The organism is Streptomyces coelicoflavus, from assembly GCF_045041415.1.
In the GTDB taxonomy this organism is placed as follows: domain Bacteria; phylum Actinomycetota; class Actinomycetes; order Streptomycetales; family Streptomycetaceae; genus Streptomyces; species Streptomyces coelicoflavus.
This window is the reverse complement of record NZ_CP108219.1, coordinates 172,347-287,689: the sequence shown is the minus strand read 5'-3', so window position 1 is coordinate 287,689 and position 115,343 is coordinate 172,347. Positions and strand designations below refer to the sequence as shown.

General features: G+C 70.9%; 86 protein-coding genes and 1 pseudogene (2 of these 87 cut by a window edge). 54 read left to right on the top strand and 33 right to left on the bottom strand.

Going from position 1 to position 115,343, the window contains the following annotated elements:
• The 11 genes and pseudogenes from OHA99_RS37030 to OHA99_RS36980 form a co-directional block, all read left to right on the top strand.
• Positions 1 to 560: the end of a 4-hydroxyphenylacetate 3-hydroxylase N-terminal domain-containing protein gene (locus OHA99_RS37030; protein WP_405699175.1), read on the top strand. 991 nt of this gene lie to the left of the window's left edge; only the last 560 of its 1,551 coding nucleotides appear in the window; the start codon falls outside the window, past its left edge; its stop codon occupies positions 558 to 560.
• Positions 561 to 600: 40 nt separating this feature from the next.
• Positions 601 to 1,536, top strand: coding sequence for a VOC family protein (locus OHA99_RS37025; RefSeq protein ID WP_331728169.1), 936 nt, complete (start codon positions 601 to 603; stop codon positions 1,534 to 1,536).
• The gene (locus OHA99_RS37020) at positions 1,533 to 2,285 is read left to right on the top strand and encodes a dimethylmenaquinone methyltransferase (protein WP_331728166.1); all 753 of its coding nucleotides are present in this window, start codon (positions 1,533 to 1,535) and stop codon (positions 2,283 to 2,285) included. The genes OHA99_RS37025 and OHA99_RS37020 overlap by 4 nt, the downstream gene beginning before the upstream one ends.
• A gap of 4 nt (positions 2,286 to 2,289) precedes the next feature.
• Entirely contained in the window at positions 2,290 to 2,712 is a 423-nt protein-coding gene (locus OHA99_RS37015; protein ID WP_165687471.1) for a cupin domain-containing protein, read from the top strand.
• Positions 2,713 to 2,766: 54 nt separating this feature from the next.
• Positions 2,767 to 4,317, top strand: a complete 1,551-nt coding sequence (locus OHA99_RS37010; RefSeq protein WP_331728161.1) for an aldehyde dehydrogenase family protein — start codon at positions 2,767 to 2,769, stop codon at positions 4,315 to 4,317.
• A 38-nt stretch (positions 4,318 to 4,355) separates the two neighbouring features.
• Positions 4,356 to 4,757, top strand: a complete 402-nt coding sequence (locus OHA99_RS37005) for a RidA family protein (RefSeq protein ID WP_165687473.1) — start codon at positions 4,356 to 4,358, stop codon at positions 4,755 to 4,757.
• Positions 4,758 to 4,870: 113 nt separating this feature from the next.
• Positions 4,871 to 6,250: a purine-cytosine permease family protein gene (locus OHA99_RS37000; protein WP_405699174.1), complete on the top strand. Its 1,380-nt coding sequence runs from the start codon at positions 4,871 to 4,873 to the stop codon at positions 6,248 to 6,250.
• A gap of 106 nt (positions 6,251 to 6,356) precedes the next feature.
• Positions 6,357 to 6,932, top strand: coding sequence for a flavin reductase family protein (locus OHA99_RS36995; RefSeq protein ID WP_331728153.1), 576 nt, complete (start codon positions 6,357 to 6,359; stop codon positions 6,930 to 6,932).
• The gene (locus OHA99_RS36990) at positions 6,929 to 8,122 is read left to right on the top strand and encodes an acyl-CoA dehydrogenase family protein (protein WP_331728150.1); all 1,194 of its coding nucleotides are present in this window, start codon (positions 6,929 to 6,931) and stop codon (positions 8,120 to 8,122) included. Before OHA99_RS36995 ends, OHA99_RS36990 begins: the two co-directional genes overlap by 4 nt.
• A gap of 14 nt (positions 8,123 to 8,136) precedes the next feature.
• Positions 8,137 to 8,958: a fumarylacetoacetate hydrolase family protein gene (locus OHA99_RS36985; protein WP_331728147.1), complete on the top strand. Its 822-nt coding sequence runs from the start codon at positions 8,137 to 8,139 to the stop codon at positions 8,956 to 8,958.
• A 22-nt stretch (positions 8,959 to 8,980) separates the two neighbouring features.
• A pseudogene (locus tag OHA99_RS36980) lies at positions 8,981 to 9,079 on the top strand (IS630 family transposase); the annotation flags it as partial.
• A gap of 28 nt (positions 9,080 to 9,107) precedes the next feature.
• On the opposite strand, the gene OHA99_RS36975 reads toward OHA99_RS36980, so the two are convergent.
• Positions 9,108 to 9,542: a MarR family transcriptional regulator gene (locus tag OHA99_RS36975; RefSeq protein WP_319123517.1), complete on the bottom strand. Its 435-nt coding sequence runs from the start codon at positions 9,540 to 9,542 to the stop codon at positions 9,108 to 9,110.
• A gap of 105 nt (positions 9,543 to 9,647) precedes the next feature.
• On the opposite strand from OHA99_RS36975, the gene OHA99_RS36970 reads away from it, so the two are divergent.
• The gene (locus OHA99_RS36970; RefSeq protein ID WP_331728143.1) at positions 9,648 to 10,562 is read left to right on the top strand and encodes an alpha/beta hydrolase; all 915 of its coding nucleotides are present in this window, start codon (positions 9,648 to 9,650) and stop codon (positions 10,560 to 10,562) included.
• Positions 10,563 to 10,597: 35 nt separating this feature from the next.
• On the opposite strand, the gene tpg is transcribed toward OHA99_RS36970, so the two are convergent.
• The 3 genes from tpg to OHA99_RS36955 all read right to left on the bottom strand — a co-directional run bounded on the left by tpg (position 10,598) and on the right by OHA99_RS36955 (position 14,178).
• On the bottom strand, positions 10,598 to 11,155 hold the full coding sequence (tpg, locus tag OHA99_RS36965; RefSeq protein ID WP_164386940.1) for a telomere-protecting terminal protein Tpg: 558 nt from the start codon (positions 11,153 to 11,155) through the stop codon (positions 10,598 to 10,600).
• Between the two features lie 10 nt (positions 11,156 to 11,165).
• Complete coding sequence (tap, locus tag OHA99_RS36960) at positions 11,166 to 13,403, bottom strand: telomere-associated protein Tap (protein WP_331728139.1); 2,238 nt, start codon at positions 13,401 to 13,403, stop codon at positions 11,166 to 11,168.
• Positions 13,404 to 13,500: 97 nt separating this feature from the next.
• Positions 13,501 to 14,178 (bottom strand): TetR/AcrR family transcriptional regulator, encoded by a 678-nt coding sequence (locus OHA99_RS36955; RefSeq protein ID WP_405699171.1) that lies wholly within the window; start codon positions 14,176 to 14,178, stop codon positions 13,501 to 13,503.
• 147 nt (positions 14,179 to 14,325) lie between these two features.
• On the opposite strand from OHA99_RS36955, the gene OHA99_RS36950 reads away from it, so the two are divergent.
• The 4 genes from OHA99_RS36950 (at position 14,326) to OHA99_RS36935 (ending at position 17,465) form a co-directional block, all read left to right on the top strand.
• Positions 14,326 to 15,513 carry an NAD(P)/FAD-dependent oxidoreductase gene (locus tag OHA99_RS36950; RefSeq protein ID WP_331728133.1) on the top strand — a complete coding sequence of 396 codons (1,188 nt, stop codon included), beginning with the start codon at positions 14,326 to 14,328 and terminating at the stop codon, positions 15,511 to 15,513.
• Positions 15,510 to 16,271, top strand: a complete 762-nt coding sequence (locus tag OHA99_RS36945; protein WP_331728130.1) for an alpha/beta hydrolase — start codon at positions 15,510 to 15,512, stop codon at positions 16,269 to 16,271. The genes OHA99_RS36950 and OHA99_RS36945 overlap by 4 nt, the downstream gene beginning before the upstream one ends.
• Before the next feature lie 111 nt (positions 16,272 to 16,382).
• Positions 16,383 to 16,952, top strand: coding sequence for an NAD(P)H-dependent oxidoreductase (locus OHA99_RS36940; protein WP_331728127.1), 570 nt, complete (start codon positions 16,383 to 16,385; stop codon positions 16,950 to 16,952).
• Positions 16,953 to 17,183: 231 nt separating this feature from the next.
• Positions 17,184 to 17,465, top strand: coding sequence for a hypothetical protein (locus OHA99_RS36935; RefSeq protein ID WP_331728124.1), 282 nt, complete (start codon positions 17,184 to 17,186; stop codon positions 17,463 to 17,465).
• 791 nt (positions 17,466 to 18,256) lie between these two features.
• On the opposite strand, the gene OHA99_RS36930 is transcribed toward OHA99_RS36935, so the two are convergent.
• The 6 genes from OHA99_RS36930 to OHA99_RS36905 all read right to left on the bottom strand — a co-directional run bounded on the left by OHA99_RS36930 (position 18,257) and on the right by OHA99_RS36905 (position 23,989).
• Positions 18,257 to 19,702, bottom strand: a complete 1,446-nt coding sequence (locus OHA99_RS36930; protein WP_405699183.1) for a sensor histidine kinase — start codon at positions 19,700 to 19,702, stop codon at positions 18,257 to 18,259.
• Positions 19,703 to 19,839: 137 nt separating this feature from the next.
• Complete coding sequence (locus OHA99_RS36925) at positions 19,840 to 20,544, bottom strand: response regulator transcription factor (RefSeq protein WP_164139103.1); 705 nt, start codon at positions 20,542 to 20,544, stop codon at positions 19,840 to 19,842.
• A 79-nt stretch (positions 20,545 to 20,623) separates the two neighbouring features.
• Positions 20,624 to 21,508, bottom strand: a complete 885-nt coding sequence (locus tag OHA99_RS36920) for an ABC transporter permease (RefSeq protein ID WP_240469244.1) — start codon at positions 21,506 to 21,508, stop codon at positions 20,624 to 20,626.
• Positions 21,508 to 22,440, bottom strand: coding sequence for an ATP-binding cassette domain-containing protein (locus tag OHA99_RS36915; RefSeq protein ID WP_319710535.1), 933 nt, complete (start codon positions 22,438 to 22,440; stop codon positions 21,508 to 21,510). The genes OHA99_RS36920 and OHA99_RS36915 overlap by 1 nt, the downstream gene beginning before the upstream one ends.
• Positions 22,441 to 22,831: 391 nt before the next feature.
• The gene (locus OHA99_RS36910; RefSeq protein WP_319710538.1) at positions 22,832 to 23,278 is read right to left on the bottom strand and encodes an SRPBCC domain-containing protein; all 447 of its coding nucleotides are present in this window, start codon (positions 23,276 to 23,278) and stop codon (positions 22,832 to 22,834) included.
• Positions 23,279 to 23,365: 87 nt separating this feature from the next.
• Positions 23,366 to 23,989: a TetR/AcrR family transcriptional regulator C-terminal domain-containing protein gene (locus OHA99_RS36905; protein ID WP_331728108.1), complete on the bottom strand. Its 624-nt coding sequence runs from the start codon at positions 23,987 to 23,989 to the stop codon at positions 23,366 to 23,368.
• Between the two features lie 70 nt (positions 23,990 to 24,059).
• On the opposite strand from OHA99_RS36905, the gene OHA99_RS36900 reads away from it, so the two are divergent.
• Positions 24,060 to 25,307 carry an FAD-dependent monooxygenase gene (locus OHA99_RS36900; protein WP_331728239.1) on the top strand — a complete coding sequence of 416 codons (1,248 nt, stop codon included), beginning with the start codon at positions 24,060 to 24,062 and terminating at the stop codon, positions 25,305 to 25,307.
• 62 nt (positions 25,308 to 25,369) lie between these two features.
• Here OHA99_RS36900 and OHA99_RS36895 read toward each other — a convergent pair whose 3' ends face one another.
• Positions 25,370 to 26,035 carry a TetR/AcrR family transcriptional regulator gene (locus tag OHA99_RS36895; RefSeq protein ID WP_331728105.1) on the bottom strand — a complete coding sequence of 222 codons (666 nt, stop codon included), beginning with the start codon at positions 26,033 to 26,035 and terminating at the stop codon, positions 25,370 to 25,372.
• Positions 26,036 to 26,097: 62 nt separating this feature from the next.
• On the opposite strand from OHA99_RS36895, the gene OHA99_RS36890 reads away from it, so the two are divergent.
• From OHA99_RS36890 to OHA99_RS36880, 3 genes are all read left to right on the top strand, one after another.
• Positions 26,098 to 27,615: a monooxygenase gene (locus OHA99_RS36890; RefSeq protein ID WP_331728102.1), complete on the top strand. Its 1,518-nt coding sequence runs from the start codon at positions 26,098 to 26,100 to the stop codon at positions 27,613 to 27,615.
• 137 nt (positions 27,616 to 27,752) lie between these two features.
• The gene (locus OHA99_RS36885; protein ID WP_331728098.1) at positions 27,753 to 28,904 is read left to right on the top strand and encodes a glycosyltransferase family 2 protein; all 1,152 of its coding nucleotides are present in this window, start codon (positions 27,753 to 27,755) and stop codon (positions 28,902 to 28,904) included.
• Positions 28,905 to 28,914: 10 nt separating this feature from the next.
• Complete coding sequence (locus tag OHA99_RS36880; protein ID WP_331728095.1) at positions 28,915 to 29,418, top strand: hypothetical protein; 504 nt, start codon at positions 28,915 to 28,917, stop codon at positions 29,416 to 29,418.
• Between the two features lie 29 nt (positions 29,419 to 29,447).
• Here OHA99_RS36880 and OHA99_RS36875 read toward each other — a convergent pair whose 3' ends face one another.
• On the bottom strand, positions 29,448 to 30,185 hold the full coding sequence (locus OHA99_RS36875; protein ID WP_331728092.1) for an SDR family oxidoreductase: 738 nt from the start codon (positions 30,183 to 30,185) through the stop codon (positions 29,448 to 29,450).
• A gap of 221 nt (positions 30,186 to 30,406) precedes the next feature.
• On the opposite strand from OHA99_RS36875, the gene OHA99_RS36870 reads away from it, so the two are divergent.
• The 5 genes from OHA99_RS36870 to OHA99_RS36850 all read left to right on the top strand — a co-directional run bounded on the left by OHA99_RS36870 (position 30,407) and on the right by OHA99_RS36850 (position 35,008).
• Positions 30,407 to 31,219, top strand: coding sequence for a helix-turn-helix transcriptional regulator (locus OHA99_RS36870; RefSeq protein WP_331728090.1), 813 nt, complete (start codon positions 30,407 to 30,409; stop codon positions 31,217 to 31,219).
• Positions 31,220 to 31,517: 298 nt separating this feature from the next.
• Positions 31,518 to 32,147: a SigE family RNA polymerase sigma factor gene (locus OHA99_RS36865; RefSeq protein ID WP_331728087.1), complete on the top strand. Its 630-nt coding sequence runs from the start codon at positions 31,518 to 31,520 to the stop codon at positions 32,145 to 32,147.
• A complete protein-coding gene (locus OHA99_RS36860; RefSeq protein WP_331728084.1) occupies positions 32,144 to 32,491 on the top strand; it encodes a hypothetical protein in 348 nt (115 codons plus the stop codon). Before OHA99_RS36865 ends, OHA99_RS36860 begins: the two co-directional genes overlap by 4 nt.
• Before the next feature lie 172 nt (positions 32,492 to 32,663).
• The gene (locus tag OHA99_RS36855; RefSeq protein WP_331728081.1) at positions 32,664 to 34,061 is read left to right on the top strand and encodes an alpha/beta hydrolase; all 1,398 of its coding nucleotides are present in this window, start codon (positions 32,664 to 32,666) and stop codon (positions 34,059 to 34,061) included.
• Between the two features lie 47 nt (positions 34,062 to 34,108).
• Positions 34,109 to 35,008 carry an alpha/beta fold hydrolase gene (locus OHA99_RS36850; protein WP_331728078.1) on the top strand — a complete coding sequence of 300 codons (900 nt, stop codon included), beginning with the start codon at positions 34,109 to 34,111 and terminating at the stop codon, positions 35,006 to 35,008.
• Positions 35,009 to 35,081: 73 nt separating this feature from the next.
• Here OHA99_RS36850 and OHA99_RS36845 read toward each other — a convergent pair whose 3' ends face one another.
• Genes OHA99_RS36845 through OHA99_RS36830 form a run of 4 tightly spaced genes read right to left on the bottom strand, consistent with a single transcriptional unit; the run spans position 35,082 to position 38,566 of the window.
• Positions 35,082 to 35,828 (bottom strand): type 1 glutamine amidotransferase, encoded by a 747-nt coding sequence (locus OHA99_RS36845; protein WP_164386727.1) that lies wholly within the window; start codon positions 35,826 to 35,828, stop codon positions 35,082 to 35,084.
• Positions 35,825 to 36,568, bottom strand: coding sequence for an amino acid ABC transporter ATP-binding protein (locus tag OHA99_RS36840; RefSeq protein WP_153182255.1), 744 nt, complete (start codon positions 36,566 to 36,568; stop codon positions 35,825 to 35,827). Before OHA99_RS36840 ends, OHA99_RS36845 begins: the two co-directional genes overlap by 4 nt.
• Before the next feature lies 1 nt (position 36,569).
• The gene (locus OHA99_RS36835) at positions 36,570 to 37,667 is read right to left on the bottom strand and encodes an amino acid ABC transporter permease (RefSeq protein ID WP_207629611.1); all 1,098 of its coding nucleotides are present in this window, start codon (positions 37,665 to 37,667) and stop codon (positions 36,570 to 36,572) included.
• Positions 37,664 to 38,566, bottom strand: a complete 903-nt coding sequence (locus OHA99_RS36830) for an ABC transporter substrate-binding protein (protein ID WP_331728068.1) — start codon at positions 38,564 to 38,566, stop codon at positions 37,664 to 37,666. The genes OHA99_RS36835 and OHA99_RS36830 overlap by 4 nt, the downstream gene beginning before the upstream one ends.
• Before the next feature lie 194 nt (positions 38,567 to 38,760).
• Between OHA99_RS36830 and OHA99_RS36825 the strand changes: the two genes are divergently transcribed.
• The 6 genes from OHA99_RS36825 to OHA99_RS36800 all read left to right on the top strand — a co-directional run bounded on the left by OHA99_RS36825 (position 38,761) and on the right by OHA99_RS36800 (position 45,646).
• Positions 38,761 to 39,870, top strand: a complete 1,110-nt coding sequence (locus OHA99_RS36825; protein ID WP_331728065.1) for a LacI family DNA-binding transcriptional regulator — start codon at positions 38,761 to 38,763, stop codon at positions 39,868 to 39,870.
• Positions 39,871 to 40,050: 180 nt separating this feature from the next.
• The gene (locus OHA99_RS36820) at positions 40,051 to 41,667 is read left to right on the top strand and encodes a CdaR family transcriptional regulator (RefSeq protein ID WP_153182252.1); all 1,617 of its coding nucleotides are present in this window, start codon (positions 40,051 to 40,053) and stop codon (positions 41,665 to 41,667) included.
• Positions 41,668 to 41,968: 301 nt separating this feature from the next.
• Positions 41,969 to 42,820 (top strand): sugar ABC transporter substrate-binding protein, encoded by an 852-nt coding sequence (locus OHA99_RS36815; protein WP_165687512.1) that lies wholly within the window; start codon positions 41,969 to 41,971, stop codon positions 42,818 to 42,820.
• On the top strand, positions 42,820 to 43,599 hold the full coding sequence (locus OHA99_RS36810) for an ATP-binding cassette domain-containing protein (RefSeq protein WP_153182250.1): 780 nt from the start codon (positions 42,820 to 42,822) through the stop codon (positions 43,597 to 43,599). The genes OHA99_RS36815 and OHA99_RS36810 overlap by 1 nt, the downstream gene beginning before the upstream one ends.
• A gap of 5 nt (positions 43,600 to 43,604) precedes the next feature.
• A complete protein-coding gene (locus OHA99_RS36805; RefSeq protein ID WP_405699166.1) occupies positions 43,605 to 44,618 on the top strand; it encodes an ABC transporter permease in 1,014 nt (337 codons plus the stop codon).
• An 86-nt stretch (positions 44,619 to 44,704) separates the two neighbouring features.
• Positions 44,705 to 45,646, top strand: coding sequence for an alpha/beta hydrolase (locus OHA99_RS36800; protein ID WP_331728052.1), 942 nt, complete (start codon positions 44,705 to 44,707; stop codon positions 45,644 to 45,646).
• Positions 45,647 to 45,864: 218 nt separating this feature from the next.
• Here the strand turns inward: OHA99_RS36800 and OHA99_RS36795 are convergent, their stop codons facing one another.
• Positions 45,865 to 46,908 carry a transposase gene (locus OHA99_RS36795; RefSeq protein WP_331728049.1) on the bottom strand — a complete coding sequence of 348 codons (1,044 nt, stop codon included), beginning with the start codon at positions 46,906 to 46,908 and terminating at the stop codon, positions 45,865 to 45,867.
• 158 nt (positions 46,909 to 47,066) lie between these two features.
• Between OHA99_RS36795 and OHA99_RS36790 the strand changes: the two genes are divergently transcribed.
• The 3 genes from OHA99_RS36790 to OHA99_RS36780 are packed head-to-tail and all read left to right on the top strand — an operon-like array spanning position 47,067 to position 50,562.
• Positions 47,067 to 48,314 carry an FAD-binding oxidoreductase gene (locus OHA99_RS36790; RefSeq protein WP_210984638.1) on the top strand — a complete coding sequence of 416 codons (1,248 nt, stop codon included), beginning with the start codon at positions 47,067 to 47,069 and terminating at the stop codon, positions 48,312 to 48,314.
• Between the two features lie 37 nt (positions 48,315 to 48,351).
• Entirely contained in the window at positions 48,352 to 49,869 is a 1,518-nt protein-coding gene (locus OHA99_RS36785; protein WP_331728042.1) for an amidohydrolase family protein, read from the top strand.
• 45 nt (positions 49,870 to 49,914) lie between these two features.
• Entirely contained in the window at positions 49,915 to 50,562 is a 648-nt protein-coding gene (locus OHA99_RS36780) for a DJ-1/PfpI family protein (protein ID WP_331728039.1), read from the top strand.
• Positions 50,563 to 50,606: 44 nt separating this feature from the next.
• On the opposite strand, the gene OHA99_RS36775 is transcribed toward OHA99_RS36780, so the two are convergent.
• The 3 genes from OHA99_RS36775 to OHA99_RS36765 form a co-directional block, all read right to left on the bottom strand.
• Positions 50,607 to 51,128 (bottom strand): SigE family RNA polymerase sigma factor, encoded by a 522-nt coding sequence (locus tag OHA99_RS36775; RefSeq protein WP_165687605.1) that lies wholly within the window; start codon positions 51,126 to 51,128, stop codon positions 50,607 to 50,609.
• Positions 51,129 to 51,868: 740 nt separating this feature from the next.
• Positions 51,869 to 53,281, bottom strand: coding sequence for an aminotransferase class V-fold PLP-dependent enzyme (locus OHA99_RS36770; RefSeq protein WP_210984635.1), 1,413 nt, complete (start codon positions 53,279 to 53,281; stop codon positions 51,869 to 51,871).
• A gap of 69 nt (positions 53,282 to 53,350) precedes the next feature.
• Complete coding sequence (locus tag OHA99_RS36765) at positions 53,351 to 53,470, bottom strand: cytochrome P450 (protein WP_405699165.1); 120 nt, start codon at positions 53,468 to 53,470, stop codon at positions 53,351 to 53,353.
• 124 nt (positions 53,471 to 53,594) lie between these two features.
• On the opposite strand from OHA99_RS36765, the gene OHA99_RS36760 reads away from it, so the two are divergent.
• The 4 genes from OHA99_RS36760 (at position 53,595) to efeB (ending at position 57,299) form a co-directional block, all read left to right on the top strand.
• Positions 53,595 to 55,091: a phosphoesterase gene (locus tag OHA99_RS36760; protein ID WP_331728033.1), complete on the top strand. Its 1,497-nt coding sequence runs from the start codon at positions 53,595 to 53,597 to the stop codon at positions 55,089 to 55,091.
• 64 nt (positions 55,092 to 55,155) lie between these two features.
• Positions 55,156 to 55,449: a DUF1778 domain-containing protein gene (locus tag OHA99_RS36755; RefSeq protein WP_331728030.1), complete on the top strand. Its 294-nt coding sequence runs from the start codon at positions 55,156 to 55,158 to the stop codon at positions 55,447 to 55,449.
• Positions 55,446 to 55,832 (top strand): fic family toxin-antitoxin system, toxin component, encoded by a 387-nt coding sequence (locus OHA99_RS36750; RefSeq protein ID WP_164386756.1) that lies wholly within the window; start codon positions 55,446 to 55,448, stop codon positions 55,830 to 55,832. The genes OHA99_RS36755 and OHA99_RS36750 overlap by 4 nt, the downstream gene beginning before the upstream one ends.
• Positions 55,833 to 56,006: 174 nt before the next feature.
• The gene (efeB, locus tag OHA99_RS36745; protein ID WP_331728026.1) at positions 56,007 to 57,299 is read left to right on the top strand and encodes an iron uptake transporter deferrochelatase/peroxidase subunit; all 1,293 of its coding nucleotides are present in this window, start codon (positions 56,007 to 56,009) and stop codon (positions 57,297 to 57,299) included.
• Between the two features lie 19 nt (positions 57,300 to 57,318).
• On the opposite strand, the gene OHA99_RS36740 is transcribed toward efeB, so the two are convergent.
• From OHA99_RS36740 to OHA99_RS36725, 4 genes are all read right to left on the bottom strand, one after another.
• Positions 57,319 to 60,255, bottom strand: a complete 2,937-nt coding sequence (locus OHA99_RS36740; protein WP_405699162.1) for a SpoIIE family protein phosphatase — start codon at positions 60,253 to 60,255, stop codon at positions 57,319 to 57,321.
• A gap of 142 nt (positions 60,256 to 60,397) precedes the next feature.
• Positions 60,398 to 61,618, bottom strand: a complete 1,221-nt coding sequence (locus tag OHA99_RS36735) for an FAD-dependent monooxygenase (RefSeq protein ID WP_331728020.1) — start codon at positions 61,616 to 61,618, stop codon at positions 60,398 to 60,400.
• A 72-nt stretch (positions 61,619 to 61,690) separates the two neighbouring features.
• Positions 61,691 to 62,929, bottom strand: a complete 1,239-nt coding sequence (locus OHA99_RS36730) for a cytochrome P450 (protein WP_331728017.1) — start codon at positions 62,927 to 62,929, stop codon at positions 61,691 to 61,693.
• Between the two features lie 96 nt (positions 62,930 to 63,025).
• Positions 63,026 to 63,223 carry a ferredoxin gene (locus OHA99_RS36725; protein ID WP_153182235.1) on the bottom strand — a complete coding sequence of 66 codons (198 nt, stop codon included), beginning with the start codon at positions 63,221 to 63,223 and terminating at the stop codon, positions 63,026 to 63,028.
• A gap of 114 nt (positions 63,224 to 63,337) precedes the next feature.
• On the opposite strand from OHA99_RS36725, the gene OHA99_RS36720 reads away from it, so the two are divergent.
• Entirely contained in the window at positions 63,338 to 64,018 is a 681-nt protein-coding gene (locus OHA99_RS36720; RefSeq protein ID WP_331728013.1) for a TetR/AcrR family transcriptional regulator, read from the top strand.
• Between the two features lie 43 nt (positions 64,019 to 64,061).
• Here the strand turns inward: OHA99_RS36720 and OHA99_RS36715 are convergent, their stop codons facing one another.
• On the bottom strand, positions 64,062 to 64,706 hold the full coding sequence (locus OHA99_RS36715) for a hypothetical protein (protein ID WP_331728011.1): 645 nt from the start codon (positions 64,704 to 64,706) through the stop codon (positions 64,062 to 64,064).
• Between the two features lie 89 nt (positions 64,707 to 64,795).
• Entirely contained in the window at positions 64,796 to 66,199 is a 1,404-nt protein-coding gene (locus tag OHA99_RS36710; protein WP_331728008.1) for an MFS transporter, read from the bottom strand.
• A gap of 237 nt (positions 66,200 to 66,436) precedes the next feature.
• Here OHA99_RS36710 and OHA99_RS36705 point away from each other — a divergent pair, with 237 nt between their 5' ends.
• Positions 66,437 to 67,084 (top strand): TetR/AcrR family transcriptional regulator, encoded by a 648-nt coding sequence (locus OHA99_RS36705; RefSeq protein ID WP_164386765.1) that lies wholly within the window; start codon positions 66,437 to 66,439, stop codon positions 67,082 to 67,084.
• Between the two features lie 27 nt (positions 67,085 to 67,111).
• Here the strand turns inward: OHA99_RS36705 and OHA99_RS36700 are convergent, their stop codons facing one another.
• Entirely contained in the window at positions 67,112 to 67,504 is a 393-nt protein-coding gene (locus OHA99_RS36700; protein WP_331728004.1) for a VOC family protein, read from the bottom strand.
• 173 nt (positions 67,505 to 67,677) lie between these two features.
• Between OHA99_RS36700 and OHA99_RS36695 the strand changes: the two genes are divergently transcribed.
• Positions 67,678 to 69,903: an MMPL family transporter gene (locus OHA99_RS36695; RefSeq protein ID WP_331728001.1), complete on the top strand. Its 2,226-nt coding sequence runs from the start codon at positions 67,678 to 67,680 to the stop codon at positions 69,901 to 69,903.
• Between the two features lie 145 nt (positions 69,904 to 70,048).
• Positions 70,049 to 70,549, top strand: coding sequence for a DUF6924 domain-containing protein (locus tag OHA99_RS36690; protein WP_165687532.1), 501 nt, complete (start codon positions 70,049 to 70,051; stop codon positions 70,547 to 70,549).
• Positions 70,550 to 70,660: 111 nt separating this feature from the next.
• On the opposite strand, the gene OHA99_RS36685 is transcribed toward OHA99_RS36690, so the two are convergent.
• Positions 70,661 to 71,389: a DUF2306 domain-containing protein gene (locus tag OHA99_RS36685; protein WP_331727997.1), complete on the bottom strand. Its 729-nt coding sequence runs from the start codon at positions 71,387 to 71,389 to the stop codon at positions 70,661 to 70,663.
• A 178-nt stretch (positions 71,390 to 71,567) separates the two neighbouring features.
• Here OHA99_RS36685 and OHA99_RS36680 point away from each other — a divergent pair, with 178 nt between their 5' ends.
• Complete coding sequence (locus OHA99_RS36680) at positions 71,568 to 72,314, top strand: TetR/AcrR family transcriptional regulator (protein ID WP_331727995.1); 747 nt, start codon at positions 71,568 to 71,570, stop codon at positions 72,312 to 72,314.
• A gap of 23 nt (positions 72,315 to 72,337) precedes the next feature.
• Here the strand turns inward: OHA99_RS36680 and OHA99_RS36675 are convergent, their stop codons facing one another.
• Entirely contained in the window at positions 72,338 to 73,000 is a 663-nt protein-coding gene (locus OHA99_RS36675; RefSeq protein WP_331727992.1) for a LuxR C-terminal-related transcriptional regulator, read from the bottom strand.
• Positions 73,001 to 73,756: 756 nt separating this feature from the next.
• On the opposite strand from OHA99_RS36675, the gene OHA99_RS36670 reads away from it, so the two are divergent.
• The 4 genes from OHA99_RS36670 to eccCa all read left to right on the top strand — a co-directional run bounded on the left by OHA99_RS36670 (position 73,757) and on the right by eccCa (position 81,385).
• A complete protein-coding gene (locus OHA99_RS36670; protein ID WP_331727989.1) occupies positions 73,757 to 75,763 on the top strand; it encodes a BTAD domain-containing putative transcriptional regulator in 2,007 nt (668 codons plus the stop codon).
• A gap of 49 nt (positions 75,764 to 75,812) precedes the next feature.
• Positions 75,813 to 76,628 (top strand): SDR family NAD(P)-dependent oxidoreductase, encoded by an 816-nt coding sequence (locus tag OHA99_RS36665; RefSeq protein WP_331727986.1) that lies wholly within the window; start codon positions 75,813 to 75,815, stop codon positions 76,626 to 76,628.
• Positions 76,629 to 76,730: 102 nt separating this feature from the next.
• Positions 76,731 to 77,156 carry a YbaB/EbfC family nucleoid-associated protein gene (locus tag OHA99_RS36660; RefSeq protein ID WP_331727984.1) on the top strand — a complete coding sequence of 142 codons (426 nt, stop codon included), beginning with the start codon at positions 76,731 to 76,733 and terminating at the stop codon, positions 77,154 to 77,156.
• 275 nt (positions 77,157 to 77,431) lie between these two features.
• Positions 77,432 to 81,385 carry a type VII secretion protein EccCa gene (gene eccCa / locus OHA99_RS36655; protein WP_405699154.1) on the top strand — a complete coding sequence of 1,318 codons (3,954 nt, stop codon included), beginning with the start codon at positions 77,432 to 77,434 and terminating at the stop codon, positions 81,383 to 81,385.
• A gap of 91 nt (positions 81,386 to 81,476) precedes the next feature.
• On the opposite strand, the gene OHA99_RS36650 is transcribed toward eccCa, so the two are convergent.
• Complete coding sequence (locus tag OHA99_RS36650; protein ID WP_319123576.1) at positions 81,477 to 81,803, bottom strand: WXG100 family type VII secretion target; 327 nt, start codon at positions 81,801 to 81,803, stop codon at positions 81,477 to 81,479.
• 18 nt (positions 81,804 to 81,821) lie between these two features.
• Positions 81,822 to 82,235, bottom strand: coding sequence for a WXG100 family type VII secretion target (locus OHA99_RS36645; RefSeq protein ID WP_331727976.1), 414 nt, complete (start codon positions 82,233 to 82,235; stop codon positions 81,822 to 81,824).
• Positions 82,236 to 83,312: 1,077 nt separating this feature from the next.
• Between OHA99_RS36645 and OHA99_RS36640 the strand changes: the two genes are divergently transcribed.
• Both OHA99_RS36640 and OHA99_RS36635 read left to right on the top strand, forming a co-directional pair.
• A complete protein-coding gene (locus OHA99_RS36640; RefSeq protein ID WP_405699151.1) occupies positions 83,313 to 84,251 on the top strand; it encodes a LamG domain-containing protein in 939 nt (312 codons plus the stop codon).
• A 95-nt stretch (positions 84,252 to 84,346) separates the two neighbouring features.
• The gene (locus OHA99_RS36635; protein WP_331727970.1) at positions 84,347 to 85,756 is read left to right on the top strand and encodes an EsaB/YukD family protein; all 1,410 of its coding nucleotides are present in this window, start codon (positions 84,347 to 84,349) and stop codon (positions 85,754 to 85,756) included.
• A gap of 34 nt (positions 85,757 to 85,790) precedes the next feature.
• On the opposite strand, the gene OHA99_RS36630 is transcribed toward OHA99_RS36635, so the two are convergent.
• A complete protein-coding gene (locus OHA99_RS36630) occupies positions 85,791 to 86,480 on the bottom strand; it encodes a DNA-binding response regulator (protein ID WP_405699148.1) in 690 nt (229 codons plus the stop codon).
• 364 nt (positions 86,481 to 86,844) lie between these two features.
• On the opposite strand from OHA99_RS36630, the gene OHA99_RS36625 reads away from it, so the two are divergent.
• Entirely contained in the window at positions 86,845 to 87,636 is a 792-nt protein-coding gene (locus OHA99_RS36625; protein ID WP_319711493.1) for a hypothetical protein, read from the top strand.
• Between the two features lie 37 nt (positions 87,637 to 87,673).
• Positions 87,674 to 90,442: a right-handed parallel beta-helix repeat-containing protein gene (locus OHA99_RS36620; RefSeq protein WP_331727963.1), complete on the top strand. Its 2,769-nt coding sequence runs from the start codon at positions 87,674 to 87,676 to the stop codon at positions 90,440 to 90,442.
• A gap of 40 nt (positions 90,443 to 90,482) precedes the next feature.
• On the opposite strand, the gene OHA99_RS36615 is transcribed toward OHA99_RS36620, so the two are convergent.
• Positions 90,483 to 91,151 (bottom strand): hypothetical protein, encoded by a 669-nt coding sequence (locus OHA99_RS36615; RefSeq protein WP_331727960.1) that lies wholly within the window; start codon positions 91,149 to 91,151, stop codon positions 90,483 to 90,485.
• 242 nt (positions 91,152 to 91,393) lie between these two features.
• On the opposite strand from OHA99_RS36615, the gene OHA99_RS36610 reads away from it, so the two are divergent.
• The 3 genes in view from OHA99_RS36610 to OHA99_RS36600 are tightly spaced (at most 26 nt apart) and all read left to right on the top strand, a layout consistent with a single transcriptional unit that may run on beyond the window.
• Positions 91,394 to 93,727 (top strand): WXG100 family type VII secretion target, encoded by a 2,334-nt coding sequence (locus OHA99_RS36610; protein WP_331727957.1) that lies wholly within the window; start codon positions 91,394 to 91,396, stop codon positions 93,725 to 93,727.
• Positions 93,728 to 93,747: 20 nt separating this feature from the next.
• A complete protein-coding gene (locus OHA99_RS36605) occupies positions 93,748 to 94,275 on the top strand; it encodes a WXG100 family type VII secretion target (RefSeq protein ID WP_331727954.1) in 528 nt (175 codons plus the stop codon).
• Positions 94,276 to 94,301: 26 nt separating this feature from the next.
• On the top strand, positions 94,302 to 115,343 hold the 5' portion of the coding sequence (locus OHA99_RS36600; RefSeq protein WP_331727951.1) for a hypothetical protein. The gene runs 9,096 nt beyond the window's last position; 21,042 of the gene's 30,138 nt are visible here — the first part of the coding sequence; the start codon lies at positions 94,302 to 94,304; its stop codon lies off the right edge, out of view.

The window sequence follows — 115,343 nt, the reverse complement described above, 5'->3', positions numbered from 1 at the left end:
TCCACGGCGTCATGTCCCAGCTCGGCGAGGTCATCGCCTGGCGCAACACCTTCTGGGCGCTGTCCGACGCGATGGCGAAGAGCGCGGTGCCGTGGAAGGGCGGCATGATCCAGCCCGACCCGCAGTTCGCCGGCGCGTACCGCGTGATGAACCAGCTCGCCATGCCGAAGATCAAGAACATCATCGAGCAGGTCGTCGCCAGCGGGCTGATCTACCTCAACTCCCACGCCAAGGACTTCGCCACCCCCGAGATCCGCGGTTACCTCGACACCTACCTGCGCGGCACCGGCGGCATCGACGCCGAGGAACGCGTCAAGGTCATGAAGATGCTCTGGGACTCCATCGGCACGGAGTTCGGCGCGCGCCACGAGCTGTACGAGATCAACTACATCGGCAGCAACGACGTGACGCGCCAGACCAACCTGTTCGGCGCGCGCGGCAGCGGCCTCCTCGACCGCCTCAAGGACTTCGCGCAGAGCGCCATGGACGAGTACGACCTCGACGGCTGGACCGTGCCCGACCTCGTCGGCCCCGACGACGTCAGCATCCTCAAGCGCTGACCCCGCGCCGCTCCCGCTCCCACCCACCACAGGAGGCACCGTGGCCACGGCAATCGACGCTGCCCAAGTCACCTACGAGGCACCCGACCTCGCCCTGATGGAGAAGTTCCTGACCGCCTTCGGCATGACCAGGGTCGAGGGCAGCGACGACCGGACCCTGTACATGCGGGGCACCGGCACCCAGCACCACATCCATGTCACCCGCAAGGCCCCGAAGCAGCGTTTCGTCGGCGCCTCCATCGAGGTCGCCGACCACGACGACCTGGCCGAACTCTCCGCCCTGCCCGGGTCCTCCCCGGTCCGCGCGTCCACCGAGCCCGGCGGCGGTCACGAAGTCGTGATGACCATGCCCGACGGCATCGAGATCCGCGCGGTCTGCGGCCGGGCGAAGGCGGAACCCCTCCCCGAGCGCGCTCCGTTCGCCATGAACAACATCCGCGACAAGAACCGCCTGCACACCTCCGTCCGGCAGTCCGTCGCCCCCTGCACCGTCGCGCGCCTGGGCCACTTCGTGCTGCACGTCAAGGACCACGACGCGTCCATGGCCTGGCTGGACGAACGGTTCAACTTCCTGCCCTCCGACCACTTCGTGCCGCCCGGCGAGGACGGGCCGATCGTCGGCACGTTCGTCCGGCTGGACCTCGGCGAGCAGCTCGTCGACCACCACTTCATGCTGCTGCTGGAGTCGGACTGGGTGGGCGTCCACCACAGTGCCTTCGAGGTGACCGACATGGACGCGGTGATGTCGTCGCACGACTACCTCGTGCAGGAGGGATTCAGCCTCGACGTCGGGGTCGGCCGCCACCTCCTCGGCAGCCAGATCTTCGACTACTGGAAGGACCCCTTCGGCTTCCGCATCGAGCACTACACCGACGGCGACGTCGTGGACGCGAGCCACCGCCCGACCCGGTTCAACGGCACCGCCTCCGAGACCACCCAGTGGGGCAACCGCCCGCCCCTGGAGTTCTTCCGGTGACCGGCACCGCGCACACGGACCCGGCCGAAGCGCTGACCGGGACGGTACGGGACCGACTGGCGCGCGCCGGCTCGGCCACGGTCGCCAACATGCTGCTCCGGCGCGGCCTGCGCAACGTCCTCATGGCCGGCGTACGGCCCCTCACCGCGGGGCAGCGGCCACTGGTCGGCCCGGCCTACACCCTGCGCTTCATCCCGGCCCGGGAGGACCTCGACACCCTCGCCGGCTACGCGAGCAGCGACCACCTGCACCGGCGGGCGATCGAGGAGTGCCCGCCCGGCGCGGTGCTGGTGATCGACGCCCTCGGCTCCACGGCCGGCGCCTCCATGGGCGACATGATGGCGGCGCGCCTCAAGCGCCGCGGCGTGTCGGGCGCGGTGACCGACGGCGGCTACCGGGACTCCGCCGCCGTCGCCCGGACCGGCCTGCCCTGCTTCCACCGGGGCAACGCCCCGAGGGCCACCCCCGTCGCCCTGCACCCGGTCGCCCTGGACGAGCCCGTCGGCTGCGGCGGCGTCGCCGTCTACCCGGGCGACGTCCTGCTGGGCGACGCCGACGGCGTCGTGGTCGTCCCCCGCCACCTGGTGGCGGAGGTGGCCGCCGAGGGCGCCGACGCCGCCGCCTACGAGGAGTTCGCCGCCCTGCAGATCGAACGGGGACGGTCCCTCTTCGGGCTCTTCCCCGGCACGTCCGAGAGCCGTCAGGAATACGACACGTGGGTGGCAGCGGGCCGCCCCGGTTTGGAGTGAAGAAGTGGACATCAACGCCGAGACCATGAAGTCTCTGGAGGTCCTGATCCACGCGGCGGACCTCGACGAGGACAACTGGATCGACTACCCCGACTACGGCTTCCGCCAGTACTTCCTGTTCAAGAACGCCGAGACCGGCGCCAGCATCGCCCTCCTCGACTACGACCAGGGTGGCACCATCCCCACCAGGCACACGCACGCCTCGAACCAGTTCATGTACTGCCTCGAAGGCGACTACGAGTACACCGACTCGGGCCTCAGGCTGCGCCCCGGCTCCTTCTACATGAACCCCAAGGACCACCCGCACGGCCCGACCCTGGCGCACGAGCGCAGCCGGCTGATCGAGATCTACGACGGCCCGCACTACTACGAGAAGCCCGAGTACCACACCGACGAGACGATCGGCGACTTCCTTGCCAGGGACTGAACCGCCGGCCCGTACCCGACTCCCCTTCGAATCCGCGACGTTGATGAGGCGATGATGAGCGAGACGAACAGCACCGTGTTCGACACCGGGAAGGTGCTGGCCGAGTTCGGCCTGGACCATGTGCACTCCGGGACCTACGCCGACTCGCTCGGCTGGGGGCCGGTCGAGGACCGGCCGGTCATCGAGGCGCAGTGCCCGGCCGACGGCGAGACCGTCGGCCGGATCGCGGCCTCGGACGCGCGGGACTACGAGGCCCTGGTGAGTGCCGCGGTCGAGACCCAGAAGAAGTGGCGCATGGTGCCGCCGCCCCGGCGCGGTGAATTCGTGCGCCGCATCGGGCAGTTGATCGAGCAGCACCTCGACAGCCTCGCCGCGATCGTGTCGCTCGACACCGGCAAGTCGACGATGGAGGCCAAGGGCGAACTGCGCGAGGCCGTCGACATGTCCACCCTGGCGGCCGGCCAGGCACGGATGCTGTACGGCTTCACCCAGCAGTCCCAGCGTGCCGAGCACCGCATGTACGACCAGTGGCTGCCGCTGGGAGTCGTCGGCCTGATCAGCGCGTACAACTTCCCGGCCGCCGTCTGGGCGCAGAACGGCTTCCTGTCCGCCATCGCCGGCAACACCGTGATCTGGAAGCCGAGTCCGAAGGTGCCGCTGACCGCGATCGCCGTGCAGAAGCTGGTCAACCGGGCGGCGGCGGAGCTGGGCTGCGAGGGTGTCTTCTCGCTCTTCCTCCCCGAGGACGACGCCGTCGCCGAGCGGCTCGTCGCGGACACCCGTGTCGCGATGATCTCGTTCACCGGCTCCACCGGTGTGGGCCGCAAGGTCGCCGACACGGTCGGATCGACCCTCGGCCGCAGGTACCAGCTGGAGTGCTCGGGCAACAACGGCTGCATCGTCGACGAGAGTGCCGACCTGGAACTCGCCGCCAAGGCCCTCACGTTCGGCGTGGTCGGCACGACCGGGCAGCGCTGCACCAGCACCCGCCGCGTGATCGCCCACGAGAGCATCGCCGGCGAGCTGGTCGAGCTGATGAAGAAGGCCTTCGACCAGATCACCATCGGCGACCCGCGCGAACGGGACACCGTCGTCGGCCCCCTGATCGACCGGCGCGCGGTGCGGGACTACCAGGACGTCCTCGCCGGCGCCGAGCGCGAGGGCGCCACGGTGGCGTACGGCGGCAAGGTGATCGACCGCCCCGGCCTGTACGTCGAGCCGGCCATCGTCACCGGGGTGCGTCCGCACTTCGCCATCGCCCGGTCGGAGACCTTCGCGCCGATCGTCTCGGTCCTCACCTACCGGGACCTCGACGAGGCCATCGAGATCCACAACGGCGTGGCCCAGGGCCTGGCCTCGGGCATGCACAGCACCAACCTCACCCACATCGAGACGTTCCTGTCCGCCCGGGGCAGCGACTGCGGGATCGTCCGCATCAACATGGGCACCACCGGCGCCGACGTCGGTTCGGCCTTCGGCGGCGAGAAGGAGACCGGCGGCGGCCGGACGGCCGGCTCGGACGCCTGGAAGGGCTTCATGCGGCGCCAGAGCGTCTGCGTGAACTGGGGCGGCACCTCCGCCTGGGACCACCGGATCGACCTCTGAGAACCACCACCACCGCGAGAACCCTGAGGACCACCACCATGAAGAAGGAACGTTTCTGCTCCGACGCGGTGCGCGAGCCCGCGGACGGCATGTGGTCGAACTGCCTGCGGGTGGACGACCTGATCATGATCTCCGGCATGACGGCACGCGGCCGCGACGGGGAGACCCTCGTGGGCGACACCGCCTACACCCAGGCCAGGACCGTCTTCCAGAAGATCAAGGACCTGGTCGAGGCGGCCGGAGCGGCCATGGACGACATCGTCAAGATGACGATCTTCGTCACCGACATGAAGGACAACGCCGACGTCTGGAAGGCCCGCCGGGAGTTCTTCACCGGCGACTTCCCGGCCTGCTCCCTGGTCCAGGTCGCGGCACTCGCCAAGCCCGGGATCCTCCTGGAGATCGAAGCCGTCGCCGTCGCGGGCTGCAGCGCGGACTGACCGCGCGTGGTCACTTTCTTGGAGGGGTAGGAACTGTGTCCTCACACACCGGAATTCCCAGATCCACCGAGTCGGCCCTGGCGGCAGCGGCGGAGGATCACGCTCTGGTCAGCGTGCCCGCGGCGGACCGGAAGAGCGGCTACCAACTCGCCCTCAGCCCGGTCAGCGTCGCGACCGCGCTCGTCGTGTTCGCCATCGCCGGCTTCACCGTCGTCCTGGCCGGCTTCGCCGTCGGCCTCACCGTCGGCGTGCTCGTCGCCGCCTTCGCGGTCCTCCTCGGCAGGTCCCTCGGCCGGATGGCGTTCGAGACCGGCATGTCCTCCACCCTCACCTCCCGGTTCTTCGGGTTCGGCTTCGTGGGGTCGGCGCTCGGTTCGATCGTCTTCGCGTTCATGATCCTCGGCTTCCTCGCCGTGGAGGCCGCCCTGCTCTACCAGGGCACCCTGCTCATGTTCGACCTGCCCGACTCGTGGCCGAACCGCATCCTCATCTACGGCCTGATGACGCTGGCGTGGATCACGCTCGCCGTCTTCGGCCTGAAGTTCGCCCTGCGCGCGTCCGGTGTGCTGACGGCCGTCACCCTGCTCGTCACGGTCTACATGATCGTGCATATCTACGTCATCCAGGGCGCCGACCCGACGGAGGTGTTCCGCTACGGCGGCGTGGTCCCCGGCGGTGTGTGGCCGCGCTTCGAGGCCGCCGTGGGGGTCATGGGCGCGACCGCCGGCACGATCGCACTGGTCACGACGGACTTCGCCCGCTACTGCCGCACGCGCCGCGACGTCACGATCCTCGCCGCGGCCGGCCCCCTCACGCAGAACGTCCTGATGACCGTCCTCGGGTCGCTCGTCGTGATCGGCGGCATGCCCGAGGTCGTCGACCACCTCATGGCCCACAACACCGACCTGGGACCCGAGGCCGCCGCCGCGGCGGGCAGCACCTACGTCATGCAGAACACGGGCGCCTTCTTCGTCGTCTTCGCGGGCTGGGCGGGGTTCATCACCATCTACGCCGCCCAGGCCAAGGCGCAGGCCATCAACGCCTACTCCGGCTCGCTCTCCCTGGTGAACCTCGTCGACTCGCTCACCGGCCGCAAACCCGGCCGCGCGGTCATGGTGGTGGCCGGCAACATCGTCGCCCTGGTGATGATCGCCGCCGGAATCCTGGAGAAGTTCACCGACTACCTGGCCTACCTCGGTTCCATGACACTCGGCATCTGCGGCGTGATGATCGCCGACTACTACCTCGTACGACGCGCCCGTTACGACCGGAGCACCCACCGGGTGGAGCGGTGGAACTGGGCCGGGGTGATCACCCTGGTGCTGTCCGCCGCCGTCGGCATCGTCCTGATGGCCACCGACGTGTTCTCCCTCGGGTTCCTGGTCTCCTTCGCGCTGACCCTCGTCGTCTACCCGGTGCTGCGGCGCGTGCTGCCCGAGGGCACCGGCACCTCCTTCGTCTCCGACCAGGAGGCCGCGGAGGAAGCCGTCTGAAGCCGGCCGGCGGGTGCGAGGGGACGCCCGCACCCGCCGGTCCACCCGAGCCCGTCCCTTCCGCCGGCCCCGCACCGGGCCGGACCCACGAGTCAAGGAGGTCGAGATGACCGACATCATGTGGGACTCCGAGATCTACGAGAAGGCGGCCGACGCCGGCACCCCGGGGTCGGGCCCCGCGGCCCCGTCGCTCGCCGATCCCCGTCAACTGCGCAACGCCCTCGGCAACTTCGCCACCGGCGTCGTCGTCCTCACCTACGAGTCCGGCGGCGAGTTCTACGGCATCACCGTGAACTCCTTCACCTCCGTCTCGCTCGACCCGCCGCTGGTGCTGGTCTCCATGCAGCGGACCTCGCGGTCGCTCACGTACCTGCTGGAACGCCCCTTCGCGGTCAACGTCCTGGGGGACGACCAGCTCGACACCGCCCTGCACTTCGCGGGCAAGCCGCAGTCGCGGCCCGTCGCATGGGTCGAGGACGGGGCCGCACCGAGGATCGGCGGCTCACCGGCGTACTTCCAGTGCACGCCGTGGGCCGGGTACGACGGCGGGGACCACGTCCTGGTCCTGGGCCGGGTCGTGTCCCACGGCCAGCGGGACGACACCAGCCCGCTCCTCTTCTACCGGGGCCAGTGGAGTGCGCTGGCCCAGGAATCCGACGACCCCGAGGGGAGGCGGCCGTGACGGTCCGCGCGGAACAGGACGGTGCCGTCGGCGAGTTGCTGACGGTCCTCGACGACATCTACCCGCTGCTCCAGCGCGAGGCCGCGGACAGCGAGCGCCTGCGGCGTCCGACACCGGCCGTCCAGGAGGCGCTGCGCGCGAGCGGCGTCTTCGGTCTGATGGCGCCGGCCGCACTCGGCGGCATGGAGGCGACCCCGCTCCAGATCATGCGGGTCATGGAGAAGCTGTCCCACGCCGACGCCTCGCTCGGCTGGCTCGTGCGCGCCGTGGCGAGCGAGACGGCGACCGCCGCCACCTTCCTGGGTGACGAGGCCGTGGCCGCCCTCTTCGCCGAGGGCACCTTCCCCCTGGTGGCGGGCCAGTCCACCGCTTTCACCGGCCGTGCGGTGCGCGTCGGGAGCGGATACCGGGTGAACGGTACCTGGCAGTTCGCCCCCGGGGTGTCCATGGCCACCCACCTCAACCTCGCGGTGACGGTCGAGGGGACGGGAGAACGGCTGGTCTGCCTGGTGCCCCGGCCGGCCCTGCGCATCAGCGACAACTGGGACATGCTCGGCCTGCGCGCGACCTCCAGCCTCGACTACCGGGCCGAGGAGCTGCTGGTCGACGACGCGTACGTGTTCGCCGTGGGCCCGCGTTCGCCGCGCGGCCGCGCCGCGAACGGGCCGAGCCCCGCCCTGATGGCCGGTCTGCACCAGGCGGCCTGGTCCCAGGGCGTCGGCCGGCGCATGCTCGACGAGCTGCGCGAGCTGACCCGCCGCAAGGACCCCGCCGAGGGGTCCCCGGTCACCAGCGACGAGTTCTTCGCCGAGTTCGCCCGCCACTACTCGCACGTGCGGGGCACCCAGGCCCTGCTGCGGGACACCTGGCGCGACAACGAGGCCGCCCTCGCGGCCGGCGCGCAGCTGAACGACGAGCAGGAGACCATGTCGCGCCTCGCGTGCAGCCTGGCCACCCGGACCGCACTGGAGATCAGCCAGCTCGTGCACCGCTTCGCGGGCGCGCAGGTCATGCGGGACGGCGTCCTTCAGCGCTTCTTCCGCGACAGCCACGCCGGAAGCCAGCACCGGGGCTCCTCGCACATCGTGACGCAGAAGTGCGGCCGCATGCTGTCGGGCACCCTGCCCGCCGGTTCGCACTGGGGATTCTTCGACCTCGTCGTCCCCGGGACCACCGCCGCCGGCGCCTGAGGAAGGGAACACGGATGAGACTGGCTACGATCCGCACGCGTACGGGGACGAGCGCCGCCCGACTCGACGGTGAGGTGTTCACGGAGATACCCGGCCACGCCGACGTCGGCGCCCTGCTGGCCGACGAGGACTGGCGGGAGGTCGCCCGGGCGGCCACCGGAGGCCAACGGCACGGCCGGGACGAGGCCGAGCTGCACACCCTGGTTCCGCATCCCTCGCACGTGGTGTGCGCGGGGCTCAACTACAAGGCGCACATCAAGGAGATGGGCCGCGAGCTGCCGGCCCACCCCACGCTCTTCGCGAAGTTCGCCGACACCCTGACCGGCCCCGCCGATCCGGTGGCGACCGTGCCGGAGGACCCGGAGATGGACTGGGAGGGAGAGCTGGCCGTCGTCGTGGGGCGCACCGCCTACCGGGTGCGGGAGGAGGAGGCGGGCCGGTACATCGCCGGGTTCACGGTGGCCAACGACATCTCGATGCGCGGATGGCAGAACCGCACCACCGAGTGGCTCCAGGGCAAGATCTGGGCCCGTACCACCCCCGTGGGACCCGTCCTGGTCACCTCCGACGCGTTCGACCCGGCTGGGGCGACACTGCGCACCACCGTCAACGGCGTCCCGGTCCAGGAACACCCGGTCGCGGACCTGCTGTTCAGCCCGGAGTACCTGGTCGCGTACGTGTCGACCATGATCCCGCTCCGCCCCGGCGACCTGATCCTCACCGGCACCCCCGGTGGAGTGGGCCGGGCCCGGACCCCGAGCTGGTATCTGAGGGCGGGAGACCGGGTCGAGGTGAGCGTCGACGGCATCGGCACCGTCTCCACACCGATCACCTGACCGGCGCGGGCGACCGTGGCCCGCGTTACGGTGCCTGCTCGCCCGCCGCAGCGTCACTTTCCAGCACACCAAGACCTGGAAGGAGTCGCCCGACCCCGAGCGTGACGCGGTCGTGGCCCGAACGTGCGGCAGAGCAACGGACGGACGAATCACTCGCGCATACGGTCTGACGCGGGCGAGGCGAGCATCGCTTTGAGGATGCGTTGCAGCTCGACGCGGTCCTGGGGGGTGACCCTCGCCAACCTGCGGTCGTACTCCGCCGCGAGAGCTGCAAGTGCTCGGTCGCGTGCTTGCGTGCCCTCAGCGGTCAGTTCGAGCCGATGACGCCGCAAGTCCGCCTCGTCGATCTCGCGGCGGACAAAGCCCTTGGCGACGAGGTTGCGAACGTAGACCGTCACGCTCGCCTTGGGCAGCAGCAGCGCAGTCGCGATCTCAGCCGGGTACGGCGATGCCTCCACCTCGGCCAGGACGAAAAACTCCTTCGTCTCCAACCCGAGCTCGGCCAGCTCGCCCGTGCAGGCATCCATCACAACACCCAGCAGCCGCTGGTTCAGCGTCCACAGCTGCGCCCCGTCGACCGACATCGACCCTCCATCCAGGTGATACAGTTTCGTATTAGTTTCAGATCGTACAAGAAATTTTTTGTACTGGACTTCTATGGAACAACCATCTCACGAAGGAAGCCGGGCATGCTTCAGCACCTCACGATCCCGCGCGGTCCCATCAACCTCGCCGCGGAGCTCCACCTGCCCGACAACGCCGACAGCAGCACACCGGTGCGCGCCGTGGTGCTCTCCACCCCAGGCAGCAGCGTCAAGGAGCAGATCGGCGCCAACTACGCCTCCCGTCTCGCCGCCCGCGGCATCGCGGCGCTTGTCTTCGACCCCGCTCATCAGGGCCAGAGCGAGGGCGAGCCCCGCGACCTCGAAGACCCCTACCGCCGAGGCGAGGACATCTCCTACGCGCTCGACGTGCTCACCACGACCCCCGGCGTCGACCCGCGGCGCATCGGCGTCCTCGGTATCTGCGCCGGTGGCGGCTACGCCGTACACACCGCCCGCACGGACCATCGCATCAAAGCGGTCGGCACGGTCGTCCCCGTCAACATCGGCGCCTCATTCCGCAGCTTCCAGCCCGACGGTCCGGCCGCAGCACTCGACGCCCTCGCGGACGCACGCACCGAAGAGACCCGTTCCGGCGAGACGACCCGCGTGAACTGGCTGCCCGACACCCTTGAAGACGCCACGGCAGCGGGCCTGACCGACACCGACACCACTCAGGCCGTCACCTACTACCGCACCGAGCGCGGCGGTAACGAACACTCCACGAACCGGCGCCTCCTGCGCAGCGACTCCCTCCTGCTGGGCTACGACGCGTTCCACCTGGCCGATCGGCTCATGACCCAGCCCCTCCAGGTCATCCTCGCCGGACGCATCGGCCACACCGGCTCCTACGACACCGGCATGCAGCTGTGGAAGCTGGCCCCCAACCCCGTCGACCTCATGGTGATCGACGGCGCCGGCCACTACGAGATGTACGACGAACCTGAATACGTCGACGCTGCCGTCGAACGACTCGTCAGCTTCTACGCGAACAACCTGTAAGGCATACGAACCGGCGAACCTATGCGGTCACAGCGCTAGAGGCCGAACTCGAGGTGCTCGATGTCCGTGAACCGGACCTCCTCCAGGCTTCCGGCGCGGCGGCCGCTGTCCTGGAAGTACACCTCCTTGAGCGCTTCGGCGGCGATCTGCTGGAGCTGCTGGTCGCCGGCGCCCTGCTCCCGGGCGTCGAAGAGACGGGCGGCGTACGGGGGTGGCAGGGCGACGGTCAGGTGCCGGAGGCGGCCCTCGTCCGTCGTGCCGACCGGCGCGGTGTAGCCGATCCTGGCGCGGGTGTCGATGACGATGCCGCCGGTAGTCGCCGCCGTCCGCCGCGCCCTGGCACGGATCTGCGGCTGCCACCGCTTCTTCACCTCGCCCTCCAGGCGGGCGGCGAGGTCCGGACGGGGCTTCTTGATCTGGTCCTTCACATACCGTTCGACGGTGCGCTGGGAGACGCGCAGCAGCTGGGCGACCGCGCGGGTGCCCTTCAACTGCCGGACCAGGTAGCGCATCTGCGCGGGCGCGCCCTTGGGCGCCGGGCGGGTGAACGCCTTGTGCACCGCGGCGTCCAGGCTGTCCCCGAACATGCTCATCGCGCTCTACCTACTCCCCGGTGTCCTGGTCGGTGACCGTGCCGTCCTTGATGTACCGGGCGAGGTTGAGGTCCGGGGCGTCGAACTGCTCACGCACGCCCTCGCCCCACAGCACGCTCTGGGTGCCCTCGTGCTTGACCAGGCCCGGGTTGACGCCGAGTCTGAAGCCGCCCGGCAGCGGTTTGCCGTCGCGGTAGGGGAGGAAGTCCAGCGGCGACGGCCCGTCGGAGGCGTAGACGGCGCAGTCGGAGAGGACCGCCACCGGATACTGCCCGGTGAAGGCGGCATGCTTGACGATCTTGCGGTGCATGTTGATCCGGGTCCGGGAGATGACGGCGGCGCGGATGTCCGGACGCCAGGTCGGCCGGGCGAGGGCCCGCCACGGCTGACCCGGCCGCCAGCCCTCGCCCCGGGGGCGCTCACGCAGCTTGCCGATGCCGCCCTTCACGGTCGCCTTGACCGCGGACACCACGATCGCCAGCTCCGGGTCACGCCGCCGGTAACCGTCCATCGCCCTCAGGAACTCCTCCGGCGACAGCTCCGCGCCCACGCCGAGATCGGCCATCGTCGCGAGGTAGGCGTCGCGCAGCCGGTTGTACCAGCCGTCCAGGTATCGCCCGTTGTCGTGGCGCACCCATGCCTCGACCGGGCGCACGTCGTAGCCGAGTTCCACCGCGTACGCCACGGTCGGCGTGGCGTACCAGGCCGGGCCCGTGGGGCGCTCGCCCTTCGGTGTGAACGGGCTGGGCAGCAGCTCCCCGTCCAGGTCCACCCAGGTGTCCTTGCCGGCCTTCACCCGGGACAGGTCGACGTGGGACAGGTCGACCAGCCACGAGCCGGGCAGCTTCGGGTCGAACACCGGCTTCCTGACGTGCGTGGGGGCACCGAGACCGACGGCCAGGCCGTTGGCGCCGGCGGCGAAGGCCATGTTCACGTCGATGCCCACCAGGTGGCGGCGCAGGCATTCGGCGTCGGTGAGCGGGCGCGCCCAGTCGTACGCCTCCTCCACCAGGACCTCGGCCGGGGTGCGCTGGTGGAAGCGCGGCAGATCGGCGAGGAGCGGGTGCCCGTCGGGGGCCTCGCAGGGCGCGCAGTCCACCGGATCCCTGCCCAGCGAGCCGGGGTTGTGCTCGGAGTGCCGCTTCCCCGTCGCGTCCGGTTCGGAGGCGCGGGTCGGCGGGTGCAGCGCGGTCATCAGCTCCAGCCCCGTGACGGCGGTGGAGCCGCGCGGTGTCATCACCCGGGCCGCATACGTGCCCAGCAGCCGGGCCAGATCCGCCGGCGGCAGTTGCCCCGCATGCGCCCAGTGCCGGGTGTCCAGCGCGTCCCACGACGGGATGCACACCTGCACGCAGGCCCGCTCCGAACCCTGCGCGGGGCGGTAGATCCTCGCCCAGGGCCCGAACCCGCGCTTGGTCAGCTGCCAGTCGGCACGCGACAGCTGCTTGACGACCTTGTGGCCCTGCGGGATCCGCCCGGCCAGCCGCTCCTCCCTGGAGAGCGAGACGGGCAGGCCGTAGTGCTCGCAGGCGGCCTCGCTCAGCACGATCAGCGGGTCGGCGTCCTTGCCCGGCCCGGACAACCTCGGCTGACCGAGCCGCCCTTCACGCAGCGTCCACTCCACCAGCGCGGGCAGCGACTTCGCCGGCACGTCCAGGACCAGCCCACCGACGCAGTACGCCGACACCCGGCCGTCCGCGTCGACGTCGACGACCGCCAACGGCCCGTTCTCGAACCGCGCGTCGGCGCCGCCCTGCGATGCGCCCGCGGAGACGGCTTTCTTCGTGGCCGGATGCCGCGACGCCGGCCGGGGCGTGGCCGCCGGGCGCGGGGCGGGGGCGGCGCGGCGCGTGTTCGCGGGCTCCGCGGCCGAGCGTGGGGGTGCGGGTGCGGTGCGGGCTTGGGCCGGTTCGACTGCGGGTGGCGCGAGGGTGGCCGGTATGGCAGGCGTCTCGGGGCCGGCCGGTACGGCAGGGGCCGCGGCGGGCTCGGGGGGCTCCTGAGCGGTGGCGGGGTAGAGCTGGGCGAGGTGCTTGAGCATGCGGGCGTACGCGTCGCGCTCCGGCGGCCGCGGCTCGGTCTTGCCGGCCTCCCAGCCGCTGACCGTCGCGCGCCGCACCTGAAGCGCGGCGGCCACCTCGTCCAGCGTCAGGCCGTGCGCCTGGCGCAGTCGCCTGCGTTCCGTCGGGGGCGGCAACGGGGAGCGGGACGCGACGAGCGCGTCGATCCGGTCGAACAGCTCGGACATGCGGCACCTCCTGTCCCGACCCTAGCGTGAAGCGCGCATCTCGCGCCCACTTCGCGTACGAAACGCGTACGGATCGCGTAAAAGGGGCGGGCAGGTCTCACTGCACGGGAGGTTCGGTGGCGAGGATGCCGCTGAGGAGGGTGTCGACACTCCAGCGGCGACGCTCGGCGGGGGCGCCGGCGACGAGGTTGTCGGCCTGGGCCCGGACGTGGGGCAGGGTCTCGGGTGAGGCGTTGACCAGCGCGTGGCGCAGCTGGATCCAGTCGCGTTCGGCGTTGGAGTCCTCCCGCTGGGCCGAGTGTTCGGCGGCGGAGGCGGTGGAGAGCTGGAGCATGAGGTCGACGCCCCAGGCGGCCTGGCGGTCGGGGACGCCGCCCTCCGCGAGCAGGGAAAGCAGGGCTTCCAGCAGGGCGAGGTAGTTCTCGCCCGCGGCCCTGGCGGTCAGGGCCGCACGGGCGAGCGCCGGATGGGCGAAGAGGACCTGCTCGTAGCTGGCCAGCACGGTGTCCAGGCGCTCACGCCAGTCGCCGCCGGAGTCGGGGTTCAGGTCGACGCGGCCCAGCAGGCGGTCCAGGATCGCGGCGTGCAGTTCGGCGGTGTTGGCGACGTACACGTACAGCGAGGCCGGGCCCGTGTCGAGGGCCTGGGCGAGGCGGCGCATGGTGACGCGCTGCAGACCGTCCTGCTCCATGAGCAGGACGGCGGCGTCAATGATGCCCTCACGGGTCAGGGCAGGTTTGGCGGGCCGCTCGCGGCGGCTCTGCGGAGTCGGCATGCCAGGAATCCTACGTCGAAACAGGTTCGCGCCGAACATGTTCGCAGGCCGCACTGCGCTACGAACTTGTTCGTAGCGAACATGTTCGCTATCGTGGATGCGGTATTACCCAGACGATCCAGACGATCCCCGACCCTTCGGAGTCGCATGAGTACGAGTCACTCCCCCGTCGCGATCATCGGCGGCGGTCTCGGCGGTCTGACGGCCGCTCGCGTCCTGCACGTCAACGGCATCGAATCCGCGGTCTTCGAACTGGAGGCGTCACCCGCCGCCCGCACTCAGGGCGGGATGCTCGACATCCATGCCGCGAACGGCCAGAAGGCCCTGTACGCCGCCGGACTCCACGACGACTTCCTCAAGATCGTTCACGTGGGCGGCGAGTCGATGCGACTGCTGGGGCCCGACGGCACGGTGCACGTGGCCGAGGAGGACGACGGTTCCGGCGAGCGGCCGGAGGTGGACCGCGGGGACCTGCGCGACCTCCTGCTGAACTCCCTGCCCGAGGGCACGGTCCGCTGGGGCCGCAAGGTCACCGGCGCCCGGGCCCTGGACGACGGCCGGCACGAGGTGACGTTCACCGACGGCTCGGTCGTCACGACCGACCTCCTGATCGGCGCCGACGGTGCCTGGTCGCGGGTGCGGCCGCTGGTCTCGGACGCGAAGCCCGTCTACACCGGCATCTCGTTCGTCGAGACGGACCTGCTCGAGGCCGACACACGGCATCCGCGCGGTGCCGCGCTCGTCGGCGACGGCTTCTTCATCTGCCTCGGGGACGAGCGCGGCATCCTCGCCCACCGGGAGACCGACGGCAGCCTGCACGTGTACACCGCTCTCAGGACCGACGAGGGCTGGCTCGACACCGTCGACTTCACCGACCACGCCGCCGCCAAGGCCGCGGTGCTGTCCCGCTTCGAGGGCTGGGACGACGGGCTGCGCGCCCTGGTGGCCGACGCGGAGACGATCACCCCGCGGCGCATCCACGCGCTGCCGACGGGACACCGCTGGGAGCGGGTACCGGGCGTGACCCTGCTGGGTGACGCCGCGCACCTCATGTCCCCCTTCGCGGGCGAGGGAGCCAACCTGGCCATGCTCGACGGCGCCGAACTCGCCCTGGCCGTCGCCGCACACCCAGGCGACACCGAGGCCGCCCTGGCCGCCTACGAGCAGGCGCTCTTCCCGCGCAGCGAGGCGTCCGCCGCCGAATCCGCCGCCAGTCTGGAGACGATGTTCGGGCCGCGGAGCCTGGAGCGGATGGCCGAGTTCTTCGCGGGCGCCCCCGACGACGCCGCCCCCGACGGCACCGGCACCGGCGCCCGGGCAGGGGAAGCCCGGTGACCTCGCTCCGCCGGCAGACCGTACGAATACGGCCCCGTCTGGACCTCGACGTACGTGTGGGCGGGGAGGGCAGCCCCGTTCTCGTCCTGCACGGCGCCCCCGGTCCCGCCGCCCTCACCCCCCTGGCCGAACACCTGGCACGGAACCATTACGTCGTGGCCCCCACGCACCCGGGCTGGGAGGGGACCGCACGGCCCGACGACCTGGACTCGGTCCCGGCCCTCGCGGCCGTCTGCCTGGAGCTGCTCGACCGCCTGCGACTGAGCCGGGTGACGGTGGTCGGCACCTCCTTCGGCGGCTGGGTCGCCACCCAGGTCGCCCTCGACGGCCGCGAGGGCCAGGTCTCGCGACTCGTCCTCATGGACGCCATCGGCCCGGTGATCCCCGGCCACCGGATCACCGTGCCCGGCGGACCTCCGACGCCGCAGCCTTCCGACCCGGCAGCCCGCCCGCCTGCCCGGGGCGGACCCCCGGCTCGGACGACGGCCGCGCTGCGCGCCTACACCGGACCCGACATGGAGGATCCCGGGCTGCTGCCACGTCTGGGCAAGCTCGCCCTGCCGGTGCTGGTGATCTGGGGCGGGGACGACACCGTCGTCACCCCCGCCTACGGCCGGGCCTACGCGGACGCGTTCCCACGGTCGCGCTTCGCGCTCGTCCCCGGCGCCGGCCATCTGCCCCTGCGTGAAGAGCCCGAGGCCGTCCTTGCCCTCCTCGACGACTTCCTCGGCGCGCAGGACCGGACCACACGTCCCTGACGTGCCTGACGTCTCCGACGTGCCCTGGAGCTCCTGAAGCCCCGGCAGCCCCGAAGCTCCTGACACCCGTCGCCAACACTCCGTCTCCGCCACTCGTCTCCCGGGAGCATCATGACCAAGATCGCGATCATCACCGCAAGCACCCGCCCCGCGAGGGCCGGCGTACACGTCGCCCAGTGGGTCCTCGAGCAGGCGCGAAAGCGGGGTGACGCCGTCTACGAACCGATCGACCTGGCCGAGGTGGACCTGCCCCCGATCGACGAACCGTTCCCGCCCGCCACGGGCCGGTACACCCAGTCGCACACCCAGCGCTGGGCCGCCACTGTCGCCTCCTACGACGGCTACGTGATCGTCACCCCCGAGTACAACCACTCCTTCCCCGGCACCCTGAAGAACGCCCTCGACCGCGTCTACGCGGAATGGAACAACAAGGCCGCCGGACTGGTCTCCTACGGTGTCGACGGCGGCGTACGCGCAGTCGAAGCCCTGCGCCCCGTACTCGGCGCCCTGCAACTCGCCGACATCTCCGCCCAGGTGACCTTGAACCTGCGCACCGACTTCGTGGACTTCGGCGCGTCCTTCACGCCCGGAGAACACCATGGTCCCGCCCTGACGACGCTGCTCGACCAGCTCGTGTCCTGGAGCAGCGCCCTCGCCCGAACCCGCGGCAACCCCTCCTGAGGTTCCACGGTCACATCGTCCGCAGTATGAGACGTCCTTCCCGGCGGCAGCCGGCCTCTGCCACCATGCCCCCATGCAGCAGCAGCTGATTATCAGCGGCGGCGTGCCGGCACGGAGCCCGCAGGAGTAACCCTCCCCGGTTCACCGCCCGCACGCAGACCTCTCGCGCATCGCGAGGGGTCTTTCTGTTTTCCGGCCCCCATCAGGGCCCCACGGAAGGGACCACCACCCATGGAACACGCCCGGCTGACCGTCACACTCCGGCCCGGCCACGGAACGCTCGCACGCCTTGCCGCCATCCTCAACAACCACCACGTGCTCGACCTGGCGTACACCACCTCGTCACGGGACTCGGCCGCGGCCGTCGTACGCGTGCCGCGGTCCGACGCCAAGCGCGCTCAGCACAAGCTGCGCAGGCTCGTCGACGTGATCGACGTGTGCCTCGATCCCGCCCCGGCGGCCGGCACCGCCGCGGGGACAGACCTCTGCCCACCCATCGCGGCTTCACGCTGACCCCGGGCCCTCGCGGCGGAGCTGCGGGAGCGGATCCCGGCCCGCCCACGGATCAGGCGTGCGCGGGCGGACCACCGCCGATGTTCGGCACACTGCACGCCGGAACCTGCGTCACCAACCGGGAGGACACCGACCGGATCGTGGTGCCCTCTCGCGTTCCCACCACGATGAGAAGCGTCTCGTCCTCGTGGATCAGAGCCGGGTCGAGGCGGACGGTGCCCAGGCCCTCCCCGTCGGAGAAACGTCATCGGGTAGCGAAAGTGGGCCCCGGGAGCCTCGGGCAGAGCACCCGTGGCGCAGCGGTCGTCCCCTCGAGGACCCTCGCCCGTACGCCCAGCTCGTCGAGCTGACCGCCGCAACCATGAACCGGGTGTGCGGGCGGTGGGTTGGGGTGTGGGTGGGGTGAGGCCGTCGACGGCGACGAGGTCGAGGATCTCGCGCAGGCCTGGAGTGCGGCGACGAAGATGTCGGCGGTGAGGTCCGCGGCCACGTGAGGGCAGGCCGTACGCCTGGTCACGAAGCCGAGGACCTCGTCGAAGTTCGCCTCGTAGAAGTAGATGACGGCGAATCCGGCGGCGTCGGGCCGGGGCGGCGCAGCCCGGCTCGCACGTCGTTCGGGCTCTTCGGCCCGGTCGGGTATCAGGGGAACCCGTTCCTCCTGGGGCGGTGATCCCTTTCACCCGGTACTTGGTGCAGCGGCGCCCGGCTGTTACATCAGCGCCGCGGTCCGGTCCGGCCGTCCCGGGGGCACAGAGGTTCGGCGCGGCCTCCTCGCGTCCGGCCCGTGGGCGTCACTCCGACATGTCGCGGGGCAGCAGGATGCGGAAGGTCGCACCGGCGCCGGGCGCCGTCCGGAGGTCGACGCGGCCGTTGTGGGCGCGTACCAGCGAGTCGACGATGGACAGCCCCAGACCGGCGCCGCCCTCCCCGGGGCGGGCGCGTGCCCGGTCGACCCGGTAGAAGCGGCTGAAGACCCGCTCGGCCTGCTCGCCCGTCATCCCGGGGCCCTCGTCCGCGAACTCGAGGACGGCGTGCCCGTCCTCGGTGCCGACGCCGATGCGGACCGGTGTGCCGGGCGGGGTGTGGGCGACGGCGTTGCCGACGAGGTTGGAGGTGACCCGGCGGAGCCGGGCCTCGTCGCCGAGGACGGGGGCGGCACCGGGCCGTCCGCCACCGAGGCCGGTGAGGGCGACGGGCCGCCCCGGGTCGAGAGCGCGCAGGTCGTGCAGCGCGTCGACGGCCAGGGTGCGCAGGTCCATCGGCGTGAGGTCCAGCGGGAGGGCGGCGGCGGTGCCGTGCTCGTCGAGCCGGGCGAGCAGCAGGAGTTCCTCCACCATGTCGACCAGGCGGGCGGCCTCGCGCTCGATCCGGACCATCGAGGCGTCGACGTCGGCACGCTCGGGCATGCCGCCCATGCGGTACAGCTCGGTGAACCCCTTGATGCCGGCGAGCGGGGTACGCAGCTCGTGGCTCGCGTCGGCGATGAAGCGGCGCATGCGCTGCTCGGAGTCGGCGCGGGCGGCGTCGCCCGCCTCGATCCGGTCCAGCATGCCGTTGAGCGCCGTGGACAGCCGGTCCAGCTCGGTGCGCGGGGCGGCCAGCTGCGGCACCCGGCGGGAGAGGTCCCCGGACGCGATCGCCGCCGCGGTGGTCTCGATACGGCGCAACGGTCGCAGACCGGCGCGTACCGCGAACCACCCGGCGAACCCCAGGAACACCAGGACGAGCGTGTCGAGCACCAGGACGCGGCCGGCGAGGTGCCGCAGGGAGTCGTCGACCTCACCGAGCGAGCCGGCCGCGACCACGCTGCCGCTGCGGTCACCGGTGCCGGTGCCGGTGGCGCGCGGTACGGCGATCACTCGCCAGTCGGCCGCGCCGCCTTCACTCTCCACGGTGAACGGGTCGCCTGAACGGTCGCCGACCGCCGAGCTGTCGAGGCGGGGCAGTGCGGGCGGCTGCCGGACGGCTGGACGGACCAGGCGCTCTACGCGACCGTCGGGGGTCAGGTAGGCGACGTACACGTCCCGCGCCCACCGCAGTTCCACCGCCTCGCGCACCTGAGAGGCGTCGTCCTCGCCGACCGCCCGGGGCAGGGCGGGAAGCCGCGCGGTCACCTCGGCGACACCGCGGACCCGCTCGTCCAGTTGCGCCACGAGGCCTCGCTGGAGCTGGTCGACGGCGAGTCCGGTGCTGCCGAACAGCGCGACCGTCAGCAGGAACAGGGTGATCACGAGCAGCCGGCCGCGCAGCGAGAGCCCACGGACCCGGCGTACCGTCGCGCCCCTCAGCCGCTTCAGCCGCTTCAGTACCTTAAGTACCTTTGACCTCTTTGGTCTCTTTGGCTTTCTTCGCCCCTTCAGCCTCCTCATGGCGTTCACGGCGCGGGCCTGCGCAGCACGTAGCCGGTGCCGCGCACCGTGTGGATCAGCTTGGGCTCGCCGGTGTCCACCTTGCGCCGCAGGTAGCTGATGTACGAGGCGACGATGCTGTCGTCGCCGCCGAAGTCGTAGTGCCATACGGCGTCCAAGAGTTGACGCCTCGTCAGGACCTGGCCGACGTGTTCCATCAGCACCCGGAGCAGGCTGAACTCGGTGGGGGACAGCAGGACCGGCACCCCGCCGCGGGTCACGTGATGGCCCTCGGGGTCGAGAACGAGGTCTGCGACGACCAGGTGGGCGTCCGACGGCCGGCCGGCGGTGCGGCGGAGGATGGCCCGGATGCGCAGGATCAGCTCCTCCAGGTTGAACGGTTTGGTGACGTAGTCGTCGCCGCCCGCGCTCAGCCCGCTGATCCGGTCCTCGGCGGCGTCCCGGGCGGTGAGGAAGAGCACGGGCGGGGGGCCGGCCGGCGCCGGTGCCCCGCTTCTGCCTCCGCTCAGGCGGCGTACGACCTCGAAGCCGTCGAAGTCCGGCAGCATGACGTCGAGGACGACGAGGTCGGGCGGGTCGTGCAGCACCGCCTCCATCGCCTCGGCGCCGGTCGTGACCGCCCGTACCTCGAACCCGGCCAGCCGCAGGCTCGCCGAGAGGAGTTCGCGCAGCGTGGTGTCGTCCTCGACCACCAGGAGCCGTTCCGCCATGCCCGTTCCGTTCTGCTCGTGCGTGCCGACCGCAGCACCGACGGCTCGTCGCGATCGTCGTCGTCGGGCACCGATCCTGCTACGCGTCCCGTCGGCGGAAGGTGAGGAACGCCGCGGTCAGCAGAACCACCACGCATCCTGCCATCACGGTGAAGCCCGGCCACGGGTTCAGCAGGTCGGGGTCCCGGTATCCGGTCACGATCTGCCCGCCCGCGGAAGGCGGCCAGAACTTCGTCGTCCAGTTCGCCAGCGTCCCGGGGAAGGACGGTGCGAGGGCGGGCACGATCAGTGTCGTGGCGAAGAGGGTCGTCACCGTGGCGGTGGTGCTGCGGATCATGATGCCGGCGGCGAGCCCGAGGACCGCGGCGAGCGTCAGGAACAGCCCGCCGCCGAGGACGGCCCGCCACGCTCCCGGGTCACCGAGCGCCACGTAGGGGGCGCCCGAGGACTCGAGCGCGGACTGGCCGGCCAGGAACCCGCCGAGGGTCGTCAGCATTCCGGTCGGCAGCGCGATCGCCGTGAGCACGACGGCTTTGGCGACGAGCACCCGGCCCCGGCGGGGGACCGCGGTCAGGGTGCTGACGATCGTGCGGCTGCCGTACTCGGAGGTGATGGCCAGACCCCCCAGCAGCGCCAGGGTGAGCTGCGCCAGGATGACGCCCTTGAGGCTGGTGGCCAGCGGGTCGAACATGAGCTTGTCCGCGGCCGACATGGCCGCGTACTCGTCCCCGGCCGACGATCCGTTGAGCGTGGCGAGACCCGCCCCGGCGACGAGCGTGGCCACGACCACGTACAGGGTGGCGCGCATGGTGCGCAGCCTGATCCACTCGGCACGCAGGCTGTGGACGAACGTCGCCCGGCCGGCGGGCCCGGCCGGGGCCGACGGGACCGTGCGCAGACCCCGGCGCGGTTTCGCCGGCCGCTTCAGTCGTGTCCTGCGGCTGTCCACAGTGCCCTGGCTCATCACGCGGCCTCCGCCTCGGTGGTGTACTCGACGCTGTCCCGGGTCAGTTCCATGAACGCCTCTTCCAACGACGTCTGACGCGGGGCGAGTTCGTGCAGTTCGACTCCCGTGGCCGCGGCCAGCGCGCCGATCCTCGCGGCCTCCAGTCCGGTCACGACCAGCCCGGTCCCGTCGTCGTTCCCGTCCCCGGCGGTCGTGCGTACGGCGGCGCCGACCGCGGCCAGCCGGCCTGCGAAGGGGACCGCCTGGGGCGTGCGGACGACGACCTCCTGACTCGCGACCGAGGCGATGAACTCCGCCATGCCGGTGTCCGCGATCAGCCGGCCCCGGCCGACGACGACCAAGCGGTCGACGGTGAGTTCGACCTCGCTCATCAGGTGGCTGGACATCATCACGGCCCGTCCTTCCGCCGCCATGCGCCGCATCAGCCTGCGGATCCAGACGATTCCCTCGGGGTCGAGCCCGTTGAGGGGCTCGTCGAGCACGAGGACCGGAGGGTCGCCGAGCAGGGCGCCCGCGATGCCGAGCCGCTGCCGCATGCCGAGCGAGTACGTTCCGGCCGCCCGGCGTGCCACATTCGACAGCCCCACTTCCTCCAGCACGGTGTCGACCCGGCTGCGCGGGAGCCCGTTGCTCGCCGCCAGGGCCAGCAGATGGTGGTACGCGCTCCGGCTGGACAGCACGGCACTCGCGTCCAGCAGTGCCCCGACGGCCTTCAGCGGCACCGGGTGCTCGGCCACGGGGCGGCCGCCGACGGTGGCGGTGCCGGAGGTGGGCGCGTCCAGGCCCAGGATCATCCGCATGGTGGTGGACTTCCCGGCGCCGTTCGGACCGAGGAATCCGGTCACCTCGCCGGGACGCACGCTGAAGTTCAGATCGTTGACGGCCAGGACCTCGCCGTAACGCTTGGTGAGCCCGCGAACCTCGATCATCAGCTCTCCTGACTCGCTCCTTGACAAGCCGCACCGGCACGGTGCGACGAGATCCAGACTTGCCGGAGCCGATGGGAGCGGGATGAGCGTTCGTGTGAGCCGGATGGGAGAAACTGGCAGGAGCGCGACCGAAATGAGCTTTATGTGCCGACTTGAGGGACGGTAGGCTCGCCGGCCGGTGAGGAAACTCCCACGGCCCTGTCAGGACATCGGCCGCATCTCCGGCCATCGAGAAGGGGAAGACTCGTGCGCGCCCGGAGCACCGGCACTGCGACCGCAGCGGCACTGGCCCTGGTGGCCGCCCGCGGCCTCCTTCAGAAGAAACACGCGCCACCGAGGAGCTTCCGGTGCGTGGGGAAGTCCGCGCAGGGTCAGGGACGAGGAAGGCGGATCACCAGGCCTCCACCTGGCGTTTGAGTGCCTGGTTGAAGGCATCGAACCCCTCGTCGCCTCCGCGTGGGCCGTCTTTGACCAGGCGGGCCAGCAACCCGCCGAAGGACTCCCGGTGCATCAGTCTGGTCCCGCCGCCGGGCAGGTCCGAGAACAGGAACTCGTGGACACCGGTGTAGATCGTGCGGGGCATCCAGGCGGCGCCGGGAATCACGGCGCCCCACGCCAGCCTGACACCCGGTGTCGCATCAAGGACGGGTACGTTCACGACGTACGGCTTCTTGTCGGGCGGCCCGATGACGAGCCGCAACCGGTTGCCGACCTCGGCATGTCCTTCGAGTTCCTGGATGTACGTCGTCCACACGGGGTAGCGGGGGAAGTCGGTGAGCACGTCCCACACTTGCTGTGGGCTCGCCTCTATGTCCACCACTGCTTCGACGGTGCGCATTCGACGCAACCTAGTCCAGCGACACGGGGCGTACCAAAGTGCCGTCAACGCGGAAGCAATGTCTGTGACGGCCGCACCGCTGACGTGTCACCCGACCTGGTGACTGGAGCCGGGGCGCGCTGAGCGGGGTGTGCTTGCCCGCCTCGCGTCCACATGCCGCGCCAGCCCGCCCGTGATGAGGGCCAGCCCTGCCTCGAACGCCGACTCGTGGTCGATCTCCGGTACGCCGGGCGGGAGTTCCGCCGTGTCACCCGCACCGGTCTCCGCCTGCTCCTCCAGGACGCAGCCAACGGTGAAGCGGCCGGATGCGAGCATCGCCATCTGGGCCGGGCGCTCGGGCACACCGGACGCGACGAGGAAGTCCATCTTGCGGCGGATCCGGTCGAGGTCGGCGGTGGGTCTGCTGCCCGCGTGGAGCCGAGCACCGTCACGGCGGGCGAGCAGAGTGCGCCGGAAACTGCGCGTGTTCTCCAGGAACCAGGTGTGCCAGTCCTCGCCGGGCTGCGGCAGTGGTTCGGCCGCGTGCGGCTCCATCGCGGCCTGCGCCATGGCCGTCAGGAGATCCCTCTTCGTGCGGAAGTACCAGTACAGCGACGGCTGCTCGACACCCAGGCGCTTCGCCAGCCGCCGGGTGCTGACGCCGTCCAGTCCGACCTCGTCGAGCAGGTCGAGCGCCTCGGTGATCACCGTCTCCCGGTTCATCTTGGTCATGTTGACAACCTATCGCCGATAGATGACTCTGGAAAACAATCATTCACTGATAGATTTTGGGGTGAGAGCAATGACGAAGCGGTCAGGGACGACCTCCCTGCGGGTTCTCGTGGCCGGCGGCGGCATCGCCGGTCACGCCCTGGCGTACTGGCTGGCCGGAGCGGGTCACCGGGTGACCGTGCGGGAGCGGTATCCGGACCTGCGGGCCACCGGCGCCCAGGTCGATCTGCGGGGCCAGGGCATCGAGGCAGTCCGGCGCATGGGGCTGCTCGACACCGTCCGCGGCAAGCTCGTCGACGAGGCGGGCGTCGCCTTCCTCGACGTCCGCGGCAGGCCGAGGGCGACCCTCATGGCCAACACCTCCGGCCGGGGCCGGCAGAGCCTGACGTCCGAGTACGAGATCATGCGCGGCGACCTGGTGCGCATCCTCCACGAGGCGACCGGAGACGACGTGGAGTACGTCTACGGCACCAGCGTGGACGGCTTCGACCAGGACGAGCACGAGGTCGTCGCCCACTGCTCCGACGGATCGTCCGAGACCTACGACCTCCTGGTCGGCGCGGACGGGCAGGGCTCACGCCTGCGGCGGGCGCTCCTCCCGGACGGCACCGACCCGTACTGGCGGGTCGGCATCCACATGGCCTACTGGTTCGTCCCGCGCATCGCCTCCGACAGCAACGTCCGCGACACCTGCATGGTCCCGGGCGGCCGCCAGATCATGCGCCGCAGCCACAACCCGACCGAGACTCAGGTGTACTTCGTCCTGCGCGAGGACTCCGCGCAGGCATCCGCGATCCACCGCGAACCCGTCGAGAAGCAGCGGGAGTTCTGGGCGAGCAGGTTCCGCGACGCCGGGTGGCAGACCGAGCGCTTCGTCGACGGCATGAGGACGAGTCCGTTCTTCTACTCCCAGGAGATCGTCCAGGTGCGCGCCGACACCTGGTCCAGGGGCCGCGTGGTCCTCGCCGGAGACGCCGCGCACTGCGCCTCCCCCTACAGCGGCATGGGAACCTCCGGCGGCCTGGTCGGCGCCCACGTCCTGGCCGGCGAGATCAACCGGCGCCCGGACGATCTCCCGGCCGCGCTGGCGCAGTACGAGACCACCCTGCGGCCCTTCACCGACGGGATCCAGGGCGAGGTCAACCCGCGCCTCCTGAAGCTCGCCATGCCCATGACCCAGCGGGCGATCGACGCGTTCCTCACCGTCACCGGCATGGCCACCAGGCTCCGAGTCCCCGACCTGGCCACCCGCTTCTCGAAAGAGGACCGGGGCGGCGCCTGGCGGCTCCCGCACTACCCCGAACTCCGGGCCGCCTGACCGCGACGCATCCCCACGACGGCACTACGACCGTGCCGACGGCGCCCGACGGGGCACCGGGATCACGTCCGGACGGCGCGCAGGCCGTCCAGGAGCAGTCGCAGCCCGAACTCGAAGTGTGCCGTGAAGTCCGTACCGGTGAGCACCGGCAGGGTCGCGGCGAGGTGGGGATAGGTCCCTGCCGCCACCGCCTCGCGCAGGGCCGCCCCTTCGGCGGGGCCGGTGTCCCCCGGCGCGAGGGCGGCCTGTTCCTCCAGTGTGTGGCCGACGGTGAAGTTGGCCACGGAGTACAGCGCCCGTGCCGCGTCCTCGTCGCCGAAGCCCGCCTCGCGCAGCACGCCGACGAGGCTGTCGGCGAAGCCCAGGGTGTTCGGGCCGGTCGCGTGCGTGCCGGCGAAGACCCGTGCGCCGTCGCGATGGGCGAGCAGGGCCGTCCGTAGTGCGCGGGCGAGGCGCGCCGTTCTCTCGCTCCAGTCGCCGTCCCCCATCGGCCCGGCGGCGTCGGCGATGCCGTCGACCATGTGCTCGGCCATCGCGGTGAGCAGGTCCTGCTTGGCCGCGAAGTAGCGGTACAGCGCACCGGCCTGGACGTCCATCGCCTGAGCGAGCCGGCGCATGGTCAGCGCGTCGAGGCCGGACTCGTTCAGCAGGTCGAGGGCGGTCCGGACGGTGCGGGCCCGGTCGAGTCGGGCGGGCCGACCTCTGGTCCGGCTTGACGGGAGGCTCATGGACCTCACTATAGTGAACACCATTCACGTGAACACTGTTCATTAATGAGAGGACATCTCCGATGAGCATCGATGTGATCGTCGTGGGAGCGGGCCCGACCGGGCTGATGCTCGCCTGCGAGCTGGCCCTGGCGGGCGTACGGACCCGGGTCCTGGAGCGCCGCACCGAACCGCAGCGCGACTCGCGGGCGCTGAGCCTGCACCCGCGCAGCGTGGAACTGATGGACCAGCGGGGGCTGCTCGACCGGTTCCTCCCGCTCGGCCGGGCCGTGCCGGGCTGGCACTTCGCGGGCCTGCGCACCCAACTGGACTTCAGCGCCCTCGACACCCGGCACGGCTACACCCTCTTCCTGGCCCAGGCGCGCACCGAGGCGATCCTCGAACAGCGGGCGCTGGAGCTGGGGGTGGAGATCAGCCGGGGCCACGAGGTTCTCGGCGTGCGCCAGGACGGCGACGGGGTCGAGGTGGAGGTACGCACCCCCGGCGGCGGCACCGAGACCGCGCACGGCCTGTACACGGTCGGCTGCGACGGCGGGCGCAGCATCGTGCGGCGGGCCGCGGGGATCGGCTTCCCCGGCACCGACGAGACCCTGACCGGCGTACTCGGGGACTTCAGGGTCGTCGCCGCGCGGCCCGGTGCCCTCGATGCCGCACGGGCCCGTGACGTGATCGTCGTGCCGCTGGAGGAAGGAGTCACCCGGTTCGTGTACCTGGATCCGGAGCGGATGCGGGTGCCGGCCCGTGAGCCGGTGAGCCTGGAGGAGTTCCGTACGTCGCTCACCCGGATCACCGGCTCCGACTGCGGCGTCGCCGAGCCCGTCTGGCTGTCGCGCTTCGGCAACGCCACCCGGCTCGCGGAGAGTTACCGCTCGGGGCGCGTCCTGCTGGCGGGCGACGCCGCGCACATCCACTTCCCCGCGGCGGGGCAGGGGCTCAACACCGGGCTCCAGGACGCCGTGAACCTGGGGTGGAAGCTGGCCGCCGTGGTGGGCGGCTGGGCCCCTCCCGGACTGCTGGACGGCTACGACGGTGAGCGCCGCCCGGTCGGCCGGTCGGTGACCGAGAACACCGAGGTCCAGACGCTGCTGGCGGAGCTGACGCTGGTCGCGCGGTACCGGCGCCCGGCCGCGGCCCTGCGCGATCTCCTCGACCAGTTGCTGGGCATGGCGGAGGTCAACCGCCGGTTCGCCGACCAGATCTCCGCACTCGGCACCAGCTACCCGTCACCGGAGCCGGGCGCCGATCCGCTGGTGGGCCGGCGCATGCCCGACGTCGGACTGACGACCGTCGGTGGGGAGGAGGAGACGCGGGTGTACGAACTGCTCTGCAAGGGCCGTTTCCTTCTGCTCTCCCTGGCCGGGGACCCGGCCCTCAGGGAGTCCGTCGACGCGGGCTGGGGCCCGCGGGTCACGGCCGTCGCCGTCGACAAGTACGACGAGCACGCGGACCTCGACGGAGTGACCGAGGTCCTCGTACGCCCCGACGGCCACGTTGCCTGGGCCACCCGTGCCACCGACGGCGGCGCACGCGGCGACGAGCGCGTCCGGGCGCTGACCGCGTGGGCGGGTACGCCCTCCTGAACGGCGCTGTCGGCCGCGCCATCGGCGCCGCGTGCGGGCGCTGTCGGGGGCGCTGATGAAACAGGTGGGTGGCGCCGGACCAAGTACCGGGTGAAGGGGATCACCGACCGCTGCGCGCCCCACCTCGGAGGAGATACATGAGCCCTGATCCGTCGCGTCGGCACCGAGGCGACCGCGTCACGGTGTCGGTAGTGATTCCGGTGTACAACGCAGTAGATCACCTGCCCGAGTGCCTTCAGTCAATAATGGACCAGTCGATCGGCTTCGAGAACCTCGAAATCATCGCAGTGGACGACGGGTCCACCGACGGCAGCAGCGAATTGCTCGACGCATGGGCTCAGCCTCGCAGGGATCGGTTCCACGTCGTGCACCAGGAGAACTCCGGCGCCCCCGGGGGCCCTCGAAACCGCGGGATCGAACTCGCAAAGGGCGATTACCTGTTCTTCGCCGATCCAGACGATTTCCTGGGCATCGAGGCGCTGGAGCGCATGGTCGCCGCGGCGGAACGCAACGACTCGGACGTAGTTCTGGGCAAAATAAAGGGAGTCGGAAGGAAGGCACCGGAAACCCCGTTCCGGAAGAGCGTCGAGGGTGGAGATGTTTTCACCACCCATGCCATCTGGTCCCTGACCGCTCACAAACTCTTCCGAAGATCCATGACAGAAGAGCACGGCCTCCGCTTCGCGGAAAACGTCCGCCTCGCCGAAGAGCAGATCTTCGTGGTTCCTGCCTACCTGAAAGCGCGCTCGATCTCCGTGGTGGCAGACTACGACTGCTACTATCTCGTACGGAGAGAGGATTTCCCACATCTGACTCATCAGACGCCTGATCCAGTCATGTTCTACAGTAATCTGCGGAACGTACTGAAGATTGCCAGGGATCATGTCGCTCCAGGTCCGCAACTCGAATCGCTGTTGAATCGGTGGCTCCGGCTTGAGATCTTGGGCCGCTTCGACGCACGGTTTGCAAAGCTGCCCGACGATGCAAGAAATGCGCACGTGAAGCTGGCAGGCGAACTGTTGCGAGAGTACTTTCCGCAAACGCTCATCGACCAACTGGCCCCTCTCTTCAAACTGCGCTGCCAGTTAATAACACAGGGACAGTCAGAGGAGCTCACGGCTTTGACAATGCTGCTGGCGAACGCGAAGCCGAAACCAAAGCCATTAAATTCTGACACCCACACGGCAAAGCGTAAATCCGAGAATCAGAATCGATTCACTCGGCCTCTGATTGCGGCGAGAAGGCGCGTCCGTAAATACTTCAGCCAAGACGGTACCTCAATCCCGTGACAAGGAACCGATGTTGCGCAGTTTCTATGACTTGAATTTCGGGGTCCATCCGGGTGGCACAGAAAAGGATGTTCATTACGTTCGGAGAACACTTGAAGAGGTGAAACACGATCTCTCCGTCGAACTGCTCGACCAGAGAAACATTTACCTTCTGTGTTACTACGGCGCCTGGCTGAATCTTGACGTGTACCAAAACGGAAGGCGTACGGAATCGATCGATCTTCATCCGTTCCTGGAAATATCGATCGAGGGGTACCCGCCCATCACATTCTCCGGCCCGCAGCAACCGGTCGACCACTCCTTCGATCTGGACGAGGAGTCAGAAGACGACTCCTCGGAGTTGTCGCACCGCATGTGGCACAGACGTTTGGGGCACCGGGTCGGCATCACCGTCCATTGGGACAGCATCAATGTGCCACCGCTGTGCAGAAGGACGGTGAGCGAGGGAGATTCCGTAGCGCTGTATCGCCGTCCCTGTCCTGCGTCATACGGTTATCAAGACTTCCGTGGGTAGCGGGGTCGATACCGGAAGTGCGGGGGAGGTCAGTTCTGTGCGGTGGGCCGGACGACGATGTCGTTCACATCGACCGCGGCGGGCTGTTCGATCGCGAAAGCGATGGCCCGGGCGATCGCGTCGGGCGGGATCGCGATGTCGTCCCGCATTTTCGTGATCTCTGCTCTGACCCGGGTGTTGGTTGACGCCTCGGCGAAGTCGGTCGCAGTCGCACCGGGTGAGACGGTGGTCACCCGCAGGGAGTCGCCGGCTTCCTGGCGGAGTCCTTCGCAGAGGGCCCGGACCGCGAACTTGGTGGCGGCGTAGACAGCCATGGTCGGCGCGATGCGAAACGCGGCCGTGGAGGCGGTGGTGACGAAGTGGCCCGTTCCCTGCGCCCGGAAGACCGGCAGCGCGGCGCCGATCCCGTACAGCACTCCCTTCACGTTGACGTCGACCATGTGGTCCCACTCCTCGACGCGCAGATCGTCGAGCGGCGAGATGGTGCCGACTCCGGCATTGCTGACGAGTACGTCGAGTTGGCCGAAGCACTCACTGGCCAGCGCGACCAGGGCCTGCAGGTCGTCCCGTCGGGTCACATCGGTGCGGATCTGTACGGCCGTGCCGCCTGCCCTCTCGATCCGGGCCACCAGTTCCGCCAGGCGTTCGGACCGGCGTGCGCCGAGGACGAGTCGGGCGCCGCGTTCGGCGAGCAGCAGTGCCGTCGCCTCGCCGATGCCACTGCTCGCTCCCGTGATCGCCACCACTTTGCCCTTGATTCCGGACATGAGTTTCCCTCTCCGTCTTCGGCACCGGTGCGGGGCCCGGGATGCCGAGCGGCAGCGGGCCTCAAGGAGCGTCAGGAAAGCCGTTGCGGACCGGACGGCCGGGTGCCGGTGTGACCGTGTGAGGCCGTCGGTCATGCCGCGGCCCCTGTTCGCACACCAGTCTCCGGGGGGAATAGCCTGGTATCCAGACCGTGTTTATTCTGGAACTGAAGGTGCCCGTCATGCCCACGCAGCCGGACCAACGCCGTCAGCTGAGTGAATTCCTGCGCAGCCGGAGAGAGCGCCTGACCCCTGACGAGGTGGGCCTGCCCCAGACCGGCCGCCGTCGGACTCCGGGACTTCGCCGAGAGGAGCTGGCACTGTTGGCCGGGATCAGTGCCACCTGGTACACGTACCTGGAACAGGGGCGACGGATTCGCGCCTCCGCACAGGTGCTCGACGCCCTCGCGGTGGCGCTGCGGCTCGACCGGCACGAGCGCGATCATCTTCTCCAGCTCGCCGGTCACGCGCCCGTGGCCGAAGCCGAGAAACCCGAGCCGCTGACGGCCGAGGCGGGTGCCGTCCCCCTGTTGCTCCAGCCGAACCCGGCGTACATCATCGGCGGCAACTACGACGTCCTCAGTCACAACCAGGCAGCCCACGAGTTGTTCCCGAGGCTCATCACTGAGGCGGACCGACCCGCCAACTTCGCCCGCTGGGTGTTCCTCGAACCGGTGGCCCGGGACATCTTGATCGACTGGGAACCCGAGGCACGCGGCCTGCTCGGCCGGCTTCGGACGCTGGCGGCACGCCATTCCGGCGACCCGCGGTACACCCGACTGATCGAGGACCTGAACGAGGGCAGCCCAGAGGTGCGGGACTGGTGGCCGCAGTACGAGGTGCAGGCCCGGCACAGCGGTCGGAAACGGCTACGACACCCTCAACGGGGTGCGATCGATTACGCGTACACCGCTTTTCACCTGGCCGAACAACCGGAACAGACGCTGGTCGTCTATGTCGACAGCAGCGCCCCCGCGACCGAAGCGCAGCCGTGACCGGCGAATCGCATCAGCCCTGCCGTGGGCAGGCTTCACCCGCAGCCGTCGGGCCGGGAGCGAAAGTCGTGTGCGGTGGCCCGCAACCCCGGCGGCTCACGGACGTCTGTCAGGGCGAAGGGCCCAGGGCTCTGCCTCGGGATCTTCTTCGCCGACAGATTCGAGGATGACGTTGTCCGACCGAACGCGCCGGGTCCTGCCACCCCGGCCCCCAGCCGACCGGCCCGTGGCCGAGGCCGACTCCGTGTCCGGGAACCCGGCGCCGACCCGCCCCGTCCCGGGCACCGCCGGTCGCTGAATGTCCGCGACACCTCTCCTCGTTCCCGTACACCCTGCCCAGGGCATACGCAGGCTGCTGCGGCGCGTCGCCGACGGCCGGGCGGGCGCCGTGCCCGTGCCACCTGTACTGGACGTCGGCTCCGGCTCCGGCTCCGGCTCCGGCTGCGAGGACATCGACTCGCTCTACCACCACCGGCGACTCGAACTCGTGCGGCTCGCCGTGCTCCTCGTGGACGACGTGCCCACCGCCGAGGACGTGGTGCAGGACGCCTTCACCGCCGTGTACCGGCGTTACGGGCCCCGCCTGGCGGGGCTGGACAACCCCGAGGGGTACCTGCGCCGTTGCGTGGTCAACTCGGCCCGCTCGGTACTGCGCCGTCGGCGGACCGTACGGTCGTACGTGCCGCCCCGCACGACGCCCGCGCCGCCGCCGGAGGAGGAGGTGCTGCTGCGGGAGGAGCACCGGGAAGTGCTGGACGCGCTGCGCCGGCTCACTGCCCGTCAGCGCCAGGTGATCGTTCTCCGGTACTGGTCCAACCTGTCCGAGGTGGAGATCGCGGACACCCTCGGCCTGTCCCGCGGCACGGTGAAGTCCACCGCGAGCCGGGGACTCGCCGCCCTGGCGCGGAGGCTGGAGGAAGCTTCATGACCGGGCCGGAGCAGCGACTGCGTGAGGCACTGGAGGCCCGGGCGGCCTCGGTGACGTACCGAGACCTGCGTCCTCCGCTGCCGCCGTCGGCCGGTGGGCCGCTCGTCAGGATGCTGCGCCGGGGCGTGAAGGCGGCGGGTCTGCTCGGTCTCGCGGCTGCGCTGGCGGCGATGATGCTGATGCTGTCGGACGCCCCCGAGCACTCACCCGCCCAGGTGCCCGCCCCGTCCCGGACGCCGGCCCCGGCGCCGCACCGGCCCTCGGCGACACCCGCGACGAGCGCCGCCCCGACTCCGTCCACCGACGTGCCGAGGCCCGAGGGGCCTGAGCCGAAGGCGGGCTGAGCCGAGGGCGGGCTGAGCGGTGCCGTCCCACCCGGCCTCGTCCCACCCGATCTCGTTCCACCCGCAACCCGCAGGCGTCCGGCACGTCTGTGGAAGTGCGGCCCGCCCGGCCTCGGCGGCACGGGGCCGGCCGCCCGCCTCGCACCGTCCACGACACGGCAGGAGAAGCACTGTGCCCGTTGGAACGACCTCCCGGAGGAGTCCGGAACCGTCCCCGTCCCCCCGCCGAGCGGGGGCGAGGCTGCGCCGCGGGGCGCTGCCGCTGCTGGCCGCCGCCACCCTGCTCGGGGTGCTGCCGCTCGCCGGAACGGCCTCCGCCGGGCCACGCCCCGCACAGCGGCCGGAAGGCACGTACGGCACGGCCTCGGCGGCGCGGCAGGGTGCCGTCGTCCGGGAGTCCCGTTACGACCTGGGGGACCAGGCCTTCGCCCCGCCCCCCGAGTTGGGGTACGAGGGCCGCGCGGAAGTCGCCGCGACGGTGTACCGTCCGGCCGACCTCGGCCGCCGGGCTCTTCCCCTGGTCGTCATGCAGCACGGTTCGTGGGAGACGTGTGCCGACGCGGACGCCGCGGCGGAGCGTGCGCGGGCCGTCCGGGCCCGCGACCGGGCCGAGGCGGCCGGGGACGAGGCGGAGGTCGAGCGGCAGAACGCCGTCATCGAGCGCGCGGCCGGCAAGCTGTGGGCGTGGCCGTGCGCCACGGGCACGCGGCCGATCCCGAGCAGTACCGGCTACGACTACCTGGCGCGCGCACTGGCGGCGCGGGGGTTCGTCGTGGTGTCCGTCGGGGTCAACGGCCTCAACTCGACGGAGGGTGGTCAGGCGCCCACGGCCTACCGCGCCCGGGCGCTGCTGGTCGAGCACCATCTGGAGCTGTGGCAGCGCCTGGCGACGCGCGGGGACGGGCCACTGGCGCACGCGTTGACCGACACGGCCACCGGCCGGCCGGACCCGGTGGACTTCCGGGGGCATCTCGACCTGGAGCACGTCGGGCTGCTGGGGCACTCGATGGGCGGCGGCGGCGTCATGCAGGAGGTGTCCGACGACAACCCGCGCGCCCTGCCCGACGGGGTGCGCATCGCCGCCGCGTTCACGCTGGCGCCCACGGCCACCTGGGACTTCGAAGCGGTGACCGGGGTCCCCTTCGCCGTCATGTGGGGCACCTGCGACGCCGTGAACACCGGGTCGTACTTCGAGCACAACCGTGCCACCACCCGGTTCCCGGCGTTCAAGTACACCCTGACCGGCGGCAACCACGACTTCTACAACCGGCAGTGGTCACCGGACAGCGGCCAGGTGGCCTCCCGGGACGACGCCGTGCCGGGCAGCGCTCCCGGCACCTGCCTGTCGCAGTACGAGGACCGTGACCGGACTCAGGTCGACCAGCCCCGTATCACGGCGGCTTACCAGCGGCTCGTGACGACCCACCGGGTGTCGGCCTTCTTCCAGAGGTTCCTGCGCGGCCGGGACGACCTGACGCCCTACCTCACGGGAGACCGCCCGTTCCCCGGCGAGGGACGGCCGGGGCGGGTGTCCGTCGACCACGTACCCGGCACGGGCTCAGGGCGTTGACCGGCGTGCGGCGGCCTGCGGAACAGGAAGGAATGGGCGTGCGGCGGATGAGAGGTGGCGTGGTCGCGCTCGCGGCCGCGGGGCTGGTGCTCGCGGCCTGCTCGGCTCCGGACCGGGACGCTCCCGCCGGGACCGCCGGGGCGTCGCCGGACCGTGTGTCGTCCCCTCCGGTCTCGGCGGGGGACGGGGGTGCGGGCGGCACCCGGACCGACCGGCCGCGCGTACCGGCGAACCCGCCGGCCGAGTACACCCCGGCCTGGCCCGACGACACGGTGCGGACGAAGGCCGGTTACCGGGTGAACACGTGTGTGCCCGAGGAACTGCGGGACAGGGCCACCGTGTTGACGACCCGCGACGGGTTGCATCTGTCCGCGCTGGTCCTCGGTGACGGGCCCGACGGTGTCCTGCTCGACCACGAACAGGGCTACAACATCTGCTCGTGGCTGGAGACGGGGCGGCAACTCGCCGCGAAGGGCTTCCGGGTGGTGCTGCCGGAGTACCGCAACCACGGGGCGTCCGAGCACGACGAGAAGAACGAGGACCCCGACCTGGACGCCGAGGCGGCCCTCGCCGAGCTGAAACGGGTCGGGGCCGAGCGGGTGTTCCTGGCCGGAGCGTCCTGCGGCGGGACCTCGACGATCGTGGCGGGCGCGGCCCAGTCGCTTCCCGTGACCGGGCTGCTGATCATGTCCTCGCCCTCCGCGTGCCTGACCGTCGACGCGGTGCCGTCGGTGCTCCGGATCACGGCGCCCTCGCTCTTCATGGTCGGGTCGGGCGATCTCCAGGGGAACATGGAGCGGGAGGTGCGCGTCCTCTACGAGAACTCCGGCGCCGAGGACAAGCGGCTCGTCGTCGACGACGACGAACTGCACGGCACGGACATGCTGCGCCGGGACCGGTACCGGGCCATGGTGACGGAGTTCATCGAGGAGCACGCCCGGGGCTGAGTGCCGTCCCGGTCACCGAGGCCGAAGCCCCCACTCGCACCGGGCGAGTGGGGGTGGCGCCCGCACGGCCCCGTCAGTGCCGCACGGATGCCGTTCTGCGGGTCTCCACGACCGTGCCCCACCGTTCGGCGAAGGCGCCCCACACCGCCCGCAGGTGTGCGTCCTCGCGTGCCACCCGGCGGACGACCGAGGGCGGGTCGAGGCCCAGTGCCCGCAACGGCGCGTCGTCGGAGGTCCCCCAGGTGGCGATGTGGCCGGCCAGCACCTCGGGGTGGAACTGGACGCCCCACACGGCGGTCCCCACCCGGTAGGCCTGGTGGGCGCAGCGCCTGCTGGTGAGGAGCGGGACTGCACCCTCGGGCGGGACGGACGTCTCCTCCCAGTGCCACTGCACGGCGTGCAGGGGCTCGTCCAGGTCCGCGAGGGGGGCGAAGAGTTCGTCCCTCGACGCGGGGAGCAGCGGGGTCAGCTCGCCCAGGCCCACCTCCGGGTGCTCGGAGTGCCCGACCGTGCCGCCGCAGGCCACGGTGAGCAGTTCCATGCCGAGGCAGATGCCGAGGGTGGGCAGGTCCCGGGCCACGGCCTGGCGCAGCAGGCCGATCGCCTCGGGCAGCCACGGTGCCTCGGCCTCGTCGTAGGGGCCCATGGAGCCGCCGAGGATCAGGAGGCCGTCGTACGCGTCCAGGGTCGCGGGGAGTGGGTCGCCCGCCCACGGACGGCACAGGTCGAGGTCGAGCCCCCGGGCGGTGAGGCGTTCGCCCACCTGGGCCGGGCCGGTGCCGTTCTCGTGCTCCACTACGAGCACGCGGGCCGCGCTCACAGCCGTCCCGCTTCGACGATGCGGCGCAGGAAGGCGCGGGTGCGTTCCTCCCGCGGCTCGCCGAAGATCTGCTCGGGCGGGCCCTCCTCCAGGAGTACTCCCTGGTGGAGGAAGCACACCTTGTGCGACACCTCCCGGGCGAAGCCCATCTCGTGGGTGGCCAGCAGCATGGTCATGCCGCCGTCGGCCAACTCGCGGACGATGGCGAGCACTTCGGCGACGAGTTCGGGGTCGAGGGCGGAGGTGATCTCGTCGAGGAGCAGTGCTCGCGGCCGGGTGGCCAGGGCCCGGACGATGGCCACCCGCTGCTGCTGTCCGCCGGAGAGCTGGTCGGGCATGCGGTCGGCCTTGTCGGCGAGGCCGACGCGGGCGAGGAGGGTGCGGGCCCGCTCCTCGGCCTCGGCGCGGGGTACGCCGGCCACCCGCATCGGCGCGAGGGCGACGTTGCGTACGACGTTCATGTGCGGGAAGAGGTTGAAGTGCTGGAAGACCATGCCGACGTCGCGGCGCAGCCGGTTCACGTCGGTGCCTCGGCCGGACGCGTTCTCGCCCCCGACGCGTATCTCGCCGCCGCTGATGTCCTCCAGGCCGTTGACGCACCGCAGCAGGGTCGACTTGCCGCTGCCGGAGGCGCCGATCAGGGTCACCACCTGGTGCTGTTCGACGTCCAGGTCGATGCCGCGCAGGACCGGGGTGCGGCCGTAGCTCTTGTGCACGGCGTCGATCTCTATGAAGGGCATGTCAGGCTCCCTTTCCGCGTCGCTGTTCCCGGGCCGTCAGCCGGTCCACGAGCCGTGCCTGCGGGATGGTGACGAGGATGAAGAGCGCCGCGACCACGGTGACGGAGGAGAGGTTGAAGTGGTTGGACGCGAAGATCTTCGACTGGTTGAAGGCGTCGATCGTGCCGATGACGTTCACCAGGGCGGTGTCCTTCTGGAGGCTGATGAAGTCGTTGAGCAGGGGCGGGACGACGCGGCGGGTCGCCTGGGGCAGGACGACGTGGCGCAGTGTGGCGCTCTGCGACAGGCCCAGGGAGCGGGCGGCGGCGCTCTGGCCCGGTGCGACGGATTCGATGCCGGCGCGGAACACCTCGGCGACGTACGCGCCGTAGGTCAGGGTGAGGGCGAGGATCGCGAACCAGACCGGGCTCAGTGAGCTGAGCAGCGGCACTTCGGCGAGCGGCAGCCCGAAGCCGATCAGGTAGATGATGATGATCGCCGGGACGGCGCGGAAGCCGTCGATGTAGGTGGTCGCGAGGAGCCGCAGGGGCCGGCCGGCCCGGCCGGGGGCCATGCGGGCGAGGGCCAGGGTCAGTCCCCAGGCGAGGATCAGGACCTGGGCGACGACGGCGATGAAGAGGTTGGTGCCGAAGGCGGACAGGATCTCCCCGGCGCTGAGGCCGATGACGTCGCCGTCGAAGAAGGTGCGCTGCACCGCACGGTCGTTGGTGCACAGGAACCAGGCGGCGCCGAGCACGACGAGCGCGGCCAGGCACCAGCCCAGGGCGGTCCAGGCGTCCTCGCGTGCCTCGGACGCGGCCCGGCGGGCGTCGGCGGGCCGCCCGCCGGTCCAGGCGGCGGTGGCGGCACGGGCCGAGCGCACCGCGCGCAGTGCGGGCCTGAGCAGGGTGAGGACGACGGCGGCCACCGCGACGGCGCCGGTCGCCACCGCGGCGCCGGGCAGTACCCGGCTCGCCGAGGCGGCGGTGAGGCCGGTCAGGGCCACGGTGGCCACGACCGCGGTGACGGCGCCGGCGGCCAGTGGCAGGGCCGGCGGGGGCGGGGTGCGCTTCGCCGGTTCCTTGCGTTCTGTCGTCAGCGGGCCGGATACGAGGGTCACTTGGCGCTCCAGAGCGGGATCGCCTCGGGGTCTCCGCCGAAGGCCTTGGTCAGATAGGTCGAGGCGAGTTCGCCGAGCGTGCCGTCCTTCTTCATCTCCTCGATGGCGCCGTCCAGGGCGGAGGCGTTGGCGCTGCCCTTCGGGTAGAGCGCGCCGTAGGACTCCCCGGTGTCGTACTGGCCGATCACCTCGAGTCTTCCCTTGGACTCGTTCGCCTTGCCCAGCACGATCGCGACGTCGGTGAGGCCGGCGTCGATCTGGCCGGCCTGGACGGCCGCCTGAAGTTCGACGTCGCCGGCGAACACCTTCGGCGCCTTGTCGGGGTGCAGGTGGTCGCGGACGAAGTCGGCCCCGGTGGTGCCCTGTTTCACGCCGAGTCGCAGGCCGGTGATGGTGTCCTGGGTGACCTCCGTGCCGGACTTCACCAGGACGCCGATGTTGGAGGCGAAGTAGGGGGCGGAGAAGTCGACGACCTTGCGGCGTTGGTCGGTGATGGAGATCTCGGCGAGCGCCAGGTCGAAGTCGTTCGTCTTGCCGGCGACGAGCGCGTCGAAGGAGACGTTGCGCACGGTGAGTTTGGACAGGCCGGCGCGGTAGGCGAGGTTGGCGGCCATGCAGTACTCGTAGCCGTTGTCGATCCGGCGGACCGTGTCGCCGTTCCACCAGCCGGGGCTCGGCAGGTCGCCCACGACGGTGAGGGTGTCCTTCTCGACGGTCTCGAGGTCGATCGAGCCGCGCTCGCCGGTCACCTCGCACTCGCCGTAGGTGCGGCCTTCCTTGGCGTCGGTGGTGTGGGACGTGGAGTCGCCGCCGGGGGACGCGGAGCCGCCGCAGGCGGTGAGAGCCGCCAGCAGCACGGTGCCGAGTGCGGGCACGGCGAGGGTACGGAGGGTGCGCATGACACTCCTGGGGACGTGGCCGGAATCCATTGGTGCGCTACAGTGCCCAAAACGTTTTGGGAACGTCAATAGCCCGGACTCGACGAGACCAAAACGTTTTGGGTCCGGTGCGTCGGGCACGATCCCCGACGAATCGCGTGGGAACACGGCCGTCCGGGAGGGCACCGGGGCCGGAGAGGGAGGGCGAGGCAGGCATGACCAGCCGCGAGGACGAGACGGGCAGGACCGGCCGGAGACCCGCACCGGCACCGGCTGCGGCCCCGGCGGCCCCGCCCAGGGGGCCGGGACGGCGCGTGGGCATCCGCGACGTGGCGGAGGCGGCCGGGCTGTCCATCACGACGGTCTCGCACGCCCTGCGCGGCAAGGGCCAGATCGCCCCGGCCACCCGCGAGCGGGTGCGTCGCGCCGCCGCGGAACTGGGTTACCGGCCGGACCCGGTGGCCCGCGGCCTGGTCTCCGGACGGACCGGCATCCTGGGCCTCGTCGTCGGCCACATGTCGGATCTCCCCTGGGCCAGCACCTACCGCCCCTACTACGCCGCCTTCTCCGCGGGCGCCACCATGACCGCCGTGGAGCGCGACTACGCCCTCGTCGTCGTGCCCGGCGACCCGGCCTCCGGCCTGTGGGCCCGTGTGCCCATGGACGGGCTGATCATCGTCGACCCGGTGCGCGAGGACCCACTCCTCGCCGACTGCGCGCGCCGCGGCATGCCCGTGGTCACCGACGGACGCCCCATCGACCCGGGATACGACGGCGTCCCCACGGTGGAGAGCGACCTGGAACACGGAATGGCGGAGATCCTCGGCCATCTGCGCACCTCCGGCGCGGCCCGTGCCGGTCTGCTCACCGGCCCCGAGCCGGACGCCTACACGCAGGACTGCGAACGCCTCTACCGCCAGTGGTGCGACGCCGTCGGCCAGGCTCCCGTCGTCGACTCCCCCGCCGCCGCGGAGGACCCCGTCGAGGCGGCTCTGCGCATGCTCAGCGCCCCGGACCGGCCCGACGCGGTGCACGGGCTCAACGAGACCTACGGGCAGGCCCTCGTCGTCGCCGCGCGGCGGCTCGGCCTCGGCGTCCCCGACGACCTGATGATCAGCGTGATGCGGGAGAGCGACCGGTCGACGGGCACCGCCGACTGGGACGTCCCGTTGACCTCACTCAGCCTGGACGCCCGCCGGCTGGGCGCCGAGTGCGTGTCGGTCCTCATCGACGTGCTCGACGGCAAGGAACCGGACCACGTGGTCGTCCCGTGCACGGTGGTCGTGCGCGGCTCCACGCGCCGCGGCCGCGACGCGACCGGGTAGCGCGGCCGGACACCGGGAAGGGCGAGAATCCGCGCGCACTCCTCCGGGACCGGGAGCAGTCGAAAGAGCAGCCGAGCGAGCAGCCGAGAGACTTCCACCCACGCAGTGACATAAAGGGGATGAATCTATAATGTGGCCGCATTCTCCCCACGGTGTCCCCGTGGCCCCGGGAGGTGTCCCATGCCCAAAGGTGACTCCGTAGCCGCTGTGCTCGAGCGGTTGGGCCGGTCCCTGCTGAGCCACGAGACGGGCCCGGTGGGCGAGGCCCAGCTCTTCGAGCACGTCACCATCCTCTCCCCGGTCGACGACGTGCCCATCCCCGCCCGGGCCATGGTCCTGGGCGTCGGTGTGCACGGGGCACGCGGCATCGTCCAGCTCCTGGAGCGCATCGGCGACGCGGGCGCCACCGCTCTGGTCGTCCGCGGCCCGGCCGAGATCGACGTCGAGGTCCACGCCCGCGCGATGCAGGCGTCCGTCTCCGTCCTGAGCCTGGTCGGCGGGGCGTCGTGGCTGCGCCTCGCGACGCTGCTCCAGCCGCGGTCCGCGGGCGGGGACGACCCGTGGGCGGCGGTGGGGACGGCCGACACCGAACTCGACCTGTTCAAGATCGCCAACAGTCTGTCGGGACTGCTCGACGCTCCCGTGACCATCGAGGACCGCGACTCGCGGATCCTCGCCTTCTCGGCCGACCAGGTACGCGCCGACGAGGCCCGCAAGGCGAGCGTGCTCGGCCAGCAGGTGCCGGGTGTCTACCAGACGCCCCTCACGGACCAGGGCATCTTCCACCGGCTGTACGCGTCGGCGCGGCCGGTGTTCATCGAGCCGTTCATGCGCGGCGCCAAACCGCGGGTCGCCTTCCGCGTGTCCGCCGCCGACGAACTCCTGGGGTCGATCTGGGCCGTCTCCGAGGAGCCCCTGTCACCCGTGCACGAGCAGGCCATGATGGAGGCCGCCCACGTGGCCGCCATCGCGATGCTGCGCTCACGCATCGCCGCCGACGCCGCGCACCGCATGCGGCTCGCGACGGTCGCCGCGCTGCTCCAGGGCGGGCAGCCCGCGTGGCAGGCGGCGCAGAAACTGAGCGCCCCGCGCACCGTCACCGGCGGCTACGTCCTCGCGGCCGGCCTCACCCACGACGGCCGGGTCCCGGTGACCGCGACGGCGGGCCTGGACCACGTCGCCGGCTCCCTCACGATGCTCCTGCGCGGAGAACTACCCAGTGCCGTCTGCGCGTTGCTCGGCGACACCATCTACGGGATCGTGCCGACGTACGCGGACGAGCCGGCCGACCTCGCCACGGTCCGCCGCCTCGCGACCGGGTTCGTGCAGCGCCTCGGCCGCGACTGGCGGGGACTGGTGATCGGCATCGGCGCACCGGTCCATCACCTCACCGACCTGAACCGGTCGCGCGACGACGCGGACCTGGTGCTGCGGGTCCTGCGCTGCTCCGCGGCGGGCGCGGGGACGCCGCCCCTGCGTCTGGCCACGCGCGAGGACGTGTACGGCCGTTCCCTCGTGCTCCGCCTCTCCGATCTCCTGGCCGGCGAAACGCTCCCCCACGTGGGGCCGCTGGACCGGCTGCGCGCCTACGACCGTACGCACGACGCGGCGCTCCTTCAGACGCTCCGCTGCTGGCTCGACAACTTCGGAGACATTTCCGCGGCGTCGGAGATTCTGCACGTGCACAAGAATACGTTGCGGTATCGACTCAAACGCATAACGGAGGTCACGGGAGTGGACCTGACCGATGCCGAAATGCGGTTCGAGCTCATGCTGCAGTTCCGTCTCGATTCCTGAGCAGAAAGCGTCTGGAGCCCCGGCTAAAGAACACCGCCGAGCTTTGGCCGATCAAACCAACACGGGCAGGGCCGGACCGGGGCATGATGCTGCACCACAGCCCGGGCCACCCCCAAGGATCGAGCCACGGGTTGCCCTTCAGGAGGAACTCAGGATGACGACCAGCACGACCGCGCGTCGCGGTCACATCCGCATCGGTGCGGCACTGATGACGTCGATGCTTGCCTTCCCCTTTCTGGTCGGATGCGCCGATCAAGGAAAAACGAACGGTTCCGCTTCGTCCTCGGGAAACTCCGGCGGCATGACGGTCCAATTCGTCAATCCGTTGCCCAGTTACCCGACGTGGCGGCAGATCGGGGACTGCATGAAGGACGAGGCGAAGAAACTCGGAGTCGAGCTCACCGAGAGCGGTCCGACCGGCCAGGCACTGGACGCGACCGCGATGATCAAGCAGGTGCGGCAGGCGACGGCGAACAAGAAGGACGCGATCATCACGTTCCCGTCCAGCACCGGCTTCACCCAGGTCCTCAAGCAGGCGCAGGACGCCGGCGTGGTGACCGGGACCATCTACGGCCCCGGCGGCAAGGAGTTCGGGGCCGACTACAACATCGCGCCGGACTTCTCGGTCATCGGCGAGAAGCTGGTGAACGCCGTCGCGGCGCTGCCCGGCAAGCATGTGCTCGGGCTCGTCGCCGCGGCCGACACCGGTCTCGGCAAGTCGTGGATGGACGGCGTGGAGGCCGCGGCCGCCAAGACCGACAACGTGACCATCGCGGGCGCGGTGTACACCGGCGACGACGCCGCGAAGGCGCTCCCCCAGGTCAACGGACTCCTGACGGCGCACCCCGACGTCACCGAGATCGTCACCCACATGGGCACCGTCACACCGGGCGCGACGGCGGCGATCAAGTCCCACGGACGCGTAGGTAAAACGTTCCTGCTCGCCGGTGGGCACGACAACGGCGGGTCCAAGGCCGTCGAGGAGGGCACGGCGAACCTGATCCTGCTCCAGGACGTCTGCACCCTCGGCAAGCAGCTGCTCGACGGAGTCGTCGACATCAAGCAGGGCAAGCCGGCGCCCGAGGTCCCCATCAAGCTCAAGGTCGTCGGCAAGGACCAGCTGGAGGGGCTCCTCCGCGAGGGGTGGGTCTGATGAGCGCCCCCGCACTGCGACTGCGCGGCGTCCGCAAGTACTTCGGCTCCGTGTCGGCGCTCGAGGACGTCCACTTCGACGCCCACGCCGGCGAGGTGCACGCCATCGTCGGCGACAACGGGGCCGGCAAGTCCACGACGATCAAGATCGTCACGGGCATCCACCGGGCCGACGAGGGCCAGGTGCTGGTCAACGGGGAGGAGCTGGGACACGTCCGGTCCGCGGCCGACGCCCAGGGACACGGCATCGCCGTGGTCTACCAGGACCTCGCCCTCGTCGAGTGCCTCGACATCGCGCACAACATGGCGCTCGGCAGCCTGCCGCGCAGGTTCGGCATCGTGCTCGACCGGCGCCGCATGGAACGGGAGGCCTTCCAGGTCCTCAAGGACCTCAAGGTGCGGGTGGGCGACGTGCGCACCCCGGTCGGGCTGCTGTCGGGCGGTCAGCGGCAGGTGGTCGCGGTCGCCCGCGCCGTCCGGCTGAACAAACCGATCATGCTGCTCGACGAGCCGACGGCCGCACTCGGCGTCCAGGAGACCGCGCACGTCGGCGAGATCATCGACGAACTCCGGGCGGCGGGAAAGGCGGTCATCATCGTCAGTCACGATCTGGACTTCGTCTTCACCCACGCCGACCGTGTGACCGTCCTCCGGCTCGGCCGGACCGTCGGGACACGGCGGATCGCCGACGTCGGCCGCGAGGAGGTCGTCGGCATGATCACCGGCGCGATCCCGCCCGACCGGCCGTCCGGCCCGAGTGACAACGACGAGGTGGCGTGATGGCCGTGACCACGAAGACCCCGCCCACCACGGACCAGGGCCCGACCCAGGTTCCCGAGCGGACCACCGTGCTGAGGAAGATCCTGGTGCGGCAGGAGACCACGCTGATGCTCGTCATCGTGGTGATCGGGGCCTTCGCCGCGTCCCGCTCCGATCTGTTCCTCTCCCAGAGCAACCTGACCGAGATCCTGCGCAGCAGCGTCATCTACTTCGTCATGGCCTGCGGCGCCGCGCTCCTCATCATCGGCGGGGGCCTGGACTTCTCCGCCGGTGCCGTGTTCACCCTCGGCGCGCTCCTGACCTGCAAAATGCTCGTCGACGGCGTCCCCTGGCCGCTCGCGATCCTGATCGGCCTGGTGAGCTGCTGCGCGTTCGGAGTGGTGAACTTCCTGGTGATCACCTATCTCCACGTGCCGCCGATCATCGCGACCCTGGGGACGTTCTACATGCTCACCGGGCTCAACAACCTGGTGACGGACGGCAACGACGTCATCCCGATCCCGCAGAGCTTCCAGGACATCGCCCAGGGCAGTGTCCTCGGCATCTCGAGCGACGTGGTCATCGCCGCGGCCGTCGGTGTCGTGTTCTGGTTCCTGCTCGAGCGCACCCGGTTCGGGGTGAAGGTCCGCGCCCTCGGCGGCAACCGTCAGGCCGCGGTCGGCAACGGGCTGCGCGTGCTCCGGCTCGACGTGGCGCTCTACGTGATCGCCGCCGGCACCGCCGCACTCGCGGGTGTCATCTACTCCGCGCAGGTCGGCGCCGGGCAGGTCACCGCCGGCGGTACGTCCACCACCCTCAACGCGATCACCGCGGTCCTCATCGGCGGGGTCAGCCTGATGGGCGGCATGGGCAGCATCCAGGGCATCGCGGTGGGCGCCGTCCTCCTGTCACTGATCGACAACGCCCTGGTGCTCACGAACATCCCGCCGCAGTACAACAGCATCGTGATCGGCGCGATCCTGGTCAGCGCGGTGGCGGTCGACCACCTGCGCCGGGGGCGCATCTACCGCAAGAGGTAGCCCCGACGGGCACCTCACCGGCGCCGCCCGGCGTTTCCCGGGCGGCACGGAACCCGACATCACCCTCCGCGACTTGGAGCAGCGACGTGCACAACACTCCCATCGATCCCGACGTCACCGCCCTCCTCGACGAGCTGGGACCCCCCGCCCCCGTCGCCGCCGCGGACCTGACCGGGGAGGAGCTCCGGCAAGGGGCGCGCGACGCGATCGCGGTCTTCACCCGCGGCGCCGCCCCCATCCCGGTGCACCGCGTCACCGACGAGTTCGTCCAGGGACGCGGCGGGAAGATCCCCGTCCGGCTTTACCACCCCGAGACGCCCACCTCGGTCATGGTGTACCTGCACGGCGGCGCCTGGATCACGGGCGGCATCGACACCCACGACCTCGTCACCCGACGGCTCAGCCGCGACACCGGGGCCCTCGTGGTGTCCGTCGACTACCGGATGCTGCCGGAGCACCCCTTCCCCGCGCCGTTCGACGACGCCTACGACGCGGTCGTCTGGGCCCGGTCCCTGCACCCCGCGCTGCCGTTGCTGGTCGCCGGGGACAGCGCCGGCGGCACCCTGTCGGCCTGCGTCGCCCTCCGGGCCCGGGACGGCGTGGACAGTCCCCGCATCGACGGCCAGGTGCTGGTCTACCCCGGCATCGACGACGATCTCGACGCGCCCAGCATGCGCGAGTGCCGGGACTGCTCGCGCACCAGCGTCGAGGACCTCCGCTTCTTCCTCCACCAGTACGCCTCGCACGAGGCGGCGGCCGGTTCGGCGTACGCGCTGCCGGGACGGGCGGCGTCGCTGACCGGGCTGCCCCCCGCCGTGGTCGCCGTCGCCGGGCACGACCTGCTGCGGTCGTCCGAGGAGGAGTACGCCCGGCGGCTCCAGGACGACGGCGTGTCCGTGACCCTCCTGTTCGATCCCGAACTCGTGCACAGCTGGATCGACTTCGCGCCGCGGGTGCCGGCGGCCGACCGGGCGTTCACCCGCCTCACCGACGCCGTCAACGACCTCGTCCGCCGGTTGCCGGCGTAGCCCCGGGACGGGAACCCATGGACGACACACGCGTGCGGCTCCCGCGAACAGGCGGTCGCGACGGGCAGCCCGGCTGCGAAGCAGTCCAACCCCGCAGCGACCGTTGTGAGTTCGCCCAATTCCAGCGCCGCACCTTGTGCTCAACCCACAGACCGCCGAACCGATCCAGGCCGGAGTATGGACACTTGACTTCCTCCCCTCCTGAAGGAGGGGGATTCCTACGGCTCGCGCCGTGGGGTCTTCTGCTTCGTCGCCGACTGCCCGCCCGGAGTACTCCGTTGAGGTCTTACACCTGCTCCACAGACAGACGCCGTCAGCCCGACGGCCAGAATGTTCTTCGCCGCGTTCACGTCCCGGTCGTGGGTCGTCCCGCAGTCGCACGTCCAGGTGCGGGCGCGCGCCAGGCTCCGGTTCTTCACCATGTTCCGGACAGTGAGGTCCTCGATCACGATCGTTTGGTTCTCACGAACGAGCCGAGTGGTGAGCTTGTGCAGGTGGTCACGCCTGCGGTCGGTGATGCGGGCGTAGACCTTGGCAGCCTTCCGGCGGGCCTTGGCCCGGTTGGTTCCATCGCCTTTGGCCTTGCGGGCAAGCTGCCGCTGCGCCTTGGCGAGCCGGGTACGGTCGCGCCGCTCATGCCGGGGATTGGCGATCTTCTCGCCGGTCGAGAGGGTCAGCAGGTGGTCGAGCCCGACGTCGATGCCGACCGCCGCGCCGGCGGCGGGGAGCGGCTTCACGGTCGGGTCCTCGACCAGCAGGGACACGTACCAGCGGTCGGCCGCGTCCTGCGACACGGTCACCGTGGACGGCGTTGCTCCCTCCGGGAGGGGACGGGACCACACGATGTCGAGCGGCTCCGTCATCTTCGCCAGGGTCAGCGTGCCGTCCCGGAACCGGAACGCGCTGCTGGTGTACTCCGCCGACTTGCGGGACTTCTTCCGCGACTTGAAGCGCGGGTACTTCGCCCGCATGCCGAAGAACTGGGTGAACGCCGTCTGGAGGTGCCGCAGGGCCTGTTGGAGTGGGACGGAGGAGACCTCGCCCAGGTACGCGAGTTCCTCGGTCTTCTTCCAGACCGTCAGCATCGCCGACGTGGCGTTGTAGTTCACCCGTTCCTGCCGCGTCCACGCTTCCGTGCGCGCGGCGAGGGCGAGGTTGTAGACCTTCCGCACGCAGCCGAACGTGCGCGACAGCTCGGCTGCCTGCGCATCGGTCGGATAGAAGCGGTACTTGAAAGCCCGCTTCACATGGGTGGTCTTCACTGTTCACATGCCACGCCGTCAGTTTGTGACGGGGTGCGGGTAGTTGGGGATGGACGCCGGTCCGCCCTGGCGGCGAACCGGCTCTCCCTGCCCTGCTCCGCAGGAGCTTCGTTTCCTCCCCGCCCTGAAGGACGGGGTATCCACGAAGGAGAGCCCCGATGAGTCATCGCATCCCGCTCGACCGGCCCGAACGTGTCGCGGTCGTCGGGGCCGGCATGGTCGGCCTCTCGACCGCCTGGTTCCTCCAGGAGCACGGGGCGGACATCGTTGTCTACGACCGGGGCGACGTCGCCTCCGGTTCGAGCTGGGGCAACGCGGGCTGGCTGACGCCCAGCATCGTGACGCCCCTGCCGGAACCCTCGGTACTGAAGTACGGAATGCGCGCGGTCCTCGATCCCTCCTCCCCCGTGTACGTCCCGGCCTCCGCCAGCCCGAGGCTCCTCCGGTTTCTCGCGCGGTTCGCCGGCAACTGCACGCAGGCCCGTTGGAAGCGGGCGATGTCGGCCCTGGTGGACGTCAACGAGCAAGCACTCGGCGCCTTCGAGGAGTTGGAGAACCCGGAACTGGGGGTCCGCACGGAGGAGGCCGCCCCGCTCCTCGCCGCGTACCGGGACAGGGGTGCGCGTGAGGTGCTGGTCGAGGAGTTCCGCCACATCGAGCGGTCGGGACAACGCGTGCGCTACGACCTGATCGACGGGGAGGAGGCGCGCGCCATGGAACCCGCGCTCTCCCGTGCGGTCGTCGCGGCGATCCGGATCGAGGGGCAGCGCTTCCTCGATCCCGCGGCCTTCGTCCACGGCCTGGCCGAGGCCGTCACGCGCAGAGGAGCCGAGATATGGACCGGGTCCAGGGTCCGGACGGTGGACCACGACCGCCGGGGTGTAAGGGTCAACGGTGAGCGGTTCGACGCCGTCGTGATCGCCACCGGTGCGCGGCTGCCTGAACTGGCGCGCCCGCTGGGTGTCCGGCGTCTCGTGCAGGCGGGGCGCGGCTACAGCTTCACGGTGGCGGTCGAGCACCTGCCCAAGGGGCCGGTGTACTTCCCGGCCGAGCGGGTCGCGTGCACTCCCGTCGACGGACGGCTCAGGCTCGCGGGCATGATGGAGTTCCGTTCCGTCGACGCGCCTCTCGACCGGCGCCGGATCGAGGCGGTCAAGAACGCGGCGGCCCCGCTTCTGCTCGGCGCGGACCTGGAGGACCGGCAGCACGAGTGGGTGGGGTCCCGTCCGTGCACCGCCGACGGGCTGCCGCTGGTCGGGCGCACGCGCAGTCCCCGGGTGTTCGTCGCGGGCGGACACGGCATGTGGGGCATCACCCTGGGACCGGTCACCGGCAAGCTCCTCGCCGAGCAGATGATGACCGGCCGGACGCCCCCGGCACTGCGCGCCTTCGACCCGCTTCGCTGACCAGATCCACGTGAGTCCGACGGGAGACCATCCAGCCATGGCTGCGCACACACACTCCGTCAGGTCGAGGAACGCCGGTGCCGGCGTGCCCTACGACGTCGTGGTCCGAGGGGGCCGGGTCGTCGATCCCGCCAGCGGCCTGGACGGCGTTCGCGACGTCGGCATCGTCGGCGACCGGATCGCCGCCGTGTCCGAGGGCGGCCTGGAGGGCCTCAGACGGATCGACGCGCGCGGTCTCGTGGTCGCGCCAGGATTCATCGACCTGCACAGCCACGGACAGGGCATCGGAGAGGGCCGCCTCCAGGCGCTCGACGGCGTCACCACCGCACTCGAACTGGAGGCGGGCGTCGCACCCGTCTCGGCCGCCTACCGGAGAGCGGCCGCGGAGGGCCGCCCCGTCAACTACGGGTACTCGGTCTCCTGGGCGTCCCTGCGCCGGCACGTGATCACCGGCGCACCGCTGTCGGGGGGAGCGGACGGGCCGCTGGACCACCTGGGGTCGCATGCGTGGCGTGCGCCCGCCTCGCCCGCCCAGAGGGCCGCGCTGCTGCGCATGCTGGAAGCCGAACTCGGCGAGGGAGCGCTCGGGATCGGCGTACTTCTGGGGTACGCGCCCGAGACGGACCCCGCGGAGTTCGCCGATGTGGCCGGGCTCGCGGCGGCTGCGGGCGTGCCGGTGTTCACTCATGCGCGGCCCCTGACCGAGCAGGACCCCTCGGTCGTCGTGGACGGTGCCGAGGAGCTGACGCGGGTGGCCGGACTGACCGGCGCGCACATGCACTACTGCCACATCAACTCCACGTCGACGCGTCACCTGGACCGGGTCCAGGCGCTCGTCGAGACGGTCCGCGCGGAGGGCGCCAGGGTGACGACCGAGGCCTACCCCTACGGGTCCGGCATGACCTCGATCGGATCCGACTACTTCCACCCCGACCGGCTTCACGTCCTCGGCGCGACCGGCACACCGCAGGACGTGGTCTACGCACGGACGGGGGAGACCGTCGCCTCGGTGGACCGGCTGCTCGAACTGCGCGCGGCCGACCCGTCCGGGCTGGCCTTCATCAAGTCGTTCGACGAGGACGCCTCCCCGGACCGCGTCGCCCGCATCTGCGCCCTGCCGGGCGCGGTGGTGGCCTCCGACGCCGTGCCCTTCGTCATCGAGGGCGGCCACACCTACGACCCCCTGCGGTGGCCGCCGCCGGACTTCGTCAGGACGCATCCGCGCGGCGTCGGCACCTACGGCCGCACCCTGCGGGTGGCCGTGCGCGAGACGGGCGTCCTGTCGCTCTCCGAGGCCATCGCCCGGTGCAGCCTGCACCCGGCGCGGGTCCTGGAGGAGACCGCACCGGCGATGCGGCGCAAGGGCAGGATCCAGCCCGGCTGCGACGCCGACCTCGTGGTCTTCGACGCGGAACGCGTCACGGACGCGGCGACCTACCGGCACACGACGCGTCCCTCGACGGGCTTCGTCCATGTGCTGGTCAACGGGGAACCCGTCGTCAGCGACGGCGTCCTGCGGGAACCCGCCCTTCCCGGGCGGCCGGTAAGAGCCTGACCACACGTCTCCGACAGCCCCTTCCACCCATCCAAGGAGTCCCCCGTGCAGGTCGCGATCGTTCTCTACCCCGGCTTCACCTCGTTGGACGTCATCGGCCCCTACGAGGTCATGGGCCGTCTGCCCGGCACCGAGGTCGTCTTCGTCGCCGAGCGTCCGGGCATCGTCGTCAACGACCTGGGGAACCTGTCGGTGGACGTCGTGACGAGCCTCGCCGACGTGCCGAAGCCGGACGTGGTGCTGATCGGCGGAGGCCCGGGCCAGGCGCAGCAGATGTCCGACGGAGAGCTGCATGCCTGGCTGCGCAGGGTCGACCGGACCTCCGTGTGGACGGCCTCGGTCTGCACGGGCTCCCTGATCCTCGCCGCTGCCGGACTCCTCAAGGGGCGCCGGGCGACGTCCCACTGGGCCGCGCTCGAACACCTCGGCGAGTTCGGCGCGACGCCGTCGAAGGAGCGGGTCGTGGTCGACGGCCACTATGCGACGGCGGCGGGTGTCTCCGCCGGCATCGACATGGCCCTGAGCCTGGCCGGCCTGCAACTGGGCGACGACGTGGCGCGCACCGTTCAGCTCATCATCGAGTACGCGCCGCAGCCGCCCTACGACGCCGGGTCCCTGGAGTCCGCGCCCCCGGAGATCGTCAGGATGGCGAAGGAGCGGCTGGCCCGGCGGTTCCCCGACGGCCGGGGGTGACACTCACCCTCGGGGCGGGACCTCGACGTCGGCGACGGCCGCGATCAGTACCGCGAGGACCAGCATGGCGAGCCGCCGCCTGCGCTCCCGCCGTTGCCCCTGCGTGTCCCCATGGCACGCGACAGCGCATGCATGCCCCGGGAGATGTGCGACTTCACCGCGCCCGTGCTGATCCCCATCGCGTCGGCGATCTCTCGTTCCCTGAGATCCAGCCAGTACCGCAGCACCAGTGCCTCCCGCTGCCGCGTGGGCAACCCCTCCAGGGCGTCGACCACCTGCCGCCGGTCCTCGTGCAGCATCGCCGTCGACTCGGCGGAGGCGACGGGGTCGGGCGGTACGTCCGCATGGCGGCGTGAGACCTGTAGACGCCGTATCCGCATCCGGACCAGGTTGCACACCACGGAACGAAGGTACGCGGCGGCGGCCTGGGGCGCTCGCAGTCCGTACCAGCGGCTGTGCAGCACGCAGAAGGCCTCCGCCACGACGTCCTCGGCGTCCTGGTCCGCCCCCAGCAGCACGGCCAGCCGCACCAGTTGGGCGTGCTGCCCGTCGAACAGCCGGATCATCGCGGCCTCCCGCTCGACGTCGCGCAGGTCGACGCACGTGTCCGTGTCCGTGTCCGTGTCCGTGTCCGTGTCCGTGTCCGTGTCCGTGTCCGCAGGATCCGTCTCCCTCACCGTGCCGCCTCGTTCCGGCGCACGCCTCCACCCGCGGGTCTCGGCAGGCCCGGCAGCCCTCGTGGCACACCGAGCCGGTCCGGCAAGGGCCCGAACGGGACCCGCACGAGGACCGCCGATCCGACGGGTACGACGGGTACGACGGGTTCGACGGCCGAACAGGTGAGGACAGCACCAGGGCTGTTCATGGCTCCTCCACGCTCGAAGTGACGCGATGTCAGTCCGGAGCGCGGCCGGTTGCCCCTTGCGCGGGCGACGACAACGCCCGTGGGGAGCAGACAGGCCGAGTCGCGGGTGCCCCCTCGGGGGTCACGGGCGACTGCCGGACGCGAACCCCGTGCCAGGAGGCCGTCGTCGGGCGGGAAGACATCAGCGTCGAGCGGGATCGACCCTGACCGCTGAGGAGTGAACCACCCTTTCCAGCCAATGAACAGCCCGTCGACATGTCTTCTTCGTGTGCTCGCCCGCCGGCCATGCGCGCGGGCTATGAGGTCGTACGGAGTTCGCGTGTACCGGAGCACCGCTTCCCCGCGTAGCTTCGGCCGAGCCCCGTGCCCACCGTTGTCCGGACCGCTCGCCGCGCAGGTGAGCCCTGTGTCTCACCTGCGCGGCACGGCGTCGACAGGAGGTCAGTCCATCTCCCGTGCCAGTGCCCACACCGCGTTGACGAGTCGCTCCACGTCTCTCCTCTGGTGGAAGAGGTGCGTGGAGACGCGGAGCGCCTGGTGGTCCTTGGCCGAGCCGATCACCGGGAAGGAGATGCTGCGGATCACGATGCCGTGTTCCTCCTTGAGCCGGTTCACGAGTGCGGACGCCTTCTTCGCGTCGACGACGTCGGCCGGGTCGCGGAACGGCGTGAAGCAGGTGAGCGCGGACGCCAGACGCGGGTCGTCCTTCGGTGCGTAGAGGGACTCGACGCCCCAGCGCTCGACGATCAGTTCCTTGAGGTACGCGGAGAGCCCGAGGGTGTAGTCCTGGATCCGGGTGCGTCCGATGCGGTCCCAGATCTCGCAGGTGTTGCGTACAGCGGCCATCATCGCGAGGCTGGTGTTGCCGACGTCCTGGAGGAGCGAGGCGATGTCGTAGCTCGCGGTCGGCCCGGTGGACCGCGGTGGCAGTCCGCCCTGGGTGGGGTAGCTCATGGACACCACGGGCCAGAACTCGGGCAGCGGGTTGGGGTTGTAGCGGGGCAGCACCTTGTTGCGGACGTAGAGGAGACCGGTGCCGGCCGGGGCGCACTGCCACTTCGCCATCGAACCGGCGAGGAAGTCGACGCCCAGTTCGTGGAAGTCGTACGCCATCATTCCCGGTATGTGGGCACCGTCGACGATGGTGATCAGACCGTGTTCCTGGGCGAGCTTCGCCAGCATCGCGACGGGCAGCATGGCACCCGTCTTCTGGGTGGGCGCGGAGAACAGCATCGCCCGGGTCCGCGGGGTGATGGCCCTGCGAAACAGCTCGACGTAGTCCTCGGCGCGCTGGTCGTTGCCGACCGGGAGGTCCACCTGCTTGACGACGATGCCGTGCCGGTCCCGGGCCTGGGCCAACGACGTGAGCGAGGCCGGGTGCTCGTGGTTGGTGATGAGGAACTCGTCGCCCTCGTTCAGGTCGAGCCCGGCGATGATCTTCGATATGGCGTCGGTGGTGTTGTGTGTGACGGCGACCTCGTCGGGGTCGCAGCCGTAGCCGCTCGCGACGACGGCACGTACGTCGGCGAAGTCGTCGTATCCGGAGAGAGCCCCGACGGCGATGTCCCGGTGCGTCCTGGCGAGGGTGTCGAGCACCTCGCGCGGCGGCGATCCCACCGTGCCGACGTTCATGAAGAGCACGTCCTTGTCCAGGACGAACAGTCTCTCCACGGCTTCCCAGTAGCGCGGCGACGAGGTGGGCGGCAGGGTGACCGACGTCGGGCCGGCGGGTGCGCCCACGGCCGGCGAGGCACCGGCCGCGCCGATGCCGACGGCCGCGGCACCGGCTCCGAGCAGTCCGACGAACCCCCGCCGGGAGACACCGGTGCTTTCCGCGGTCGTCCCATTGGTCATGATCATGACATTCCTTTCGCGTGTCTCGGCGCACGTGGCACAGGTTGGTTGCGTCGGGAGCGGAAAGGTTTACGTGGGCAGCCGGTCGAAGAGGGTGTGCGGGACGACAGCCAGTTCGGCGCGGGCCAGGTTGTGGCCGAGGCACTGGTGGACGCCGAAGCCGAAGGCGACGTGATGGTGCCCTTCCATGTCCGGTTCAGCCAGATCGGACACCGGAAAGACAGCTCGGCAGGTCGCGTTCACGCCGTGTTCAGCGCGTGGCGCGAGACTCGGCCGCCCAGCACGATCACAGACGTGAGCGAAGGACTTCCGGGTGAAGAACAGCGCAGGCCGGCAGGACGCGTCCTCGGCCGTTTCCCGACGCCAGTTGGTCAAGTACGCGGGTGTGGGGGCGACCTTCGTCGCCGCGAGTCCGCTGGCGGTGGCGGCTCCGGCCGCGGCGGCCGGCGGTGAGGAGCGCGGACGCGGAGGCGGCTCGCACCGCAGGGCCTGGCGCGCCGGCGACCACCACGTGCACTCCGAGTACAGCGGGGAGTTCGACACCTCCACCACGCCGCCCACCTTCCACAAGGGCGCGGACGCGGTGTACCCGATCGTCACCAACGCGATCATGGCCAAGCACTTCGGCCTCAGCTGGGCCATGTGCACCGACCACGGCGGCCCCACGCACTCGAAGGTGAACCTGGAGCTGGCCTATCCCGACCTGCTGCGCTCGCGCGCGCTGGTCCCCGAGGTCCTCCAGTTCTGGGGCATGGAGTTCGACGCCCCGGCCCTGGACCACCACACGCTGATGATCCCGCACCACTCCGACGAGGCCCGTCAGCTGTTCGAACTGGAAAGCCGCTTCGCCAAGTACGACGCCTTCCCCACGGACCCCCGCCGCAACACCGAGGCCAAGATGGTGGAGTTCCTGAAGACCGCGAAGGACATGCCGCACAAGCCGCTGGTGATCGCCCACCACGCGTCGCGCTCGGCGACCGGTCTCGGCGTCTGGGGCCAGGACACCCCGCGCGAGTTCCGCAACGGCAACAACGCGGCACCGGACGTCTACGTGGGCTTCGAGGGTGCTCCCGGGCACCAGGCGGGACCGCTCCTCGGCCGTGCGCGCGGAGGATACGGCAGCCACCCCACGTACGGCGGCTTCGACCAGATGACCGCCCGGGTGGGCGGTCTGTGGGACGCGTTGCTGGGCGAGGGCCGCCGGTGGTGGATCACCGCCACGTCCGACTCCCACGTGCACTGGACCCGCGGCGGCTCCGACTTCTGGCCCGGCGAGTACAGCAAGACCCACGTGTACGCCCGGCAGGACTACGCCGACATCATGGACGGGCTCCGCAACGGCCGGATCTGGGTGGGGACCGGAGACCTGGTCACCGGCCTCGACCTCACCGTCTCCGGACGGCACGGCGGTGCGGCCACGGGCGAGACCCTCGTCCTCGGCCACCGCGACCGCGACCGGGTCGACATAGAGATCCGGTTCCGGCCCCAGCGGGGCGAGAACGCCAACGGCGACCGCCCCCAGGTGCGCCGTGTCGACCTGATCGTCGGGCAGGTCACCGGACCGGGCTCCGACCTCGACGCCGACACCAACCCCACCACGAAGGTCGTGGCGAGGTTCGGGCCGGGCGACTGGCACCGGCGCGGGCACGAGCAGGTCATCAGGCACACCCTGCGCGACGTGGGGAGCGACCTCTACGTGCGGGTGCGCGGCACGAGCACCGACGAGGCCGAGCCGCTCGCCGACGGTCTGGAGAGTCCCTGGGACGACCTGTGGTTCTACTCCAACCCCGTGTTCGTCGAGGTCCGCTGACCCCGTGGGCCGGCGGCCGGACGGACGCTGGCCCACGCCTGGTATCACCGGTACCATTGGTGCCATGTCTCATCCCAAGGCGATGAACCTGCGATTTCCCGACCCCGCGCAGCGCGCGGCGATCGAGTCGGCCGCGCGGCAGGAGGGCGTCAGCCTCCAGGAGTACATCCTGTCGGCCGCCTACGCCCGTGCCACGGCCGTGGAGAAGCACTTCCTCGACGCGTTCCGGCAGTCGATGGCCCGCAGCGGCGACGCCTTCGCGGAGGCGTCCGGCTCCGCCGTCCCCGGCGCACAGCGGCGTGCGGCGGAGCTGGACGCACGGCACGACCTGGAGCGGCAGCGGGACGACGCCGCGTGAGCGGGGACGGGGCTCCGCATCCGCTGGACGTGGCCTTCCTGCTGCACGCGGCCGAGCTGCTGCCGGGCGATCCGCAGGTCGACGACTACGGCCCGCTGCACGCGGCCGCCGCCCGGGTCGACGCGCGGGCCTTGGAACGCGACATCTACGGCTCCCTGTACCTCAAGGCGGCCGCGCTGCTCCAGACGCTGGTGCGGCTGCCGTGTCTGGAGCACTCCAACGAGGCGTTCGCGTGGCACTCCGCGGAGGCCTACCTGGCGCTGAACGGGTGCCGGCTCGACTATCCGCCGAAGGAGGCGGTCGCCCTGGTCCGGGAGGCGGCTTCCGGCACCGTCGGGGTCGGCCTCATCGGGCGCCGGCTGCGCGGGTGGCACGTCTCCTGACCCGGCCGGCCGCCGTCGCGGAGGGCGGCGCCGCCGGGGCGGGCCGGAGCGGGGGCGGTTCAACACCCCCGCCCCGGCGCGCGTATCCCCCGGTGAACGTCGTCTCATGCGACCCCGGCCGTACGCCACCACCCGACGTCGTGCTGGGACGTCGCGGATTGGTTGGCCCCCGCCATGTCCGAACAGCCCACGCCCGCGGCTCCGGAGAGCACCCCCCGCGACCCCGGCACCCCGCCCCGTACGAGGGGCGCGGCGGTCGTGTCGCGCCGGCGGCTGCTCGGCACGGCCGGGGCCACCGGGGTGGTGCTGGGGACCGCGGGCGCCCTCGCCGGGCACGCGACCGCCGCGCCGACGGGTGACACCCCGCTGTCCTCGGTGGGCTCCGGGCGGTCGTCCTTCCACGGCAGGCACCAGCCGGGCATCACCAGTGAGCTGCAGTCCTGCGGTCATCTCGTCGCCTTCGACCTGGTGCCCGGTGCGGGCCGCAGGGAGGCCGCCGCGCTGCTGCGCCGGTGGTCGGCGACGGCCGGCCGGCTGATGGCGGGCGAGCCGGCCGGGGACGGGGACACCGGGGTGGCGCTGGACGCCGGGCCGGCCTCGCTGACGGTCACCTTCGGCTTCGGCCGGTCCTTCTTCGACCGCACCGGGCTGGCGAGCCGGCGTCCCGGCGCGCTGGCTCCGCTGCCGCCCTACTCCTCCGACCGGATCGACAAGTCCCGCAGCGAGGGGGACCTGTGGGTGCAGATCGGCGCGAACGACTCGCTGGTCGCCTTCCACGCGCTGCGCGCGATCCAGAAGGACGCCGGTTCCGCGGCCAGGGTGCGGTGGCAGATGAACGGCTTCAACCGCTCGCCGGGTGCCACCGTCCGGCCCATGACGGCCCGCAACCTCATGGGCCAGGTCGACGGCACCCGCAACCCCCGGCCGGACGAGAAGGACTTCGAGCAGAAGGTCTTCGTCCCCACCGACGGCGAGCCCGACTGGATGGCGAACGGCTCGTACGCCGTCGTACGCCGGATCCGCATGCTCCTGAACGACTGGGAGAAGCTCTCCCCCGGCGACCAGGAGAGGGTCATCGGGCGGCGCAAGGCGGACGGGGCGCCGCTGAGCGGCGGCGGCGAGACCAGCGACATGGACCTGGAGAAGACCGACGCGCAGGGTGACCTCGTGGTCCCCTTCACCGCGCACGCGCGCATCAGCCGCCCCGACTACAACCAGGGCGCGACCATCCTGCGCCGTCTGTTCTCCTACCACGACGGGTACGGCGAGGACGGTGCGCCGGACGCGGGCATGCTGTTCGTCTGCTGGCAGGCGGACCCGATGCGCGGTTTCGTGCCGCTCCAGTTCCACCTCGACCGGGGCGACGCCCTGTCCCGGTACATCCGGCACGAGGCGAGCGGCCTCTACGCGGTGCCGGGCGGGGCGGCGAAGGGCGAGTACGTGGGCCAGCGGCTGCTGGAGGGGTGAGCGTGCCCGCGTCGTACCGTCACGGCGCGTCGTCGTCGAACTGGGCGAGGAGGTCGTCGGCGGTGAGGTCCGCCGTGCCGCCGGCCGCGTCGGGGTACGGAGTCAGCTCGGCCCAGATGACCTTGCCGTCCGGCGTGTAGCGCGTGCCCCAGCGCTGTGCGTAGTGCGCCACCAGGAACAGGCCGCGGCCGCCCTCGTCGGTGCTCGCGGCCCTGCGCACCCGCGGGGACGTGCTGCCCGCGTCGGACACCTCGCAGGTCAGGGTCGTGTCGTGGAGCAGACGGACCCCGATCGGTTCGGTGCCGTACCGGATCGCGTTCGTGAGCAGTTCGCTGAGGATCAGCTCCAGGGTGAAGGCCGCCTCCTCCAGGCCCCACTCGCGCAGTCGTCGCGCGCACTCCCGGCGCACACCGGCCACCGCCTGCGGGTCCGAGGGCACGTCCCACCGCGCGACCTGCGAGGGGTCGAGCAGCCGGGTGCCCGCCACCAGCAGCGCGATGTCGTCCAGGGGGTGTTCCGGCAGCATGGTGTCGAGCACCTTCTGGCACGTCTCCTCCGGGGTACGGTCCGCCACGTCGCGCAACGCCCCGTGCAGCAGCGCGAGTCCGGTGTCGATGTCCCGGTTCCGGTCCTCGATCAGCCCGTCGGTGTACAGCACCAGCTTCGAACCCTCGGCCAGGCGCAGCTCCGCCGTCTCGAAGGGGACGCCGTTGAGGCCCAGCGGCGGGGAGACCGGAACCCGGGGACTGTCGACGGTTCCGTCCGGGCGCACCACCACCGGTGCCGGGTGCCCGGCCCGCGCCATGGTGCAGGCCCCGGTCACCGCGTCGTAGACCGCGTACAGGCACGTCGCCCCCGTCACGCCCGCGCCCTCGCCCGGCTCGTCGTCGGTCCGTTCGTCGGCGTCGATCCGGATCACCAGATCGTCCAGGTAGGCCAGCAGTTCGTCCGGCGGCAGGTCGAGCGCCGAGAGGTTGTGCACGGCGGTCCGCAGCCGGCCCATCGTCGCCGCCGCGTGCAGGCCGTGGCCGACGACGTCGCCGACCACGAGTGCCACCCGGCTGCCGGGCAGCGGGATGACGTCGAACCAGTCCCCGCCCACCCCCGCCTCCGCGGGCAGGTACCGCCAGGCCGCCTCCAGCGCGTTCTGTTCCGGAACGCCCCTCGGCAGCAGGCTGCGTTGCAGGGTGACGGCCATCGCGTGCTCACGCGTGAACCGGCGGGCGTTGTCGACGGCGACCGCGGCCCGCGCCGCCAGTTCCTCGGCGAGGGACAGGTCGTCCTCCTCGAAGGCGGGTGCGTCCCCGGCGCGCCAGAAGTGCACCATGCCCAGCGTCGCGCCGCGCGCCCGCAGGGGCACCGTCACCAGCGACCGCAGACCGTGCTCCGGCATCGCCCGCACCCGGTCCGGATCCGGGTCGGGACCCCGCTCCCCGTCCGGCCCCGGCCCCGGTCCCGGTTCCCCCGGCGGCGGACCGACGATGTCGTGCGGGACCGTCTCCGCGACGGCCCGCCCGGACTCCAGCGCCCGGTCCGCCGCCGTCCCGGGGGCGACCGTGACCAGCTTTCCCGCCGGGGGCAGCGCCGGTGTCTCCGCACCGCCGCACAGTGCCGTACGGCGCATCCGTCCCCATGCCTCGACGGTGGGCTCCTGCCCCTTCTGCACCGCCTCCAACAGGTCCACGGCCGCGACGTCGGCGAACCGCGGCACCGCCACCTCGGCCAGTTCCTCCGCCGTGCGGGTCACGTCCAGGGTGGTCCCGATCCGCACCCCGGCGTCGTACAGCAGCGTCAGCCGTGCCCGGGCGACCTCGGCCCGGCCCGAGACCGCCGCCAGCTCGGTGGTGTCGCGCAGGGTCGCCACGCTGCCGGGCTGCCCGCTGTGCGGGGCGGTGATCCGTTTGTTCACCGCCAGCAGCCGGTCGCCCGCCGGCCGCACCTCGTCGGTGACCGGCTCGTCCGACGCGAGCATCCGTTCCACGCCCTCGTCCAGACCGAGCGAGCCGATCGGACGGCCCTCGACGTCCGCCGGCAGGTCCAGCAGCCGCCGGGCCTCGTCGTTGGCCAGGACCAGCCGCCCGTCCGGGCCGGTAATCAGCACGCCTTCCCGCACCGCGTGCAGGACCGCGTCGTGGTGGTCGTACATCCGCGCCATCTCCACCGGGCCCAGGCCGTGCGTCTGGCGGCGCAGCCGGCGCGCCACCAGCGCCGTGCCGGCCGTGGACACGACGAGGGCGACGGCGCCGGTGCCCAGGATGATCGGCAGCTGGTTCGCGGCCATGCTCGCCACGCTCCGGACCTTGAGCCCCGAGGACACCACGCCGATCACCGAGCCGTCGGACCCGGTCACCGGCACCACGGCCTGGACGACGCGGCCCGAGGGGGTGTCGAGCGTCTCGACGAGGACGTGACCGTGCAGCGCCGGTTCGATGTTTCCGATGAACTTCTTGCCGATCCGCTCGGGGATCGGGTTGGTGTAGCGGATGCCGCGCGTGTCCGTGACGGTGACGAAGTCGACGCCGCCCCGCTTCCTGACCTCCTCGGCCCGCGGTTGCAGCACCGCCGTGGGATCCGGGGACTTCAGCGCCTGCTCCATGCCCGGGGCGTTGGCGAACGCCTCCGCCGCGGTCACCGACTGCCGTCTGGCCTCCCTGGTGCTGTCCCGGTGGGCCTGGAGGATCAGCGCGGTCACGGCGGCCACGACCAGCAGCACCACGATCCCGACCTGGAGGAGGAACACCTGCCCGGCGGCGCTGCGCGGGCTCAGCAGGGCACGCGGAATCGAGCCGGAGGCGCGTCGTCCGGCACCCGGTTCCCCCTCGCCGGCCTTCGGCCCGTGCGGCGCGTGCGGCGCGTGCGGCGCGTGCGGCGCGTGCGGCGCGTGCGGCGCGTGCGGCGCGTGCGGCGCGTGCGGCGCGTGCGGCGCGTGCCGAATTCGGCGGAAGAGTGCCTTCATGATCATCCCTCGCGCGGTTCACGCGTGAGAGATGCCCCGCGCGCGCGTTTACACTAGAGGCTTTTCATGCGCATCCTACCGTTTCGTGCATTATTCGTCCTTTGACCTTCATGTTCAGAAGGCTGGGCCGCGGCACGTCCGGTCACGTCATCGGCGAGAGCTCCGGCAGGGTGAGGGCCGAGTGGACGTGGCGTTCTCCCGGGGAGGGCACGGTGTCGAGTCGGCGCAGCATCTCGTTGCGCTGCTCCAGTCCCCGGGCGGTGGTGGGGAAGAGCCTGGCGTCGCCCTCGCCGACCACGTCCTGGTTCAGGGTCACGAACTCCCGGGTCCGGTGTTCGTAGGCGGCGAAGCCCGCGGCCGGGCTCCGGTCGGACAGGGAGTCGGCGAGCATGTACGCGCCGACGAGGGCCAGGCTGGATCCCTGTCCGGTCAGGAACGAGGGGGCGAACGCCGCGTCGCCGACCAGCGCGACCCTGCCACTGGACCAGCTCGGCATGCGGATCTGGCTGACCACGTCGAAGAACAGGTCGTCCGCCTCGCGCATGGTGGCGACCATGGCCGGCGCCTCCCACCCCGCGTCCGCGAAGATCCCCGCGACCAGGTCCCGCTGCGCCTCCGGGTTGCGGAACGCGTCGAACGGCGGCTCCGGCCGGGCGAAGACCAGGAAGGCGTGCACCTCGTCCCCGTCGCCCGCCGCGTAGAGCGCCGCGGCCCTGCCCGGACTGTTCCACATCATCGCCTCGTGGGAGAGTCCGAGGGTGTTGGGCATGGTGAATCCCGCGAAGCAGTAGCCCAGGTAGCGGTGGAAGCCTTCTTCGGGACCGAACAGCATCTCCCGGGTGCGCGAATGCAGTCCGTCCGCGCCGACCACCACGTCGAACGTACGGCAGTCTCCCCCGCGGAAGGTGACGTCCACTCCGCCCGGGGTCTGGTCGAGGGTCTCGACACAGTCGTCGAACACGAACTCCACGTCGTCCCGCACCGCGTCGTACAGGGCGGACGTCAGGTCGCCGCGCCGCACCTCGATGTCCCGCCCGGTCACACTGCCGACGACGGCGTCCTGGGCGATCGATGCCACCACGCTGCCGTCCTCGTCGAGGAACGTGGTCCTGCCCGTGTCCACGTGCACGTCCCTGAGCCGGGGCAGGATGCCCATCCTGCGGACGACCTCCAGCGCCGTGCCCCGTACGTCGACGGGGTAGCCGCCGCCGCGCAGTGTGCCCGCCTTCTCCACCACCGTGACCTCGAAACCGCAGCGGTTCAGCCAGTAGGCGAGGGCCGGCCCGGCGATGCTGGCGCCGGAGACCAGGGCGCTCGGCCGCGGTCCGTTGCGGACGTCGGCCATCAGTCCGTCGAACGTCATGTCTCTTCTCCTTCGTTCCGTTCCTGGTGCGGACGGCGGCAACCCGCGCCTCGTCGCGCGAGCCGGCGTGTCCTACCAGGTGACGGGCAGTTCGTTGAGTCCGTAGAGGGCGGTGTTCCGGCGGAAGGCGACGTCTTCGAAGGGGATCGCGAGGCGCAGGTCCGGCAGCCGGCGCAGGAGCGCGGGCAGGGCGATCTGGAGTTCCACCCGGGCGAGGTTCTGGCCGAGGCACTGGTGGGGGCCGTAGCCGAAGGCCAGGTGGCCGGTGGCCGGGCGGCGGACGTCGAGGGCGTCGGCGTCGGTGCCGAGGAACGCCTCGTCCCGGTTGCCGGAGGGGAGGCTGAAGACCAGTCCCTCGCCGGCCCGTACGAGCTGGCCGCCGATGGTGAGGTCCTCCCCGGCGACGCGGACGATGACGTTGTCGGCGATGGTGAGGTGACGCAGGATCTCCTCGACCGCTCCGGCGACCACACGCGGATCGTCGGTGTCGCGGACGAGTGCGAGCTGGTCGGGGTGGCGCAGGAGGACCAGGGTGCCCAGGGCGATCATGGTCGCGGTGGTCTCGTGTCCGGCCACCAGCAGGGCCATCGCCATGGGGACCGCCTGCCGCCGGGTGAGTTCGCCGGTGACGATCCGCTCGGTGACGAGCCGGCTGAGGAGGTCGTCGCCGGGCTCGCGTTCCTTGCGCTCGAGGTGCTGGAGCAGATAGGCGGCGAGGGCTTGGGAGGCGCCGCGGACCTCCGCGGCGGAGAGGGTGAGGTCGAACAGTTTCCGGGCGTTCTCCTGGAAGAAGACGTGGTCCTCGTAGGGGACGTCCAGCAGCCGGGCGATCACTTCCGAGGGGACCGGCAGGGCGAACTCGCTGACCAGGTCGGCGGACCGGCCGTGGGCGGTCATCCGGTCGAGGTTGCCGCTCACCACGTCCTCAATGTCCTGCCGCATGCTCTCGGTGCTCTTGACGGTGAAGAACCGGGTCAGCATGCGGCGGTGTTCGGCGTGGCGGGGGTCGTCCGTGCGGGCGAAGCCGACTTCGTCCTCCGGGCCGGGAATCCGGCTCCCCGGGGCGACCCGCGGGAATCCGGGGTGCCTCACGTCGGCGCTGACGCGGGGGTCGCGGAGGGCGGTGCGGATGTCCTCGTAGCGGGTCACCATCCACACCTGGCTCCCGTCCCACAGGCGGGCCTTGCGCAGGCCGGCGGTCTGCCGCCAGTCGCGGTAGGCGGCGGGCGGGTCGAAGGGGCACCGCGCGGAGCGTTCCTGGGGGAAGGCCGGAAGTTCGGCCGTGGGGTCCGGCTCGGCCTGCGTGGTCATACGTCCTCCATCAGGGTCGTGCGGCAGGTAACGGGGTGCGCGACGGCTCTGCGGACCGTCTCCATGACCTCGGCCGGCGCGGCGCGCGGCGGTCGTTCACGCCTCCACCAGACGGATGACCGCGGCGGGGCAGGCCTCGGCCGCCTCACGGACGCCCTCCCGCGCATCGGGTGCGGGCCGGGCGTCCAACAGCTCGACGATCCCGTCCTCGTCGCGCTGGTCGAAGACCTCGGGCGCGAGCAGCACGCACTGCCCCGCGCCGACGCACTTGTCCTGCTCGACATTCACTCGCATGGATCCGCTCCAATCGGTAATCATCGTTTACCAACTTGATGAACAATGTAAACTGAATGCCGCGGCGAATCAAGCGGAACCAAGCGGAATCGGACGGAACCAATGGGAGAAGCCATGAGCAGCACAGGCCACACAGGCAGGCCTGACGCGTCCGACGGACGCGTCCGCGTACCGAACCGCTGGGGGGAAGGGCAACGGCTGCGCCAGGAGGTCCTGGACGCTGCCAGACGCCTGCTCAGGGAGGGGGGCGGCCCCGAGGAGATCTCACTGCGCGGCATCGCCAGGGAAGTGGGCGTCACCGCTCCGTCGCTCTACAAACACTTCAAGGACAAGTCCGAACTGCTCCTCGCCGTCCTCGACGACATCTGCCGCGAACTGGCCGAGGACATGCGGGAAGCAGCGCGTTCGGCACCCGGCTCCGATCCGTGGACGGCACTGCGGGCCACCGTCGACACGTACTGCCGGTTCGCCACCGATCAGCGGCAGAGCTACCAGCTCATGTTCCACATCGGGCCGACACTGGCCGAGCCGCAGTCGTCAGCGGCGCACCCCGGGCACCGGGTGATGGCGGTGTGGCGGGAGGTCGTCCAGGCGTACCTGGCCGATCCGGCCACCGACTGCGGGCAGAACCAGGGCGCGTCGTCGCTGACCGCGGAGGACCGCACACGGCTGTTGTGGACCGGTCTGCACGGCCAGTTCGGCATCTGGTGGAGCACCACACGCAGCGAGTCGGGCCAACAGCTCCTGGTCCAGTTGCAGAACGCCCTTCTCGTCTCCCTGTTCGGCCGCTCCTGAGCGGGTGCCCGGACCGGGCCGAACGTCCCGGGCGGGCGCGCGGTCAGGCGGCACGGTGATCGGGGCGCAGGGTGAGGCCACGTTTCAGGAACACCTCGGTGTCGTCCGGGCCGAGTCCGACACCGCGGGCGACGGCCGGTCCGCCGCGTTCGCGGTCGCGTGCGTGGTCGCGTGCGCATTCGTGGTCGTAGCCGTGGTCGTAGTCGTAGTCGTAGTCGTTGACGAGCAGAACCTTGCGGTTGGCAGGGTCCCGCATGACCCGGCGGACGGCTTCGACGGTGTGGGCGACGCAGCCGGCCGTGCCGTCCTCCACCACGGCCCGCCGACTCGTGTCGTCCCAGACGTTGAGCCGGAGGACGGCCCCCTCCGTGGAGCAGCCACGCGCGGATCCCGAACCGAGCAGGCACCGCCCGAGCAGCGCGGCGTGCGCGTTCCGCTGGAGGTGGACGGCCCTGCGCAGGAGCCGGTCGACCTCCCGCATCACGTGCTCGCAGTCCTCCCTAGAAGGAACCAGGAGGCTCGGGTGGCCGGACGGCACCATCAGGGACCTCAGCGCGGACAGGCCGAGGGCCAGGTCGTCGGCGATGGCGAGCAGGCCCACCAGGTCCACGTCGCCGCGCCGCCGGGGCGGCGGCAGCTCGTCGGGATAGCTCTGCAGTCGTTCCAGCGGCACGTCCAGGCCGGTCATCGCGTCCTCCTGTACCGGATGCCGAGAGCATCACTCCGATTGTCGAATCATCAATCAACAGAACGGTGGCGTGGGGTTGCACGTTCAACCTACGCAGTGTGCTTTTCCCGCTTGCCCATGGAACGGACGACAAGCAGGGACAGCGCCATCACCACTCCGGCCATGACGAAGCCGGTGACGAAGGAGGACTCGGCCGGGATGTCCGACCCGGAGGGAGTTCCCGCGGTGAGGATCGCGCCGCTGACCTGCACGCCCACCGCGTAGCCGATCACGCGGGTGACCAGGATCAGGCTGGTGGCGATGCCGGTGTCGCTCTCGTCGACGGAGGTGGCGGTGCTGCTCACCATCGCCGTGACGCACAGTCCGTTCGCGAGCGCGACCAGCATCTTGCCGATGATGAGGTGCCAGATCTGGGTGTGCACGAGTGCCAGGGCGAACAGCGCGCAGGTCATCATGACGATGCCGGCTGCGACCACGGCACGCGAGCCGAAACGCCGCGCGCCGATCCCGCTGAGCGGCCCGGCGAGCGAGGCGGCCACGGCACCGGGCAGCAGGAAGAACCCCGTCTCGGTGGCGCTGGCACCGAATCCGTAGGCGTCCTCGGACACCGCGAACAACTGCGGTACGAGGTAGACCGCCACCGACGTGCCGATGCAGATCACGAACGTCAGCACGCACGACTTCCACATCGCGGGCCGGGTCAGCATCCGCAGGTCGACCATGGGCGCGGCCGCGCGCCGCTCCACGGCGATCCATCCGGCCACGAAGCCGGCCAGGAGGACGACGACGGCGACGAGCAGGAGCGGCTGCGCGCCGAGGTCGGGCGCGAGCGCGAGCCCGAGCATGAGCGTGATGAGCATCCCGCTCAGGAGGGCCAGGCCCGGCCAGTCGACCCCGGCGTCGTCCGAGCGGCCCGGCGGATCGGCGGGCATCAGCCGGTACACCAGCACGGTGGAAGCGATGACGGCCAGCGTCGGCAGGGCGAACATCCAGTGCCGGGAGAGGCCTTCCGCCACCGGCCCGGCCGACAGTGTTCCCGCCATCCCGCCGCCCACGAACAGGCCGCTGACCACCCCGATGGCGACCTTCGAGTCGCCCGCCGGGAGGTGTTTGCGCACCACGATGAACGACAGGGGCAGCGCGCCCACCATGGCGCCCTGCAGCACCTGGCCCAGCAGCAGCACCGGCAGGTTCGGCGCCAGGGACGACACCGTGCCGCCGACCGACACCACCACCATCAGCCGGATCAGGACCTTCTTGCCGCCGTAACGGTCGCCGAACTTCCCGGCGACCGGCGTGATGAGCGCGCCGGTGATGAGAAGCATGATGCTCAATAACGCGCCCTCGGCGGGGCTCATGTCCAACTCCCGTTGCAGGAGCGGGAGTGTGGGCGTCACCACCGACTCCAGGGCACCGGTGGCCAGTGCCAGCATGCCGAGTGCGGCGAGAGCGGGCTTCTTGATGCCGACCGGTGAAGCCAACGCCAGGGTCATGCTCGTCCAATCCGTCGTTGCCGAAAAGTGGGGAGCAGTACGCGGGGACGGGAAGTGTCGGAGCCGTGCGAGCCACCGGGCGGGCACGGCCGCGTCCGCCGCGCATCGGCACAGGCACAGGCACAGGCACAGGCACAGGCACAGACAGCGGACCAACGGGCGGTGATCAGGCAGAGCACGGCTTCCGGCCCCCGAGGTAAACTACACCGTGCAGTGTAAGGCGCTAGTATGAAAGCCATGGCGACCACGAAGACACCGCGTCCGAAGACTCTGCGTGCGGGCTCCGCGCAGAAGCGGGCCGCCATCCTCTCGGCGGCCCGGGAGCTGTTCCTCACAGGCGGTTTCGACCGGTCCAGCGTCGACGCGGTCGCCGCCCGGGCCGAGGTGTCCAAGCGGACGGTCTACGACTACTTCGGTGACAAGCAGACGCTGCTGCGGGCCGTCGTCGACTCGATCGGCCAGTCACTGATCACCACGATCCGGCGCACCCTCGACGACACCCTGGCAGGGGTCACCGAAGCAGCCGATCTCGAGGACGCGTTGGTCGCCTTCGCGATGCGCATCGCGACCGGCATGCTCGACTCGGGCGAGTACGCGACGCTGCAACGCCTGGTCCGGGCAGAGTCCCGTCATCTGCCGGACGGGGGCGAACAGTTCATGGCCGACACCCCCGACGAGGCACTGGCCGAACGGCTCGCGGCCTTCGCCGACGCCGGCCTGCTCTCCGTACCCGACGCCCGTCTCGCGGCGGACCAGTTCACCGCCCTGACCTTCTCGGTCGCGCTCAACCGGCTCGGTTCGGCCAACGCCGCCGAGGACCCGCGCGTCCGGCCGCTCGTCGTCGAGGGCGTACGGACCTTCCTGCGCGCCTACCGCCCCGCGTAGGGGAAGCGCCGACCAGGCCGGCGCGGTTCAGCCGCGCGACTCGAGCCACTCCTGGAGTTCGACGAGGTTGCCCGCCGGGTCCTTGAGGTGGGCGACGCGCAGGTGGTCCGTCATGGGGGCGGGACCGTTGACGAGCACGGCGCCCCGCGCGGTGATCTCCTCGCAGTAGCGGTCCAGTTCGTCGACGCGCAGGACGACGAGGGACCGGTATCCGGTCGGCTCGGCGGCCAGCTCACCCAGCATCCCGCTCATCTGGACCCGGTCCTGGAGGGCGATGCCCGCGGCTCCGCCGTCGGCAGTGAACTTCGCGTACGGGCCGTCCTCCGCCTCGAACTGGGGCTTCAGCGCCAGGACGTCCCGGTAGAAGCGGTAGCAGCGGGGGAAGTCCGCGACCAGCAGCCGGATTTGGGCAAGGTTCATGACCGCACCCTACGGGAACGCACGGACCGTTCCGGCATGCCAAATCAACCTGACACTGTTAGGTAAAATTCATACTGCTAAATCTTCCTCTCCTTGACTACCGTCGCTCACGGCGATGAGGAAGCGCGACAACCCCTCATTCACGACCGGCAGGTGCAAACAGAGGAGATGTCATGTTCGAACGCGTGGCCGAGCTGGCGATTCGCCGGTCCCGGCTGGTACTCGTCGTCGCCGCCCTGGCGGTGGCCGTCATGGGCTTCGTGGGCGGCGGCGCCTTCACGAAGCTGCTGCCGGGCGGCTTCGACGACCCGAACTCGCAGTCCAGCCGGGCCGTCGAGGTCATCGACGACAAGTTCGGCGGCGAGACGAACCTGGTCCTGCTGGTCGACACCCCCGACGGCGGTGTCGACACCCCGGCCGCCAAGAGCGCCGGACAGGCTCTGGTCTCCGAGCTCAAGGGTGAGAAGAACCTGGCGAACGTGTACTCCTACTGGGACACGAACCTCGCCGCCCTCCGCTCCGAGGACGGGGAGCAGGCCCTGATCCTCGCCCATGTGAAGGGCGAGGAGGTGGAGTTGCAGGACAACGCCCAGAGCCTCATCGACGCCTACTCCGGAACCTATGGGGACACTCTCGAGGTCAGAGCCGGCGGCGGCACCGCCGTGAGCGCCGACATCTCGACGCAGGTGGTCTCGGACCTGGTGCTGGCGGAGGCCATCGCCATACCCCTGACCCTGGTGCTGCTGCTCTTCGTCTTCGGAAGCGTCGTTTCCGCCCTGCTGCCGCTGGCCATCGCGGTCATCGCCATCGCGGGAGCCTTCGCCCAGCTGTCCGTTCTCGGCGGCATCACCGAGGTCTCCAACACCGCGACCAACCTGGTCACCGCGCTGGGCCTCGGACTGGGCATCGACTACGCCCTGCTGATGACCAGCCGCTTCCGTGAGCAGCTCGCGTCCGGAGCCTCCGTGGACGACGCCGTCCGCCGCACGGTGAGCACGGCGGGCCGCACGGTCGCCTTCTCCGCCGCCACGGTGGCCGCGGCACTCGCCTCGCTGCTGGTCTTCCCCCAGTACTTCCTGCGCTCCTTCGGCTACGCCGGCGTCGGAGTCGTCGCCGTCGCGGCCGTCAGCACCCTGTTCGTGATGCCCGCCCTGTTCGTCGTCCTGGGACACCGGGTCAACAAGGGCCGGATGCCGTGGGCCAAGGACCGGCAGCCCAGCGTCCAGGGTTCCGTCTGGGGCCGCATGGCCCGGACGGTGATGCGGCGGCCCGCGCTGACCGCGCTGCCGGTGCTCGCCGTCCTGCTGGTGGCCGCCGCCCCGCTGCTCGGCATCACCTTCGGCACCCCCGACGAACGAGTGCTGCCGGAGAACGCCGAGAGCCGCCAGGTCACCGCGATGCTCGGCGAGAACTTCAACGGCAACGACGCGGCCGCCCTCCACGTGGTCATCGACCGGGCCGTGGCCAAGGACGGGCTGACCTCGTACGCGGGTGAACTGGCCGCCCTCGACGGCGTCCTGCGGGTCGAGACGAGCGCGGGGACCTACACCGGCGGCCAGTCCGCTCCGGCCGGTCCCGGCAACCCGGCACTCGGGCGCCCCGACGCCCAGCGGATCAACGTGGTGAGCGAACTGACCCCGAAGTCGGACGAGGCCGAGGCCCTGGTCGCGGATGTGCGTGCGGTGACGGCGCCCGAGGGGACCGAGCCCCTGGTGGGCGGCGCCGACGCCGAGCTGGTCGACGCGAAGGACTCCATCAGCGGCCAGCTGCCGCTCGCGATCACCCTGGTCGTCCTCACCACCTTCGTCCTCCTCTTCCTGTTCACCGGCAGCATCGTGCAGCCGCTGCGCGCGCTGGTCCTCAACGTGGTCAGCCTGGGCGCCACCCTCGGCGTCATGACCTGGATCTTCCAGGACGGCAACCTCTCCTCCCTGCTCGGCTTCACCGCCCAGCCGATGGAGGTGTCGATGACGGTGCTGATGTTCTGCATCGCCTTCGGTCTGTCGATGGACTACGAGGTGTTCGTCACCAGCCGGATCAAGGAGCTCCACGACCAGGGCGAGGACAACGAGTCCGCCGTGGCCAACGGCCTCGGCCACACCGGTCGCATCGTCTCGGCGGCGGCCCTCCTGCTGGCCGTGAGCTTCTTCGCCTTCGGCACGGCCAAGATCACCTTCATGCAGATGTTCGGCCTCGGCAGCGGCCTGGCCATCCTGATCGACGCCATCGCCGTACGCGGTGTACTCGTCCCCGCCGCGATGCGCCTGCTCGGTGGCTCGGCCTGGTACGCACCGCCGTTCCTGAAGAAGCTGCACGGCCGGATCGGCCTGAGCGAGGGCGGCCCGGGGCCGGCGTCCACGACGGAGCCCTCCTGGGCCAAGGACACGACGAAGGTCTGACCACCGGTACACAACACCCCGGGCGGGCTCGCGGCACGTATCTGCCGCGGGCCCGCCTGAGGCGTTGTCGTCAGAGGCGATGTCAGTGCCGTTGTCTACCTTCTGATCCGGATCAGGAGTACCGAATCTTCGAGGAGTTGTGACGATGGTGGAGTTGTCCGGGCTGTCGGAGCGCAGCGAGTTCTCACCTGTGATCATCAGAACCGACTTCACGGACGAGGCCGCATGGCAGGAGACGACGGCGGAGCTGGAGAGGTCCTCCCCCTACGACGGCGACCCCGCGCACTCCTACGACGTGGTCGACGCGCCGGAGCTGGACGGGGCGGACACGGACGCGGTCCTGGCGGCGATATCGGCCGACGAGGAGCTGTGGGAACAGCTCAGTGTGGTGTTCGTCGCCGACAGCACGACGATGCGGGCCGGCCGCCACGCCCTGCTCGCGGTCACCACCATGACCCGGGAGGACTTCGACGACGACGAGGACTACGAGGCCACGGTCGAGTTCGGACGCGCATTCCGCACGCTGCCGAGCGGTGTGCACCCGATCCATGTCAACCTCGAACTGGCCAACGCGGACTTCGAGGAATTCTCGTCGAGCGCATACGAGGACTCGGAGGGGGTCTTCCGCTTCTTCGCCGAGCGGTAGGACCGTCGAGACTCACTGCTCGCCCCGGGCGCGGACCCTGCGCCGACCGGCCGCCCCGACACGACGTGGCGGCCGGTGACATGTTGTCACCGGCCGCCACGATTGAGGCCGTCACACGGCTGCGGGCTCCTCCGTGCCGATCTTCCCGCCCGTCTGCTCCTGGGCGTCCGTGGGGCGCTTGCGGCTGCGGGCGAGGGGCTTGAGCGTGCGCTGGACGATGAACCATTCGGCGACGCCGGCGCTGATGAGGATCGAGCCCCACACGGACGTCGTGTAGACGTCCTCGAAGGACAGCCAGTCGAACTGCGACCGGAGGGCGAGTCCGATCAGGAGGAACACGCGGAGCACGACGGCGGCGAACGAGAGCGCGTAGTTCCTGATCATCCAGATGCGGTGGAGCTGGACCTGGCCCTTCCTGATCGTCCGGTAGGCCTGGACCATGGAGTACAGCCAGGCCGCCGTGAGGATGTAGAAGCCGACCTGTGCGGGGAAACCGTCCTCGGAGAACGTCGCCGCGAAGAGGGCGGCCACGGACGCGATGACCATGCTGACCATGTAGACGCGTCCCAGGACCCGGTGCATCTTGCGGTACTTGTTCCGCCAGGCCGGGACGAACTGGATCGGTCCGAGCGCCAGCAGCAGCCCCCCGGGCAGGGCGTGGATGCCGAGGATCAGGTAATGCAGGGCCACGTCCGGATTCAGCGGGATCTTGCTCTGCGACTCGTTGCCGGTCAGGTAGACGGGGACGCTGTACGCGGCGGTTCCGACCGCCAGAACGGCGAGCAGCCACCAGCCGTAGCTCGGCGACCGGCGCTTCGACGTGATCCTGGCTGTGGACATGGGGGGACTCCCGAATTCGTGCCTGGTTGGGGGGACTTGGGGTGGCTGGTGCGCCGTACTCACGGTAGACAGGGATCCAACTGAATTGGCAGCACTAATTTTATTTGACAGTGTTAGGTTGATTTACCACTCTTCGACCATCTTGTCGTCGTGAGGCGTCCGTCGTACGGTCTGAGTCATGAACGGAGACGAATCAGCCGGTGCCCCACTGTCCCTGCGTGAGCGGCGGTGGGCCGTCGCCGTCCAGGAGATCCTGGCCGCCGCCGAGGACCAGATCGCCGAGAACGGACCGGCCGCGCTGTCTCTGCGGGCGGTCGCCCGGAGTCTCGGGATGACCGTGCAGGCGCTCTACCACTACTTCCCGAGCCGGGACGAGCTCATCACCGCGCTCGTCACCAAGGCGTACGGGGACCTGGCCGACGCCGTGCAGGAAGCGGTCGACGCGGCGCCGGAGGACTCCGATCCGCCGCGGATGGTGATCGCCGCCGAAAGGTACCGCCAGTGGGGGGTCGACCATCCCGAGCGGTTCCAGCTCATCTACGGGGCACCCCTGCGCCACTACGCCGCGCCGGCGGAGGGCTCCAGCACCCGGGCGGTCCGCCGGATGAGCGGGACGTTCCAGAACGAGCTGTTCAGGGGATTCACCATGGAGCAGCTCGCCGCCGCGGACACCACCGCACTCTCCCCCGCCCTCGAGCGGCACCTGAAGGAGTTCCTGTCCCCGAACGCACTCGGCGGACTGCCGTCCCCCGCGGTGCCCATCCTGATCAGCGCCTGGGGGCAGATGCACGGCCTGGTCGTGCTCGAGGTGTTCGGGCACACGTCCTTCGTCGGCCCCCATCAGGCCGAGATGTTCCGCCTGGCGATGCTGGCCATGATCCAGGACGTCCGCCGCCGTATTCCGGCCGACGTCACCACGCGGTGACGACACCCCGGCGCACCGCCCGGTCATATGTGTCCCGCCTGTATCGCGTAGGCCATGGCGTGTTCCCGGCGGCGCACACCCCAGCGGTCCATGGCCTGACGCAGGGACCGCTTGACGGCTCCCTCGGAGCACGCCAGGCGTTCCGCGATCTCCTTGTTGCTCAGTCCCTCGGCGACGTGGCGCAGCACGGTCAGCTCGCGCGGTGAGGGAGGGCCCACCGGTCCGGCGGTGGCCCGCCCGGCCGCGGTGCGGCGCACGGACACCGCGAGGGCCAGCAGCCGGCCGACCAGGTCGCCGGACAGGTCGCCGTGACCGGCCGCCGCCGCCGTGACCGCGCGGGCGAGTCGGTCCGGCCCGGCGTCGTGGCTGCGCACGACGACACGGACGCCCGCACCCATCACGTCGAGGAAGTCCGCGTCCTTCAGGCCGCGGGTCACCAGCACGGCGCGGCCCGCCTCGACCTGCGCGCACGCACGCAACCGTGCCTTGACCGCTGCATCGGGAGTGTCGACCGGGAACACGGCGACCGCGTCGCGCCGACCGTCCTCTTCGCCGACCAGCCGGACGGTGGGACACGGGGCCAAGCGGTGCACGATTCCCGCCCGCAGCAGGGGGTCTTCGGCATGGATCACGACGGGTACGCGGTCCGGCGCCGGTGAGGGCGGGTTGGGTGCGGGGGGCGTCATGGTGACTCCGTCCAGGGTCCGTCTTCTTCCGGGCGACGCGCGGGGCGCTCGCGGGGGTCCTCTCATCCTCACCCCACCTCGGGGAACACGGAGTTCGCCGACAAGAAAGCGACAATCCACCACTACTACGATCTTGACGACGGTTCAGCCGGACCGAAGGCATGAGAAGGCTGTCGTCACAACAGCCGGTTCGTTTCCCCCCGTTGCGAGCCGGCTGTCCGGCTGCGCCCTCTCCCCCTTGTGCATAGGGGGCGCAGTCACCAGGTAGCGCAGGCTGTACCTCTGATTGGCCCGACGGCTTCATCGCGGCCGTTGCGTCCCGTTCCTATGTTGGTGATCAAGCCGGTTCGAGTCGGCGGCATCCATCAGCAGAAGGAAGGCCCGGGGCATGGTGATCACGGCGAGGCGCCGGTCACGGCATCACGAGAGCGCGGTTCGGCCGCTCGCGGACATCCTTTCAACGTAACCGCACCGCGTTGCGTAGACCTTGTGTGAGCGGTCGTGCGTACGAGCTATCCGTGTCGCCCGAAGTACCGGTCGGTCAGCGGCCGGGGTACCGGGCGCGAGACATCGTTGTCCGGTCGCGGGCGACGCCCGGCGTGCGCACGACGCCGCTCCTCCTACCACTCCTGCCTTCCCACAAGTCGCTACAGGGGTCTTGATGACACACCACTGGATGTCCCGGGATTCGGCTCCCGGGCACGACACTCACCCGGGCCCGCTCCGCACGGTGTCAGCGGGAAGTGAGCTGACCCGGTGAACGCGATAGACGACCACCCGATGTGGTACGGCATGCTGGGCCCCGTCGTGGTCCGGCACGGCCGTACGTCCCTCGATCTGGGACCGCGGCAACGCCGGCTCCTGCTCACCCGCCTCCTCATCGAGGACGGCCGGCCCGTTTCCCTCACCGAGCTCTGCCACTCCCTCTGGGGGGAAGAGCAGCCCACCGCGGCGGTGTCGTCCATCCGCGCCCACGTCAGCCGGCTGCGGTCGGTTCTGGACCCGGACCGCAAGAGCAGGTCGTCCGTACTGGTCAGTGGCGCCGCCGGCTACGCGCTGGCCGTACCGAGGGAGGCTCGGGACACCACCACGTTCGAGGCGCACGTGCTCCGGGCCCGTGAGGCCTACTCACGGGAGCAACTTCCCCTGGCCCGCGCCGAGATCGACGCGGCCCTCGGCCTGTGGCGCGGGCCTGCCCTCGGCGAAGCCGCCGAGGAGCCCTTCGCGCTGCGCGAAGGCGCACGCCTCAACGCAGCACGCCAGGACGCCCGAGAGCTGCTGGCAGCAATCCTCATCGCGCAGGGCGACCTCGTGCCCGCCGTGAGCGTCGCCGAGCAGCTGACGGTCGGCGCTCCGCTGCGCGAGGTCTCCTGGTCCCTGCTCATGCGTGCCCTCTACGCCGCTGGACGGCCCGTGGAGGCGCTGCGCCAGTACGACCGGTTTCGCACCATGCTCGCCCGGGAGCTGGGTCTGGACCCGAGTCCTGGCCTGCGCGACCTGCACATGGCCGTTCTGCGGCACGACACCGCCGCGCTCGGGCTCCCCCGGTCGCCACGGACGTCCACGACGCTGTCCGGCGCCCCGCCCGTGGCCAGGAATCCGCTCGTAGGCCGGTCGCAGGAGACGGCGCGGCTCCAGACCCTGCTGGGTGAGGCGACGGCCGGGCAGTCCCGGTGGGCCGTGGTCTCGGGCGTACCCGGGTCGGGCAAGACCCGCCTGCTGGACGAGTTCGCCGCACAGGCCGACAAGGCCGGATTCGCCGTCACCCGGGCGAGCGGAGGGCACGCTCTGAGCCGCGGCAAGACCGTGACCCTGCGCTGCGCGGTCACCCAGCTCGCCGACGGGCTGCGCGGGTCCGGTGAGGACGCCGACATGCCGGACGGAGGCGGTGAGGACGTCCTCACCACGCTCGTCCGGCAGATCGCACAGCGGCCCACACTCTGTGTCGTCGACGACCTGGACTGGGCGTCCAGTGACGTCCACGACCAGTTGCGCCTACTCGCCCGCCTGCTGCGGAACGTACCGGTGGTCGTGGTGTGCGCCCTGCGCGACACACAGTCCCCAGCGGTCAGCGGCCTGCTCGCAGAACTGGCCCGCCTGGGCACGGCCTGGCTACGGTTGGACGCGCTCGGCACCGACGACGTGGCGGGCATCCTCGCGGCACGCGGCGAACGCGCTTCCCCGGCCGAAACCGACGAACTGCACCGGCGCAGCGAGGGCAATCCGTTCGTCCTCGGCGAGTTGCTGAAACTGCCGCCTGCACAGCGCACCGGCCCGTGTGCGCTGGTGCCGGACGCGGTCCGCAGCGTCGTCCACGCACGGCTGACCGAACTGCCGGCGCCGACCCGGACAACGCTGATGTACGCCGCCGTCGACGGGGGACGGCTCGACATCACCCTGCTCGCCGGAGTGCAGCGGCTGACCCATGAACAGGTCCTGCGTCAGGTCGACGACTCGGCCGCCCGCAGGCTCGTCGTCTGGGACACGGACTCCGCAGCCGCTGCCGGAGGCCACTACCGTCTGCCCTGCCTCGTCCACGACGTGCTGCTCGACACGCTGGCCACCTCGTCCAGGCATTTGTTCCATGCCGCGATCGCCCGGGAGCTGATCGGTGGCAGAGACCCCGACCAGGTGCGCCTGGCCGGTCATCTGCGCGCGGCCGGTCCGATGGCACCAGCCCGGGCCCTGGCTCCCACGGGGCGGGCAGGCCCTCATCAACGCTCCGCCGCCCGCCGCACCGACGATGTCCGCGCGATCAGATGATCCGGCACGTCGGCCGCGCGCCGTCCGAAACCGACCGAAGGACTGGAACGTGTCCAAAACCATCGTCATCACCGGTGCCAGCGACGGAATCGGCCTGGCTGCCGCCCGTCAACTGCTGCGCGAGGGGCACCGGGTGGTCATGGTCGGACGATCACCGCACAAGACTCGTGCGGCGGCGGAGGAGTTGAGAACGGAACACTTCACGGCGGACTTCGCCTCCCTGGGCGATGTGCGCGCCCTTGCCGCGAAAATCGCCGCTCGTCACCGTCGCATCGACGTCCTGGTGAACAACGCGGGAGCGATCCTGGGTGAACGCACCGTCACGGGCGACGGGTTCGAGGAGTCGTTCCAGGTCAACTATCTCGCCCACTTCCTCCTGACCACGCTCCTCATGGACCCCCTACTCGCCGGCGGTGCGTCCGTCATCCAGACATCGAGCAACGCGGCCCGGCTCTCCTCCCGGGTCGAGCTGGACGACCTCGACAACTCCCGCCGGTACTCCCCGGTGCGGGCCTACGGCAACGCGAAGATGGAACTCATCCTCTTCACCCAGGAGCTCCATCGCAGGTACCACTCCCGAGGGCTGTCCGCAGCGGCCTTCCACCCGGGGGGTGCGGCCTCGGGCTTCGCTCGGAGCAGCCGGAGCCCGGTGGGCACGCTGTTCAGGTCGCCTGTTCCCGGGCTCTTCTTCCAGTCACCCGCCAAGGCAGCCGGGCAGATGCTGTGGCTGGCCACGTCCGAACCCGGCCGACACTGGGTCTCCGGCGGCTACTACGAGAAGAGGCGCCTGCGGGCGGTCAACGTCCCTCCCGTCGCCTCCGAACTGTGGGACCGCAGCGCCGGGCTCCTGGGTCTCGCACCATGAACCGTCGTGGCCGGCGCGGTGTCCGGAACTCTCGCACCGCGTCGAGCGCCCGCACCGTCACCTCGACGTTCACCACCTTCCGATCTCTCCAAGGAGCACGACATGCCCGAGCGGGAATCCGTCGATTTCACCTCGTTGGCCGTCCAGGCCCAACAGATGCAGGACCGACTCTCCGAGGTGCAGGCCGACATGGCGGCCGTGGAGGCCGTGGGGCACGGTGGCGGCGGCCTGGTGACCGCCACGGTCTCGGGCGAAGGGCGCCTCGTGGCGTTGCGCATGGACCCGTCGGTGATCGACCCCGCCGATCCCGAAACCCTGACAGACATGATCATCGCCGCGGTCGACGGCGCCCATCTTGCGGTGGCCAAGGAACGGTTGAAGCATATGACGGACGTCACGGACAGTATCGGCGGCATCGTCGACCGGTTGCACAGGAGCACGTCGGACGCCGGGCCGGGCGTGACCCCGGTGTTCCCCTCCCGGCGCGAGAGGCCGTCGGCCGCTCGGCCCACGCGTCGTCAGCGGTAGCCCGACGCGGGTCCGGGGCTGAGTCTTCGGCTCCGGACCCGATTCCGCCGCGACGGCAGCGTCCCCTATCAGGGACCTGCTCTGCGCGCGAACGGGGGCTACCCGCAGTACGCGCGCTCTCCTAGCGTGTGACCGAGGAGCCGGTGTTCGCCTCGGCCGTCACCGCCGCCCCCGCCATGGCAGTACGCCGCGATCGACGAAGAGCGTTGATGTCTCGCATCGTTTTCCACCGCCCTGCCCGGATCCTGCCGCCTCAGCTCCCGACGGAGCCGGTCGTGCTGGCAGCGCCGCCCCAGCCGGTCGGCAAGGATCCGACCAACTGGCTCGTCATGATGATGCCTCTGCTGTCGAGCATCAGCATGGCCGCCTATCTGATGTCCGGCGGGCGGCGGACACTCATCCTGCTGGGCATCCTCTTCGTCGTGATGTCGATCGGTGTGACCTTCGGCATCCGGATGCAGATGCGCCGCAGCAACCGTACCCAGCGGCTGCGGGCACGCGAACGCTACATGACGCACCTCTCCGAGATTCGGGCCATGGCGCGTCAGGTGGCCGAGAACCAGCGGGCCGCCGCGGCCTTCACCCATCCCTCGCCCTACCGGCTGTGGTCCATCGCCGCACAACGCCGCCGGGTGTGGGAACGCCGGGTCGGGGACCCCGACTTCCTCAGCGTGTGCGTGGGTGTGGGTACGGCCTCGCTGTCCAGCCCGATCCGGCTGGCCACCCGCAACGACCCGACGGTGGAGTACGACCCGGATGCCAAGGCCGCGGCCGACCGGCTGATGAAGTCGATGTCCACCGTGGGCAACCAGCCGGCGGTGGTGGATCTGGCCCGCGCCGGTGTGGTCACCGTGCTCGGCCCGGCGGAGGTGGCCCGCGGCGTCGCGCGGGCCATGGTCTGCCAGGTCGGTGTACTGCACGCTCCCGACGACGTGGGCCTGGCGGTTGTCAGCGGCGACGGAGACTGGGAATGGGCGAAGTGGCTGCCGCACACCCATGAACCCGACGCCACGGGCCCGGCGGGCGTGGTGCCGCTGGTCGCGAAGGAATTCGACAACATCGCCGACCATCTGCGCACCGTGCTGGACCGAGTGGTGGAGCAGTCCATGGGCCGTCGGGGCCCGCTGGACCGGGACGCTCCGGACACTCGGCGGCGGCTCGTGGTGGTGATCGACGGCTACGACCCGAGGGCGGACTGGGCTCGCTCACCACTGCTGGCCGAACTGTTCGAGGTCGCCGGACCCCGCAGTGCCCTCAGTGTGGTCTGCGTGATCGAGCGGGAGAACAACGAACCAACCCGCGCCGACGTGCGGATCCGGGTCACCGGCAGCGGCGCCCTCACCGTCGAGGGACGGCAGGCCGCGCCGGGCGGAACCTCGGAGCATCAGGTCACCAACGTGCTGGCGGAGTTTCCTGAACCACTGCTGTGCGAGGCCACCGCACGGGAACTGGCGCCGCTGCGCCTGTCCGTCGAGGGTGAGGAGATCCTCGCCCAGGTCATGTCGCTGCCGCGCATGCTGGGCATCGGCGACCTGGACTCCTTCGACCCGGAGCAGCTGTGGACCGCTGCGGACGACGCCGACACGCTGCGCATCCCCATCGGGTTCGACGCGGAGGGGCAGCCGCTGCTCCTTGACATCAAGGAAGCGGCTCAGGGAGGTATGGGCCCGCACGGACTGGTCGTCGGTGCCACCGGTTCCGGCAAGAGCGAACTGCTGCGCACCCTGGTCACCGGGCTGGCCGCCACCCACTCTCCTGAGCAACTCAGCTTTGTTCTGGTGGACTTCAAGGGCGGCGCGACGTTCGCCGGCCTCACCGAGCTCCCGCACGTGGCCGGAATGATCACCAACCTCATCGGTGACCTGGCCCTCGTGGACCGGGTGCGCGACGCGCTGGAGGGCGAGCAGCAGCGGCGGCAGCGCGCCCTGCGCGACGCGGGCGACATCGACAACGTCCGCGAGTACCAACTGCGTCGCGCGGCCGGGCAGAAGGGGCCGGACGGGCGCCCGCTGCCGCCTCTTCCCTACCTGCTCGTCATCGTCGACGAGTTCGGTGAACTTCTGTCCAGCAGGCCCGAGTTCATCGAGCTGTTCGTGCAGATCGGCCGGGTCGGCCGCAGCCTGGGCATGCACCTGCTGCTGGCCACCCAGCGGCTGGAGGAAGGCAAGCTCCGCGGCCTCGACGCGAACCTGTCCTACCGGATCTGTCTGCGTACCTTCTCCGCGGCCGAGTCCCGGGTGGTCATCGGGACCCCGGACGCCTACAAACTTCCCCCGATCCCCGGCTCGGCGTATCTGAAGGTGACCGACGCGGTGTACGAGCGCTTCCGCGTCGCACACGTGTCGGGGCCCCACCAGTCGTCAGCGGAACTGACCGCGGGCGGTTCGGCCGCCGCCGACCCCGTGCCCTTCGGCCTCCGGGTGGCGCCCGACCCGGACGCGGGCCCGCGCGCGGAGCCCGAGCAGAAGGGCCCGAGTCCACTTCTGTCGGGCCCCTCCGAGATGCGGATCATCGCCGACCGTCTGGCCACCCTCACCCAGGCAGTGCACCAGGTGTGGCTGCCACCACTGCCCGCCGCGCTTTCGTTGGACGACCTGACCGGGCCCCTGGCCGACCACCCCGGCCGTGGTCTCACGGCCGAGTGGTGGCCCCACACCGGGCAGCTGCGCTTCCCCATCGGCGTGGTGGACATCCCGCTCCAGCAACGCCAGCAGCCACTGGTGCCGGACTTCGTGCAGGCGGGACACCTCCTGGTGGTCGGCGCACCGCAGTCGGGCAAGAGCACGATGCTGCGGACGCTGATGCTGTCGGCGATGCTCACCCACACGCCGGACGAGGCGCAGTTCGCCTGCCTGGACTTCGGCGGCGGCACACTGGCGGCCTTCGAACGCGGGCCGCACGTCAGCGGCGTGGCCGGACGGCATGATCTCGCCCAGGCGAGGCGCATCCTGGCCGAGATCCGGCAGCTCATCACGGAACGCGAGTTCGCCTTCCGGCACCACGGCATCGACTCGATGACCGAGTTCCGTAAGCGGCGCGCCGAGGGCGGGCTGCCCGAGGGGTTGCGTTCGGCCGACGTCTTCCTGCTGGTCGACAACTGGGGTGCGACGCGCGGTGAGATGGAGGACATCGACGCCGAGGTGCTGGACATCGCCAACCGCGGCCTGGGTGTGGGTGTGCATCTGGTGATGACCGCCAATCGCTGGGGCGACGTGCGGATGACACTTCGGGACAGCGTCTCCGGACGGTTGGAGCTGCGGCTCAACGATCCCTCGGAGTCCGAGGTGAACCGTGCGGCGGCGCGGGCACTGGGCGAGTTGCCGCCGGGCCGCGGCCTGGCCCCGCCGGGAGCCGTCTACCACGTGGCGCTGCCACGGCTGGACGGGACGGCCGGCATGGACGGACTGGCCGACGCACAGGCCGACGCCCTCGGCAAGCTCGCCGGCGCCTGGCAGGGCCGGGTCGCCCCACCGATCCGAATGCTGCCCGAACGGCTGACCGTGGCCGAACTCGACACGTCCGGGGCGCACCCGTCCTCCGGCGTTCCGGTCGGCGTCGCCGAGCACGATCTGCGCCCGGTCTATGTCAACCTCACCGAGAGCGACCCGCACTTCCTGGTGTACGGCGACTCGGGATCGGGCAAGACGGAGTTCCTGCGCACCTGGATGAGGGGACTGATGGCCCGGCGTTCGGCGTTCGAGATACGGTTCGTGGTCGTCGACTACCGGCGTTCGCTGCTCGGTGTGGTGCCGGACGAATACCTCGGCGCCTACGCCGGCGCTCCCGCCCCTGCGGCGGACTACGCCCGGGCCCTGGCGGACAAGCTTGCCGAGCGCATGCCGCCCTCGGACGTGACGGTGCAGCAGCTCAAGGACCGCAGTTGGTGGGAAGGGCCCGAACTCATCCTGGTGGTGGACGACTTCGACCTCGTGTCCAACGCTCGGCCCTCGCCGCTGGCACCGCTGGTCGACTACCTGCCCCAGGCCAGGGAGCTGGGGTTCCATGTGGTGGCGGCCCGCCGAGTCGCCGGGCTGCAACGGGGCCAGATGTCCGAGACGATGCTGAACCGGGTCCGCGAGATGGGCACGGACGGGCTGGTGCTCTCCGGAGACCGTCGCGAGGGCGTGGTGCTCGGCGACGTGCGCGCCCGCAGGCTTCCGCCCGGCCGTGGTGTGCTGGTACGCCGCAACGCCCCGAACGCCCTGGTCCAGCTGGCCCTCGAACAGTGACGCCACGACCCCGGCCCCGCGGCTCCACGTGAGAACGCCGGCCCCGCCGTCGACGGCGGGGACCGGTGTCCACCTTCGGGCCGGAGAACGGTCAGTGACGCCAGGTCGCCACGTTGGACCACTCGGCGTCGGAGTAGTTGCCCCAGTTGACGTTCATGGCGTGGGCGATCCGCCCCAGCACTCCGTCGGGACCGAACAGACCGTTCGCGGCGATGTCCCACTCATTCTGCATGTCCTGGTAGTACGTCGCCGCCTGGCTCTCGCTCCACTCGGCCTGGAGCGGGCCGAGCTTGCCCTTGAGCAGGTGGAGCTCTTCCGCCATCGTGCCGGCCATGGCGTTGATCGCGTTGCCGGCCCCGCTCAGACCTTCGTTGACGTAGATGGACGAACCGCTGGCGACCGCATCGAATTCGGGCATGGATCTGGCCTTTCTGAATCAGTCGAAGTTCGTGCCGGTCGAAGGACGCGGAATGTCCTCTCCGAGCGCTTCGAGGTTGTGCAGGTTCTGCTGTTCAGACTCGACGTAGTTCACGTAGGTGCCCCGCAGGCCGCCGGCGATGCCGGTCAGGGCGTTGTGCAGCATGTCCGAGTAGATGCGGTAGTCCTGCATGAGGATGTTGAACTGCTGCTGGGCGATGCCGCCCCACACCTGCTCGAGGGACGTGACGAACACCATGAGCTCGGCCAGCTGCCCGCGGATCTGCTCGGCCGTGTTCACCGTGTCGGAGGCGGCCTGGGCCACGTACTCGGGGGAGACCCGGTAGTTCACACCGCCCACGTTGGTAAACCCGTCGGGCTGTCCGCCGATCGGCGCGTAGTCGACCTTCGGGTAGTCGGCCGGCGTCGTCATGCCGCACCTCCGGTGTCCGGTGAGATGGTGCTGAGCAGTGGCATCTGCAGGATCACGTCTCCAGGTCCCTTCCGGTTGTGTTCCGCCGCCAACCACGTTGTCGAGCGGGCGGGAGAATCCGCACACGTGGGCAGGCCCGGGAGGAACCTGGCCGGGCGCGCTCTGCTTCGGGGCCGGCATGCGTGCGAATGTGGAACGGCGCGCTTCACCGCGGACCGCGGGAACGGCGAACCGGGGCGGCACGGCCCGGTGGGGCGGTGTCGCGGGGCCCGGTCCGCGCGCAGGCGGCCACTGGCCCAGGCCCTGCACGGCCGGTGCCGGTACCACCGTAGCCGCAAGGCGAGCGAAACGGCAGCCGGTCCCACGTTCCTGACGCGGGGTCGTCCTCGGGACATGGCGCCCGCAACCTTCGTGCCGGAGGCGACCGGTATTCTCCACGAACTGACGCGGCCCACCGACGTGTTGAATCGACGCCGCCCTACGTCCCATGTGTCGCCCGAACCGAGAGCAGACGGTGTGTACCGGCCGGTCGGGGCGATTTCCGCAACCAGTTTCCCCATCAGTTACCAGGAGGCAGACGTGGCACGAACACAGCCGGACGATCCGGGTGAAGCCGGTACGGACGGCGCCGACGTCCGGGATCCGGTGCTGCCCGGGCCGGACGCTCCCAGGCCCCCCCGGCCCGGGTCACCGGGCCGCGGCTCGCTCCGGCGACGCCAGTGGTCGCCGCAGCCTGCCGACGGCACTGCGGACGGGGGGTCCCGCGCCGAGCGGGAAGGCGGTGAACCCGAGGCCGGAAGCCCGGTCGACGGCAGCAGCGGGATCGGCGGCATGGTACGGGCCGATGTCATAGGCGGTGGTGACGGTGAATCCACCGGTGCCGGCTCGGCCGGCACCGCCCCTGAGGCCGACGGCACGGCGGAGGCCGGCCGTACCGGGAGCACGCCCGGGACCGGCGAGGACCGCGACGACGGTGACAGGAGTGCGCCACGGACCGCGGCGTCGGTGGGCGCCGGCCGCCCCGGATCCACAAGCGCCGGTGACCGGCCCGGGCGCCGGCGCCGCCTGCTGCCGGCCATGAGCACGTCCGTCCTCACCGCTGTCTGGGTCCTGCTGATCGGCGCTCTCATCGCTGTCGCCTCCACCGTGAACTGGCACGCCGAGAAGCCCGCGCGCGCCTCGCACGAGGAGCAGGTGACCGGCCCATCGGCAAGCGCCTCTCCGGGGCCCACCGTGCAGGGGGACCTGGATTCCGCCGAACGCGTCACGGCGAAGCCGTCGAAGAAGTCCGCGCCGCCCGCCCCGCCGCGGCGGGCGGCGCAACCTCCCGTCATGCAGGCGCCGCCGCCTGCCAAGACGCCGCCGCCCCGCCGGCCGGAGAAGCCGGCCGGACCGGTCCCGGTCTCCTCGTGGAAGCTGGGCTCCGGTCGCCAGGACCTGGGCGCGGACGAGCAGAACGCCAACCCCCTGCTCCTGCAGAACGTGACGAAGGGATCGGGCCACGGCGGCTCCGCCGTGTTCAACGGCAGGGACAGCCAGGCCTACACCGGCGGACCGGTACTCGACACCAGGGCCGGCAGCAGCTTCACCATCTCGGCCTGGGTCTACCTGAACAAGACCGGCGCCCTGTACACGGCGGTCAGCCAGGACAGCGTCAACAACAGTTCCTTCTACCTGGAGTACTCCGAGGAGGAGCACCGCTGGGCCTTCGCCCGGGTCCTGACCGACAAGGTCGGCGCCAAACCGGTACGGGCCGTGTCCGCGGACGCGCCGGAACTCAACACCTGGACGCATCTCGTGGGCGTGTTCGACGCGGCCAGCAACCGGGTCCTGCTCTACGTGAACGGCCGACACGAGGGAACCACCTACGACCCCTCCCCCTACGGCAGCAACGGGCCCTTGGTGATCGGCCGGGCCAAGGCCGCCGGCGGTTACGCCAACTGGTGGCCCGGCCAGATCAACGACGTCGCCGCCTACCCGGTGGCTCTCACCGAGGCGCAGGTCAAGGCGCTGTGACTGCCCGGTGACCCCAGAACGGGGTACTGGCGTCCGCACCCGGGGGTCGGAACAATCCGGGAAGGCATCGAGTGCGGACCCGAGGACGCGTCACCGTGGATGAAGACTGCCGGATCACCGTCGTGGGCGGGCGGCGCCAAGTGGATCTGGCACTGCCCGTACACGCGTCGATCACGACGTACGCCGGCACTCTCGCCGATCTGTGCGGTGAACGCATCACCGGTCATTCCATGCCTCCGGCATGGTCGTTGGGACCGCCAGTCGGTGAGCCCTTCGCCCCGGAGCGGACGCTCTTCGAACTGGGCGTCGTCGACGGGCAGATCCTGCACCTGCGCGACGTCGTCGCCGACGAGTTCGAGGAACCCGCCGTCCACGACGTAACCGAAGAGGTCGAGGAGGTCACCGAGGGGCTCTTCGAACGGCTGTGGAACCCCCGGGCCCGTGTCCTTGCCGTCATGCTGACGGGACTCGGCTGGCTGGTCGCGCTCCTGGTGGTGCTACAGGTCCGCGGACAGCTCAGCACCGTCGTGCGCACCGAGGTATCGGCCTTGGCCGGTGTCGTCCTGGCAGCGCTGGCCTGGGTCGCCGGCGAGCGGAAGTGGCCGGTTCCCCGGCCGCTGCGTGAGGCCCTCGGGCTCGCAGCCGTGCCGCTCATGGCCCTGGCGGGATGGGCGCCGGGCGCCGGGCTCTGGGCGGAGGGGACGGGCGGAGCGGCCGGCCACGCCTCCCGCGGCGGCTTCGGCGTCGCCGGCCTGGCCGTGGGCGCGCTGGCCGGGGCGCTGCTGGCCCAGGTGGCCGTGTCGGGTGTGACCACCGCGGTCGTACTGGCGGCCGTGGCGGCCGCGGCTGTCGCGGCGGCCTTCGTCGCCGTGATCGGCGCGGACGGGACACAGGCCGCCGCCGTCGTGGCGGTGACCGCGTTCGTGCTTCTGACGCTCGCACCACCGTGGGTGAGCCGTCTGGTGGCCTTCTCCTGCCGTAGGGCCGAGGCTCGCCGGGACCCCGAGGAGGAGCGTGACGACGAGGGTGTGCTGGCCGCGGCGGTACGCACCGCGACCACCGCACTGGTCGTGTGGACCTGTGTACTCTCCGCGGTGCTCGTGGCCGCCCTGGTTCCGCTGGCGGCGTCCGATTCGGTGTCCGCCGCGGCGCTCGCCGGATGTCTCTCACTGGCGCTGCTGCTGCGGGCCGGAGGTGCCCGTCTGGCGGCCGAGGTGGTACCCGCTGGAGTGGCGGGTGCTGTCGGGTTGTTCACACTGGCGCTCGTCGGGGGCGACCGGTCCGGCCCGGCCGAGTGGACCGCTCCGGCCGGCGTCGGGCTCGCGGCTGCGGCTCTCCTGGCCTACGGATTCCGTCACCTGATGCGGCGCGTCGAGGTGCCGCCCCGGCCACGTTCCCGGTGGCTCGGCACCGTGTCCTCGCTGCTGGCCGGTACCGCCGTGGGCCTGGCCGTGGCGGTCTTCGGAGTCTACGGATGGTTCATCGAACTCGGGCAGCGGCTGTGACAGGGCACCAACGACGTGCCACGGGGAAGAGCCCTCACTCCGCCGTCGGAACGCGGAGCGGAGGATGACCGTTCCCGTTCACGACCGGCAATCGGAGGCTCCCAGGATCCGGACGCGTTCCGAGAGTGTCCGGTTCGCGCTGCAGCAGGCCGAGTTCTATGGCCTTGCGGGTCAGATCGGCCTTGTTTCCCACGGCGAGTTTGCTCCTGATGCGCTTGACGTACGTGTTGACCGTGGCCTCGGTCAGAGACATCCGGCGGGCGATCTGACCGTGTGTGAGACCCGCGGCGATCCAGCGCAGGGTCTCCAGCTCCCTGCGGGCGAGCAACGGGGGCGCGGCACCGTCGCGGGCACGGAGCTCGGTGTGCAGGAGAGTGGCGAGCACCGGCGAGATGTGGATGCCGCCCCCGGCCACCGTGGCAACGGCGCCGAGCACTTCGTCGTCCGCGGCACGGCCCGGCAGACAACCGTGTGCCCCGGCGCGCAGCACCGCGGTCACCCCGTCGCGGCCGACGAGATCGTCGAGCACCAGCACGCGTCCGTGCCGCGCCAGCGTGGCAACGGTGCCCGCGACGGACTCGTGCCGGTGGTCCGAGACCCGACCCGTCACGATGACGTCGGGGCGCACGTCGGGCGCCAGGGTCCACTGGTGCGGCGCCGCGAAGACGGCGAGAACTTCCGTCTCGGAACAAGCGGAAAGCAAGCTTTCCAGTCCGCGGCGCACGAGACTGTGGCACCCGACGACGACGACCTGCGGAACATGAGACATGACTCTCCTGCGACTCAGCTGCTGGGATGGGTGGTTGGCGGTGCCGACACGGTCCGGGCCGAAGGGGCACCAACCCGTCCATGGGCCGAACGTACCCGCGGTCACAGCAGTGGGCGACCAAGGCGCGTGAAGAGTGGTGCTGGCGCTACGCGGAAGGTACAGCCGCCTGGCGGGCGACAGGCACACACGCCCGGATGCCCTCCCGGGCCCACTCGGTCGCCCATGGAAGACCCCAGGGGGACGCAGGAGAAACAACGAGTAGATCCGAAGCGTCGTACCCCATCGCCGCCGGCCCATTGAGGAGAAGAGCCGCCCGACCATGATCGAAGAAGACTGGAAGGGGTTCGCCACCGCCTTCGACCGCGCGGTGCGCCCCAGCGGCGACGCCGGCCGTTCGAGTCGGCGGATCCTGGTGATCGGTTGTGCGATGACGATCGCCGCCGCCATCGCCGCCCTGATCAACGGTGTGCTGGGCGGCCCCGCCGTCGCCACGCCGGACGAGGTCGAAGCCCGCACCGAAGCCACCACAGCGCCCACCGGCGGCGGGGTGGGCGCGGGCGGTGAGTGGACGGCCGTCGCCGGACCGTCCTGCGCCTCCGAAGGAGGCGGTTCCTTCACCGCGTACGGGTACTACACGGGAACCAACAGCGACCAGACGACCGGCTGGACCTCCCAGGCCCGCGGTGGCTACAGCGGTGGCAGTTGCACCGGCGGCTACCTCTCCATGCCGGTGTCGGGCGACAAGACCTCGTACGACGACTCCCGCTTCGCACTGTGGAAGTTCGACTTCAGCCGGAGCCTCACCAGCGCGTCGTGCAGGCTGGACACCTATGTGCCGAAGGACAGTCGGCGCGATCGTGTCGGCGGCGATCCCGCGTACTACTACTACTACCAGTCCGACTTCGCGTACGGCTCCAACGATCAGCCGCTCGACGGCTACCGGGTGGCGCAGGTCTCCGAACAGGGCCACTGGGTCAGGAGCCCCGCGTTCAAGGTCCGCACCGGACGCGTGACGGTCAAGCTGGTCAACGCGGGCGCGAAGGACACCGCCGCCACGCGTGACGCGCATGTCGCCGTGGCCCAGGTGAAGATCACCTGTCATGCCGTATGAGTCTCCCGGAGGAAGCGGTGGTGAGGCGGGCCGGCGGATGAACGGAGCACTGCGGGTCGCTCCGCGCGGCTGGGGCACCTACCGCTCCGTCGTGGCGGCCGTGCGTGCGGCCGGCCCCGGCGCGACGGTCTCCGTTCAACCGGGCACGTACGCGGAGAACATCGTCCTGGACCAGGGCGTCCGGCTCGTGGCGGAGAAGGGCCCCGGCACGGTGCGGATCGTCGGCGGTCGCGCCGCGGCAGTCACCGTGCGCGGCGAGGCCGGACTCCACGACCTCGTGATCGAGGGCGGTGGCGGCGAACCCGCCGTGCTCGTCACCGCCGGCGGGGCGCTCGTCGAGGGCTGCGAGATCACCGGCGGCCGGGTGCACGTCACCGGGACGGCCGCACCGGTGCTGCGCGACTGCAGGGTCCACCACGCCGGAGAGGTCGGTGTCTACCTGGCCGGTGACAGCACCGCGTCCCTGGAACGGTGCCGGATCACCGACATCGACTCGGCCGGTGTCTTCGTCGACCACGGTGCCGCACCCGTCGTCACGGGAACATCGGTGTCCAGGACGGGTGGACACGGCATCCGGATCACCGGGTCGGCCCGCGGTTCCTTCGAGGGGTGCGAGGTCACGCACACCGCCGCGGCGTCCGTCGCCGTGGACGCCTCCGCCCAGCCCCTGCTGCGCGACTGCCGGTTCGGGGACAGCGCCGCGGCCGGCGTCGTCGTCACCGGTGAGGCGGGGGCGCCGCACGGCGGCGCCGTCCCACGGAGCACCGAGTCCGCGGCCCCCGCAGACCCGGGCGTCGACGAGGAGGACTCCTCGGCCGGCGGCGAGTACGCGGGCGGCGGTGAGTCCGGCGTCATCCTGCACGGTTGCGAGATCACCCGCATCGCCCATGACGGCGTCCATGTGACCTCCCGGGCCGTGGTGTCCCTCGTCGGGTGCCGGATCAGTGACGTACGCGCGGTCGGCGTCCTCGTGAGCGGCGCCGCCCGGCTGCGCGTGGAGGACACGACCGTCACCGACGCCGCGGGAACCGGTCTCGCGGTGGGCGACGACGCACGGGTGGACGTGCGGCGCGGTACCTTCCTCCGCCTCGGGGCCAACGGCGTCTACGCCGCCGACGACGCGCGGCTCGACCTCAGCGGCTCCTCGATCGACGAGACCGCGTACAGCGCGGTGCACGCCTGCGGCACCAGTCGCGTCAAGGTCCGCTCCTGCCGGGTGAACGGCGCCCGGGAGGACGGGCTGCGCATCGCCGCCCACGCCCTGGTGAGCGTGGCCGACACCACCGTCGCGGGCGCCGGTCTCGCCGGCCTGGCGGTCGACGGCGGCGACATGACGGCGGTCGGATGCCGGATCTCCCGGAGCGGCACGGGCATCAGCCTCGACACCGGGCACCGTCCGCTGGTGCGCGACTGCGAGGTGAGCGACTGCACCGGCTCCGGCATCGACATCGCCGCGCACACCGTCGCGCTCGTCGCCGACAGCCGGATCACGGGTGTCGGCGGCACCGGTGTCCATGTCCGCGAGGGCGCCGCGCCCTGGATCACGGACACCTCGGTCACGGACGTCCAGGGCTCCGGCATGGTCGTCCAGAAACTCGCCGAGCCCCGGGTCCGGGGCCTGTCCGTGGCGCGCACCGGCAAGAACGGTCTGTTCCTCGCGGACGGGGCCGCCGGCCGTTTCGAGTACTGCGACATGGGTGAGGCCGGATTCCCCGCGCTCTACGTCGGTGCCGGAGCGGAACCGCTGCTGCGCGGCTGCCTGATCCACGACACCGACGAGGGGCTCAGGCGGGCCGACGACGCCCGGCCGGTTCTGGAGGCGTGCCGGTCCGTGAACGTCAGGAGCGGCGATCTGCCCGAGGAGGCACAGGGCGACGCCCCGGTGGGCGCGGGCCTGCCGGTCCCGGTTGCCGGGGCCGGCCCCGGTGACGGCACCGCGGGCGCGGCCCTGGAGCCGCAGCGGAAGGGCGGCCCGAGGGAAGTGAAAGCGGAGAGTCTCAACGACGTGCTGGAGGAACTGCACGGCCTGGTCGGACTCGAGGGCGTCAAGCAGGACGTCAAGACCGTGGTCAAGGTCATGCAGATGGTCCGTCGGCGTACCGAGGCGGGCCTGGCCTCTCCGCCGCTGAGCCGGCACCTCGTGTTCGCGGGCAACAGCGGCACCGGCAAGACCACGGTCGCCCGGCTCTACGGCCGTATCCTCGCGGCCCTCGGGCTCCTGTCCCGCGGCCATCTCGTCGAGGCCGACCGCGCCATGCTGGTCGGTGAGTACGTGGGTCACACAGCGCCCAAGACGACGGCCGTGTTCCGCCGGGCGCACGGAGGTGTGCTGTTCATCGACGAGGCGTACTCGCTCACGCCCTCCGGACAGGGTGCGGACTTCGGCAGGGAGGCCCTGGCGACTCTGGTCAAGCTGATGGAGGACCACCGGGACGACGTGGTCGTCATCGTCGCCGGCTATCCCGACGAGATGGAGCGGTTCGTCGACGCCAACCCGGGTCTCGCCTCCCGGTTCACCCGGACGCTGGTCTTCGAGGACTACGCCGGCGCCGAACTGGTGCGCATCGTGGAGTGGCACGCGAGGCAGCACCAGTACGAGTTGCCCGGTGACACCCAGGAGGCGCTCGCCGCCTACTTCGACACGTTGGTGCGCGACGACCGGTTCGGCAACGGCCGCACCGCCCGGCAGACCTTCCAGCGGATGACCGAGAACCATGCCAAGCGGGTCGTGGACCTCTCCGCGAGCACGACCGACGACGACCTGGTGACGCTGCTGCCCCAGGACCTGCCCGCGCTGCCGGGCTGAACCGGGGTTCGTGACACAGCGAACCCCGGCCGCCCGCGGATCAGCCGCCGGGACCGGCGGTCATGGCCGAGTTCCGGTCCAGCGTGGCGTAGAGCTGGCCGGCGTTGTTCAGCAGCGCGTTGAACGCGCCCATCGCCTCGATCGCACCGGCCACGGAGTTCAGCAGGTTCTTCATCTGCGGGACGACCGAGTCGGCGAACTGCTGAGCACTCTCGTTGTACTTGTCGGGCTCCCACTTGGGCCCGTCCCGGCCGAGCTCGTTCGCCGCCTTGCCGTGGCCGCCCGAGACCCACTTCCCCACGTTCTCGCCGAACAGGCCGTCCGCCGCCGCGGCCCTCAGGACGTGGGCTTTCAACTCGTCGTAGCCGTGAATGGCGGTCCCGGTCGCGTCCAGGCACTTCTGCTCGGCCGCCCGCAGCGACGAGAGCGACACGGAGAACCTGCCGTACTGCATCTCCTCGCTGCCGCCGTCACCGCCACTGCGGTCCCCGGGAACCAGGTGTGGTGCTTCGGTGTACGCCATCGACAAGGTGGGGACGTTGCCGCTGACCGGTGGCTTGCTGTCCTCGCCCGAGGGCTTTTCCTCGTGGGGGCCGACTCCGTAGATCTCTTCGTACTTGTCACCGGCATCCTTCTGGTTGTCGTCCGACGGGTCGACCGTCGGCCTCCAGGGGTGCGCCTGGTACTGCGACTTCTCGGGATCGGTCATCCACGGACCACTTTCTGCACGTCGCCCACCCTCTCCGGGCCCGGTGATGTGCCTGCCCGCCACGCCGGTGGGGCCTGTCACGATGCTGACACTTCCACTGATTGTGGCGAATCCGCGCACGGACTTCGAAGTCCCCTTTCCTGGACGTCCCCAGCGCCCGAACTGGGCCTGGTGGCGCGGAAGACGCGTTCATAGGGTGCTGTGGGCCACTGACGAACGCTGAAACTGGACGGGAGTTCTCCGTGACGGAACCGGCACCGGAAGACACCGACGTCCAGTATGCGGTGGACGACGAGCCACTGGCCGGCCGCCCGACCAGCGACGGCGGCTTCCTGTCCGACGACGGCCGCACCCATGTCACGCCGGATGGCAGGACCGAGCATGGCGTCACCGCACCCGACGGGACCTTCCTCGTCAACGGCCTGATCCGGCTGATCGACGGACGACAGGTCTACGGCACCCAGCTCGACGACGGATCCTTCCTCTCCCAGGACGGCACCATCCTCGTCACCCCCGACGGCACCGTCCAACACGGGATCACCGCCCCCGACGGCTCCTTCCTCCCCAACGGCCAAACCCGCGACATCGACGGACAACACGTCTACGGCACCAAACTCGACGACGGATCCTTCCTCTCCCAAGACGGCACCACCCTCATCACCCCCGACGGCACCGTCCAACACGGGATCACCGCCCCCGACGGCTCCTTCCTCCCCAACGGCCAAACCCGCGACATCGACGGACAACACGTCTACGGCACCAAACTCGACGACGGATCCTTCCTCTCCCAAGACGGCACCACCCTCATCACCCCCGACGGCACCGTCCAACACGGGATCACCGCCCCCGACGGCTCCTTCCTCCCCAACGGCCAAACCCGCGACATCGACGGACAACACGTCTACGGCACCAAACTCGACGACGGATCCTTCCTCTCCCAAGACGGCACCACCCTCATCACCCCCAACGGCACCACCCAACACGGCCGCACCACCCCCGACGGCCACTTCCAAACCCAACACAACATCAACGGCCACCCCACCTGGGGCACCCCCACCAACAACGGCGGCTTCCTCACCGAAGACGGCACCACCTACGTCGACCCCACCGGGAAAACCACCCACGGCCTCACCGCCCCCGACGGCACCTTCCTCCCCAACGGCCAAACCCGCGACATCGACGGACAACACGTCTACGGCACCAAACTCGACGACGGATCCTTCCTCTCCCAAGACGGCACCACCCTCATCACCCCCAACGGCACCACCCAACACGGCCGCACCACCCCCGACGGCCACTTCCAAACCCAACACAACATCAACGGCCACCCCACCTGGGGCACCCCCACCAACAACGGCGGCTTCCTCACCGAAGACGGCACCACCTACGTCGACCCCACCGGGAAAACCACCCACGGCCTCACCGCCCCCGACGGCACCTTCCTCCCCAACGGCCAAACCCGCGACATCGACGGACAACACGTCTACGGCACCAAACTCGACGACGGATCCTTCCTCTCCCAAGACGGCACCACCCTCATCACCCCCAACGGCACCACCCAACACGGCCGCACCACCCCCGACGGCCACTTCCAAACCCAACACAACATCAACGGCCACCCCACCTGGGGCACCCCCACCAACAACGGCGGCTTCCTCACCGAAGACGGCACCACCTACGTCGACCCCACCGGGAAAACCACCCACGGCCTCACCGCCCCCGACGGCACCTTCCTCCCCAACGGCCAAACCCGCGACATCGACGGACAACACGTCTACGGCACCCAACTCGACGACGGATCCTTCCTCTCCCAAGACGGCACCACCCTCATCACCCCCGACGGCACCACCCAACACGGCCGCACCACCCCCGACGGCCACTTCCAAACCCAACACAACATCAACGGCCACCCCACCTGGGGCACCCCCACCAACAACGGCGGCTTCCTCACCGAAGACGGCAAGACATACGTAGATCCATCCGGGAAGGTCGAGCACGGGATCAGCGCCCCGGACGGCACCTTCATCCCGGGCGGCACCACCCGCACGCTGCCGGACGGCACGGTCGTCTACGGCTCGATGGCGGGCGACGACTTCTTCTCCAGCGACGGACACACCCTGGTACTGGACGACGGCACCGTCCTGCACGGCTCCACGGACAAGAACACCGGGATCTTCACCGGGGACCACGGCAACTACTACTTCGTCGGCGAGAACGGAGCCCAGCAGGGCACGCCGCAGGACGACGGCTCACTGCTGCTGAACGACGGCTCAAGGGTGATGACTCCGTATTCCTGGATGGTCGATCTCCAGGAAATGGCGGGCGCCATCCTCAAGGTCCGTTCCCGTGCCGAGGCGATCGAGGGACACGTCGACGCGATCTCCTCCCAGTACTCGAACGTCCGGCACGACTGGTCCTCCCCCGCCGGGACGACCTTCGACGAGGTGTCGACGCAGGCGGAGAAGGCCATGAGCAAGCTGGGACATCTGCTCACCGACATGCTGGAGCGCATGCAGATCACCCACGACAACTACGAGCGCACTGAACTCGCCAACGTCAACAACGTCACCGAATAGCGGATCGGAGAAACCCCGCCATGGCGCTGCCCGGCAACTGGGACTCGGCCACCATCGCCGTGAACCCATGGGTCCTCCATTCCTCGGCCAAGGCAGTGGTCAAGTCGCTCGAGGACGTCCTGACCGAACTCAACACGATCATGACGGTGTTGGGAGAGCTCAAGCTGTCCTGGACGGGTGACTCCGCCACGCTGGCCGAGCAGTACAACGAGCGTTGGAACAAGGCGATGAAGGAGCTCTACGGCACCAAGGAAGACCCTTCCACCGGCATCCTCAACGTGCTCGCGTCGGGACTGGGCAGTGCCGCCGTGAACTACAGCCGGGGTGAGCGTTCGGTCTCGGACATGTTCGTCCGGTTCGAGGCGAGCCTGCAGGGCGTCTCCCTCGACGGACTTCCTCCGGACGCAGACCTCGAGGAGGAGCTGGAGGACGCGAAGCGGCCCGAACCGACACCGTCCGACCCCACGAAGGCGCCACCGGAGGTCGATGTCACCGATGTCGTGACCGACGGCAACTGGCACACGACATCGGTCAACGAGAAGTTCTGAGCGACGGCCCGAGGCTGGACTGACTAGTGTCTTCTGAAGACTTCCAGGACGAGACCTGGGACCCCAACCCGGTCTACGAACTGGGCAACGCCTGGATCGCGTTCGGGGACCTGCTGGACGAGCAGCTGGCCGCGATGTCCAGCGCGGACTTCAACATGTCCGACTGGTCCGGAGACGCGAAGCGCGCCATGTCGTCGTCGCTGATCAACGGCCTCGAGCCAGTGGTCTTCGAGATCGTCGAGCAGTGCTGGAACATGGGCGAGTCCATCAACTACTACGCCCTGTTGCGTACCCAGCAGCAGCTGTCGCAGGACAAGGAGTCGCTGGCGACGATTCTCGCCGCTGTCTTCGGTCTGCTCCTCGGCGTCGTCTTCTCCTTCGCGGGCGAGATCATCGGGCTGCTCGGCCAGGCCGTGGCGGCCATCGTCTCCGTCGTCGGCAGGGTCGGCGCGGTCATCGCCAACCTCGCCCGGTTCGTCCCCCAGGTGGTGGCAGACCTCGCTTCGAGCCTCGGCAGTGTCACGGTGCCGACGGCGCTCCGCGGGATCGGCACCTTCGCGGTCAACGCCCGCAACACGATCGCCAACTACGGCACCTACGCCGCGAACGCCGGCCGGTCGGCCTATCAGAACCGGTGGTTCAAGTACCCGGTCGAGACGGCCAAGTTCGGCACCGAGTTCGTCGCCATCGGCGCGGCCACCACTGCGGCGGCCAACGGCGCCGCGGGCGTCCACACGGACTGGAGCAAGTGGACTCCTGTTCCCACGACCAAGGAAGGATGGCTGGAGTTCGTCGCGTTCGGGGCCGTGCTGGGACCGATCGGCGTGCTCGCCAACAAGGGCATCAAGAGCGCTCTGCCCAAACCGACGTCCAAAAACGGCGGCGTGAATGTGCCCAAGGTCGAGACCCCGAGCGTCGGTCTCCCCTCGGTCGCCCCGCGTCCGACGGGCTCCGGATCCGCCTCGGGCTCCGGCGGAACGATCGCCCGCGGCGGCCCGGAGGGCCACACGGTCGCTCCCGCCGGCCTGAGGGGCGGAAGGCCGTCCCCCTCCACCGTCGCACCGCCGGTGAAGATCGTCACCAGTTCCCGGCAGGGGACCCCCGAAACGTCCGGCGGCAACCGGCCTACGACCGGGGCGGGCGGCCCCGGCAGCCCACGGTTCCCCCTGCTGAACCGGAGCGCGTCGGAGCCCGGTTCACCGGTCCGCCTGCCGCCGGAGGTCACCCAGGGTTCCCCGAGCTCTCCTGTCGTGCAGCCGCCCCGGTCCGTGCCGAGACTGCCCGAGTACGGCACCACGGGTCCGGCCGTTTCCCGGCAGGCCTCATTCTCCGAGCCGCCGGTGTCACCGCCCCGCCCGGGGGAGCCGGTGGGCACCCCTACGTCACCGCCGACTCCGCGGACGGTGGAGCCCGGTACACGTACTCCGCAGTCTCCGACTTCTCCGGTGTCCCCGGTGTCCCCGGTCCGGCCGGGCGAGGCGGCACCGGGCACCGGGACGCCGGTCTCACCCGTGACACCGGTCAGGTCGGGCGAGTCCGTGGGTCCACACGGCGCTCCGCCGGTCTCCCGCTCCGGCGAACCGGTCACCTCCCACAACACACCACCCACCACCCGCCCCGGCGAACCCGTCACGGGGCAGCCGCAGCGGCCGGTGCAGCCGTCGCGCGCAGGCGCGCCCGACGCACCGCACATGCCGTCCGGGCAGACGCGCCCCCTGTTCGAGCCGGAACCCGTGAACGGCGAGCCCGTGCCCGGTACCCGTGCGACGGGCCCGCTGCCCTCTGGTGAACCGGTACGGCCTCAGGTTCCCGGATCCGCTCGCATCACCCAGACGCCGCACTCGCCCCGGATCGACACCACGGCTCTCGACCCGGTCGCGCACCGCGGCGGCACCGGGGCCCCCGTCGATCCCGTGGCCGGCCGTACGGCGCCACCGGGCCGTGTGCCGGAGGAGGCGGGGCACGCCCCCGACAGTCACGGTGCCTCGCGGAACGCGGCGGACCCCCGGACGACGACGGTCCCCGAGCCGTCGCACTCCACGCGGTCGGGGTCGTCCGACGTGTCCTCGTCCGGTCGCGGAAGCGGCTCGGCGCCCCGGCCCGAGCAGGGGACGCATCACCAGGTCCGTACACCGTCGGAGGCCGACCGCACCCCGCCGTCCGACCCGGCACGCAGCACCACGAGGTCCACGGCCGGCCGGGCGGAGCAAGAACCGTCCGGTACTCCGCGCGGGTCCCACGCCCAGCGGTCGCCGGCCGGTGAGAGCGGCGGCACCACGGGTACCGCAGGCCGCGGTGTGCCGCAGGACCCGCCGCGGGCACCGGGCACGTCCCACTCCGCCCCGGGCACCAGAAACGTCGAGCCGGTGCCGCACGGCCGAACGGCGCAGTCGGCGGCCGTGCCGGACGCGGTGCCACGGCCGTCGGACGCCGCCCGTTCCGGGTCCCGCCCCGGTGAACGGAACATCACGTCCGTCGCGCCGGACCCCGTCCGGACACATTCCGGCGAAGCGGTGGGCGACCGGGTCGTCTCCCTCTCCCAGTCGGCGTCGGACCACGTGGCTCCGGCTCCCGAGCGGACCCGCGCGTCCCTGGACCGGGAGGCGGGATCCAGCGGCCACGGTGTCTCACGGCCCGAGACACCGCGGCCGGCGGAGCGGACCGCGTCCGAGCCCACCGGGCCGGCGGAGGCCGGTGGACCGACTCGACCCGGCGGCTCCCCCGAGCCGGACGTGCGTACGTCCGGGCACCACGACCGGTCGTCGGGTCGGAACGTCACCGGGTCCGAACCGGACGGCTTTGTCTACGACCGTGAGGCCGCGGGTCCCCGCGAGGCTTGGGAGGCGTCCGTGCGCGACCTCTCCGACCAGGCCGTCACCAGGCTCGAGCACGAGCAGTTCCTGTTCCAGGAGCGTGCGCGCACGGGCGACGAGGTGTGGCAGGCCCATCAGGAACACCGCCTCACCGGCCCCACCGCCCGCGACGGCGGCGTCATTCCGGACGTGGAGGCACGGGTCCGCGACGCCGGTGTCCAAGGCGAGCTGGTCGACCCGGTGGTCGAGGCCTCCCGCGCGGCGCAGAAGGAGTACCGCGAGACGCCGTCGTCCGAGCCTCTCGAGGTCGAGGGCGGCACGTCCTCCCAGACCGTCCACGGCAGCTCCCTTCCGTCACTGCTGGCGGGGAAGCTGGAGCCTCTCCTGGCCGGCGGAGACCACCCGTTCTCGCCTGCCGAGCTGGCCCAGAAGATCTTCGGCGCGGACGAGCACGTCCTCCTGCCCGAGAAGTGGGCCCGGGACGCCGCCGTGCCGCAGGACCTCGTCTCCTCCGTCGCCGACGGCTACCGGACGGCGGCCCGCGAGGAGGCTTACGGCTCCCAGGGGCTGGGACCGGACGGTCTCACCCCCGGACGGACGGTCCCGCTCCCGTCGGACACCGTTCCGTCGGCCGGCCGGCTGACCGAGGCCATCGACGGCCGACTGGGCTCCCGCACGGACACACCTCCGGCCCGCGACCTGGCCGACCGCATGATCCGTGCCGCCGAAAGGGACCGGGCGGACCGGACCCAGCCGGTGTTCGCCGCGGTCAAGCAGCGCTTCGACGCCCGGCTGGAGACCCTGCACGAGTCCCATCGGAACGGCACGACCAGCCGCGAGCAGCTGAACGCGCGGACCGACGAACTGGTCGCCGGAATCAGGGACGAGTTCGTCCTCGAGACCGAGGTACGCGCGGTACGCGACACCGCCGCACGGGATTTCGACCGTGCCCTGGCCGATCCTGCGGGCCGCAACACCGTGGAGCACCTTTTCGGCCGGCGCGCGCTGTCACCCGCCGACGAGGCTCGGATCAGGGCGGAGTTCCTGGACGAGATCACGGCCGGTGTGCACGAGGCCGCCTCGCGCGCGAAGATGGACGGCGGGCCGGTGAGCGCGCGGGCCTGGAGCGAGTTCGCCGCCGAGGCTCGGGAGACGTCCCTGGCCCAACGGGCCGGCCTCCAGACCCGGCTGGAGCTGGCGGAGAACGCGACCCGTTCCTTCGACGCCCTGGCGCAGTCCAGGGGTCTGGAACGCGGCACAGCCGACCTGGAGACCCTGCGCGGGGACTTCCTGAAGGAGTACGCCGAGGTCACCGGGTCCCTTCCCGACGGCCGGACGGTGCGCGACCTCCCGCACGGCGAGTGGGCCAGGAACGCCCACAAGCTGGACGGCCCCCTGCGGGGCCTGGAGGAACGCTGGGGGGCACGGCTGGACGCGAAGGCGACCGAGGACCGGCTGACGTCGGCCGCACGCGACGCCAACGAACGCGAGTGGATCGAGAACGCCGCCTCGGAGTTCGGCGGCCGGACCGAAGTGCGCGACGGGGTGCTGGAGCGGCATCTGACCGATCTGCGGCAGGAGGCCGCGGCGATCACCGGCACGCGTTCGCTGAAGGACCTGACTCGCGCGGACTGGGAGTCGTACTCCGCCCGGCTGACCAAGTCCCACGACGCGTTGCTGGCCAAGCTGCCCGGGCGTTACGACCTGGAGGCCGGTCTGGAGCGGGTGTTCGCTCAGGCCGACGGCCGGGTACGCGACATCACGGGGAACGAGTTGCGGGCCACCGACCGACGGGTGGCCGACGAGTTCCGCACCGCCCTGGGCGAGGCGTACCGGGACCGGATCGGGCTGCCCGACAGGCCCAACCAGGACGGGCTGTCCCGCAGGGGCTGGTGGGAGCCCGCGGAACTGGCCGCGCGGGAGGCGGACTTCCGTACCGCGAGCTTCGAACCTTACGCGCGCACGTTGGAACACCGGCTGGCCTTCGAGGCCGATCTGCATGTCTCGCTGGAGGGCGCGGCCGAGCGTTTCCACACGCTGAGCAGCAGTGCCGATCCGCACTCCGGGCGGGCCGTGCGGACGTACCGGACGACCGAGGGCGCGCTGGACCGGCTGGGCATGGAGTTCCGTGCCGACTGGGCGACGGAGTTCCACCGGATCCACGGCCCCGCCGGGCGGGACGTGGCCGCCTGGCTGACACGCGAGCACCTGGACGGGAACGTCTTCGCCACCGGCCGCAGGGCGCACTGGGAGGCGCTCCGGGCCGAGTCGGACGCGGCCCGCAAGGCCGTCGAGCTGGCCGAGCACCGGGCGGCCATGGACCAGTGGCGTACCGGGCTGCGGCGCGGCTTCTCCGATTTCCTGCTGCGGGAGGACGTGCTGCGTGACTTCGACCGCAGGGTCACCGCCGATCTGAAGTCCCTCACGTCTCCCGAAACGAGGACCGCGTACCAGGCGTTCGGCCAGGACCTGCGCGCCCAGTTGCAACGGAGTTGGGACGAAACGGGCGGCGCGGGCGGTGTTCACGCCCGCCGGGCAGCGGTCGACGACGTCCGGGACCGTCTGGACACGATGAACGACGCCGCGCTGCGCCAGGAGAGCGAGTACCGGACGTGGCGGGACCACCCGGAGTGGACGGTGGACCTTCAGCAACAGCAGGTCGTCCGGGTTCCCTTCCGGCCGTCCGAGGCGCTGCCGTCGTGGGCGACGCCGGAGGGGCCCGGCGGTGGTCCCGGGCACACGGTCGGCACCGAACCCGTCACCGGTGCCGTACGCGAGTCCGCGCCCGGCCGGACGGCCGGTTCCGCCCCCACCACCGGCACGCGCGACGCCGCGCTTCTCGCCGAGTCCGGGGCGGCCCGCGCGCTGGAGCAGCTGCGAGCCGGTGTCGAGGCGCGGGAGGCGGCCTACGTCCGTTTCGACGAGCGCCTCGACGGCTTCCCCGCGTCCGCCGGCCACTCGCCGGCCGTCCTGGCGGACCGGGACTGGTTCGCGCGGGAGTGGTCCCGGGCATCGGCGGCCGGGCGGGAACGGCTCGACGTGGAGCTCGACCGGCGGCTGGCCCTGCACGAGGCCGCCGCCGTGGCGCACACGGTGTTCGACGAGACCTTCCCCGTCGGCTCGCACCTGGCCGATCCGCGCCAAGCCGCAGCCCTCACCGCGCTGCGTGACGAGTTCGGCCGGGCCGTAGCCGACCGCGCCCTGGTGACCGACGAGAACCCCGGCGCGCACGCCACGGCCGCCCACGGCGTGGTCCTGGAGTACGCCCAGGACATGGTGGGCGGGTTCCGGGACCGCCATGCACAGGTGGTCGCCGACGGGAGGCTGCGGGAGTACGCCCACCGGGCCTTCGAGCGGGCGCTCGCCACCGCCCCCGAACGGCGCTTCGACGTGAGTCTGGAGCAGGGAGATCCCTCCTGGGGTGCCGGCGGCGAACGCCATTGGTACGAGCGGCAGTTGCAGACACTGCGGCAGGAGTACACACAGGACTGGATCGCCTCCGCACAGGCCCCCGACCCGCAGGTGGTCCGCGGCCGTCTGGACAGCGGCGCGCGGCAGGCGGCCCGTGGGCTGATCACGCGTGCGCCCATGGCGGCGGCACTGCTCCACGGCGCCGAGACGGCCGTGCAGGCGCGGATCCCGGCCGCCTGGCCGCAGCCCGTAGTGTCCTGGTTCCGCGACGCCGCACAGGAGATCGTCCAGGCCTCCGCCCAGCAGCTGACCGAGGTGCCGGATGCCGCCCGTGGCCCGGTCGCGGCGGACCTGCTCGCCCGGCTCGACGCGCTTCAGGACGTCGGGCACGCCCGGGCCCTCGCGCACCAGTCATTCGACCGGGCCGTCGCCGGACAACCCGTCTCCGCGGCGACCGTCACGCACCAGGCGACCACCGGCTGGGTGGGCCGGCGCCTCGAGGAGGTGCGGGAGGAATACGTCCGCGCCCACCTGGCCGCCCATCCTCATGTGCGTGGACAGCAGACCGAGGTGGACACCACGGAGTCCGCGCCGGCCCCGGACTCCGTAAGTCCGCTCGTGCGCGCGCCCTCGTATGCCGACGCCGGCGACTGGCGCGCCCACGCCTGGGAGTCCGCGCAGCTCACCCTGCACCGCGAGTACGACGCCGTCCTCGCCCGGCACGCCGCCAACCGGTCCGCGCTCTCGGCGGACCGGTCCGTCGCCCGTACCGGAGACCCGGCCGGGCGGACGACGACACAGTCCATCGGCGAGGCCGACCGGCGGGCCTTCGACGACGTCTTCGACGCCTGGAGCGACGCGGTCGCCCGCAGGAAGTCCGCGCCGCCCGTCGAACAGGTCCGCGCGCGGGTCCTGGCCCCGTACGTGCGGGACGTCCTCGCCGGCCGGGACCGCGTGAGCGCCCTCGCGGCGCTGCGCGACGGGTTGCGCCTGGAAACCGCGCGCCACCACGCCCTGCGCCGCGGCACGGTGGCCTTCGACCGGGCCTTCGGGGCCTGGGCCGAGGGCACGCACGAGTCCGGCACCACCACGCCGCCGTACCGCGCGACCGAAGAGCTGCTCGCCCAGGTCGAGGACCGCGCGCGCCAGGAGTTCCAGGACAGGCTCTCCCGGTCGGTGCGCCACGTCCTCGGCGACGGCGCAGACCTGGACGACGGTCTGAAGCCGGTGTTCGACCGCGCGATGCCCGCTCTCCGTGAACTCACCGACGCCCTGCCGGAGCGGTTCGGCCTGCTCGCCTCGTACACCGAGGAGACACAGCGCGTCGGTGAGCTGCTGGTGCGCAGGGCCGGCACGGTCGGCGACGAGATCACCGCCCGGGCCTCGGTACGGACGGGCACCGAGGCGGCGGCCGGCACCGTACCGTCGTCCCTGCTCTCCGCGGAGAGCCGCGCCCTGCTGGAGCACTTCGGCGTGCATGTCGCCGCACTGTCCCCGTGGGGGCGCGACGCCGTCCTGGAGCAGATCCGCACGCGGCTCGAGGGGACCTTCACCGACATCTTCGGCCGCGAGTCCGGCATGCCCGGTTCTACCCCGTCGGTCCGGCTCGCCCGCTGGCACACGGAGGTCCGCCGGCAGCTCTCGGAACTCGCCGGTCACCTCGCCGTCCAGGCCGCCCGTGAGGCCGCCGCGCGCCGGACCGCCGACGACGCGGAACGGGCGGAGGAGTCCTGGCTGACCGATCCGCCGGAACAGGCCATCGAGTTCCTGCGCCGGTTCGGCACCGAACCCGGTGAGCAGCCGCAGACCCTGACCCGGCACGGCACGCCCCACCGGGCCGAGACCGACACCGCCGACGCCCTGTTCACCCAGGTCTTCGGCATGCCGGGGACCACCGCGCTGAACCTGACCGAGAAGCTCGTCCGGTGGGAGCGCCGGTACGCGGCGACACTCGGCGACACCGAGCGGCTGAACGCCCGCAAAGCCGCGCGGGCGGCACGCCACACGGTCGAGTCCGGGGCCGACCGGCTCTTCGACGAGGAGCTCGCCGCCTGGCAGGCGGAACACTCCGGCCGGCCCCTCACCGAGGCGGGCGTCGCCAGGGCGCGTGCGGGGCTGCGCGAGCGGGCCCTGAGTGCCTACGACGCCTTGTTCCCGGACTCGGCGACCAGCCTGGACGACCTGACCGGGAACCTCGCGCGATGGGAGCGACGGCTCGCCTCGCTCGCCCGGGACCTGCCCGCCCACCTCTCCTTCGAGGCCGAGGCGTCAGCGGCCCTGCACGGTGCCGGAGCCTCCTTCGCCACCCTGGCCGACGCCCACGGGCTCTTGCTCGGTGACACCACCGGGCCGGAGCACGACAAGCTGGAGCACACCGCCGAACGCTTCCGCCAGGACTGGTACGAGGCATACCGGGTGCTGTGGGCACCGAAGGACCTCTCCCGCACCTGGGCGGACCAGGAAGCGTACGGCGCCGACGCGTTCGGGGCCGCGCTGGCCGACGCGGGGCGGAACGCCGCCCGCAGCCGGTCGGTCACGCTCCACGACCCCGCCCCCGCCCGCCGGTCGTCGTCCGGGTCGATCACCACGACCAACCTCCTCGAACCCGACGTCGCGGACCTGCCGGACCGAGCACTCTCCGGGAAGCCGCTGCCCACATTGGCCACGCTGGAGGCGTTGCCGGACGACGCGCTCGACGCACTGGCGAACGACGCGGCGCTGGCGGACCGGCTGCGGCGGGCACTTGCTCCCCAGGAGTACGCCCGGGTCGTGGCGGCGCTGATCGTGCGGGTGCCGGCCGGGGTGACGCGGCCCGGGGCCGCACGCGAGGCCGCGCAGCGGCAGGTCGCGCGTCTGCTGCAGAACCCCGAGGTCGCGACGCGGCTGCTGAACGCGGGGTCACGCGTGATCGTGATACCGAAGAACACGCCGCTGACGTCACTGGAGCCGTTCCTCGACCTGGCGGGGCAACTGCGCCCCGACGGTACGGCGTGGGACGAGACCCGCGGCGCGGCCGGGCGGGTCGCGGCCGTCGGCGAGGAGAACCTCCTCGGGGAAACCTCGTCGGTCGTCCCGGACGAGGCTCTCCAGGCGGACGGCTATTCGCTGACCGTTCACGAGGTCGCCCACCTGGTGTACGAGATCGGGCTGGACGAGCAGGACCGGGACCTGATCCGGCAGGCCTACCAGGACACACTCCGCGCCGCGCAGCGGGCGGAGGAGGCGGCGTCCAGGGGGGGCAGGCCGAGAAAGCCGAAGAAGGGCCTGGCCTTCCCCGACGGGGACTGGCATCGCCTGGACTCCCAGTGGAAGCCGGTGGGCGACAGCAACTACTCCAGCAGGGACCCGTGGGAGTTCTTCGCTCAGATCGTCTTGACCTACCTGGACTCCAACAAGGGCCGGGACCCCTACACGGGACTGCGGCGGAACAACGGCGGCGCGCCGTGGGTGTGGCTGCACCAGCCGTCGATGCTGCCATTGCTGCGACGGCTGTTCGGCACCGGTGGCTCGGCCGGAGAGCGGGCCAACCCTGTCGCGGCCACGCTCGCAGAGAGCGAGAGGGGCGGGAAGCTCCAGGAGGCGCGGGCCACGACGGAGAGAACCGGCCAGGCCCGGGCTCGCACTGGGACCGCGGTGCGCTCCTCCGCCCCTGTCATCCACGTCACGGGGCTGCCGGACCGCCCGACGGCCGCTCCCCTGCTCCGGCCCGCGCCGCCGGGGGGGCAGGGAGAAGGCACCCAGGGCCTTGAAGCGGCGCTCGAGGGGCTCACGCTGGCTCCGTCCCCTCACTCGGACTACGAAGCACGGTGGACCGAGGCCATGACGTTGCTGAACGTGGTGCGGGCGACCGACCAGCGTTTCGGCGGTGACCGGTTCGACGTGGACGGCATCGTCAGAAAGGTTCTTCTTCTCGACCCGGATTCCGTCATGACCACGGCGTTGCAGTGGCAGGCGGTGGAGGCCACGCTCCGCGCGAGTAACGCGGGACAGGCCTCGACCCTGGCGGAGATCTCGGTTCACCACGCCTTCGATACGGGCATCCTGCACCACGGCACGGGGGTCCTGCGGACACCGGCCGGCTACATGGCCGGCAGGGACTGGACAGGCTACTTCTCCGACTCCGTGGTGGATACGAGCAGGACCGGCATCCGACACGTGAACGGCTCGAAGCAGGAACTGCCGCCGTCGTGGGGCCCCATGACATTCGTGATCGTGGGTGAATGGAAGCCGGACAGTGGGACGTTCGCGATCCAGGACTCGAGAGGCCACGTCCGGCTCGTCGACCCTGATGTGTTCTCGCTGCTGCGCCACCGTGATCCCGGCCGGTCACCGCATGCAGAACTGTTGGAACTGATCATCGGGACGAAGGCGGAATCCCTGGCGACGGAGGACGCCAACGCCCTGAACGTGGTGTCCTGGCAGACAGAGAGTCAGTGGACCCTGGAACCCCTCGACCACAAGGGGACACTGCACCCGCTCCTGGTTCCTCCGAGCCTGCGAAATACAAGGGGACAGTGGCTCCCCAGCCATCCGGGGCACCTGGCAGACGAACCGAACGCAGCGATCAAAACCCTCGACGGCAGGCTTATCCGCGATTCCGATGTGGAATCCCATGGCGTGGTCGACAGAAGCGGACGGCACCGCTTCGGGACGAACCACCGGGCCGAGTGGGACACCGCACGCATAGAAGGCGACATACAGAGAGTCTCCTTCGTAACTCACCATGTCTTCGGACAACTGTCGCACACCGGCTGGCACATCCCTGCGCAGCGACCGGTAGCTCTGCCTCATTTCGACAGCGTTTCCCTCCTGCACGGAAACGGCACACATCTCTATTTTGCAGTCAATGGCGAGTACGTCCCGACGTCTCCCAAGGAGGCAGGAAAATTCATAGCCCGACGCAGGAAGAAGTACGGCCTGGATTCTAGCAATTGGGAGCTCCTGTTCAGGTGCTACAACCCTGATGTTTCCGATGGGCGGGACACGCTGGAGGACCCGTCGGATGCCCAGACGGTGGCCAACGAGATCAACGCCGCCACTATTTCACCGAACCGCACCGTCGGACTGAGAGAAGTCAACGGCACCCTCATGGTTCTCGTGGAGGGCAACCCAGGGGACCAAGATTTTGAATGGCTCATCAGCCGTCCGGAGCCCGACGGGAGGGAACTTACCCGTCTCGCCAATCTTGCAGGTCTGCCTGATTCTCTCAGGGACAGGAAAAGACGAGCCCTGCGCTGGGTGAGAGCTCTTCGCGAGACTTTCGGTTCAACAATCGATTCTGACCCGAACAGCAGGCCACAGTTCAAAGAATGGGTCCGCGGCTTCGGAGTCCTGGAGATGCGACGGATCAACGGCCGAGCCGACACGGGACCGTTCACCTGGTCGACGCTTCGCTCCGCCGTGGACGAATACGCGGCTGCGGAGTCCTTGGACTCCGATGAGTTCGAGTTCATGCTGGACGAGGTACTCACTCACGCCCGCAGTGCTTCCGGAGCCGATCGCACCCATTCGAGTCATGCCGGCTTCCACGCCGCACCGTCCGCCTGGCAAGGCAACGCCGACGACGCGGACGAGAGTGAGACGTGGGAGGGCTACCGGTCTCTGTGGGACCGGGCGGAGGGTACCCGGGACCATGCTGAGGACACCCAGGACGAGACGGAGTACACCGGCGCGACTACGACTGCTCGGGAACCGCTGTCCCCTGCCTCCCTCGCTTCGGCCGCCGAGGCGATGACCGCACCGGGCTCTCCGGGTGTCGAACTGACGCCGTACGCCCGCGATTACGGCACGTCGCACGACGGTCACGTCGGGCCCGTCCAGTTCGAGAAGACCTCCGAAGCGATCCTGAACGGCCTGTACGAGCAGATCGTGCGCGCGCTCGGAATCCCGCCGCTGAGCGAGGACGCCAGGAAGCTGACGAGCCGGCTCAGGGAGATCCTGCGCGCCACGGACATCGAGCACCACCGGCCCGCCCTGCGCAGCAGTCGGGGCCACCGCGTCACCCTGCAGCACGGGGGCAGGACCCGCGTGGTCGACATCCGGCTGTCCCACCGCGACGTCCTTCCCCTGCCGGAGCAGTACGGCATCGGCACGGTGGCGGCGTCCGGGCACCAGATCGAGCGCAGGGCCGAGGCGGCGCAGTCGTCCTCCGCCGCCGAGACGTACGGGAACAGCCGCAAGATCAGCGCGCCCTGGAACCTGATCGAGTCGGTCGACCCCGCGGGCCCGCTGCGCCGCGCGGAGGTCACGGTGTCGGCGTCCGTGACGCACAACCAGCGCACCTCGTCCGTGAACGTGGGCGAGACCTTCCAGGTGGTCAACCGGCACCGTTTCAAAACCCCCTCCCAGCCACTGTCGATGGACGCGTTGTGGCAGGTCCGGGAGCCCGGTTCGACACTGTCGGGCGAGTGGCAGCCGGAGCAGTCACACGGACGCGTGGTGGGCCGGATGCCGCGCTACCGCGCCGTCTCAGACGGCACCTTGGCCGCGGACCTGCCCGAGCCCGCCGGCCTCGACGTCCTCCCCCTGTGGGGTGCCGACAGTGTCGGCGAGCCCGCCCGGCTGTACGCCGAGTTGCTCGCCGCCGAAGGGTTCACCGAGCTCACGGCACTGAACCCGCAGTCCGTGACGGCCCTCGAGAACTTCCTTTCCGAGCCCTATCTACGTGCCGTGCCTCAACTGCAGTCCAGTGGAGGCGTGTTCACCGATCTGCTGGACGACGAGCAGGGGAACGCCGTCGGCTGGGTCGCGCTCACCGCACGGATCGAACCGGGCCGCCCACTCGTGCAGAGCGGCGAAGGGGAGGCCCTGCTGGAGACGAAATTCGTCCAGCGCGCTTCCGTGACCCAGTCCAGGAAGCTCACCAGCGGCATCACCCTGGACGGCACGGGCGGTCCCACGTTCACCACGGATCACGAGCAGGGACATCCCCACTACACGGCGCACCTCGGCGGCAGCGTCGTGGCCCGGGCGGGAGTCGGCGGGCAGACCGAGGAGGAGATGAAGCACGCGGGCTCGGCGGACCTGGGCAGCGGCGTGCGCACCACCAGCGGTCACCTCCTGACCCCCAGCACCGTCACCTACGAGGTCACCTTCCACCGGGCGGCCGGGGGAACGGTCCGAGGGAGCTTCGGCCCTTGGGAAGACGCCCTGCGGCTGCTGGTGCCCCCGCGCACGACCGTCGAAGGCCACGCGCCCGGCCCCCACGAGCTGCGGGAACTGCCGCCGCGGCTGGCCCACCTGACGAGTCTCGGCTTCGGGGAGACACCGGTCGGGGCCGTGGGCGCCGACGCCCTTTTCGCCCGGGCCGAGAAGTGGTTGCGCAAGGAGGGCTTCCTGCCGCCCGCGCAGCCGCGGACTTCCGTGGCCACGAAGGCGGGGCTCGGCAAGTCCCTGCTTCGCGAGCGGTCCGAGAACGAGCTGCGGCTCGCACGGCAGCGGACCCGGTACGCGTTGATGTCGGCGATGCCGGAGGCGGTCGACGGCGGGCACGACGTCTCGTTCACGAAGACCGATCCGGTGCTCGGCACCCGGCAGGTCACCCTGCGATTCACGGCGAAGCGCGACAGCAGCCGGGGCGTTGACCACACCCGTGTGCTTCCCCACGTCAACGTCAGCGGGACCAGTTCGTACGAGTCCAAGGCCGGGCGCAAGCACGGCACCACGCGAAGTGGCGAAGTCGGCCTCGGCGGCGGCGGCGACCTCCCGGTCACGGGCGGCCCGGCCATGGCGATCATCGGCGCCACGGGGACGAGCGGCCACGGGCTGACCCGGGCGGGCTGGGACGACCAGGCGTTCGGCTACGACCAGCTCATGGCATCCCGCAACGGCAGCGGGCTCTTCACTGTTCCGGCGTGGTACGGGCTGGACTTGTACGAGGGGGACGGCGGCAGCGCCACCCCGCTCGTACGGTTCGCCCACGCGACCGGCACCGACGACTCCCCGGCGGACCAGGACGGAACGGACACGGACGCGGCGGTCGATCCGGCGCGTGTGCTGAACGAGTTGGGGACGCTCACCCTGCTCGTTCCGCTCGACATCACCCTGGCTCCCGGCAGCAACCCGGACACCCGGCCCTTGGATCCGCTCATCCGGCCTCTCGTCACGGACGGCGGGCCGGCCGACGACCGGCAACAACTCAAACTGGTGGACAAGCAGGGCAATCCACTGCCCGGTCTGTTCCGGCTGCCGCCCGGATCCGTGGTGCACGCCGTGCGGGGTGTCGCCAAGCTGAACGAGGCCATCGACGCCGCCCTAGCCGGCAAGGCACCCGACGACCGGGAATTGGGAACGGTCGCCCGTACGGTCCAGGACGTCACGAGGGGTCTGTCCGTCGTGGCCGCTCCGGTCATCACCGCCGCGCAAAGCAGTCTCCTCACTGCCCAGAGCCTCGTCCCCGCACGGTGGTCCGGACTCGTCAACCAGAGCGCGTCGGTCGTCACGACCCTGCTGGCCTCCCCGCTGGCCCCGCACTGGCGCCTGCCGTACGTCTGGAGCGCCCTCACCTACAAGTGGGCGTCCCGGGCCCTGGCCGGCCTGCCCAGGAACACGGTGGGCCTGCTGACCGCACGGGCGCGGCACGCCGCGATCCGGCCGGCCCAGCTGATCTCGCGGGCCACACAGATATTCGGCGGTCGCTACCTGGTGGAGGGGCTCACCCGGCCGGGCCTGGCCGCGGACCAGGTCGTGATGCTGGACATCGAGGGCTATCTGCACGAGCCCGACTACCTGGGAGCGCGGGACGCGTACACGGAACAGGGCACGGGCTCGTCCAGGTCCACCGGCCGGTCCCGGGGCCGGCACCGCGCCTCCCAGGGCACGCTCGCCGGTCAGTACCGTGAGCCCGGAACCTTCGGGGGCGGCACCCGGCACTCGAGTTCCGGCGCCCAGTACTCCCATTCCCTCGGTACCGACGAGGACCACGCGGTGGTCTCCGGTACGAAGGTGACCCGTACACCCACCCACACGGGCACGCACCATTCCTTCGAAGCCGACGCGACGCTGCTGCTGACGGTCCGGTGGGGATACCGCACCCTGCTCGCGCCCACCGTCGGGCTGGACGAACGCCCGTCGAAGTCGGTGGCGGTCCACGTGCCGCTCGGGGTGACGTTCTCGGCCCCCGAGCCGACCCTGGCCCACCACGCCCGATGGCTCGGTCTGCTGGCAGGACTGCCCCTCCAGGACCCGGAGCTGCGGACCGTCCCCCTGCCGGAGTGGTTCACCCGCACGCGCGAGCTCGGACACGCGAACGTCCTGGACGTCACGGAGCTGGCCGACGGCCCGGACCGGACACCGGAACGGAACCTGCTGGGCCGCAGGCTCACCGAGCTCGTGGAGAAGGAGGCGCCGGGCGCCACCCGGCCCACGGCCGTGTCCGGCGTGGCCACCTGGATCGCCGACGCCACGTCGCCCGGGGCGCTGCGCTCCCTGCCGGGCCGGGGCACCAAGAACTCCACGGACACCACAGACACCACGCGCGCCACCGGCGCCAAGTACGTGTTCGCGCATCCAACCTGGGGCGGTATGCGGCTGGTCGAGGTGTCCATGGTGGCCACACCGGCGCTCCAGACACCCGCCCTCCGGGCCCTGCGGGGCAGGCCGACGGAGGGCGGCGGGCTGGAGCAGACCAGCACCGCCGTCGACCGGGACCAGACGGACACGCTCGCCACGAAGCGGGCCCAAGGGGCGGAGGGCGGCCCGGTCTTCCGCTTCCCGAGGCCGGGTGACCCGGACTACGTCGACCGCGGCACACCGTCCTTCTCGTGGGCCGGCACCCGCAGCCGCACCGACACGGCGAAGTCCACGAACGAGGCACGGTTCCGGGCACAGGCCGACACCGTCGCCGACTTCGAGGTCGACTACGTCATCACCGGGTCGGTGCGCTCCGAGCTGGTGACCGACTGGCCCCCGAACGTGATCGGCGGCCTGGTCCAGGGTGCGTTGCTGCCCGCGGGCAAGCCGGGGGACTCCACCACGAAGCGCCTGTCCGCGTGGGTCGACGGGATGCTCCGCGGCCGCCCCGCGGCCACCACCGACGTGCAGGCGGAGATGGTGCTGAGGTTCTCCGCCGCGGAGGCTGCCGCACCGCGCGAGCACCGGGAACCCAGCCCGCCCGGGCTGACTTCCGAGAAGCCGGAGTCGGCCGTACCACGCGTCACGCCCACGGGGAACGTCCCGGTCCACGCCTTCAACGCGCTGCGGGAACTGTCGCAGGCGCTGCTGGAGGTCGCTCCGGACCAGGCCGCGTCATGGGGGCTGCGGCCGGACGGCTCGCCGGAGTCGCTGGCCGTTCTCCTGGGCGAACTCGTCCGCTCCCGGAAGCTCCCGTTCGGGCCGCCGTCGCTCACCAAGGACGATCCCTCACCCGCGATGCCGGGCTCCTGGCCCGCGGAGGGGACCGAAGCCGGCGCCGTCCCCACCCTTTCCGTCGAGCTGTACAACCCCCAGCCGGTGACCGAGGCCGACGACGTCGCGGTGGACCGCTCGCGCAAACAGTCCCGCACCAGTACGTCCGCCTCCTCGGCGGGCAGCACCGCCGCCCTGAGCGGCAGGTTCGGTCTCAGCCTGCAGTCCCGCAGGCGCAACCTGCTCACCCTCGCCTTCCCCGTCCTGGCCCAGCAGCCCCCGTCCCTGGCCACCGACACGGCCACGGCCTTCACCCGGGAACACTGGATCGAGGCCGGCCGGACCACGACCGACACGGGCACGTCGGCACGCAGGAGTTACGAGACACTGCTCGACACGGTCATCACGGTCCGCGGCCCGCGGGGCGTGCGTCATGTCAGCGGAAACACGACCATGCGCCTGTCCGAGGCGGACCTGCTCGGCTTCGGCGTCACCGCGGCGCGGCCCGACCCCGGGATCTACGACGTGCCCGCGATGCTCTCCGGGCAGCCGGCCGAGGACCTCCGCGACTGGACCCGGCACCCCTTCGGTGACCTGCCGGGCGTGCTGGCCTCGGGTATCAGCGAGCAGGACTCCTCGGCGCGGCTGTGGCTGGCACTGGGCAAGGACCCCGAAGGGCGGCTGCTCGCCAAAGCCCTGTACGTCGCCTCCCGGACAGCCGTCCTGGCCGGCAGGCCGGTGGAGCTGGTCGTGCGCGACGGCGGCGCCCCGGCTCACTGGCCGTTCGGCGCCGACGGCCGCCTGATGGACACCGACGCGGCCACCGGCGCCGCCTGGCAGGCGCTTCGTCAGACCGCCGACACATACGTGGAGGCGTCCGACGCCGAGGCGCGGCTCGTCGGCCGGAAACCGGAAATGGAAGGGAGGCAGCGCAGCGCGACGGCTGCACTGCGCCGATACGAGAAGTCCCTGACCGTGTCCCTGCACGCGCACGAACAGGCACGCGAAGCGCACACCGCCGCAGTGCGCGCGGCGGAGGTGACTCGCGCGGCCACCGACGCGGCGGTCGACGAGGCCGAGGAACGCCTGACCCTGGCCGAAGGGGAGTTGAGGGAGGCCGAGGCCCTGCCCACCGCCGACCAGGTGGCGCGGGCCGGACTGGCCTACCTGCAGGCGCAGGCGGAGGCACAGGGCATCGAACGCGCCTCCGCGACCTCCGCGACGATACCCGCCGGCCTGGAGCCGGCCCAGGAGCGCGCCCGCAGCGCCCTGCGTCAGTGGAAGGACCTCGAGCGGCGGCACCAGGGCCGTGACAACGCCGTACGCACCGCGCGGGCCGGTGTGTCCGCCGCCCAGAACTCGCTGGCCGAGCAACGCGAGGAGCGCGTCCGTCTCCAGCGCCAGAGCGGAGCCGCCGTGTGGCGCGCCCGGAAGGCGGAACGCTCCGCGGCCCGCACCCTGCGCAAACGGACCGCCACCCGCGACACCGGTACGACCCGGCTGGCCGACGCCGATCACGTCCTGCGCCAGAACCGGGCCGACACGGGCGTCCAGACCGCACGTCACACCACCGCCCTGCGGGAACTGCCCGGCCTGGCGCTCGCCCTGCGCACCGCACGCGGCGCACAGGGCGTCGGGCCGTCGGCCTCGCTGGACGTGTCGGCGTACCCGGAACCGGACTACTGGAACAGCCCGTGGTCCGGTCACGGCGCGACCGCGCCCGAGGACTACGTCGCCCTCCACACCGTTCGGGCGAGCGACGGAAGCCTGGTGGCCCTGACGTCGTTCGGGGCGCGGAATTGGGCTTTGCGCGCCCCCTTCTACGCGGGGCTGCGCGACGTGACGCAATACTGGGAGTGGCGCGTCGAACCGGGCGGGCACCGAGTGGCGGAGCGTCGGCCGCTTCCCGTCACGGCGGCGGCGGGCGCCGTGTTCTGGGTGTCCCACGGCCTGGGCGTGGTGAACTACGGTGGTACCCGGGTCAGCGCCGACCCGGCGGTGATCACCCGTTACATCGCCAAGTACCTGGGCACCGGTTCCCGTGGTCCTCTCGTCTTCCTGGGGTGCGTGGAACCGACGAGCGCGCAGCGGGTGGCGAGCATCGTCGACACCCTTCACCTGCCGTACGCGTACGTCAGCACCGGACGGACCGCGATTACCCCGGCGGACAGCACCGCGGACGGGACACTGGCCCAACTCCACCTGCTGGAGGCCGCGGACGGACGCTCCACGGGCCTGCTGCGGATCACCGGCACCGGCATGCTCGACATCCCGGAGAGTCTGGCCCTGCTCCCGACGGCACCGGTACCGCACGCCGGCACGGGCAACCCGTGGTCGGTGTCGGGCTGGCAGGTCGCCGGGGCCCCGGGAAAGGTACGCTTCGCGGCGTTGTACGAACGTTGGGAGTGGCGTCGGCGGAGCGTCTCCTTCGAGACCGAACTGGCTCACCATCTGGCGTCGCAGGAGCGAACCACGCAGGCCATGCGTACCGCGGTGGAACGCCTGTACCGCTACCTGGCCCATCGGCACGGCCCCGCCGACGCGGCCGATGCGTTCTTCCACGGTTCGGGCGGAGCACGGCAGTTCCAGGGGGCCGACGCGATGCGCCGGTTCCTGTGGAGCGAACCGTCCCTGGACACCCTGACGCAGCGGTTCGCCAACGCGGTGGTCGGCACGTCCCCCACGGCGCTGCGGCACACCCTCCCCGGGCTGATCACCTCCCCCTGGCCCCCGCACCGCCGCGGGTTCCGCAGCGGCGCGGACCGGACAACGCACGACTCCCGCGGATTCCGGTACGTCGGCGGCTCCGTCGGACCTGCCCTGTGGATGATGCAGGCCTACCAGGCGCTGGGCGCGGACAGTGACGAACTGCGAGAGTTCCGCCGAGCGGTCCTCGCTGTGGCGATCCTGACCGAGAGCCACTCCTTGCACGAGGTGGTGCGGGCTTCCCACCTGGCCGGTTTCGGTACGAGTTCGGAGCGCACCGTGCTCGCGCAGGACGCCGCCCGGTTGCACCTGTGGGCCAAAAACGCCTTCGGCCTCGACGCCGCCCTGCCGCATCACACGATCTACGCGCGCGAATGGCGTTTCGTCTCGCGCGTCAGCCCGGCCCGCGGTGTCGCGGTCCCGGAGGACGTCGAGCACGCACTGCACACCGCTCTGAGCGGCAGCTGGTCCGGTGACGAACCCGACGCCCGAGTGCGCACCGCCGAGCAGTGGCTGCGGAGGTTCGGCGACGAGGGTGCCCGTGCGATGCGTGCGCTGTCGCCGGCGCACCTGATCGCCCTGTTCCGCTACACCGGGCGGGACTACGTCACGTTCAAGATGTACACGCAGATCGGCCGGTTCGGCACGGCCGTCGCACGGGAGATGCTGCGCAACCGACTGTGGAGGAGTGCGTGGAGGCAGCCCTCCGTCTCCGAGGTCGAGTTCGCGCTGACGCACGCCGCAGGACTCGACGGCATCGGCGAGGAACTGCGGGATCTGTCAGACCGGACGAGGCGGCGGGAACTGAGCCGGCGTGAAGCCGACGATGCCTACTCCGCGATCGGCCGCCGAGTGGACCGGGCGGTCGATCGCCTGCTCACCGACCTGTCCCTCCATGTCGACATGGCAGCAGAGGCGCTGGAGATGCTCCCTCCGGTGAACGAAACGGTCTGGTTCGGTGACTGGCTGCCGGGTTCCATCGATCGGCCTTCCGCGGACTCGCCTTTCGAGACCGGCGGCCAGCTGTTCCAGCCCCGGTTCCGCAGCACCAGTCTGCTCGTGGACCGGGCCGAGTCGCACATGCGCAAGTACCAGACCCAGGCGCGCGTGGCCGAGTACGAGGGGCTCGGTGCGCCGGAGGGCCATGCCCTGCTGGCCCGGGTGGACTTCTCCACGGCACGCCTGATCGACCCCTTCTCCGCCTGGCCCAGCGAGGGCGAAGCCCTCTATCCGCCGGGTACGTCGTTCCAGGTGCTCGGGCGCAGGGTCATGTCCGACGACGAGACCGGGGAGAGCTTCGCCCGCTACGACCTCGCGGAGACCCCTCGCTACCCGGCGGTCGAATATCACAACTCCGCGCCCGGCACGGAGCCTGCCGCCGAGACGCACGCCGAGTCGCACACGGTGGCACCCTCGGCCTCGGAGTCCGACCGCACGCCCTGGTACATGCGACAGGGTGCGCTGGGATCCGTCACTGTGACAGGGGTCCCGGACCTGTCGGACCAGGTATTTCACGAGCACTGGGTCGAGCTCCTCGCCCAGAGCCTGAGTGTCCCCCTGAACCGGAGCATGGCGGACTTCCCGGGCACGGACGAACAACGTAGACGACTCCGCGACGGTATCGGCGAGGCGCTCGTCGAGGTCCTGTCGACGTCGGACGGGAAGGCATGGGACGACCTGCTCGCCGTCGGGAAGACGCTGGTGATCGAGGGACGGCTGGTGTGGCTGCTGCCCACCCTCCGTGATCTCGTCCCGGCCCCCGCGCGCCCGGACAAGGGTGTCAAGGAATACCAG

Excerpts from the sequence above, each read along its gene's own strand:
- OHA99_RS37010 (WP_331728161.1), top strand. The coding sequence starts at position 2,767 with ATGAGCGAGACGAACAGCACCGTGTTCGACACCGGGAAGGTGCTGGCC.
- OHA99_RS37005 (WP_165687473.1), top strand. The coding sequence starts at position 4,356 with ATGAAGAAGGAACGTTTCTGCTCCGACGCGGTGCGCGAGCCCGCGGAC.
- OHA99_RS36995 (WP_331728153.1), top strand. The coding sequence starts at position 6,357 with ATGACCGACATCATGTGGGACTCCGAGATCTACGAGAAGGCGGCCGAC.
- OHA99_RS36985 (WP_331728147.1), top strand. The coding sequence starts at position 8,137 with ATGAGACTGGCTACGATCCGCACGCGTACGGGGACGAGCGCCGCCCGA.
- OHA99_RS36975 (WP_319123517.1), bottom strand. The coding sequence starts at position 9,542 with ATGTCGGTCGACGGGGCGCAGCTGTGGACGCTGAACCAGCGGCTGCTG.
- OHA99_RS36970 (WP_331728143.1), top strand. The coding sequence starts at position 9,648 with ATGCTTCAGCACCTCACGATCCCGCGCGGTCCCATCAACCTCGCCGCG.
- tpg (WP_164386940.1), bottom strand. The coding sequence starts at position 11,155 with ATGAGCATGTTCGGGGACAGCCTGGACGCCGCGGTGCACAAGGCGTTC.
- tap (WP_331728139.1), bottom strand. The coding sequence starts at position 13,403 with ATGTCCGAGCTGTTCGACCGGATCGACGCGCTCGTCGCGTCCCGCTCC.
- OHA99_RS36955 (WP_405699171.1), bottom strand. The coding sequence starts at position 14,178 with ATGCCGACTCCGCAGAGCCGCCGCGAGCGGCCCGCCAAACCTGCCCTG.
- OHA99_RS36950 (WP_331728133.1), top strand. The coding sequence starts at position 14,326 with ATGAGTACGAGTCACTCCCCCGTCGCGATCATCGGCGGCGGTCTCGGC.
- OHA99_RS36940 (WP_331728127.1), top strand. The coding sequence starts at position 16,383 with ATGACCAAGATCGCGATCATCACCGCAAGCACCCGCCCCGCGAGGGCC.
- OHA99_RS36935 (WP_331728124.1), top strand. The coding sequence starts at position 17,184 with ATGGAACACGCCCGGCTGACCGTCACACTCCGGCCCGGCCACGGAACG.
- OHA99_RS36925 (WP_164139103.1), bottom strand. The coding sequence starts at position 20,544 with ATGGCGGAACGGCTCCTGGTGGTCGAGGACGACACCACGCTGCGCGAA.
- OHA99_RS36920 (WP_240469244.1), bottom strand. The coding sequence starts at position 21,508 with ATGAGCCAGGGCACTGTGGACAGCCGCAGGACACGACTGAAGCGGCCG.
- OHA99_RS36915 (WP_319710535.1), bottom strand. The coding sequence starts at position 22,440 with ATGATCGAGGTTCGCGGGCTCACCAAGCGTTACGGCGAGGTCCTGGCC.
- OHA99_RS36910 (WP_319710538.1), bottom strand. The coding sequence starts at position 23,278 with ATGCGCACCGTCGAAGCAGTGGTGGACATAGAGGCGAGCCCACAGCAA.
- OHA99_RS36905 (WP_331728108.1), bottom strand. The coding sequence starts at position 23,989 with ATGACCAAGATGAACCGGGAGACGGTGATCACCGAGGCGCTCGACCTG.
- OHA99_RS36900 (WP_331728239.1), top strand. The coding sequence starts at position 24,060 with ATGACGAAGCGGTCAGGGACGACCTCCCTGCGGGTTCTCGTGGCCGGC.
- OHA99_RS36895 (WP_331728105.1), bottom strand. The coding sequence starts at position 26,035 with ATGAGCCTCCCGTCAAGCCGGACCAGAGGTCGGCCCGCCCGACTCGAC.
- OHA99_RS36890 (WP_331728102.1), top strand. The coding sequence starts at position 26,098 with ATGAGCATCGATGTGATCGTCGTGGGAGCGGGCCCGACCGGGCTGATG.
- OHA99_RS36885 (WP_331728098.1), top strand. The coding sequence starts at position 27,753 with ATGAGCCCTGATCCGTCGCGTCGGCACCGAGGCGACCGCGTCACGGTG.
- OHA99_RS36880 (WP_331728095.1), top strand. The coding sequence starts at position 28,915 with ATGTTGCGCAGTTTCTATGACTTGAATTTCGGGGTCCATCCGGGTGGC.
- OHA99_RS36875 (WP_331728092.1), bottom strand. The coding sequence starts at position 30,185 with ATGTCCGGAATCAAGGGCAAAGTGGTGGCGATCACGGGAGCGAGCAGT.
- OHA99_RS36870 (WP_331728090.1), top strand. The coding sequence starts at position 30,407 with ATGCCCACGCAGCCGGACCAACGCCGTCAGCTGAGTGAATTCCTGCGC.
- OHA99_RS36865 (WP_331728087.1), top strand. The coding sequence starts at position 31,518 with ATGTCCGCGACACCTCTCCTCGTTCCCGTACACCCTGCCCAGGGCATA.
- OHA99_RS36860 (WP_331728084.1), top strand. The coding sequence starts at position 32,144 with ATGACCGGGCCGGAGCAGCGACTGCGTGAGGCACTGGAGGCCCGGGCG.
- OHA99_RS36850 (WP_331728078.1), top strand. The coding sequence starts at position 34,109 with ATGAGAGGTGGCGTGGTCGCGCTCGCGGCCGCGGGGCTGGTGCTCGCG.
- OHA99_RS36840 (WP_153182255.1), bottom strand. The coding sequence starts at position 36,568 with ATGCCCTTCATAGAGATCGACGCCGTGCACAAGAGCTACGGCCGCACC.
- OHA99_RS36830 (WP_331728068.1), bottom strand. The coding sequence starts at position 38,566 with ATGCGCACCCTCCGTACCCTCGCCGTGCCCGCACTCGGCACCGTGCTG.
- OHA99_RS36825 (WP_331728065.1), top strand. The coding sequence starts at position 38,761 with ATGACCAGCCGCGAGGACGAGACGGGCAGGACCGGCCGGAGACCCGCA.
- OHA99_RS36820 (WP_153182252.1), top strand. The coding sequence starts at position 40,051 with ATGCCCAAAGGTGACTCCGTAGCCGCTGTGCTCGAGCGGTTGGGCCGG.
- OHA99_RS36815 (WP_165687512.1), top strand. The coding sequence starts at position 41,969 with ATGACGGTCCAATTCGTCAATCCGTTGCCCAGTTACCCGACGTGGCGG.
- OHA99_RS36810 (WP_153182250.1), top strand. The coding sequence starts at position 42,820 with ATGAGCGCCCCCGCACTGCGACTGCGCGGCGTCCGCAAGTACTTCGGC.
- OHA99_RS36790 (WP_210984638.1), top strand. The coding sequence starts at position 47,067 with ATGAGTCATCGCATCCCGCTCGACCGGCCCGAACGTGTCGCGGTCGTC.
- OHA99_RS36785 (WP_331728042.1), top strand. The coding sequence starts at position 48,352 with ATGGCTGCGCACACACACTCCGTCAGGTCGAGGAACGCCGGTGCCGGC.
- OHA99_RS36775 (WP_165687605.1), bottom strand. The coding sequence starts at position 51,128 with ATGATCCGGCTGTTCGACGGGCAGCACGCCCAACTGGTGCGGCTGGCC.
- OHA99_RS36770 (WP_210984635.1), bottom strand. The coding sequence starts at position 53,281 with ATGACCAATGGGACGACCGCGGAAAGCACCGGTGTCTCCCGGCGGGGG.
- OHA99_RS36765 (WP_405699165.1), bottom strand. The coding sequence starts at position 53,470 with ATGGAAGGGCACCATCACGTCGCCTTCGGCTTCGGCGTCCACCAGTGC.
- OHA99_RS36755 (WP_331728030.1), top strand. The coding sequence starts at position 55,156 with ATGTCTCATCCCAAGGCGATGAACCTGCGATTTCCCGACCCCGCGCAG.
- efeB (WP_331728026.1), top strand. The coding sequence starts at position 56,007 with ATGTCCGAACAGCCCACGCCCGCGGCTCCGGAGAGCACCCCCCGCGAC.
- OHA99_RS36740 (WP_405699162.1), bottom strand. The coding sequence starts at position 60,255 with ATGAAGGCACTCTTCCGCCGAATTCGGCACGCGCCGCACGCGCCGCAC.
- OHA99_RS36735 (WP_331728020.1), bottom strand. The coding sequence starts at position 61,618 with ATGACGTTCGACGGACTGATGGCCGACGTCCGCAACGGACCGCGGCCG.
- OHA99_RS36730 (WP_331728017.1), bottom strand. The coding sequence starts at position 62,929 with ATGACCACGCAGGCCGAGCCGGACCCCACGGCCGAACTTCCGGCCTTC.
- OHA99_RS36725 (WP_153182235.1), bottom strand. The coding sequence starts at position 63,223 with ATGCGAGTGAATGTCGAGCAGGACAAGTGCGTCGGCGCGGGGCAGTGC.
- OHA99_RS36720 (WP_331728013.1), top strand. The coding sequence starts at position 63,338 with ATGAGCAGCACAGGCCACACAGGCAGGCCTGACGCGTCCGACGGACGC.
- OHA99_RS36715 (WP_331728011.1), bottom strand. The coding sequence starts at position 64,706 with ATGACCGGCCTGGACGTGCCGCTGGAACGACTGCAGAGCTATCCCGAC.
- OHA99_RS36710 (WP_331728008.1), bottom strand. The coding sequence starts at position 66,199 with ATGACCCTGGCGTTGGCTTCACCGGTCGGCATCAAGAAGCCCGCTCTC.
- OHA99_RS36705 (WP_164386765.1), top strand. The coding sequence starts at position 66,437 with ATGGCGACCACGAAGACACCGCGTCCGAAGACTCTGCGTGCGGGCTCC.
- OHA99_RS36700 (WP_331728004.1), bottom strand. The coding sequence starts at position 67,504 with ATGAACCTTGCCCAAATCCGGCTGCTGGTCGCGGACTTCCCCCGCTGC.
- OHA99_RS36695 (WP_331728001.1), top strand. The coding sequence starts at position 67,678 with ATGTTCGAACGCGTGGCCGAGCTGGCGATTCGCCGGTCCCGGCTGGTA.
- OHA99_RS36690 (WP_165687532.1), top strand. The coding sequence starts at position 70,049 with ATGGTGGAGTTGTCCGGGCTGTCGGAGCGCAGCGAGTTCTCACCTGTG.
- OHA99_RS36685 (WP_331727997.1), bottom strand. The coding sequence starts at position 71,389 with ATGTCCACAGCCAGGATCACGTCGAAGCGCCGGTCGCCGAGCTACGGC.
- OHA99_RS36680 (WP_331727995.1), top strand. The coding sequence starts at position 71,568 with ATGAACGGAGACGAATCAGCCGGTGCCCCACTGTCCCTGCGTGAGCGG.
- OHA99_RS36675 (WP_331727992.1), bottom strand. The coding sequence starts at position 73,000 with ATGACGCCCCCCGCACCCAACCCGCCCTCACCGGCGCCGGACCGCGTA.
- OHA99_RS36660 (WP_331727984.1), top strand. The coding sequence starts at position 76,731 with ATGCCCGAGCGGGAATCCGTCGATTTCACCTCGTTGGCCGTCCAGGCC.
- OHA99_RS36650 (WP_319123576.1), bottom strand. The coding sequence starts at position 81,803 with ATGCCCGAATTCGATGCGGTCGCCAGCGGTTCGTCCATCTACGTCAAC.
- OHA99_RS36645 (WP_331727976.1), bottom strand. The coding sequence starts at position 82,235 with ATGACGACGCCGGCCGACTACCCGAAGGTCGACTACGCGCCGATCGGC.
- OHA99_RS36640 (WP_405699151.1), top strand. The coding sequence starts at position 83,313 with ATGAGCACGTCCGTCCTCACCGCTGTCTGGGTCCTGCTGATCGGCGCT.
- OHA99_RS36625 (WP_319711493.1), top strand. The coding sequence starts at position 86,845 with ATGATCGAAGAAGACTGGAAGGGGTTCGCCACCGCCTTCGACCGCGCG.
- OHA99_RS36620 (WP_331727963.1), top strand. The coding sequence starts at position 87,674 with ATGAACGGAGCACTGCGGGTCGCTCCGCGCGGCTGGGGCACCTACCGC.
- OHA99_RS36615 (WP_331727960.1), bottom strand. The coding sequence starts at position 91,151 with ATGACCGATCCCGAGAAGTCGCAGTACCAGGCGCACCCCTGGAGGCCG.
- OHA99_RS36605 (WP_331727954.1), top strand. The coding sequence starts at position 93,748 with ATGGCGCTGCCCGGCAACTGGGACTCGGCCACCATCGCCGTGAACCCA.